Source organism: Serratia sp. CY38905, from assembly GCF_052168875.1.
Taxonomy (GTDB): domain Bacteria; phylum Pseudomonadota; class Gammaproteobacteria; order Enterobacterales; family Enterobacteriaceae; genus Serratia; species Serratia sarumanii.
This window is the reverse complement of sequence record NZ_JBJNLV010000011.1, coordinates 1-113308: the sequence shown is the minus strand read 5'-3', so window position 1 is coordinate 113308 and position 113308 is coordinate 1. Positions and strand designations below refer to the sequence as shown.

Here is a 113308-nt window from a genome sequence, read left to right as displayed (position 1 = left end):
GAACTGTATCAGAAGCTGCGCCAGGAGTTCCTGTCCAGCCTGACGCTGGAGACGCTGAATCAGGCGCTGAAGCTGCAGCTTTCTCAGGAGGCGACGCTGGTGCTGATGCAGCCGAAGGGTGAGCCGGAAATGAGCATGAAGCAGCTGCAGGAAACCTATGACGGCATCATGATGCCGGCGCCGGCGGTGGTGACGGAGGAAGCCAAACCGGCCGACGCCGCGGTGGCTGCGCCGGCGACGGACGCCGGCGCGCAGTAATCGCAGCAGGGGGCTCAGGCCCCCTCAGTTGCGGTACAGCACCTTGATGATGTGGTAACCGAACTGGGTTTTGACCGGGCCATAAGGTTTGAGCAGCGGGATGCTGAACACCGCTTTATCGAACGCCGGCACCATCGCGCCCTTGTTGAATTCGCCCAGCGAGCCGCCGTTGCGTTTTGACGGGCAGCTCGAGTATTTGCGCGCCAGCGTGTCGAAGCTGACGCCGCGCTTCAGCTTGGCCAGCAGCTCGTTGGCCAGCTTTTCATTGTCTACCAGAATGTGCAGGGCGCACGCCGTTTTTGCCATGGTATTGCCTTTGTCGATGCGAAAATTGCGCTGATTATACCCGCTAAATCTCATCGGCGCTTTCTGCTACAATTCCCTTCCACGTTTTACAGCCGAGCAAGCCAGCACCATGCGATTAAACCCCAGCCAACAACAAGCCGTCGAATTCGTTACCGGGCCCTGCCTGGTGTTGGCCGGTGCCGGTTCCGGCAAGACGCGCGTTATCACCAACAAGATAGCCCACCTGATCCACCATTGCGGTTATCAGGCGCGGCACATCGCCGCCGTGACCTTTACCAACAAGGCCGCGCGCGAGATGAAAGAGCGCGTGTCGCAAACTCTGGGGCGCAAAGAGGCGCGCGGGCTGATGATTTCCACTTTCCATACCCTGGGGCTGGAGATCATCAAGCGGGAATACGTGGCGTTGGGGATGAAGTCCAACTTTTCGCTGTTTGACGATAGAGATCAATTTGCCTTACTGAAAGAATTGACTAAGCAATGGTTAGAAGAAGATAAAACATTACTTAGCCAACTGATTACGACCATTTCGAATTGGAAAAATGATCTCATTGATCCTCCTAAAGCGATGGAGATAGCTCGTTCGCAGCGTGATAAGCATTTTGCCCACTGCTACGGCCTGTACCACGCCCATATGCGGGCGTGCAACGTGCTGGACTTTGACGATCTGATCCTGTTGCCGACGCTATTGCTGCAACGCAACGAAGAGGTGCGCGAACGCTGGCAGCAGCGCATCCGCTACCTGCTGGTGGATGAGTACCAGGATACCAACACCAGCCAGTACGAGCTGGTGAAGCTGCTGGTGGGCAACCGCGCGCGCTTTACCGTGGTGGGTGACGATGATCAGTCGATCTACTCCTGGCGCGGCGCGCGGCCGCAGAACCTGGTGCTGCTGAAGGACGATTTCCCGGCGCTGCAGGTGATCAAGCTGGAGCAAAACTACCGTTCCAGCGAGCGCATTCTGAAGGCGGCCAACATTCTGATCGCCAATAACCCACACGTGTTTGAAAAACGGCTGTTTTCAGAATTGGGTTATGGCGAGGAATTGAAACTAATTACTGCTAATAACGAGGATCACGAAGCCGAGCGGGTGGTGGGGGAGTTGATCGCCCACCACTTCGTGAAAAAGACCCACTACGGCGATTATGCGATCCTGTACCGCGGTAACCACCAGTCGCGGGTGTTTGAAAAGATGCTGATGCAGAACCGCATCCCGTACAAGATTTCCGGCGGCGATTCATTTTTCTCGCGCCCCGAGATCAAGGATCTGCTGGCCTATCTGCGCGTGCTGACCAACCCCGACGACGACAGCGCCTTCCTGCGCATCGTCAATATCCCCAAACGTGAGATAGGTCCTACAACACGACAGAAATTGGGCGAATGGGCCAACCAGCGCAACAAGAGTTTATTCCACGCCAGTTTCGATCTGGGGCTGAGCCAGCATTTGACCGGGCGCGGGCTGGAGTCATTGCAGCGCTTTACCCACTGGCTGGGCGGCATCGCCCAACAGGTGGAGCGTGAGCCAGTGGCGGCGGTGCGCGATCTGATCCGCGGCATTGATTACGAAAGCTGGCTGTTCGAAACAGCAAGCAGCCCGAAGGCCGCCGAAATGCAGATGAAGAACGTCAATACGCTGTTCGGCTGGATGACGGAGATGCTCGAGGGCAGCGATCTGAATGAACCGATGACGCTGGCCCAGGTGGTGACGCGCTTCACCCTGCGCGACATGATGGAGCGCGGTGAAAGCGAAGAAGAGCTGGATCAGGTACAACTGATGACGCTGCACGCCTCCAAGGGGCTGGAGTTCCCTTACGTGTTTCTGGTGGGCATGGAAGAGGGCCTGCTGCCGCACCAGAGCAGCATCGATGAAGACAATGTCGATGAAGAGCGGCGTCTGGCCTATGTAGGGATCACCCGCGCGCAAAAAGAGCTGATTTTCAGCCATTGTCGGGAGCGCCGCCAATATGGTGAGCTGATGCGCCCAGAACTAAGTAGGTTTTTAGATGAGTTGCCGCAGGATGATCTAAAGAGAGAAACAGAACGTAAGGTCGTCACTCCGCAGGAAAGAATGCAAAAAGGGAGAGCCGGTGTCGCGAATCTTTGGGCTCAGTTGGAAAAGGCAAAAGAGAAAAAGTAACAAGGGCGCTCATTGCGCCCTGGTCATTTCAACGCTGTTCTTCCAACCGCAGCGTCCAGTGGACGTAGCTCTGCCAGTGGCTTTCCTGCTCCAGCGCCTCGGCGCGCAGCGGATGCTGTTCCAGCCAACCCGGCGGCAAGATCACCGTCAGTTCATCGTCCTGATTGGCGCGCAACCGCACCGCCGGCAGCGTGTCATCGCGGCGGCGGCTGGCGAAGATGATCGCCAGGCGCAAAATGCGGCACAGACGCTGCGCAGTGCGCGGCGGCAGGGCGTTTTGCTGGTTCAACAGCGACAGGTCGAGGGGGTTGCTCTGGTTTTGCAGCAGGGTGGCCAGCAGTTTTTTCTGCGCCGGGGTAAAGCCGGGTAAGTCCAGGTGGCGGATCAGGTAGGCGGCGTGTTGCGGCGCCTGCTTGAAATCGACGCTGAGGCCGAGTTCGTGGATCAGACTGGCGCTGTGCAACAGCTCGCGACATCGCGCATCCAGCTGCCACTCGTTGGCGACCTGCTGCGAGAAGTTGGCGGCGAGTTGGCTGACGCGTTCGGCCTGCTCGGTGTCGATCAGGTAGCGGCGCTGCAGGTTGCGGATGGTGCGGATGCGAATATCCTGCTCCACCGGCAGATGCAGCATGCCGTAAACCAGGCCTTCACGCAGCGCCCCGCCGGCAAGCATCATGCTCTCGATGCCCAGTTCCTGGAAGATGGCCAACAGAATGGACAGGCCGCTCGGGAACACCAGCGCGCGCTCCAGCGTCAACCCTTCGATCTCCAGCTCTTCCAGCTTGCCGCACTGAATGGCGCGCTGTTTCAGCTGGCGCAGCTTGGGCAGGGTGATGCGCTCATCCATGCCTTGCGCCACCATGATCTCCTGCAGCGCCTGTACGGTGCCGGAAGCGCCGACGCAGATCTGCCAACCTTGCTGGCGCAGCTGCGGTGCGATCGGCCGCACCATTTCGCGCGCGGCCTGTTCGGCGCGCTCGAAGTTTTCTTGCCCGAGGTTGCGATCGCTGAAGTAGCGCTCCAGCCAGGTGACGCAGCCCATCGACAGGCTATACAGCTGCGATGCCTGTGCGCCGGTGCCGGTGACCAGTTCGGTGCTGCCGCCGCCGATGTCGACGACCAGCCGCCGATCCGGCCCGCCGGTGGTGTGCGCGACGCCATGATAAATCAGCCGTGCTTCTTCTTCGCCGCTGATCACCTGTACCGGGCAGCCGAGGATTTGCTCGGCGGCCTGCAGGAACTCATCGGCGTTGGACGCCAAGCGCAGCGTGGCGGTGGCGACGACGCGGATCTGCTCGCGCGGAATGTCCTGCAGGCGTTCGGAGAACAGCCGCAGGCACTGCCAGCCGCGTTGCATGGCCTCATGCGACAGGTGATTGTTCTGATCCAGCCCGGCCGCCAGGCGCACCTTGCGCTTGATCCGCGCCAGGGTCTGAATGCTGCCGGCCACCTCGCGCACCACCAACATGTGGAAGCTGTTGGAGCCGAGATCGATGGCAGCATAAAGCGTGCTGGAGCTGAGCATGGCGATCAGCTCGAGCGTTTACGGTTGTTGCGCGGCGCGCCGCCGCGACGAGGCGCGGAGTTGCGACGTGGGCCGTTGCCGCCGCGCGGGCGCGACAGGCGTTTCGGCGCCGGCAGATCGGTCAGCAGCGCATCGCTATTGTACTTGCTTACCGGAATGCTGTGGTCGATATAGGTCTCGATCGCCGGCAGGTTGAGCGCGTACTCTTCACACGCCAGGCTGATGGAGTGGCCGCTGGCGCCTGCGCGGCCGGTACGGCCGATGCGGTGCACGTAGTCTTCGCAATCGTCAGGCAGATCGTAGTTGAATACGTGGGTGACGGCAGGAATGTGCAGACCGCGCGCGGCGACGTCGGTGGCGACCAGGATGTCGAGGTTGCCTTTAGTGAAGTCGTCAAGGATGCGCAGGCGTTTTTTCTGCGCCACGTCACCGGTCAGCAGGCCCACGCGGTGACCGTCGGCGGCCAGATGGCCCCAGATGTCTTCGCAGCGGTGCTTGGTGTTGGCGAAGATGATGGCGCGATCCGGCCACTCTTCTTCGATCAGCGTCTGCAGCAGACGCATTTTTTCTTCGTTGGACGGGTAGAACAGCTCTTCTTTAATGCGGTGGCCGGTTTTCTGTTCCGGTTCCACTTCAACATATTCGGCGTTGTTCATCTGCTCGAAGGCCAGCTCGCGTACGCGATAGGACAGGGTGGCGGAGAACAGCATGTTCAGGCGTTGATCGGCCGCAGGCATGCGGCGGAACAGCCAACGGATGTCTTTGATAAAGCCGAGATCGTACATGCGATCGGCTTCATCCAGCACGACAACCTGCATCGCGCCGAGATCGACATAGTTCTGCTTGGTGTAATCGATTAAACGGCCGGTGGTGCCAATCAGAATGTCCACGCCGCTTTCCAGCACTTTCAGCTGTTTGTCGTAGCCGTCGCCGCCGTAGGCCAGGCCCAGTTTCAGGCCGGTGCTCTGGGAGAGCGCTTCTGCGTCGGAGTGGATTTGCACCGCCAGTTCACGCGTAGGCGCCATGATCAAGGCGCGCGGCTGATTGGTCTGGCGATCCTGTTTCGCCGGGTGAGTCAGCAAATAGTGAAAAGTAGACGCCAAAAACGCCAGCGTCTTTCCGGTACCGGTTTGCGCCTGACCTGCAACGTCACGCCCGGAGAGCGTGAGCGGCAATGCTAACGCCTGGATGGGCGTGCAATTGTGAAACCCTTTTTTCTCAAGGGCTTCAAGGACTAACGGGTGCAGGGCGAAGTCGGAAAACTTCTGTTCAGTCAAGTGTGTTTTGCTCATAGTGTGGTAGAATATCAGCTAACTATTGCTTTACGAAAGCACATCCGTTGAAATAAACGCGGTGCAATAAAATCACCTTGAGTTGGTTAATGCTACACCAACAAGGTAGACATAATCCTGTGGAGTAGAACATGAGCGATAAAATTATTCACCTGACTGACAGCAGCTTCGACGCTGACGTGCTGAAAGCGGAAGGGCCGATCCTGGTCGATTTCTGGGCTGAATGGTGTGGGCCGTGCAAGATGATTGCTCCGATTCTGGATGAGATTGCCGAAGAGTTCGAAGGCAAACTGACCATCACCAAGCTGAATATCGATCAGAACCCGGCTACCGCGCCCAAGTACGGTATCCGTGGCATCCCTACGCTGTTGCTGTTCAAGAACGGTGAAGTGGCCGCGACCAAGGTTGGCGCGTTGTCCAAAGGTCAGCTCAAAGATTTCCTGAACGCGAATCTGTAATCGGGCGGGAAGCCCAGTATCAGGCGCCTGGCGGTGATGTTCAATTCACCGCTAGACGCCTGCCAAGAAGCGTGTTAAGTTTAACCACACTGCATATAGAACTTGCCCGAAGTTTTAAATCTAAAGAGTTTGAATCTAAAGCTATACTCTGTGTCGAATCACTGGCGTTGAAAGTAAACTGAACTCAGCCCGTGTTTTGGCAATCAAACGGTTTTGCAAAAATCATTTTTAAGGTACCTTCGATCTTCAACCGTCAATGCGTGCGCCCGATGTAAGCCATTTCTTACCGCGACGGCTCTGCGCCCGGTGATCGAACGTCCAGTAAACAGGCACGCATCTCGCTGCCATACCATTCACGATACAAGTTCGAGACATACCCCGAGTTTAAGAACCCACCACTATGAATCTTACCGAATTAAAGAATACGCCGGTTTCTGAGCTGATTACTCTCGGCGAAAATATGGGGCTGGAAAACCTTGCCCGCATGCGCAAGCAGGACATTATCTTCTCCATTCTGAAGCAACATGCGAAAAGCGGAGAAGATATCTTCGGCGACGGCGTGCTCGAGATATTGCAGGATGGATTCGGTTTCCTCCGCTCTGGAGACAGTTCCTACCTCGCCGGTCCCGACGACATCTACGTATCCCCTAGCCAAATCCGCCGCTTCAACCTCCGCACAGGTGACACCATTTCCGGTAAGATTCGCCCGCCAAAAGAAGGCGAGCGCTATTTTGCCCTGTTGAAAGTCAACGAAGTCAACTACGACAAGCCGGAAAACGCCCGCAGCAAGATCCTGTTCGAGAACCTGACGCCGCTGCACGCCAATTCCCGTCTGCGGATGGAGCGCGGCAACGGCTCGACCGAAGACCTGACGGCGCGCGTACTGGATCTGGCGGCACCGATTGGCCGTGGCCAGCGCGGCCTGATCGTGGCGCCGCCGAAAGCCGGTAAAACCATGCTGCTGCAGAACATTGCGCAGAGCATCGCCTACAATCACCCAGACTGCGTGCTGATGGTGCTGCTGATCGACGAACGTCCGGAAGAAGTGACCGAGATGCAGCGTCTGGTGAAAGGCGAAGTGATCGCATCGACCTTCGACGAGCCGGCTTCGCGCCACGTGCAAGTGGCCGAAATGGTGATCGAGAAGGCCAAGCGTCTGGTTGAGCACAAGAAAGACGTGATCATTCTGCTCGACTCCATCACCCGTCTGGCGCGTGCCTACAACACCGTGGTACCGGCTTCCGGCAAGGTGCTGACCGGTGGTGTGGACGCCAACGCCCTGCATCGTCCGAAGCGTTTCTTCGGTGCGGCGCGTAACGTGGAAGAGGGCGGCAGCCTGACCATCATCGCGACCGCGCTGGTCGATACCGGTTCGAAGATGGACGAAGTGATCTACGAAGAATTCAAAGGTACCGGCAACATGGAATTGCACCTGGCGCGTAAAATCGCCGAGAAGCGCGTATTCCCTGCGATCGATTACAACCGCTCCGGTACCCGTAAAGAAGAGCTGCTCACCACTTCCGAAGAGCTGCAAAAAATGTGGATCCTGCGCAAAATCATTCACCCGATGGGTGAGATTGACGCGATGGAGTTCCTCATTAATAAGTTGGCGATGACTAAAACCAACGATGAATTCTTCGATATGATGAAACGCTCATAATTCGTTAAAAAATTCGCTGAACGCCACGCCTAGTCGTGGCGTTTTTTGCTTTTGGCGGATACGATAAGTAGCGGTAATGGAAAAGTAAGTTGTTTCTACGACTTATTGAGAATTCTTCTTGTTTTTGATATCTGGGTGTGCGACATGTTACAGCCGGAATTGGCCGCGGTGCTGGGGCGAATGAGAATGAATTCCCGCATCATAAGAAATGACTGAAAGGCAACGGGATCTCATGGCATAGCCTGTCGCCCATGTTAAGCTGCCTTATCTTCTTACGAGATCTGTTAATTGTGAACCTACTCACTATGAGTACTGAAATTCTATTTGTTTTCCTATTCTCCTTAGCTTTCCTCTTTGTTGCCCGTAAGGTAGCGAAACGCATTGGGTTGGTTGATAAGCCGAACTATCGTAAACGTCACCAAGGATTAATTCCGTTGGTTGGCGGTATTGCGGTCTATGCCGGCCTATGCTTCGCTTTCTTTATATCGGAACAAAAGATTGCACACAGTGAACTTTACCTCACCTGCGCGGGCATTTTAGTGTTCATCGGTGCCTTGGATGACCGTTTTGATATCAGCGTTAAGATCAGGGCGTTAGTTCAGGCATTGGTAGGCGTTGCCATGATGGTGTTCGCCGGTTTGTATCTGCGCAGCTTTGGCCATGTACTGGGTAACTGGGAAGTCTTACTGGGTCCCTTTGGCTATTTGGTGACACTGTTTGCGGTATGGGCGGCTATCAATGCTTTCAATATGGTTGACGGCATTGATGGCCTGCTGGGTGGGTTGTCGTGTGTCTCCTTCGGTGCGCTAGGCCTGCTGCTGTACCTGAGCGGCCATAACGAGCTGGCGTTCTGGTGCTTTGCGATGATCGCTGCCATCGTTCCCTATATTTTGCTCAACCTCGGTATCCTCGGCCGCCGTTATAAGGTGTTCATGGGGGACGCCGGTAGCACCCTGATCGGCTTTACCGCCATTTGGCTGCTGCTGCAAAGTTCGCAGGGGGCCACTCGCTCGATCAATCCGGTGACTGCACTGTGGATCATCGCTATTCCGCTGATGGATATGATAGCGATCATGTATCGTCGCTTGCGCAAGGGGATGAGCCCCTTCTCTCCCGATCGTCAACATATTCACCATCTGATCATGCGCGCCGGTTTTACGCCAAGGCAGGCTTTTGTGCTCATCACTCTGGCAGCCGTATTGTTAGCTGCGGTTGGCGTGATCGGCGAACGCCTGACTTTTATCCCAGAGTGGGTTATGTTGGCATTATTCTTGCTTGCTTTCTTCCTGTACGGTTACTGCATCAAGCGCGCCTGGCGGGTTGCGCGGTACATTAAGCGTATCAAGCGTCGGCTGCGGCGTTCGGGCGATAACAAGCAAGTATCTTAACCAGAGGCTTTTTGGCTGTGATGAATCCAGAAACAACGTCTGACAAGCATACCCCGGCGGTGGATAACGAACTCGATATCCGCGGCCTGTGCTGCACCCTGTGGCGCGGCAAACCGTGGATTATCGGCATTGCGGTGCTGTTCGCGGCGGTCGCGCTGATCGTCTCTTATCTGGTTAAGCAAGAATGGAGCGCGACCGCAATCACTGACAAACCCACGGTGAATGCGCTGGGCGGTTACTACTCCCAGCAGCAGTTCCTGCGCAATCTGGATGTGCGCACGCTGCCGGCGACGGCCGGCGATCAGCCGAGCATCGCGGACGAAGCCTACAATGAGTTCATCATGCAGCTGGCGGCTTACGATACGCGTCGCGATTTCTGGCTGCAGAGCGATTACTACAAGCAACGTCAGGAAGGGGATGCCCGCGCGGATGCGGCGCTGCTCGACGACCTGATCAACAACATCCTGTTCACGCCGCGCGACGACAAGAAAGTGCCGAACGACGGCGTGAAGCTGACGGCGGAAACTGCCGCGGACGCCAACCGCCTGCTGCGTCAATACGTGGCCTTCGCCAGCCACCGCGCTGCCCTGCACCTGAACGAAGAGATCCAGGGGGCGTGGGCCGCTCGCACTACCTCAATGAAGGCGCAGGTCAAGCGTCAGGAAGCGGTGGCGGAGTCGGTTTACAAGCGCGAGCTGAACACCACGCAGCAGGCGCTGAAAATCGCCGAAAGCCAGGGGATCAGCCGCGCGCAGACCGACACCCCGGCCGAGCAACTGCCGGATTCGGATCTGTTCCTGCTGGGCCGGCCAATGCTGCAGGCGCGTCTGGAAGGCCTGCAGGCCTCCGGCCCGACCTATGACCTGGATTACGATCAGAACCGCGCGATGCTGGCGACGCTGAACGTTGGCCCGACGTTGGATGAGAAGTTCCAGACCTATCGTTATTTGCGCACGCCGGAAGAGCCGGTAAAACGCGACAGCCCGCGCCGGGTATTCTGGCTGATTCTGTGGGGCGCGATGGGCGCTTTGGTTGGCGCGGGCGTTGCCTTGGCGCGTCGGCCGCGTAGTTAAAAACTAATATAATAATCTGATGCAGGGCGCGTGAGCGCCCAATTCGCAGGTGTGGCCTGCGATTAACCGACCAAAAGAGAGTCGCTGTGAAAGTGTTGACTGTTTTCGGCACCAGACCTGAAGCCATCAAAATGGCGCCGCTGGTACATGCACTGGCCCAGGATGAGGCTTTTGACGCAAGAGTCTGCGTAACGGCACAGCATCGTGAGATGTTGGATCAGGTATTGCGGTTGTTTGAGATCACGCCGAATTACGACCTGAACATCATGAAACCCGGCCAGGGGCTAACGGAAATCACCTGCCGCATCCTGGAAGGGCTGAAAGGGGTACTGGAAGACTTCAAACCGGACGTAGTGCTGGTGCACGGCGATACCACCACCACGCTGGCGACCAGCCTGGCGGCGTTCTATCAACGCATCCCCGTCGGGCATGTCGAGGCCGGGCTGCGCACCGGCAATCTGTATTCTCCCTGGCCGGAAGAGGCCAACCGCAAACTGACCGGCCACCTGGCGATGTACCATTTCGCGCCAACCGAGAACTCGCGCCAAAATCTGTTGCGCGAGCTGCTGCCGGACAACCGTATTTTCGTGACCGGCAATACGGTGATCGACGCGCTGTTCTGGGTGCGTGACCGCGTGATGAGCGATGCCGCGCTACGGGCTGGCCTGGCACAGCGTTATCCGTTCCTCGACGCCGACAAGAAACTGATCCTGGTCACCGGTCATCGCCGCGAAAGCTTTGGCGGCGGCTTTGAGCGGATTTGCAGCGCGCTGGCGGAGATCGCCCGCAATCACCCGGAAGTGCAGGTGGTGTATCCGGTGCATCTCAATCCGAACGTCAGTGAGCCGGTGAATCGCATTTTGAAAGGCATCGACAACGTCATGCTGATCGAGCCGCAGGATTATCTGCCATTTGTCTATTTGATGACCCAGGCTTACATGATCCTGACCGATTCCGGCGGCATTCAGGAAGAGGCGCCATCGTTAGGTAAACCGGTGCTGGTGATGCGCGACACCACCGAACGCCCGGAAGCGATAGATGCGGGCACGGTGCGGCTGGTCGGCACTGATTTGACCAAAATTGTTGAAGCGGTGACCCGGCTGTTGACGGACGAAAGCGAATATCACGCGATGAGTCGGGCGCATAACCCATACGGTGACGGACATGCCTGTCAGCGTATCCTCGAAGCTTTAAAGAATCATCAGGTGACACTATGAGTTTTGACACTATTTCGGTTATTGGCCTGGGTTATATCGGCTTGCCAACGGCGGCGGCGTTCGCTTCCCGCAAGAAAAAAGTGGTGGGTGTAGATGTTAACCAACATGCGGTAGATACCATTAACCGCGGCGCGATCCACATCGTCGAACCGGATCTGGACAAAGTGGTCAAGGACGCCGTCGACGGCGGTTTCCTGCGGGCGGTGACCAAACCGCTGGCGGCCGATGCGTTCCTGATCGCGGTGCCTACGCCGTTCAAGGGCGATCACGAGCCGGATCTGGCCTATGTCGAAGCGGCGGCGAAATCGCTGGCGCCGGTGCTGAAAAAAGGCGATCTGGTGATCCTGGAGTCCACCTCGCCGGTGGGGGCCACCGAACAAATGGCGGACTGGCTGGCGCAGGCGCGCAGCGATCTCAGCTTCCCGCAGCAAGCGGGCGAAGCGGCGGACGTGAATATCGCCTACTGCCCGGAGCGCGTGCTGCCGGGGCAGGTGATGGTGGAGCTGATTCAAAACGACCGCGTGATCGGCGGCATGACGCCGAAGTGCTCGGAACGTGCCAGCGCGCTGTACAAGATTTTCCTCGAGGGCGAATGTGTGATCACCAACTCGCGCACCGCCGAGATGTGCAAGCTGACGGAAAACAGCTTCCGCGACGTGAATATCGCCTTTGCCAACGAACTGTCGCTGATCTGCGCTGAGCAGGGGATCAACGTCTGGGAACTGATCCGCCTGGCGAACCGCCATCCGCGGGTGAATATTCTGCAGCCGGGGCCGGGTGTCGGCGGTCACTGCATTGCCGTCGATCCGTGGTTTATCGTGGCGCAGAATCCACAGCAGGCGCGCCTGATCCACACCGCACGCCTGGTGAACGACGGCAAACCGCTGTGGGTGGTCGACCGGGTGAAAGCGGCGGTGGCCGATTGTCTGGCCGCCACCGACAAGCGTGCGTCCGAGGTCAAAATTGCCTGCTTCGGCCTGGCCTTCAAACCGAATATCGATGATTTGCGTGAAAGCCCGGCGGTAGAAGTGGCGCACCTGATCGCCGAATGGCACGTCGGCGAAACGCTGGCGGTGGAACCGAACGTCGAACAGTTGCCGAAGTCGCTGGCTGGCCATGTGACGTTGACGCCAGTCGCGGAGGCGTTGCAGCAGGCCGATGTGATCGTGATGTTGGTCGATCACCAGCAGTTCAAGGCTATCCGGCCGGAAGAGATCAAGCAAAGCTGGGTGGTGGATACTAAGGGAGTCTGGCGTTGAAACGTATTTTAGTTACCGGTGGTGCCGGTTTCATTGGCTCCGCGGTTGTGCGGCACATCATCGAGGCCACCGGCGATCGCGTGGTGGTGGTGGATAAGCTGACCTATGCCGGTAACCTCGAGTCGCTGGCGGTGGTGGCCGAGAGCGAGCGCTATGCTTTCGAGCAGGTCGACATCTGCGATCGTGCCGAGCTGGATCGGGTATTTGCCCAGTATCAGCCGGACGTGGTGATGCACCTGGCGGCGGAAAGCCACGTCGATCGCTCTATCGACGGCCCGGCGGCCTTTATCGAGACCAACGTGGTGGGCACTTACACTATGCTGGAAGCGGCGCGCCAGTACTGGCAGCCGTTGGCTGCAGAGAAGAAGCAGGCTTTCCGTTTCCATCATATCTCCACCGACGAAGTGTACGGCGACCTGCACGGCACCGACGATCTGTTCACCGAAAGCACGCCGTATGCGCCGAGCAGTCCGTATTCCGCCTCCAAGGCGTCGAGCGATCATCTGGTGCGCGCCTGGTTGCGCACCTACGGTTTGCCGACCCTCGTGACCAACTGCTCGAACAACTACGGCCCTTATCACTTCCCGGAGAAGCTGATTCCGTTGGTGATCCTGAATGCGGTAGCCGGCAAACCGCTGCCGGTATACGGCAACGGCGCGCAGGTGCGTGACTGGCTGTATGTCGAAGATCACGCGCGCGCGCTCTATCAGGTCGTGACCGAAGGCGTGGTAGGCGAAACCTACAATATCGGCGGCCATAACGAGCGCAAGAATATCGAAGTGGTGCAGACCATTTGCGATCTGCTGGAAGAACTGGCGCCGAACAAGCCGCAGGGCGTGGCGAACTACCGCGATCTGATCACTTACGTGAAGGATCGCCCGGGTCACGATATGCGTTACGCTATCGACGCCGGCAAAATCGATCGTGAGCTGGGCTGGCGGCCGCAGGAAACCTTCGAAAGCGGCCTTCGCAAAACCGTGGTTTGGTACCTGAACAACGAAACCTGGTGGCGCCGGGTGCAAGACGGTTCTTATGCCGGCGAGCGTTTGGGGCTGTCAGATTAATTTAACGCCGTGTCGCTCTGCGGCTGCGCGGCGGGTTTTGGAGTACGTATGAAAGGTATTATTCTGGCCGGCGGTTCCGGTACGCGTCTGCATCCGATTACCCGCGGCGTATCGAAACAGCTATTGCCGATTTACGATAAGCCGATGATCTATTACCCGTTGTCGGTGCTGATGCTGGCGGGAATCAAAGATATTCTGATTATCTCCACGCCGGAAGATCTGCCTTCATTCAAGCGGCTCTTGGGCAGCGGTGAAGCGTTCGGCATCAATCTCAGCTATGCCGAACAGCCAAGTCCCGATGGCCTGGCTCAGGCATTTTTGATCGGTGAAGAATTTTTGGCCGGTGAGCCGAGCTGTCTGGTTTTGGGCGACAATATTTACTTTGGTCAGGGGTTCAGTCCCAAGTTGAGAAGCGTTGCAGCACGCACCACCGGCGCGACCGTGTTTGGCTATCAGGTGATGGATCCCGAGCGCTTTGGCGTGGTGGAGTTTGACGACCACTTCCGCGCGCTGTCGATCGAAGAAAAGCCGGTTAAACCGAAGTCTAACTGGGCGGTGACCGGCCTGTACTTCTACGATAGCCAGGTGGTGGAGTTTGCCAAACAGGTGAAGCCTTCGGAGCGCGGCGAGCTGGAAATCACCAGCATTAACCAGATGTATCTGGAACGCGGAGAGCTGAACGTCGAGCTGCTGGGGCGTGGTTTCGCCTGGTTGGACACCGGGACTCACGACAGTCTGCTGGAAGCCAGCAGCTTTGTGCAGACGGTAGAAAAACGCCAGGGCTTTAAAATCGCCTGTCTCGAGGAGATCGCCTGGCGCAATGGCTGGCTGGATGATGAGGGCGTAAAACGCGCGGCTCAGACGCTGGCCAAAACCGGTTACGGCAAATATTTACTGGATTTACTGCATGCGCGTCCACGCCAGTATTGAACCGCTGCAGTGGGAGAGCGACTTCTTCCACTTGGAAAGCGCCAAGTTACATTTCGATAGCTCGGCGGCACCCGTAGCCGAGGCTGATTTGGATGCCTATGCGTTGGTGCAGGCCAAAATCCCCGCTTGCCACCTGGAGTGGGCCGATGCGCTGTCGACGCTGGGATTCCGGCTGGTCGAAGGGGAAGTGGACCTGGTGGTGAACGTTGCGCCTGAAAGCGCGATGGCCGATGCCGCTTTGGCGGTTGCGGTGCGTCAGGCAGTTCCCGACGACATCCCGTCATTGCGCGCTGCCGCCGGTGAGGTGTTCGCTGCCAGCCGATTTCGCGCCCCGTGGTACGATCGCGCCGATAGCGGGCGATTCTATGCGGCCTGGATCGAAAAAGCGGTGCAGGGCACCTTTGATCATCAATGCTTGCTGGTGCTGGATAGCCAGGGGCAACCCGAAGGCTTTGTCAGCCTGCGTGACATTGGCGGCCAGGAAATGCGCATTGGCCTGTTGGCGGCGTTCCCCGGCGCATCCGGCCGGGGCGTGGGCGCCAGGCTGATGACGGCGGCGATCGCCGAATGTCGGCAGCAGGGGATGCAGCGCCTGCGGGTTGCGACCCAGGTGGGCAATATCGCCGCATTACGACTCTATCAACGACAGGGTGCCGTGATTGAAAGCACCGCGTACTGGCTATACAGAGGTAGACATGATTCCATTTAACGCTCCACCGGTTGTTGGCACTGAACTGGAATATATGCAGGCTGCCATGGGCAGCGGCAAATTGTGCGGCGACGGCGGTTTCACCCGCCGCTGCCAGCAGTGGATGGAACAGCGTTTCGGCAGCGCGAAAGTGTTGTTGACGCCTTCCTGCACCGCGTCGTTGGAAATGGCCGCCATTCTGCTGGATATCCAGCCGGGTGACGAAGTGATCATGCCAAGCTTTACCTTCGTTTCCACCGCCAACGCCTTTGTGCTGCGCGGCGCCAAAGTGGTGTTCGTCGACCTGCGTCCAGACACCATGAACATCGACGAAACCAAAATCGAAGCGGCGATCACCGATAAAACCCGCGCGATTGTGCCGGTGCACTATGCCGGCGTGGCCTGCGAGATGGATACCATCATGGCGCTGGCGAAGAAATATAACCTGTTCGTGGTGGAAGATGCCGCGCAGGGCGTGATGTCGACCTACAAAGGCAAGGCATTGGGCACCATTGGCCATATCGGCTGCTTCAGCTTCCATGAAACCAAAAACTACACCGCCGGCGGCGAAGGCGGCGCGACGCTGGTGAACGATCCGGCCCTGATCGATCGGGCGGAAGTCATCCGCGAAAAAGGCACCAACCGCAGCCAGTTCTTCCGTGGCCAGGTCGACAAATATACCTGGCGCGACATCGGTTCCAGCTATCTGATGTCCGACCTGCAGGCCGCCTACCTGTGGGGCCAGCTGGAAGTGGCGGAGCGCATCAACCAGCGCCGTTTGGCTCTGTGGCAGAAGTACTACGACAGCTTCCTGCCGTTGGCCCGGTCAGGCCGCATCGAACTGCCGGTAATCCCGGCCGACTGCGTGCATAACGCGCACATGTTCTATATCAAGTTGCGCGATATCGAAGAGCGCACGGCCTTTATCGACTACCTGAAGGAAGCCGAAATCATGGCGGTGTTCCACTATATCCCGCTGCATGATTGCCCGGCCGGCGAACGCTTTGGCCGCTTTGCCGGCGAAGATCGTTACACCACGCAGGAAAGCGCGCGTCTGGTGCGCTTGCCGCTGTTCTACAATATGTCTGATGTCAATCAGCGTACGGTAATCAATACCATCCTGAGTTTCTTTGCCTGATATGTCGTTGGCAAAAGCATCGATATGGACCGCCGGCTCCACGCTGATCAAAATCGGCGTGGGGCTGTTGGTGGTGAAACTGCTGGCGGTGGCGTTTGGCCCCAGCGGGGTGGGGCAGGCGGGTAATTTCCGCCAGTTGATTACCGTGCTGGGCGTGCTGTCCGGCGCGGGCATTTTTAACGGTATCACCAAATACGTGGCGGAGTACCACCAGGATCCGCAGCGTCTGCGTCTGGCGGTGGGCACCGCGTCGAGCATCGTGCTGGGCTTTTCGACCTTGCTGGCGCTGGTGTTTCTGTTCGCCGCCGAACCGATCAGCATCGGGCTGTTCGGGCATGCCGATTACGTCGATGTGGTGCGCGCCGTCGCTTTCATTCAGATGGGCATCGCCTACGCCAACCTGTTTATGGCGGTGCTGAAAGGCTATCGCGACGCGATGGGCAATGCGCTGGCGGTGATCGGCGGCAGCCTGATCGGCGTGGTGGCTTATTACCTGTGCTTCAAGCTGGGCGGTTATGAAGGCGCGCTGGCGGGGTTGGCACTGGTGCCGGCGTTGGTGGTGCTGCCGGCCGGGCTGATGCTGTGGCGGCGCAAAACGCTGCCGTTGCGCTACCTGGCGCCGCGCTGGGACAAACTCGTGGCCGGCAACCTCGGCAAGTTCACCGTCATGGCGCTGATCACTTCGGTGACGCTGCCGGTGGCCTATGTGATGATGCGTAACCTGTTGGCCGCGCATTACGGTTGGGATGAAGTGGGGATCTGGCAGGGCGTCAGCAGCATTTCCGATGCCTATCTGCAGTTCATCACCGCCTCGTTTACCGTCTATCTGCTGCCGACGCTGTCGCGGCTGACGGACAAGGGCGCCATCTCGCGGGAGATCGTGCGCTCGTTGAAATTCGTGCTGCCGGCGGTAGCGGCGGCGAGCTTTACGGTGTGGCTGCTGCGTGATTTCGCCATCTGGCTGCTGTTCTCGGACAAATTCGTCGCCATGCGCGATCTGTTTGCCTGGCAGCTGGTGGGCGATGTGCTGAAAGTCGGGGCTTATGTGTTCGGCTATCTGGTGATCGCCAAAGCGTCGCTGCGCTTCTATATCCTGACGGAAGTCAGCCAGTTTCTGCTGCTGACGCTGTTCTCGCACTGGCTGATCCCGCTGCACGGCGCGCTGGGGGCGGCTCAGGCCTATATGGCAACCTACATCGTGTATTTCGCGCTCTGTAGCTGCGTATTTCTTATCTATCGTAGACGAGTATGACCACACTGATTCACGTTCTGGGATCCGATATCCCGCATCATAACCAGACGGTGCTGCGCTTCTTCAACGACGTGCTGGCGCCGCGTTTGCCGGCTGAGCAGACGCGGCATTTTATGGTGGCGGCCAAGGATGTGGCGGCACTGGGTGATTTCCCCGCCCTGAACATTGAGCCCTACGCAGACAAGAAAAGCCTGGCGGCGGCGGTCATCGCCCGCGCCCAGGCCGATCGCGATGCGCGCTTCTTCCTGCACGGCCAGTTCAATCCGGGGCTGTGGCTGGCGCTGCTGAGCGGCAAGATCAAGGCGCGTCAGGTCAGTTGGCATATTTGGGGCGCCGATCTGTATGAAGACGCCACCAGCTGGAAATTCCGGCTGTTCTATCTGCTGCGCCGCATTGCCCAGGGGCGGGTGGGGAACGTGTTTGCTACCCGCGGCGACGTGATCCACTACCAGCAGCGCCATGCGCGGGTGCCGGCCTCGCTGCTGTACTTCCCGACCCGCATGGATCCGGCGCTGACCGACGTTCACGTCGAGAAAAACCTGGCCGGGCCGATGACGATTCTGGTCGGTAACTCCGGCGATCGCAGCAATCGGCATATCGAAGCGCTGCAGGCGATTCATCAGCAGTTCGGCGCCGACGTGCGCGTGATCCTGCCGATGGGCTATCCGGCCAATAACGACGCCTACATCGAGCAGGTGCGCGCCGCCGGGTTGCCGCTGTTCGGCGAGAAAAACCTGCAGCTGCTCACGCAGCAGGTGGCGTTTGAGGATTATCTCAATATTTTACGCGCCTGCGATCTCGGCTATTTCATTTTCAATCGCCAGCAGGGGATTGGCACCTTGTGCCTGCTGATTCAGTTCGGCGTGCCTTTCGTGCTCAGCCGGCAAAACCCGTTCTGGCAGGATTTGGCGGAACAGCATCTGCCGGTGCTGTTCTACGGCGATTCGCTGGACGAGGCGGTGGTGCGTGAAGCGCAGCGTCAGCTGGCGGCGGTGGATAAACAGGCGATCGCCTTCTTCAATCCGAACTATGTTGACGGTTGGCAGCAAGCCCTGGCGTTGGCGGCGGGAGAGCACTCATGACGTTGGCGCAATTCGGCGGCCTGTTCGTCGTCTATCTGGTCAGCCTGACGTTTATCCTGACGCTGACCTATCAGGAGTTTCGGCGCGTGCGCTTTAACTTCAACGTCTTCTTCTCGCTGCTGTATTTGCTGACGTTTTATTTCGGTTTTCCTTTGACCTGCCTGCTGGTGTTCCAGTTTGACGTCGAGGTGGTGCCGGTGGAGTTTCTGCTGTACGCCCTGCTGTCGGCGACGGCGTTTTACGCCATCTATTACGTTACCTACAAGACCCGGCTGCGCAAGCGCCGCATGCAGCCGCGCGCTGCGCTGTTTACCATGAACCGGGTGGAAACCCATATGACCTGGGTGCTGCTGGCGTTGGTGGCGATCGGTACCGTTGGGATCTTCTTCATGCAGAACGGCTTCCTGCTGTTCAAGCTCAATTCCTACAGCCAGATTTTCTCCAGCGACGTGTCCGGCGTGGCGCTCAAGCGGTTCTTTTACTTCTTCATTCCGGCGATGCTGGTGGTCTATTTCCTGCGGCAGGATCTGCGCGCCTGGTTCTTGTTCCTGGTGGCGACGGTGGCGTTCGGCATTCTGACCTACGTGATCGTCGGCGGCACCCGCGCCAACATCATCATCGCCTTCGCGCTGTTCCTGTTTATCGGCATCGTGCGCGGCTGGATCACACTGTGGATGCTGGCGGCGGCGGGCATATTCGGCGTGGTCGGCATGTTCTGGCTGGCGTTGAAGCGCTACAGCCTGGACGTCAGCGGCGCGGAGGCGTTTTATACCTTCCTCTACCTGACCCGCGATACCTTCTCGCCGTGGGAAAACCTGGCGCTGCTGTTGCAAAATTACGACAAGATCGATTTCCAGGGCCTGGCGCCGATCTTGCGTGATTTCTACGTCTTTATCCCTACCTGGCTCTGGCCCGGCCGGCCGGACGTGGTGCTGAACTCGGCCAACTACTTCACCTGGGAAGTGCTGAACAACCACTCCGGGCTGGCGATTTCGCCGACGCTGATCGGTTCGCTGGTGGTGATGGGCGGCGCGCTGTTTATCCCGCTCGGCGCGATTCTGGTGGGCATGATCATCAAGTGGTTCGACTGGCTGTATGAGCTGGGCAAAACCGAGCCGAACCGCTATAAGGCGGCCATTCTGCAGGGGTTCTGCTTCGGCGCGGTGTTCAACATGATCGTGTTGGCGCGGGAAGGGGTGGATTCATTCGTGTCGCGCGTGGTGTTCTTCTGCATTATTTTCGGCGCCTGTCTGGTGCTGGCGAAGTTGCTGTATTGGCTGTTCGATACCGCCGGGCTGATCAAGGCCAGAGTGACGCGCACCCGCGCGCTGGCGTCGCCGCCTCGGGTCAACGGTCTTTTGTAAGGGTAATGAGAACGATGGAAGCAAAGATTTCGGTGCCGCAGTATGAGCTGCGCGGTTTCAGCCTGTGGGGCTTTCGCGATATGGCGCACTGCATGGACTTTTTGTTCGACGGCGGCCGGGTAAAACAGGGCACGCTGGTGGCCATGAACGCGGAAAAGATCCTGAAGGCGGAAGAGGACCAGGCGCTGCATGCGTTGCTGGATGAGGCGGAGTACAAGTACGCAGACGGCATCAGCATGGTGCGCTCGATTCGCCGCAAATACCCGGCGGCGGACGTTTCGCGCGTTGCGGGCGCCGATCTGTGGGAAGCCTTGATGCAACGCGCCGGCCGTGAAGGCACGCCGGTCTTCCTGGTCGGCGGCAAGCCGGAGGTTTTGGCGGAAACCGAGCAAAAGCTGCGCAGCCAGTGGAATGTCAACCTGGTGGGCAGCCAGGACGGCTACTTCAAACCGGATCAGCGCGAGGCGCTGTTCGAGCGTATTCGTGCCAGCGGCGCCGCGATCGTGACGGTGGCGATGGGATCGCCGAAGCAGGAGATTCTGATGCGCGACTGCCGCAAGGTGCATCCGCAGGCGCTGTATATGGGCGTGGGCGGCACCTACGACGTCTTTACCGGCCATGTGAAGCGTGCGCCCAGGGTGTGGCAGAACCTCGGTCTGGAATGGCTCTACCGCCTGCTCAGCCAACCCAGCCGCATCGGCCGGCAGTTGAAGCTGTTGAAGTTTGTCGGCTACTACTACAGCGGCAAGATGTAACCCCTCATCCGGGGCGGAAAGTGCTGTTCCGCTCCGGTCTGCTGTACCAATAATCTGCTTTTGCGCGTTTCTCCCGCATATCTATAACCCTCGGCCCTAAACGTCGTCGCATTTATTCCATAAAGTTTTAAATTGCGGTTTGCTTATAGCGGCGAAATGCGAAACGATACCGCCCGGAAATTATCCCTGGCCGCTGAAGCTTGATGCGACAGCGCTGAACGATGTCCTTCTCACGGTCACTTCGCTCCGACAACCCGTTGATGCCAATCCGATCGGCAGGGGATGATTTATTCTTTTAATAATGACAATAACGACCGGCAGCGGCCGGCAGGCAAACACGACCCGAGAAAAATTATTGAGGATTTATGGCACACAAAGAGAAACCGCAAGGGCTACACCGGGGCCTTGAGGCCCGGCATATCGAGCTTATCGCTCTGGGGGGCACCATCGGTGTCGGCCTGTTTATGGGCTCGGCCAGTACGCTGAAATGGGCGGGGCCGTCGGTGCTGCTGGCTTACATTATCGCCGGGCTGTTCGTGTTCTTCATTATGCGTTCGATGGGGGAAATGCTGTTCCTCGAGCCGGTTGCCGGGTCGTTTGCCGTTTACGCGCATAAGTACATGAATCCCTACTTCGGTTACCTGACCGCCTGGGGCTACTGGTTTATGTGGATTGCCGTCGGCATTTCTGAAATCACCGCCATCGGGGTGTATGTGCAGTTCTGGTTCCCGGAAATACCGCAGTGGGTGCCGGCGCTGATCGCCGTGGCGATGGTCGCGTTGGCCAACCTGGCGGCGGTGCGCCTGTACGGTGAGCTGGAGTTCTGGTTCGCCATGATCAAGGTCACCACCATCATCGTGATGATTCTGGTGGGGCTGGGGGTGATCTTCTTCGGCTTCGGCAACGGCGGTGAACCTATCGGTTTCGCCAATTTGACGGCGCACGGCGGTTTCTTTGCCGGCGGCTGGAAAGGCTTCCTGTTTGCGCTGTGCATCGTGGTGGCGTCCTATCAGGGGGTTGAACTGGTGGGCATCACCGCCGGGGAAGCCAAGAACCCGCAGGTGACGCTGAAACGCGCGATCAACAATATCCTGTGGCGCATCCTGATCTTCTATGTCGGTGCGATCTTCGTCATTGTCACCATCTTCCCGTGGAACGGCATCGGCACCACCGGCAGCCCGTTCGTGCTGACCTTCGCCAAGATCGGCATCGTTGCCGCCGCCGGCATCATCAACTTCGTGGTGTTGACCGCCGCGCTCTCCGGTTGCAACAGCGGCATGTACAGCGGCGGCCGCATGCTGTACGCCCTGGCCAAGAACCGCCAACTGCCGGCGGCGTTGACCAAGCTTTCCGCCAGCGGCGTGCCGGTGAACTGCATCGCCGTCACCATCGGCTGCCTGTTAGTGGGCTCCGCGCTGAACTACATCATCCCGAATCCGGAGCAGGTGTTCGTTTATGTCTACAGCGCGAGCGTGCTGCCGGGCATGGTGCCGTGGTTCGTGGTGCTGATAAGCCAACTCTATTTCCGCCGCGCCCATAAGGAAGCGATCAAAAACCACAGCTTTAAGTCGATCATGTTCCCGTATGTGAACTATCTGACCATTGCTTTTCTGGTTTGCGTGCTGGTCGGCATGGGAATCAACCCGGATACGCGCATTTCCCTGCTGGTCGGGGCGATTTTCTTAGCCGGCGTCAGCCTGTGCTACTTCGCTTTCGGCATGCACAAGAAACATCATCCGGTTGAAAATCGGGTAGAAACGCGCCAATAAACGGCGAAAAGGGGCTACGGAGTGCGCTTTTGTGCGCGGGAGTGAGCAAAGCGTAATCAAACGCAACATTTCTGCGAAAAAGCACTAGACAGGATTGGCGTAAATCCGTAGTATCCCCTCCCGCAACGGCGCTACGCGCCCGTAGCTCAGCTGGATAGAGCGCTGCCCTCCGGAGGCAGAGGTCTCAGGTTCGAATCCTGTCGGGCGCGCCATTAAGTTTGTGCGCAGGAGCTGCGGTGGTATATTACCGCGTGAGTAAGAAGTAGTAATGGTGGCTATAGCTCAGTTGGTAGAGCCCTGGATTGTGATTCCAGTTGTCGTGGGTTCGAGTCCCATTAGCCACCCCACTTCCTGACGAAGTGACGATTTAGCAGTATTTTGTGACAGTGCGAAGGTGGCGGAATTGGTAGACGCGCTAGCTTCAGGTGTTAGTGTTCTTACGGACGTGAGGGTTCAAGTCCCTCTCTTCGCACCACGCAAAATATCTGATAAATATAAGATTTATATGGACAATGGTCTGATAAATCGGGTAGTATGAGCAATACAAATCGGCGAGTAGCGCAGCTTGGTAGCGCAACTGGTTTGGGACCAGTGGGTCGGAGGTTCGAATCCTCTCTCGCCGACCACATTCGAAAAACCTGCTTTTTAAAGCAGGTTTTTTTTCGTCTGCAGTTTATGAGGATGAGTACCTCCGCAGGAGGTTCGAACCTCGCGAAGCGAGACGAAGGTAGGCCCGTGCAGCAATGCGCGGGCTTTTTGCGTATCTAAGGATGGGCACTTTGTCTCTGTCGGCAAGCGTGTTGGTTTTCAGCGACAGAGCCATCCAGCGCTGTCGTCAGGTTGAGACAAATAATTGATTGATTTAAAAAGATAAAATGGGCTTTGGCTTAAGTCGTCGTTTTGAGGCGACATTCTTATTACGGCTGCTGGCATGGAATGCCAGAGAGTGGCATATAACAGGAAAGACAGGGTTAAATTAAAAATTAATATATTTCAATGCATTGAGACCCGTTTTTTATTGGGAATGGCCTTGGCCTTAAAGTTGGCACGCCAAGTGCAATATCTATAGCGTAGATGCTCATTCCACCTCTTATGTTCGCCTTAGGCCTCATAAACCCTGGGAATGACGCAGAGCCGATTTAGGGTGCCTATCGCCCACGAGAACGATGACTAACCTGTCATCACGCTCAGGGCAAAACGTTGAGTGAGGCACCGCCCCTGTTGTCCTAGACCTGATTGCTTCTTTATACACTTGCCCTGCGGCAAGTGTTTTTTTTTGCGCCTCAGGATGTTAACTGGCAAAAAAAAGCGCGGCATCAAGAGCCGCGCTGTTCTTCAATCGTGCAGGGCGCTATTCGCCGCCGTTCTGTTTCAGCGTCAACATCAGTCCTTCGCGCCGCATCTGCGCCGCTTCATCCGAACGATGCAGTTTTTCCAGCGTATCGGCCAACCAGGCGTAGTCGTAGGCATCCGGGCGCTGTTTCAGCGCTTCGCGGAAGACGTCGGCCGCCTGCTGCCACTCGCCGTGTTTCATCAGCAGCTGCCCCAGCGTGCTGTTCAGCAGCGGCGTCGCGCCGTGCTGCTTCATCTGCTGGCGCAGCGCTTTCTCCAACTGCTCGGGGTTGCCGGACTTCAGCCGCGGCAGCAGCAGCACCAGGCGCTCGTCGTATTGGCGCTTCAGGCTGTCGAGCACGATCTCCTGCGCCAGTTCGTGGTCGTTGCATTCGATCAGGTGTTCCACCATCGCGATTTGCAGCGGCACTTCGTGACGCGTCTTGCGGCTCTGATCTTTCCACCAGCGCTTCAGGCCTTCGCTGCCTTCGTCCGCCATCGCCTGATTCATCAGCCCGATATAAGCCTGCTGCTGCAATGCCTGCAGTTGCTCTTCGCTGTGGAGTTCGATTTTACGCATCGACGGCAGCACTTCCAGCAGCGACGCATAGGCGCCGGTGCGCAGATAGGCTTGTTCCGCCAGGCGCAATACTTCCGGATGACGCGGCGCCTGGTTCAGCAGGCGATCGACGCCGTGGCGCGCGGCATGGTTCTCGCCCTGCGCCAGCTGGATGCGAACCCGGGTGATATCCACCGGCAGCTGATCGGTGTCGGCCGCTTCGGCAGCGCGCTCCAGATATTGGTTGGTGCGGAAATCATCGCCGCGTTGCTGTGCGGCCTCGGCGGCCAGCAGGTAGTTCACCACCGGCTGTTCGGCGTGATCGGCGTTGCGCGTCATCAGCTTCTCGACCTGCTTGTAGTCGCCTTCCGCCAGCTTGATCAGCGCGGCCTTGGTTTGCTGGCGCGCGCGAGTGCGCTTGCGGCCGATAAACCAACCGCGCGTGCGGGCGCCGGTGCGGAAGAGACGGCGCAGGATCCACTCGATCGCCAGCAGCACCACGAACAGCAGCACCAGCATGATCGCCAGGCCGGTGACGCTGGTTTCGATATTGTAGTTGTCGGTCTGGATCAGCACATAGCCTTGATGCCCGGCCAACATCGGCCCGAGCACCACGCTGGCGATCACCACCAGGAACAGAAATAGCACGCGTAACATGGCTTAACCCTCCTGGTGAGCGGCAGGGGACTGGGTCATCAGGTTGCGCACCCGGGTCTGCATCACTTTTTCCAGCAGCGGCTGGCTTTTCAGCTGATCCGGCACGTCCATCGAGATCGACTGTTGGCTCAGGCTGTCCAGCTCTTCCAGGAAGGCCTTGGTCGCCGGATCGGTGGTGTCGAAATAGGCGCGCACCCAGGTGGAGACGGTTTCCAGCGATTGCTTGTAGGTCTCGTTCTGGTGGCGCGGGATGGCCTGCGCGGCCACCAGCAGGCGCGAACGGATGTTTTCGCGCAGGTAGATGTCCTGGTTCGGCGCCAGCAGCGGTTCGGCGCTGGCGTCGCGGCGGCGGATGGTAATGAAGTCGGCCATGAAATTGCGCCAGCTCTTGGCCAGGTTCTGCCGCCATTCGGCGATCGAACCGGAGAGCTCGCTGCTGTTTTGATCCATCGGCGCTTCGTCGGTGTCGTTGTCCGCCAAGCGCAGGTTATCCACCTGATTGGACAGCTGATTGACCTTGAGGATGATGCCGTCGTAATCGACCTGGGTCAGCGTAGCAAGCGTGCCGATGTCTTCGGTAATGGCGCGGCGCACGTCGAGCAGGCTAGGATCGTTCATGTCCGCCAGGCTGGCGTCGGCGCTTTTCAGCAGCGCGGCGGCGCTGATCACGTCCTGATCGCTCCACAGCTTGCGGCCGGCCATTTTCACCAGGAAATCGGCCTGCGCCAGCAGCCAGGTTTTGGCGTCGCTGCCGGAGATGGTCGCCACTTTTTCCTGCAACTCGCTCAGTTGGCGCGCGAGGTTAGCCTGCTCGCGATCGGCGGCGTCCAGGGTTTTACCCTGCTGCTGCAACAGGCCTTCCAGCGCATTTCTTTCCTGCTGCTGGCTCTGCTTCACGCCTTCAAGCTGCTGCTGCAGCGCCTGATTGGCGGCGATCAGCTGTTGCGCCTGCTGGTGCGTGTGGTAATAGCCGCCCGCGCCGAGGGCGATGACCAGCACGATAGCGATCGCGCCGAGCACCGGGCCGGTGTTCTTGCCTTTGCGGCTGGCAGCGGCTGGCTGCTGGGAGCTCTCAACCGCGGTGGTTGGCTCTTCAACCGGGGCGGATGGGGTATTTTGTTCCGTCATAGTGGCACATCCCATAGTCAGATTATTGTAGCGCGCGGATCAGCGCGTCATTATCGGCGTTGTCAGCTACCCGAATCGTACGCCAGCCCAAATCCCGGGCGAGGGTAGCCAGGCGTTCGCTCACTACTACCAGGCGGCAACGCAGCAGCCATGAAGAACGATAGTAATCAGGAACTAAAGTATAGAGCTGTTGTAACATTTCACCGCTGGTCACCACCAGCGTATCCACACCGGCGCGCTGCCAGTGGGCGCTCTGCTCGCTGCCGTCGTAGTGCACCGGGCTGCGTTGATAGCATTCATAATAGCTGACGTCGGCGCCGCGCTCGCTCAGCGTCGTGCCCAGCAACTCGCGGCCGCCGTTGCCGCGCAAAATCAGCGCGCGTTTGCCCGCCAGCTTTTGCAGCGCCGGCAGCAGCAGCAGCGTTTCGCTGATCTCGCGTTCACGCGGGTATTCTACCGGTAAACTGCTGATGCGGTGCAGCGCCAGCCCGGTGGTGCGGCCGATGGCGTAATAAGTCAGGTGCGCGGGCCAGCTCAGCCCAGCGCGGCCGATGACCGAATCGGCATAGTTCACCGAATGCTGCGACAGCACGAATACCAGATCGCCGGCGTTCAACTGCTGCAACGCCTGCGGCAGCTGCGGCAGATCGCCGCCGGGGGCGAAGTCGATCAGCGGTGCATGATAGGCAACCCGGCCGAGTGCGCGCAGCCGGCTCACTAACCGCTCTCCCGAAGGCGATGGGCGGGTTACCAGGATCGTCATGCCGGCGGATTTCCCTGATAAACTTCGCGCAGGATCTCGCGCGCGCCGCGCGCCAGCAGCTCTTCCGCCAGCTCAACGCCCATCCGTTCGGCCTCGGCGGCCGGGCCGCGGCGCTCGCCGCGCACCATCTGGCTGCCGTCCGGCGCGCCGACCAAGGCACGCAGCCACAGGCTGTCGCCATCCAGTTCGGCATAGCTGCCGATCGGCACCTGGCAGCCGCCTTCCAGACGGGTGTTCATCGCCCGTTCGGCGCGCACGCGTGTTTCGGTGGCCGCATGGTTCAGCGGCGCCAGCAGCGCGCGGGTGACGCTGTCGTCGAGACGGCATTCAATGCCGACCGCACCCTGGCCGACCGCCGGCAGGCACTCTTCGGCGCTCAGCGGGCTGCGGATGCGTTGCTCCAGCCCCAGGCGTTTCAGGCCGGCCACCGCCAGAATAATTGCGTCATAGTCGCCGTTGTCCAACTTGGCCAGGCGAGTGCCGACGTTGCCGCGCAGGTCGCGCACGATCAGATCCGGGCGGCGTTCACGCAGCTGGCACTGGCGGCGCAGGCTGGAAGTGCCGACCACGCTGCCCTGCGGCAGTTGATCGAGCGAGGCGAAACGGTTGGAAACAAAAGCGTCGCGCGGATCTTCGCGTTCGCAAATGGTGGTCAAACCCAGGCCGGCGGGGAAATCGACCGGCACGTCTTTCATCGAGTGCACGGCGATGTCGGCGCGGCCTTCCAGCAGCGCCAGCTCGAGTTCTTTAACAAACAGGCCCTTACCGCCGACTTTCGCCAGCGGCGTATCCAGAATAACGTCGCCGCGCGTCACCATCGGCACCAACTCGACCTGCAGGCCGGGATGGCAGGCTATCAGACGTTGCTGCACATAATGTGCTTGCCAGAGTGCAAGCGGGCTTTGTCGGGTGGCAATTCGAATAATTTTGTCTAACATGCTTGTTACCGTTTTTATATTTCGCCATCCATCCTACCACTGAGAGCCAATACTGTCAGTGCAAGAAGCCGGAGGCGGAAAAAGGACAACGGAATCAAAGGGACGTGTGATGTGCTTTGGGGCAGTTAACACTGCGGGTAAATCGTTTAGGGAAGCGCTACAATAATTGTGAAGCGTTACCTCCTTTACGGTCAATCAGCAAGGTGTTAAATTGATCACGTTTCCAGCAATAAGTCGCCAAATATTCTTCTTACACTAACGGCGCTTATGGAATACGGGTTTTTTTCTAAACACCGGGATAATCAGGCGAGACGTCTTGTACCTCTACATCGAGACATTGAAGCAGAGACTGGATGCGATCAATCAGCTACGCGTCGATCGCGCCCTGGCGGCTATGAAGCCCGCGTTTCAACGGGTATACAGTCTGCTGCCCACCTTACTGCACCACCATCACCCGCTGATGCCGGGTTACCTGAACGGTAACGTTCCCCACGGCATTTGCCTCTACACGCCTGATGAAACTCAACAAGATTACCTGAACGATTTAGAAGACAAATGGGGCAGCCCGTTTGACAAACCGGCCAGCGGTGAGCTGCCGATCACCGGCGTCTATTCGATGGGCAGTACCTCGTCTATCGGCCAAAGCTGCAGCTCGGATCTCGACATCTGGGTCTGCCACCAGTCCTGGCTGGACAACGAAGAACGCACCCGCCTGCAGCAAAAATGCAGCCTGCTTGAGAAGTGGGCCGCCTCGATGGGGGTGGAAGTCAGCTTTTTCCTGATCGACGAAAACCGCTTCCGCCATAATGAAAGCGGCAGCCTGGGCGGCGAAGACTGTGGCTCGACGCAGCATATCCTGTTGCTCGACGAATTCTACCGCACCGCGGTGCGCCTGGCCGGCAAGCGCATCCTGTGGAACATGGTGCCGGGCGAAGAAGAAGCGCACTACGATGAATACGTGCTGTCGCTGTACGCGCAGGGCGCGCTGACGCCGAACGAGTGGCTGGATCTCGGCGGCCTGAGTTCGCTGTCGGCGGAAGAGTACTTCGGCGCCAGCCTGTGGCAGCTGTACAAGAGCATCGATTCGCCTTACAAGGCGGTGCTGAAGACCCTGCTGCTGGAAGCCTATTCCTGGGAATATCCCAATACCCAACTGCTGGCGACGGACATCAAACATCGCCTGCATCAGGGCGAGATCGTCAGCTTCGGGCTCGACGCCTACTGCATGATGCTCGAGCGCGTCACCCGCTACCTGACCGACATCAACGACACCACCCGCCTCGATCTGGCCCGCCGCTGTTTCTACCTGAAAGTGTGTGAAAAGCTGTCGCTGGCCAAGGCCTGCGTCGGCTGGCGGCGCGAGATCCTCAGCCAGCTGGTCAGCGAATGGGGCTGGAGCGAAGAGCGTCTGGCGATGCTGGACAACCGCGCCAACTGGAAAATCGAACGGGTGCGCGAAGCGCATAACGAGCTGCTCGACGCGATGATGCAGAGCTACCGCAACCTGATCCGTTTCGCCCGCCGCAACAACCTCAGCGTCAGCGCCAGCCCGCAGGATATCGGCGTGCTGACCCGCAAACTGTACGCGGCGTTCGAAGCGCTGCCCGGCAAGGTGACGCTGGTGAACCCGCAGATTTCGCCGGACCTGTCGGAAAACGACTTAACCTTTATTCACGTGCCGGTTGGCCGCGCCAACCGCACCGGCTGGTACCTGTATAATCAGGCGCCGGCTATGGATTCTATTGTCAGCCATCAGCCGCTGGAATATAACCGCTACCTGAACAAGCTGGTGGCCTGGGCCTATTTCAACGGCCTGCTGACGCCGCAGACCCGCCTGCACATCAAGAGCGGCAACCTGTGCGACACCGCCAAGCTGCAGGAGCTGGTGGCCGACGTTTCCCATCACTTCCCGCTGCGCCTGCCGGCGCCGACGCCGAAAGCGCTGTACAGCCCGTGCGAAATTCGCCATCTGGCGATCATCGTCAACCTGGAAAACGATCCGACCGCCGCCTTCCGCAATCAGGTGGTGCATTTCGATTTCCGCAAGCTGGACGTGTTCAGCTTCGGCCAGCAGCAGCAGTGCCTGGTAGGCAGCATCGATCTGCTGTACCGCAACTCCTGGAATGAAGTGCGCACCCTGCATTTCAGCGGCGAGCAGTCGGTGCTGGAAGCGCTGAAAACCATTCTCGGCAAAATGCACCAGGACGCCGCGCCGCCGGAGTCGGTGGAAGTGTTCTGCTACAGCCAGCACCTGCGCGGCCTGATCCGCACCCGTATCCAGCAGCTGGTGTCGGAGTGCATCGAGCTGCGCCTGTCCAGCACCCGCCTGGAGCCCGGCCGCTTCAAGGCGGTGCGCGTCGCCGGGCAGACCTGGGGGCTGTTCTTCGAGCGCCTGAGCGTGTCGGTGCAAAAGCTGGAGAACGCGGTGGAGTTTTACGGCGCCATCTCCAACAACAAGCTGCACGGCCTGTCTATCAAGGTGGAAACCGATCAGGTGCATTTGCCGCCGGTGGTGGATGGCTTCGCCAGCGAGGGGATCATCCAGTTCTTCTTCGAAGACACCTCAGACGACAAGGGCTTCAACATCTATATTCTGGACGAGTCGAATCGGGTGGAGGTGTATCACCACTGCGAGGGCAGTAAAGAGGAGCTGGTGCGCGACGTCAGCCGCTTCTATTCCTCGTCGCACGATCGCTTCACCTACGGCTCCAGCTTCATCAACTTCAACCTGCCGCAGTTCTATCAGATCGTGCAGCTCGACGGGCGCACGCAGGTGATCCCGTTCCGCAGCAACGTGCTGTCCAGCCTGTGCGTGACGGTGGCCGATGGCGCCGCGCAGCCGCTGAAACAGCAGTTCCAGCTGCATTGACGCCGCAAGGGCTCGGTTGCCGAGCCCTGCTTAGCCTCAGGAAAAACGCAATTCCTCGCCGGCCTGCGCGCTGGCCGCTTCGCTGAGCAGCTGGTAAAACGGCTGCCCGCTGCGATCGCATAGCCAAACGCCGTCGCGGTAGTTGAAGTGGTAGCCGCCGGCCTTGGTGGCGAGCCACACCTGGTGCAGCGGCTCCTGGCGGTTGATGACGATTTTGGTGCCGTTTTCGAAGCTCAGCGTCATTACGCCGCCATTGGTTTCGTAATCGATGTCCGCATCGCCGTCAAAATCGTCCAGTGTCTCTTCAATATTCAGCATCAGCTGGTCGGCCAACTGGTGAAACTCGCTGTCGTTCATATTCAATTCCTATTGCTTTTCATGATCCACCTGCGATTATAGAGACCTTGGACGCATGAATTACAGGCATTAATGCAAATGAAAAAACAACTACGCTATGCGCTGATGGCCGTTCTGGTTACCGGCCTCGCCGGCTGTGGTCTGAAAGGCCCGCTTTACTTCCCGCCTGCCGACCCCGCCAGCCAAAAACCGGCCAAGCCGCCGGTGCAAACGGGCGATCAGGTGCAAAAGAACCAGCAGGAGCAGTCTGGCTCTCAGCAAAAACCGTCGATGGTCGACCAGTAACACCCTGTTTACGGTGGCGAGCGCCGCCGTAAAATCAAGACGGATAGCGCGTCCAGATAGCGGAGTATGATATGCAGTTCTCCAAAATGCACGGTCTGGGCAACGACTTTATGGTGGTCGATGCCGTTACACAGAATGTCTATTTTTCACCTGAGCTGATCCGCCGGCTGGCCGATCGGCACCTGGGCGTCGGCTTTGACCAGATGCTGGTGGTAGAACCGCCTTACGATCCCGAGCTGGATTTTCACTACCGAATTTTCAACGCCGACGGCAGCGAAGTGGCGCAGTGCGGCAACGGCGCGCGCTGCTTCGCGCGCTTTGTGCGGCTGAAAGGGCTGACCAACAAACGCGACATCCGCGTCAGCACCCAAACCGGGCGCATGGTGCTCAGCGTCACCGACGACGATCTGGTGTGCGTCAACATGGGCGAGCCTAATTTCGATCCGCAGGCGGTGCCGTTCCGCGCCGCCAAGGCTGAAAAGACCTACATCATGCGCGCGGCGGAACACACCGTGCTGTGCGGCGTGGTGTCGATGGGCAACCCGCATTGTGTTTTGCAGGTGGACGATGTAAAAACCGCCAAGGTGGAGCTGCTCGGGCCGGTGCTGGAAGGGCATGAGCGCTTCCCGGAACGGGCCAACATCGGTTTTATGCAGGTGGTCAGCCGCGATCACATCAAGCTGCGCGTTTACGAGCGCGGCGCCGGCGAAACGCAGGCCTGCGGCAGCGGCGCCTGTGCGGCGGTGGCGGTGGGGATCCAACAGGAATTGCTGTCAGAAGAGGTGCATGTAGAACTGCCGGGCGGCAGCCTGCATATTCGCTGGAAAGGGCCGGGCAACCCGCTGTTTATGACCGGCCCGGCAACCCATGTCTATGACGGATTTATTCATCTATGAAAAGCGTAGAAGAACAGAGCGTCGCCGGCCTGGCGCTGGATGACGACACCGTGATGCAGTACCTGCTGCAGAACCCGGATTTCTTTATTCGCAACGCGCGCCAGGTTGAGCAGATGCGCGTGCCTCACCCGGTGCGCGGCACCGTTTCGCTGGTGGAATGGCATCTGGCCCGCCAGCGCAATCACATCGAGCGGCTGGAAGAAGAGATCACGCTGTTGATGGAGCAGGCCAGCGCCAACGAAGGGCTGTTCGCCCGGTTGTTGCACCTGCAGGCCGATCTGGCCACCGCCGACAGCCTGCAGGACATGCTCAACCGGCTGCAGCGCTGGGCGCGCGGTTTTGGTTTGGCCGGCGCCACGGTGCGCCTGTTCGCCGAGCGCTGGAAGATCGGCGCGCCTTCCGACTTTACCCACCTGGCGCTGACGCGTTCGGCGTTCGAGCCGTTTCGCATTCAGCGGCTGGGCAGCGAACAACATTACCTCGGCGGCCTGAACGGCCCCGAACTGCTGCTGCTGTTGCCGCAGGCCAAACAGATTGGCCAGATTGGCTCGGTGGCGCTGTCGATGCTGGGCGACGATGGCGAACTGGGCATGGTGATCTTCAGCAGCCGCGATACGCAACATTATCAGCAGGGCATGGGCACGGTGATGCTCAATCAACTGGCGCGCATGCTGCCGGCGCTGCTGGAACGCTGGGTCGAACGCGCATGACGCCGATTGCGCCCAGCCTGCAGCAGCCGGTGGACGCTTTTCTGCGTTATCTCAAGGTAGAACGGCAACTCAGCCCGCTGACGCAGCTTAGCTATTCGCGCCAGCTGGCGGCGCTGATGCGCCTGGCGCAGGAGATCGGCGTCACCGACTGGACGGCGCTGGATGCCGCCCGGGTGCGCATGCTGGCGGCGCGCAGCAAACGCGCCGGCCTGCAGTCCGCCAGCCTGGCGCTGCGGCTCTCTTCGTTGCGCAGTTTCCTCGACTGGCTGGTCAGCCAGGGCGTATTGCACGCCAACCCCGCCAAAGGCATCCGCACGCCGCGCAGCGGCCGCCATCTGCCGAAAAACATCGACGTCGATGAAATGAACCAGCTGCTGGAGATCGATCTCAACGATCCGCTGGCGGTGCGCGATCGCGCCATGCTGGAGGTGATGTACGGCGCCGGTCTGCGCCTCTCCGAACTGGTGGGGCTGGATTGCCGCCATGTCGATATGGCGGCCGGCGAGGTGTGGGTGATGGGGAAAGGCAGCAAAGAGCGCAAATTGCCGATCGGGCGCACCGCCGTCACCTGGCTGGAACACTGGTTGGCCATGCGCGATCTGTTCGGGCCGGACGATGACGCGATGTTCCTGTCCAATCAGGGGCGGCGCATCTCGACGCGCAACGTGCAAAAGCGCTTCGCCGAATGGGGCGTGAAACAGGGCGTCAACAGCCATATTCACCCGCACAAGCTGCGTCACTCCTTCGCCACTCACATGCTGGAGTCGAGCGGCGATCTGCGCGCGGTGCAGGAGCTGCTCGGCCACGCCAACCTGACCACCACGCAAATTTATACCCACCTCGACTTTCAACATCTGGCGAACGTGTACGATGCCGCGCATCCGCGCGCCAAACGGGGGAAATCCTGATGCATTTTTATCGCCCGCTGCGCCCGCTGGCGGCGCTGACTTTCGATCTGGACGACACGCTGTATGACAATCGCCCGGTGATCCGGCAAACCGAACAACAGTCGGTGGCCTTCCTGCAGAGCTACCATCCCGGTCTGAACAGCTTCCAGTCGGCGGATTTCCACCGCCTGCGCCAGGAGCTGCGCGAGCAGGATCCGGAGATTTACCACGACGTCACCCAGTGGCGCTGGCGCGCCATTCATCTGGCGCTGAGCCGGCAGGGGCTGCGCGATGCCGACGCGGCGATTGGGGCCGATGCGGCGATGCAAAACTTCGCGCTGTGGCGCAGCCGCATCGAGGTGCCGCAAGCGACCCACGCCACGCTGAAGGCGCTGGCCGCGCGCTACCCGCTGGTGGCGATCACCAACGGCAACGCCGATCCGGCGCAGTGCGGCCTGGACGGTTATTTCCAGTTCGTGTTGCGCTCCGGGCCGGACGGGCGCGCCAAGCCGTATCAGGACATGTATCACCTGGCCGTCGAGCGGCTGGGCGTGGCGCCCGAGCAGATCCTGCACGTGGGCGACGATCTGACCACCGACGTCGCCGGCGCGCTGCGCGCGGGGCTGCAGGCCTGTTGGATCAACGATCGGCAACGCTGCCTGATGCAGGCCGCCGACAGCCGCCTGCTGCCGCATATTGAGATTTCGCAGTTGGCATCGCTGACAGCATTGTTATAATCCCTGCCAGAACTCTGTATAAATTTCCAGTGAAAAACCCGTCAGCGGCGGGTTTTCCCTTAACCATTAGTGGTGCCTATGGACGTCTCCGATCTGCTCGACAGCCTGAATGAAAAACAACGTGAAGCCGTGGCGGCGCCGCGCAGCAACCTGTTGGTTCTGGCCGGAGCGGGCAGCGGCAAGACGCGGGTGCTGGTGCATCGCATCGCCTGGCTGCTGTCGGTGGAGAACTGCTCGCCGTATTCGATCATGGCGGTGACCTTCACCAACAAGGCGGCGGCGGAAATGCGCCACCGTATCGAACATCTGATCGGCACCAGCCAGGGCGGCATGTGGATCGGTACCTTCCACGGCCTGGCGCACCGTCTGTTGCGTGCCCACCACCTGGAAGCCAACCTGCCGCAGGATTTCCAGATCCTCGACAGCGACGACCAGCTGCGGCTGCTCAAGCGCATCATCAAGGCGCTGAACGTCGACGAGAAGCAGTGGCCGCCGCGTCAGGCGATGTGGTACATCAACGGCAAGAAAGACGAGGGCCTGCGCCCGCAGCACGTCGAGACCTACAACAACCCGGTAGAGGCCACCTGGCTGCGCATCTACCAGGCCTATCAGGAAGCCTGCGATCGCGCGGGGCTGGTGGATTTCGCCGAGCTGCTGCTGCGCGCGCACGAGCTGTGGCTGAACAAGCCGCATATCCTCAACCACTACCGCGAACGTTTCACCAACGTGCTGGTGGACGAATTCCAGGATACCAACAGTATCCAGTACGCCTGGATCCGCCTGCTGGCGGGCGGCAACAGCAACGTGATGATCGTCGGCGACGATGACCAGTCGATCTATGGCTGGCGCGGCGCGCAGGTGGAAAACATCCAGCGCTTCCTGAAAGATTTCCCCGGCGCGGAAACCATCCGCCTGGAGCAGAACTACCGTTCCACCAGCAACATCCTGAAAGCGGCCAACACCCTGATCGCCAACAACGACGGGCGCATGGGCAAAAACCTGTGGACCGAAGGCGGCGAAGGCGAACCGATCTCCATCTACTGCGCCTTCAACGAACTCGACGAAGCGCGCTTCGTGGTCAACCGCATCAAGACCTGGCAGGACAACGGCGGTGCGCTGAACGACTGCGCCATCCTGTACCGCAGCAACGCCCAGTCGCGCGTGCTGGAAGAGGCGCTGCTGCAGACGGCGATGCCGTACCGCATCTACGGCGGCCAGCGCTTCTTCGAACGCCAGGAAATCAAGGATGCGCTGGCTTACCTGCGCCTCATTTCCAACCGCAACGACGACGCAGCCTTCGAGCGCGTGGTCAACACCCCGACGCGCGGCATCGGCGATCGCACCCTCGACGTGGTGCGCCAGGCGGCGCGCGATCGCCAGCTGACGCTGTGGCAGGCGACGCGTGAGCTGATGCAGGACAAGGTGTTGGCCGGCCGCGCTGCGTCGGCGCTGCAGCGCTTTATCGAACTGGTGGAGTCGCTGGCGCACGAAACCGCCGACATGCCGCTGCACGTGCAGACCGACCGGGTGATCCGCGATTCCGGGCTGTTCATCATGTATGAGCAGGAGAAAGGCGAAAAGGGGCAGGCGCGCATCGAAAACCTTGAGGAATTGGTGACGGCGACGCGCCAGTTCAGCTATCAGGACGAAGATCAGGATCTGATGCCGCTGCAGGCGTTCCTGTCGCATGCGGCGCTGGAAGCGGGCGAAGGCCAGGCCGACGCCTATCAGGACGCGGTGCAGCTGATGACCCTGCACTCGGCCAAGGGGCTGGAGTTCCCGCTGGTGTTTATCGTCGGGATGGAAGAGGGCATGTTCCCGAGCCAGATGTCGCTGGATGAAGGCGGCCGTCTGGAGGAGGAGCGCCGCCTGGCCTATGTGGGCGTAACGCGCGCCATGCAGAAGCTGACGCTGACCTATGCCGAAACGCGCCGTCTGTATGGCAAAGAGGTTTACCACCGGCCGTCGCGCTTTATCGGCGAACTGCCGGAAGAGTGCGTGGAAGAAGTGCGCCTGCGCGCCAGCGTATCGCGCCCGGTCAATCACCGCCGCATGGGCACGCCGATCAGCGAGAACGATACCGGCTACAAGCTGGGCCAGCGCGTGCGCCATCCCAAGTTTGGCGAAGGCACCATCGTCAATCTGGAGGGCAGCGGCGAGCACAGCCGGCTGCAGATCGCCTTCCCGGGCGAGGGCATCAAGTGGCTGGTGGCGGCCTACGCTCGCCTGGAAACGGTATAAAAGAGAGGGGCGCGTTGCAGGGGGCAGCCCCTGCAATCGTTCAGGATCAGTGAGGGTAGCGATCGCCGACCTGCGCGGTGGCATACCAGCGCATCACCGCTTCGGTGCCTTCACCGCCTTCCTGCGGCGCCCACGTCATGCAGTCCTCTTCGGTCAACGCCTGATACGGGCCCTGCTTTACTTCGAACACCACGCCGCCGGCATCGACCGACAACACCGCATGCCAGGTAAATGCCGGCATCTCCAGCACTTTGGTTTCTTCGCCGAGCAGGGTGCGCTGCGTCACGACGCCGTCATCGTTGAACTGCAGCACGACAAAACGGCCGCGCAGCGGCGTCAGCAGTTCCCAGGTTTGCGGGTGACGGTGCGGGCGGATATAGGTGCCGGGTTCCATGGCGATCGCCAGGCGTTGCACCGGGTCGCTCAACTCTTCGTGTAAGGTGCGGTGCGCGCGCAGGCGGGGCACGCTGGCGGCCTGTTCGCTCATCGCGGTCAGTTCATGGGCGGTAATCTGTTTCATCGTTTAAATCCGCATGCTTGTCGTACCATTAGGGTGATGTCATCTTAGCAACATTCTTGGTGGCGGTAAGCGATCGCCGCGACTTTTTCAGTACGGTTTAGGCGCCATTTTTGCCATTGAACATCGTGATGATTTGTTGCGCAATTATCCCGCCTAACGTGTTGACAGGCTTTTTCTTCTCGGCGTAACATGCGCGCACTATTATCATTGAGGACAGACGCCTTGGACACACCCAGTAGATACTGGCTCACTGACCTGCGCCGCAGGTATAACTTCTAAGGCTCTCCGTTTTTGCTGATAGCCTTCGTGGTTGTCGGCGACCCCGCAAAGCGTCGCTATGAGTCAGATCTCTTCATGGTCTGAAACAAATCGGTGATACGCATCCCCTCTGTTTCTGTGCTTCAACGCGTTGTCCGCACCCGTTACCTTCACGGAGTTTTGGCACATGCTGAGCGCTTTTAAATTAGATAACCGCCGCTTGTCCCGTCTGGAGCTGGACGACTCGGATGATCTCACGTCATCGCTGTGGGTTGATCTGGTCGAGCCGGAAGAGGGCGAGCGTGAGCGCGTGCAGAATGAGCTGGGACAAAGCCTGGCGACGCGTCCCGAACTGGACGACATCGAAGCCTCCGCCCGTTTCTTCGAAGATGAAGACGGTCTGCATATCCACTCCTTCTTCTACTTTGAAGATGCGGAAGATCACGCCGGCAACTCCACGGTGGCGTTCACCATCCGCGACGGGCGTCTGTATACCCTGCGCGAGCGTGAATTGCCGGCGTTTCGCCTGTACCGCATGCGCGCCCGCAACCAGACCATGCTCGAAGGCAACGCCTACGAACTGCTGCTGGATCTGTTCGAAACCAAGATTGAACAGCTGGCGGACGAGATAGAGAACATCTACAGCGATCTGGAACAGCTCAGCCGGGTGATCATGGAAGGGCATCAGGGCGATGAATACGACGCCGCGCTATCGACGCTGGCGGAGCTGGAAGATATCGGCTGGAAGGTGCGTTTGTGTCTGATGGATACCCAGCGCGCGCTCAACTTCCTGGTGCGCAAGGCGCGTTTGCCGACCGGCCAGCTGGAGCAGGCGCGTGAAGTGCTGCGCGACATCGAATCCCTGCTGCCGCACAACGAATCGCTGTTCCAGAAGGTGAACTTCCTGATGCAGGCGGCGATGGGCTTCATCAACATCGAACAGAACCGCATCATCAAGATCTTCTCGGTGGTGTCGGTGGTGTTCCTGCCGCCGACGCTGGTGGCCTCCAGCTACGGCATGAACTTCGAATTCATGCCGGAGCTGAAATGGTCGTTCGGCTACCCGGGCGCCATCACCTTGATGATCCTGGCCGGTCTGGCTCCTTACCTGTACTTCAAGCGCAAGAACTGGCTGTAACCCGGCGGCGCCGGGCTCAGCGCAGCTTGCGCTGGGTGTAGAGCGCGTCGAGGGTGAACAGGATCAGCGCCGCCCAGATAAAGCCGAAGGTCACCAGTTTGTCCTGGCCGACGGTTTCGCCGTAGAAGGTGATCGCCAGCAGGAACATCAGCGTCGGGCCGAGATACTGGAAGAAACCGAGCGTCGACAGGCGCAGCCGGGTGGCCGCCGCGGTGAAGCACAGCAGCGGCACGGTGGTGACGATGCCGGCGGCGACCAGCAGCAGGTTCAGCGACCACGGGTTGGCGCTCAGGTGGCTGGTGGGGCTGTCGGCGAACAGGAACAGATAGGCCGCCGCCACCGGCAGCAGCCACAGCGTTTCGATCAGCATGCCGGTCTGGGCGTCGATGGCGATTTTCTTGCGCAGCAGGCCGTAGAAGGCGAAGCTGAACGCCAGCCCCAGACCGATGATCGGCAACGAACCGAACTGCCAGAGCTGCACCAGCACCCCGGTGAACGCCAGCGCCACCGCCACCCACTGCATGCGGCGAAAGCGCTCGCCGAGAAACAGCATCCCCAACAGCACGTTAACCAGCGGGTTGATGAAGTAACCCAGGCTGGCTTCCAGCATATGGTGGTTGTTCACCGCCCAGATGAACAGCAGCCAGTTGCCGCCGATCAACAGCGCGGTGACCGCCAGCAGCAGCAGCCGTTTGCGATTTTGGCAGGCGGCGCGCACTTTCGGCCAGTTGCGGCCCAGCGTGATCAGCGCCAGCATGAAGAAAAACGACCAGATGATCCGGTGGGTAAGGATCTCGTCCGCGGATACTTGCTGAATCAGTTTGAAATAGGCCGGGGCGATGCCCCACATAAAATAGGCGGCCAGGGCGAAGAAAATGCCCTGACGCGTTTGCTTTGCGTCCATGACGTCACTCGGTGGGGAACGTAAGATGCGGTGAGTGTACTGAAGACGCCCACCGCACACAATCATCAGCCGACCAGATAGGTGGCGGTCGCGGTCGCGATATGCAGGCCGTCGTGGTTATGCAGTTCTACGCGCGCGACGGCGACCTTATTGCCGCTGCGCAGCACGCTGGCGGAGGCGACGAAGTGTTCGCCGCGGCCGGGGCGCAGGTAGTCGACGCGCAGATCGATGGTGCCCATACGCGACAGTTTGGCGGCGATCTCTTCTTCGATCAGCGGCTCCATGCGCGTCAGCACCCCGCCGGCGCAGGCCAGCCCGGCGGCGACGTCGAGCACCGCGGCGATCACGCCGCCGTGCAGAATTTCCTGTGCGGCGTTGCCCACCAGCTTGCGCTGGTTGGTGAAGCTCAGCTCGACGTAATCATCGTCGAAGCGGCGCAGCTCCAGGCCAAGCTCGCGGTTGAACGGCATGTGGTAGACAAAGATTTCGCCGATCTTGCGGCGGGCGGCTTCCAGGGTCAGTGGTGTGGTCGACATAGCGGGTTTCCGTTTTTCTTTTGCGTTTTAAGGGAGCTAACTGGTCAGTCCAGGTTAATGGAATGTTGATTTTATGCTTAACCTTTGTTGCTTTCCAGACTATTCCAATAAAACCGGCCTGCGCTGCGGTAAAGCCTCCTTTGTGTGTAAAATGGCCTGATTTTTTCCGGGATTGCCCTTTTTCGTTGGAGTGAGGAGAGGTTATGCGCATTTTGTCAGGGATCGTTTCCGCCACGCTGCTGATGCCGGCGCTGGCATTGGCTGCGGAAGCCAAAGAGCAGCAGATTCACGATAAGCCGGCGGTGCGCGGCAGCATTATCGCCAACCTGCTGCAGGAGCACGATAATCCGTTCACGCTGTACCCTTACGATCCCAATTATCTGCTGTACACCGACACCAGCGATATCAACCAAGAGGCCATCAAGACATACAACTGGGCCGACAAGGCGCGCAAGGACGAGGTGAAATACCAGCTTAGCCTGGCGTTTCCGCTGTGGCGGGGCATTGCCGGCGACAACTCGGTGCTCGGCGCGTCTTATACTCAGCGCTCCTGGTGGCAATTGTCCAACCGCGGCGAGTCTTCGCCGTTCCGCGAGACCAACTACGAGCCGCAGCTGTTCGTGGGGTGGGCGACCGATTACCGCTTTGCCGGTTGGACGCTGCGCGATGTTGAAATCGGCGTTAACCATCAATCCAACGGCCGCTCGGACCCGACGTCGCGCAGCTGGAATCGCGGCTATGCGCGGCTGATGGCGCAAAACGGCAACTGGCAGGTGGATCTCAAGCCCTGGTTCCGCTTCTCGGAGAGCTCGAGCAACGACGACAACCCGGACATCACCAAATACATGGGATACTACCGGCTGAAGGTCGGTTACGCCTGGGGCGACAGCGTGTTCAGCGTCGACAGCCACTACAACTGGAACAGCGGTTACGGCGGCGCGGAACTGGGCTGGAGCTATCCGATCACCCGCAACGTGCGATTCTATACCCAGGTGTTCAGCGGCTACGGCGAATCGCTGATCGACTATAACTTCCGGCAGACACGGGTGGGCGTTGGTGTCATGCTGAACGATATTATGTAATCATACCCGGTGGGTGTGTACCGATGAAAAAATGGGGAAGTGTGTGTCAACCGCAGCAGTGATTAACAGAGAGTTGCTGGCCGAGCAGGTATTGCGCGATACCTTCGGCTACCAGCAATTCCGTCCGGGCCAACAAACGATTATCAACGCCGCGATCGGCGGGCAGGATTGCCTGGTGGTGATGCCGACCGGCGGCGGCAAGTCGCTGTGTTACCAAATCCCGGCGCTGGTGATGGACGGCCTGACCCTGGTGGTTTCCCCGCTGATCTCGCTGATGAAGGACCAGGTCGACCAACTGTTGGCCTACGGCGTTTCCGCCGCCTGCTACAACTCGACGCAAACCCGCGAGGAGCAGCTGGACGTCATGGCCGGCTGCCGCAACGGCACCATCAAGATGCTGTACATCGCGCCGGAACGGCTGATGATGGAAAGCTTCCTCAACCTGCTCGACCACTGCCCGCCGGCGATGCTGGCGGTGGATGAGGCGCACTGTATTTCGCAGTGGGGCCATGACTTCCGGCCGGAATATCGCGCGCTGGGTCAGCTGAAACAGCGCTTCCCGTCGATGCCGGTGATGGCGCTGACCGCCACCGCCGACGAGTCCACCCGCGGCGATATCGTGCGCCTGCTGTCGTTGCAGGATCCGCTGGTACAGGTTAGCAGCTTTGACCGGCCGAACATCCGCTACACGCTGGTGGAAAAATTCAAGCCGCTCGATCAGCTGTGGCGCTTCGTGCAGGATCAGCGCGGCAAGAGCGGCATTATCTATTGCAACAGCCGCGCCAAGGTGGAAGACACCGCCGCGCGTCTGCAGAGCCGCGGGCTGAGCGTCGGCGCCTACCACGCCGGGCTGGACAACGATCGCCGCGCGCAGGTGCAGGAAGCGTTCCAGCGTGACGATCTGCAGGTGGTGGTGGCCACCGTCGCCTTCGGCATGGGCATCAACAAACCCAACGTGCGCTTCGTGGTGCATTTCGACATCCCGCGCAATATCGAATCCTATTATCAGGAGACCGGCCGCGCCGGGCGCGACGGCCTGCCGGCCGAAGCCATCCTGCTGTACGATCCGGCCGACATGGCCTGGCTGCGCCGCTGTCTGGAGGAAAAACCCGCCGGGCAGCAGTTGGACATCGAGCGCCACAAGCTGAACGCCATGGGCGCGTTCGCCGAGGCGCAAACCTGCCGCCGCCTGGTGCTGCTCAACTACTTCGGCGAAGGCAAGCACGAGAACTGCGGCAACTGCGATATCTGCCTCGATCCGCCCAAGCGCTATGACGGGCTGGAGGATGCGCGCAAGGCGCTGTCCTGCGTGTACCGCGTCGGCCAGCGCTTCGGCCTGGGGTACATCGTGGAAGTGCTGCGCGGCTCCAACAACCAGCGCATTCGCGAATACGGCCACGATAAGCTGCCGGTGTACGGCATCGGCCGCGATCAAACCACCGAACACTGGACCAGCGTGCTGCGCCAGCTGATCCACCTGGGCTTTATCACCCAGAACATCGCCATGCACTCGGCGCTGCAATTGACCGAGGCGGCGCGCCCGGTGTTGCGCGGCGAAGTGGCGCTGCAGCTGGCGGTGCCGCGTATCCAGAGCCTGAAGTCGCGCGGCAGCGCCAACCAAAAATCCTACGGCGGCAATTACGATCGCAAGCTGTTCGCCAAGCTGCGCAAACTGCGCAAATCGATCGCCGATGAAGAAAACATTCCGCCCTACGTGGTGTTCAACGACGCCACGCTGCTGGAAATGGCCGAACAGATGCCGATCAAGGCCGGCGATCTGCTGAGCGTCAACGGCGTCGGCCAGCGCAAACTGGAGCGTTTCGGCGCGCCCTTTATGGCGATGATCCGCGACCATCTCGACAATGATGAAGACTGAGGGCAATAAATCATGCTGATGCTGTTTCTCACCGTGGCGCTGGTGCATCTGATTGCGCTGATGAGCCCGGGGCCGGACTTCTTTTTCGTGTCGCAAACCGCCGCCAGCCGCTCGCGCCGCGAGGCGATGATGGGCGTGGTCGGCATTTCTCTCGGCATCGTGGTATGGGCCGGCGTGGCGTTGATGGGGCTGCATCTGATCCTGCAGAAGATGGCCTGGCTGCATCAGATAATCATGGTCGGCGGCGGCATTTACCTGTGCTGGATGGGGTGGCAATTGCTGCGTTCCGCGCGGGCGCAGCAAGCGCAGCCGGCGGCGGAGGCCCAAGTAGCGTTGCCGAAGGCCGGGCGCAGCTTTATTCGCGGCTTCCTGACCAATCTGTCCAACCCGAAGGCGGTGATCTATTTCGGCAGCGTGTTCTCGCTGTTCGTCGGCGACAGCGTCGGCGCCGGGGCACGCTGGGGACTGTTCCTGCTGATCGTCGCCGAGACCTTCGTCTGGTTCAGCCTGGTGGCGGTGGTGTTCGCGCTGCCGGCGATGCGCCGCGGCTACCAGCGGTTGGCCAAGTGGATCGACGGGGTGGCGGGCGTGCTGTTCACCGGCTTCGGGTTACACCTGATCTTTACCCGCTGACCGGCAGTGACATGCCCAAGGCCGAGCAGCGATGCCCGGCCTTTTTTTCAGGCCTTGCGGGCGGTCGCCAGCAGCCCCGCCACCAGAATGAACAGCGAGCCGAACAGCCGGTTGAGCAGCTGCATTTGGCGCGGCGTTCTCAGCCAGCCGGCGATGCGCGTCGCCAGGGTGGCGTAACCGATCATCACCAGAATATCCACCACCACGGTGGTGACGCCGAGCACCAGATACTGCTCGGCCTGCGGCTGATTGGGCAAAATGAACTGCGGGAACAGCGCGGCGAGGAACACGATGCTTTTCGGGTTGGTCAGGTTGACCAGCACCGCGCGGCGGAACAGACGGCGGCGCGGCATGCTGCCCGCCAGCGCATGCAGATCCAGCGCCCCGGCGGCGCGCCATTGCTGGATGCCGAGCCACACCAGGTAGGCGGCGCCCAGCCATTTCAGCAGCTCGAACGCCAGCAGCGATTGAGAAATCAGCGCACCGAGGCCGATGCCTACCAGCACGATGTGCGCGCTCAGCCCGACCTGTAGCCCGGCGATCGACGCGGCGGCGCCGCGATAGCCGTGGCTGATGCCGGTGCTCATGGTGTTGATGGCGCCTGAGCCGGGGGACAGGCTGAGGATAAGCGTGGTCAGCAGATAGGTTAACCACCAGTCCAAGGTCATGGTTCTTCGGCTCCCTGAAAGTGTCGTTTTGTGCCACAATGCGCCGAGGCGGCGCCGTTTTTTGTCAGAATTGAATCACAATACGCTAGTATGATTTCTTGTGCCAGCGGTCACATTTTCCGCCGGCCCCACAGGGAAAACGCTCTCGATGACCTCGTTCACTCTCAGCTCCGATGACTGGTTAACGCGTGAAACGCAGTTCGCTGCCTTCGCCACCGGGCCGCTGCTGGACTTCTGGCGGCTGCGGGAAGAGGGCGAGTTCAGCGGCGTGGACGGCGTGCCGATCCGCTTTGTACGTTTTCGCTCCGCGCGACATCAGCGGGTGGTGGTGGTCAGCCCCGGCCGCATCGAAAGCTACGTGAAATACCCCGAGGTGGCCTACGATCTGTTCCACTGCGGTTACGACGTGGTGATCGTCGATCATCGCGGCCAGGGGCGCTCCGGCCGTTTACTGGCGGATACGCACCGCGGTCATGTGGTAAACTTCGCCGACTACGTGGACGATTTCGAGCAGCTTTGGCAGCGCGAGGTCGAATCGCGCGGTTATCGGCAGCGCTTCGCGCTGGCGCATTCGATGGGCGGCGCGATCCTGGCGCAGTTCCTGCAGCGCCGGCCGCAGGCGTTCGACGCGGCGGCGTTTTGCGCGCCGATGTTCGGCATCCAGTTGCCGATGCCGGATTGGCTGGCCGACCGCATTCTCGACTGGGCGGAGAGCCGCCCGGCGATCCGCGACTATTACGCGGTGGGCACCGGCCAGTGGCGGCCGCTGCCGTATGTGGTCAACGTGTTGACCCACAGCCGCGAACGCTACCGGCGCAGCCTGCGCTATTACGCCGATTACCCCGAGCTGCAGGTGGGCGGGCCGACCTACCATTGGGTGAGGGAGAGCATCCGCGCCGGCCGGCAGATTATCGCTCGGGCCGGGGCGATCACAACGCCGCTGTTGCTTTTGCAAGCCGGTGAAGAACGAGTCGTCGACAACCGTTCGCACCAGGCTTTTTGTCAGGCTCTGTCAGACGCGGGGCGCCCTTGCGAAGGGCGGCTTCCGTGGGTTATCAACGGCGCACGCCATGAGATCCTGTTCGAGCGGGACGCGATGCGCGCCGAAGCACTGAACGCAATCCTGCGCTTCTTTGCTCAACACTTAGGCGGCGCGCTGCCGCCGACAACTCCATCAGAGGTTAGAACATAACGCTATGTATCACGTCGTCGCTTCCGATTTAGATGGCACGCTGCTGTCTCCCGACCATACCCTGTCGCCGTACGCCAAAGAAACGCTGAAGTTGCTGACCCAGCGCGGCGTGCATTTCGTATTCGCCACCGGCCGCCACCATATCGACGTGGCGCAGATCCGCGACAGCCTGGAGATCAGCGCCTTTATGATCACCTCCAACGGCGCGCGGGTGCACAACACCGCCGGCGAGCTGATTTTCAGCCACAACCTGGACGAGGATATCGCCCGCGATCTGTACGGCATGCTGCACGACGATCCGGAGATCACCACCAACGTCTACCGCAACGACGATTGGTTTACCAACCGCGAAAGCCCGGAGCAGGAAGAATTCTTCCAGGAGTCGGTGTTCAAATATCAGCTGTTCGAACCGGGCCTGCTGGAAACCGACGGCGTCTGCAAGGTTTACTTCACCTGCGAAGATCACGAGCGGCTGCTGCAGGTGGAAGACGCCATCAACGCGCGCTGGGGCGATCGGGTCAACGTCAGCTTCTCGTTCCCGACCTGCCTGGAAGTGATGGCGGGCGGCGTGTCGAAAGGGCATGCGCTGGAAGAAGTGGCCAAGATCATCGGCTATACGCTGCAAGAGTGCATCGCCTTCGGCGACGGCATGAACGATCTGGAGATGCTGTCGATGGCCGGCAAGGGCTGCATCATGCGCGACGCGCATCAGCGCTTGAAGGATATGTTGCCGGAGCTGGAAGTGATCGGCTCCAACGTCGATAACGCGGTGCCGCACTACCTGCGCAAGATGTTCCTCTGACATAACCCGGGCGTTTCTCGGAAATAACAAGGGCGCCTTGCGGCGCCCTTGGCATTACTTGTGCTGGCCCTGCTTCTGCAGGAACTGCACGCCCTTGTCCGGGAAGTCGGTGAACACGCCGTCGACGCCGGCCTGGTTGTAAATCACGTCATACAGCTGGTTCACGTCGGTCACGTACTTCGGCAGCGCATCGGCGCGGATGGTAAACGGATGCACCGCCAGCTTGCTGGCGTGCGCTTCTTTCACCATGTCGGTCAGCACGATGTGGCCCGGCTTGGATTTATCCGCCACCACCAGCATGTGGTAGTCCGGCCCGATGCCGTCGGCATACTGAGCGATTTTCTGCATCGCGCCCGGCTTGAACATCCAGTCGTAGTCGTACTCTACCCACTTGCCGTCGGCTTTCTGCTCGTAGGTTTCCTGCCAGTCGTTATAGGCGATCAGCTGCACCAGCTTCAGATCCATGCCCAGCTTCGGCTCCAGCTCGTTCTTGATGCGTTTGAGCTCGTTGGCGTCGAAGCACTGCAGGTAGACGTTGTCGTTTTTGCCGGTGTAGCCGTATTGCTTGAGCACCGCCAGCACTTTGCTGGAGATGTCCTTGCCTTCCTGTTTGTGGAACCACGGCGCCTTGATTTCAGGGTAGATGCCGATGTTCTTGCCGGTCGAATGGTTCAGACCCTGCACGAACTCGATCTCTTCCTGGAAGGTGTGTACGCGGAAGTCGGATTTGCCCATCGGGAAGCGGCCAGGGTAGCCCTGCACCTTCTTGCCGTTTTCGATTTCAAAGCCTTCGGTGAACTTCAGCGATTTGATCTCCGCCAGCGTAAAGTCGATGGCGTAATAACGGCCGTCCTTGCGCGCGCGGTCCGGGAAGCGTTCGGCGACGTCGGTGACGCGATCGAGGTAATGGTCGTGCAGCACCACCAGCTCGTTGTCTTTGGTCATCACCAGATCTTGTTCGAGGTAATCGGCGCCCTGCGCGTAGGCCATCGCCTTCGCCGGCAGGGTGTGTTCCGGCAGGTAGCCGCTGGCGCCGCGGTGGGCGATCACCACTTTGTCCGCCGCCTGCGCGGCGCTGACCATTGAGGTAGCGAGAATGATCCCTGTCAGCAGGGCTTTGACTTGAGTCCGCATTCCGTTTTCTCCGTGTTGTTGGGGGCAGGGTAGTAAAAAGGCCGCAGGGCGGCCTTTAAATCATGCAAAAGTCGTGTGACGGTTAGCCGCGCTTGCCGGCAGCGATTTCCGCGTGGTGTTTCTTTTCGTTCAGCATGGTCAGCAGCAGCAGGATAACCGCCAGCACGCCGCCGCCGATCATCACCATGAAGCCGCCGTCCCAACCGAAGAAGTCTACGGTGTAGCCGACGATGGCGCTGGCCGCGACCGAGCCGCCCAGGTAGCCGAACAGGCCGGTGAAGCCCGCGGCGGTGCCGGCGGCTTTCTTCGGCGCCAGCTCCAGCGCGTGCAGGCCGATCAGCATCACCGGGCCGTAGATCAGGAAGCCGATGACCAGCATACAGATCATGTCCACGGTCGGGTTGCCCGGCGGGTTCATCCAGAACACCACGGTGGCGATGGTCACCAGCGTCATGAAGAACACGCCGGTGGCGCCGCGGTTGCCTTTGAACACTTTGTCCGACATCCAGCCGCACAGCAGGGTGCCCGGGATACCGGCGTATTCATACAGGAAGTAGGCCCAGGAAGACTTGTCCAGCGCGAAGTGCTTCACTTCTTTCAGGTAGGTCGGCGACCAGTCCAGAATGCCGTAACGCAGCAGATAGACGAACACGTTGGCGACCGCGATGTACCACAGCAGCTTGTTCGGCAGGATGTACTGCATGAAGATCTGCTTGGCGGTCAGCTCTTCTTCGTCTTTTTCGCTGTAGTCGTCCGGGTAGTCGTTTTTGTACTCTTCAATCGGCGGCAGGCCGCAGGATTGCGGGGTGTCGCGCATCAGGCCGAAGGCGATCAGGGCCACCAGGATGGCGCCGAAGGCCGGCATGTACAGCGCCGCGTGCCAGTCGTTGAACCAGGCCATACCCAGCAGGAACAGCAGCGGTGGCAGGCCGCCACCCACGTTGTGGGCGCAGTTCCAGATGGAGACGATGCCGCCGCGTTCTTTCTGCGACCACCAGTGCACCATGGTGCGGCCGCACGGCGGCCAACCCATGCCCTGGAACCAGCCGCACAGGAACAGCAGGACGAACATGATGGCGATGCTGGAGGTGGCCCACGGCACGAAGCCCATGAACAACATCACCGCCGCCGCCAGGATCAGGCCGGCAGGCAGGAACACTCGCGGGTTGGAACGGTCGGAGACCGAACCCATGATGAATTTGGAGAAGCCGTAGGCGATGGAAATGCCCGACAGCGCGAAGCCGAGGTCACCGCGGCTGAAGCCTTGTTCGATCAGGTAAGGCATGGCCAGGGTGAAGTTCTTACGCACCAGATAGTAAGCGGCGTAACCGAAGAAGATCCCCAGGAAAATTTGCCAGCGCAGCTTACGGTAGAGCGGGTCTACCTTATCGCTCGGCACACGGGCGATGTGTGCGGCCGGCTTAAAAATACTCAACATGAGCGCCTCCGATGGCTTTATCTGTTATCACATCAATATGACCTTTTACGTTCATTTGATGATTGAGCGGATATCGAATGTGGTGTTTTTGTGTTCCATAACGAGCGCCATTGTCGTCAAATACGCCTGGTGTCGCTGTGACGAATGGCGCAATTGTTACACTTTTATGAAACCACGGCGGATTTTGAGCGATTCGTTAACGTTATGAAATAGAAAAACGTCCAAAAATCGTGATTATGATCACATTGATGGTTTTTTGTGGACATTTTTATTTCGTTTGATGTTCGTTCTTGTTCCTTATCAAACAAAGACCCTTATAACCGTGGCTCAATAGGCTCATAACTACCGATCCTGAGGGAGCGACATGAGCAGCTATTTTGACGGCGGCGAAACGGATGTGATCATCATCGGCGGCGGCGCCACCGGCGCAGGCATCGCCCGCGACTGCGCGCGGCGCGGCTTGCGCTGCATTTTGCTGGAGCGCCACGACATCGCCACCGGCGCCACCGGCCGCAACCACGGTTTGCTGCACAGCGGCGCGCGCTATGCGGTGACCGACGGCGAGTCGGCGCGCGAGTGCATCGAAGAAAACCGCATCCTGAAACGTATCGCTCATCACTGTATCGAGCGCACCGATGGGCTGTTCATCACCCTGCCGCAGGACTCGCTGGACTATCAGCAACAGTTTATCGCCGCCTGTCGCCAGGCCGACATCAACGCCGAAGCGATCGACCCGCAGCTGGCGCTGCGGCTGGAGCCGGCGGCTAACCCGGCGCTGATCGGCGCGGTGCGCGTGCCGGACGGCACCGTCGATCCCTTCCGGCTGACCGCCGCCAACATGTTGGACGCGCGCGAACATGGCGCGCAGATCCTGACCTATCACCAGGTGGTGGGATTGTTGCGCAGCGGCGATCGGGTGACGGGCGTGCGTGTTTACGACCATCAGAATCAGCGGCGCTATGCGCTGCATGCGCCGGTGGTGGTCAACGCCGCTGGCATCTGGGGCCAGCAGATCGCCGAATACGCCGATTTGCGCATCCGCATGTTCCCGGCCAAGGGGGCGCTGCTGATCCTCGGCCACCGCATCAACAACATGGTGATCAACCGCTGCCGCAAACCGGCGGACGCCGACATCCTGGTGCCGGGCGACACCATCTCGCTGATCGGCACCACCTCGACCCATATCGACTACGACCAAATTGACAACATGCTGGTGACCCCGCAGGAAGTGGACATTCTGATCCGCGAGGGGGCGCTGTTGGCGCCCACCCTGGCGCAGACCCGCATTCTGCGCGCCTACGCCGGGGTACGGCCGCTGGTGGCCAGCGACGACGACCCCAGCGGGCGCAACGTCAGCCGCGGCATCGTGCTGCTCGATCACGCCGCCCGCGACGGGCTGGAAGGGTTTATCACCATCACCGGCGGCAAGCTGATGACCTACCGCCTGATGGCGGAGTGGGCCACCGACAAGGTGTGCGAAAAGCTTGGCGTAAACCGCCCGTGCACCACCGCGCAGGATGCGTTGCCCGGCTCCCGCCAGTCGGCGGAGGAGACGGTGCGCAGCGTGGTTTCTCTGCCCGCCAGCATTCGCGGCTCGGCAATTTACCGCCACGGCGATCGCGCCAGCCAGGTGCCGGCGGCCGATCGGCTCGACACCAGCCTGGTGTGCGAATGCGAGGCGGTGACCGCCGGGGAAGTGCGTTATGCGGTCAACTCGCTGACCGTCAATAACCTGGTGGATCTGCGCCGCCGCACCCGCGTCGGCATGGGCACCTGCCAGGGCGAACTCTGTGCCTGCCGCGCCGCCGGGCTGTTGACGCACTTTAACGTCAGCACGCCGCAGCAGTCCATCGCGCAGCTGTCGCAGTTCCTCAACGAACGGTGGAAAGGCGTACGGCCGATCGCCTGGGGCGATGCGCTGCGCGAGAGTGAATTTACCAGCTGGGTTTACCAGGGGCTATGCGGGCTTGAGGCCCAGGCCGACAAGGAGCAGGAGGCGGATGATGCGATTTGACGTAGTGGTGATTGGCGGCGGCCTGGCGGGCCTGAGCTGCGCCATTGCCGTGGCCGAACAGGGCAAGCGCTGTGCGGTGGTCAGTTCCGGCCAGAGCGCGCTCTACTTCTCCTCCGGCTCGCTCGACCTGCTGGCGAGATTGCCGGACGGCACGCCGGTCGAAATGCCGCTGGCGGCGTTGCCGCAGCTGGCGCAGCAGGCGCCGCAGCATCCGTATGCCCTGATCGGGCCCGGCCGGGTGGCGGCGCTGTCCGCCGCCGCGCAGCGGCTGTTGGAGCGCTGCGGGCTGAACCTGCAGGGCGAGGGCGCCAACAACCATCTGCGCATTACGCCGCTCGGCACGCGCCGCGCCACCTGGCTCAGCCCGCAGGCGATCCCGACGCTGCCGCTGACCGGCCAACTGCCGTGGCGGCGCATTGCGGTGATCGGCATCGAAGGCTTCCTCGATTTCCAGCCGCAGATGGCCGCCGACTCTCTGAGCCGGGAGCTCGGCGTAGAGACGGAGGTGGCCTATCTGCACATGCCGGCGCTGGACAGATTGCGCAATAACCCCAGCGAGTTCCGCGCGGTAAACATCGCCCGGGTGCTGGATTTGATGGAAAGTCTGCCGCCAATGGCCGAGGAACTGCGGCGGTTGGCGGGGGCAGCCGACGCGCTCTTCCTGCCGGCCTGTTTGGGATTGGAGGACGATGCGTCGCTGGCGGTGCTGCAGGATGCGGTCGGCAAGCCGGTCCGGCTGCTGCCGACGCTGCCGCCTTCGGTGCCCGGCATGCGCTTGCATCAGGCGCTGCGGCGGCGTTTTCAACAGCTGGGCGGCGTTTTCATGCCCGGCGACAGCGTGCTGCGCGCCGAGTGCGAAGCCGGCCGCGTCACGGGCCTGTATACCCGCAACCACGGTGATATTCCGCTGCGGGCGCAGCAGGTGGTGTTGGCCAGCGGCAGCTTCTTCAGCAACGGGCTGGTGGCGGATTTCGACGGGGTGCGCGAGCCGATCTTCGGGCTGGACGTACACAGCCGCGCGGATCGCGCCGACTGGAGCCGGCGCGAGCTGTTCGCGCCGCAGCCTTATTTGCAGTTTGGCGTGCGCACCGACGGCAGGCTGCGGGCGATGAAGCAGGGCATGCCGTTCGACAATCTGTACGCCATCGGCGCGGTCGCCGGCGGCTACGATCCGCTGCAGCAAGGCTGCGGCGCCGGCGTGTCATTGATCGGTGCGCTGCACGTCGCGCAGCAGATCGCCGCGGAGGAAAACGCATGAGCCTGCATCAGGACCACAGCTTTGAAAGCTGCATCAAATGCACCGTCTGCACCACCTATTGCCCGGTCGCCAAAGTGAACCCGCTCTATCCGGGGCCGAAACAGGCGGGGCCGGACGGCGAGCGGCTGCGGCTGAAAGATCCGGCGCTGTACGACGAAGCCTTGAAATACTGCACCAACTGCAAACGTTGTGAAGTGGCCTGCCCGTCCGACGTCAAAATCGGCGATATCATTCAGCGCGCCCGCGCCGACTTCGCCCAGAGCAAGCCGACGCTGCGCGACGCCATCCTCAGCCACACCGATATCATGGGCTCGCTGTCGACGCCGTTCGCGCCGATCGTCAACGCCGCCACCGGGCTGAAACCGGTGCGCAAGCTGTTGGACAAGGCGCTGAAGATCGATCACCGTCGCGAACTGCCGAAATACTCGTTCGGCACCTTCCGCCGCTGGTACCGGCAACAGGCGCAGGCTCAGCGGCGCTATGCCGAGCAGGTGGCGTTTTTCCACGGCTGCTTCGTCAACTATAACCATCCGCAGCTGGGCAAGGATTTGATCCGGGTATTCAACGCGCTGGATATCGGCGTGCAGCTGCTGAAACGCGAGAAATGCTGCGGCGTGCCGCTGATCGCCAACGGGTTTATCGAGCAGGCCAAAAAGCAGGCCAGGGTTAACGCCGAGTCGCTGCATGAAGCGGTGCTTGAGCGCGGCATTCCGGTGGTGGCGACCTCATCGAGCTGCACCTTCACCCTGCGCGACGAATATCCTCATCTGCTGGACGTGGACACCACCCCGGTGCGCGATCGGGTGGAGCTGGCGACGCGCTATCTCTATCGCCTGATCAATCAGGGGCGCAGCCTGCCGCTGAAGCGCACGCCGCTGCGGGTGGCTTATCACACGCCTTGCCATATGGAGAAGATGGGCTGGACCGCCTACACCCTGGAGCTGCTGCGGCAGATACCGGGGCTGGAGCTGGTGGTGCTGGATTCGCAGTGCTGCGGCATCGCCGGCACCTACGGGTTCAAATCGGAGAACTACGCCACCTCGCAAGGCATCGGCGCGCCGCTGTTCCGGCAGATCGAAGAGAGCGGAGTGGATCTGGTAGTGACCGACTGCGAGACCTGCAAATGGCAGATAGAAATGTCCACCAGCAAGCGCTGCGAGCATCCGATCACCCTGCTTGCGCAGGCGCTGGTATAAAAACGAGAGGGCCGGCAAGCCGGCCCTCTGTGGGATTACTGCTTCAGCTTCAGGGTGGAGATGATGCCTTCGGCTTCGGCCTGCGCCTGCTGCTGATTGTCCGCCGGCAGCGTCACCTGAATGGTCAGCATGTTGTTGTTCAGCGAGCCGATCAGGACGGAGGAATAGGCTTTTTCGCCGCCGCTGGTGATGATGCTGTCCAGCTGACGCAGCGGCACGCCGTTGACGTCGAGCGCCTTGTTGGTGATCACCTGCAGGTTGGCGTCACGCGCGCGCTGGGTATTCTCCAGGCGCTTGGCCAGGGTCTCCAGGCTGTCGGCGGTCTTGTCGCCCAGGATCACGATCACCGCGCGCTGGCCGGTGCTGTCTGCGTAAACATGCATGTTGTTGGCCTGGTTGCCCAGCTTGCCGCTCTGATCCGCCATGCCGACCGGCAGGGTGAACGCCAGTTTACCGTCCAGCAGGCTGACCTGCTGCCCGGCCGGCGCGCTGGCCGCCGCGCCGTCAGACGCTGCCTTGGTGTCTTTGGTGTCGCCGTCGCAGGCCGCGAGGCCAAGCGCCAGCAGGCTGATACCCATCAATTTCGCTACTTTACGCATCGGGCTTCCTTCTTCCTTTCCGGTAGGGATTCACTGTCGTATCGCAACCTATTCCAGGCTGAAATGCAAGGCAGATGTTGTCACAAGTTTTTCTCCAGTAATAGCCGATAATCAGCCACTTCGCCTTTCTTTTCCAGCTGAACAATCTGATAGTGGTGGGCGAGCAGCATCGTCAGCATGGCGCGGAACCGGTTACGGGTTTTGACCGTCAGCCGGCGATAGCCCTGCGCCCGCGCCCAGCGCTCCTGTTCGGCCAACAAGGCCTGCGCCACGCCGTGGCGACGAAATGCCGGCAGCACGCCGCCCAGCCAGCTGTAAAACACCGTTTCCCGCTGTTGATAACCGAGTTTGAAACCGGCCGGCTGGCCGTCGATGTCGGCGATCAATAGGCTGGCGGGGGCACCGCCGATGCGCCGCTGCAGATCGGCCAGGCTATGCTGGCCGCCGAATTCGGGGATGCGTTGGTAAAGGCGGTGGATTTCTTCGAGCGTGGCGGTGCGGACGATTGGGATCATGGGCGGCCTCCAAAGGATAGGGCCGCCCAGAATAACACGGCTCAGCCCGGCTGCAGGCTGCCGCTGCGCGCCGCGATGCGTTTGAGCAGCATGTTCAGCAACACGCCGTACATCGGCAGGAAGAACAGCAGGCAGATCATCACCTTGAAGCTGTAATCCACCAGCGCGATCTCCACCCAGTTGTTGGCCATGAAGGGATCGCTGCTCTTGTAGAAGGCGATGAAGAAGAACGCCAGCGTATCGCTGATATTGCCGAAGAACATCGCCGCCGCCGGCGCCACCCACCAGGCGCTGCGTTGGCGCAGGCGATTGAAGACGTGAACGTCGAGGATCTGGCCGAGCACGTAGGCCATAAAGCTGGCGACGGCGATACGCGCCACGAACAGGTTAAAACTGCCCAGCGCCGCGAAGCCCTGCCATTCTCCCTGATAGGTGACGGTGGAGATCACGTAGGAGATGAACAGCGCCGGCACCATCACCGCCAGGATAATCCGCCGCGCCAGCGGCGCGCCGAAGATGCGCACGGTCAGATCGGTCGCGAGGAAGATAAACGGGAAGGTAAAGGCGCCCCAGGTGGTATGGAAGCCGAAAACGGTGATCGGCAGCTGCACCAGGTAGTTGCTGGAGGTAATGATGGCGATATGAAACAGCGAAAGCCAGACCAACGCCGTGAAGCGCTGCTGTGCGGTAAACGAATACATATTGTAGCCTTTTTAGCAGTGGGGTGAGGGAACCCAGTGTGTCTTGTCAAAACAGCAAAAAACGCTGCGCGGCGGCATGATACGCGTTTGCGCAACCAATGCAATGGTTAAATTTAACGCAAACGTTAACGCATCTTGCGCAGAAAAACTACCGGCGTAAACTAGGCGCTAATGAGATGCGGCGAGCGTTCGCCGATCGTTTTGAACGAGAAAAATTGCATGACTGACTTATTTGCCCAGGCAGACCAGACGCTCGACGCGCTGGGCCTGCGTTGCCCGGAACCGGTGATGATGGTGCGCAAAACCGTGCGCCATATGGACAACGGCGAAACGCTGCTGATTATCGCCGACGATCCGGCCACCACCCGCGATATTCCGGGGTTCTGCCGCTTTATGGAGCATACGCTGGTGGCGCAGGAGACCGAGCAGGCGCCATACCGTTATCTGTTACGTAAAGGTGTATAGTTTTTAATCGCCTCGTGAGATAAGCTCCCTGCGATCGGGGAGCGTTCGAAGGGGACAAACGATGAGTATTTTACTACTGCCTACGGTTGCCAAGATGGAAAATGAGGAACGTACACAGGGCTATGAGCGCTGGTTTCTTGAAAGAGTTCAGGAAGCCATGGATGAGCCGCGGCCCGGCATTCCTCATGATGACGTGATGGCTGAAATGGATGCTGTTATCGCTGCTGCAGAAGCCAGGATCAAAGCGAAGCAGGCATAATGCTCAACATCGAATGGACTCGAGCCGCACGTCAGGATCTGGCGGAGATTGTGGGATTCATCGCCAATGATAACCCTCTGGCGGCCAGAAAAATGAAGGTTCTCATCATGGAGGCCGTCATTCCCGCCGGCAGACATCCTCGAATTTTCCGGCGCGGCAGAGTGGACGGCACGCATGAAATCCCCCTACATCCCCATTATCTCCTGGTTTACCAGGTGCTGGAAACTCACATCCGGGCGTTGCGGGTTTTACATACGCGCCGACAATATCCTTAATATTGCCGCTGCAATCGATAATGCCGGGTTCCCATTGAGGAACCCGGCCTGGCGCCGCGTTATTGGCGCTTTTTCAACAGCCGCAGCGCGTTGGCGGTGACCAGCGCGGTGGCGCCGGAGTCGGCCAGCACCGCCAGCCACAAACCGGTCAGCCCCAGCAGGCTGGTGATCAGGAAGACCCCTTTCAATCCCAGCGCGATGGTGATGTTTTGCCGGATATTGGCGTGGGTGGCGCGCGAGATGCGGATCATCTCCGCGACGCCCAGCAGCCGGTTGTGGGTCAGGGCGGCGTCGGCGGTTTCCAATGCCACGTCGGTGCCGCTGCCCATGGCTATGCCGATGCTGGAGGCTTTCATCGCCGGGGCGTCGTTGATGCCGTCGCCGATCATCGCCGTCGGACGCAGTTCGCTCAGCTCGGTGACCGCGTTGACCTTATCTTCCGGCAACAGACTAGCGCGATAGTCGAGGCCCAGCTCGCCGGCGATCGCCGCGGCGGCGCGCGGGTTGTCGCCGGTCAGCATCACGCCGCGAATACCCAGCGCGTTCAGTTCGGCTATCGCCTGTTTGGCGTCGCTGCGCAGCGTGTCGCGCAGCGCCAGCAAGCCGATGGGCGCGCCGTCTTCCAGCACCACCACCGCCGTTTTACCGGCGTTTTCCAGCTTGTCTACCTTGCTCTGCCATTGAACGGCGAGCAGGCCCGGCGCCAGCTTGCCCGGCGCGCTGATCAGCACGCTCTTGCCGTCCACGATCCCTTCAACGCCGACGCCGGCCAGCGCGCGGCGCGCCTGCGCCAGCGGCAACTCGGCCCCGCTTTCGGCGGCGCGGTTGATGATCGCCTGCGCCAGCGGGTGATGTGAACCGGCCTCCACCGCGGCGGCAAGCTGCAGCAGCCGCTGTTCGGTGAGCGCGCCGATCGGCAGCACGTCGGTCACCGTCGGCTTGCCTTCGGTCAGGGTGCCGGTTTTATCGAAGGCGATGGTTTGTATCTGGCCCAGCTGTTCCAGCGCCGCACCGCCTTTAATCAGCGCGCCGCGCCGCGTGGCGGCCGCCAGCCCGGATGTAATGGCCGCCGGGGTCGAGATCACCAGCGCGCACGGACAGCCGATCAGCAGCAGCGTCAGGCCGCGATAGATCCAGGTATCCCACGGCTGCGAGAACAGCAGCGGCGGCAGCAGGATCACCGCGACGGCCAGCAGCATAATGGCCGGGGTGTAATAACGGCTGAACCGGTCGAGGAAGCGTTCGATCGGCGCGCGGCGCTCTTCGGCCTCTTCAATCAGCTGCAGAATGCGGTCGATGGCGTTTTTGCCGGGCTCGGAGATCACCTTCATCTGCGCCGCCTGATCGACGGACAGACTGCCTGCGGCCACTTTCTCGCCCTGCTGGCGCTCGACCGGCACCGATTCGCCGGTCAGGGCGCTTTCGTCGAAGCTGGCGAACGGATTGAGCAGCTCGGCGTCGGCCGGCAGGCGCCCGCCGGGCGCGATTTCAATCACGTCGCCAGGGCGCAGGCTGGCGACCGGCACGCGTTTGCGTTCCGTGCCTTGCAGCAGCAGCGCGTCTTCCGGCACCAGCTCCATCAGCGCCGTCACGCCGCGTCGCGCGCGGTTGGCGGCGTAGGATTCCAGCAGTTCGCCGACCATAAACAGCAGCAGCACCATCGCCGCTTCGGCGGTGGCGCCGATGAACAGCGCGCCGATGGCCGCCACGCTCATCAGCGTTTCGATGGCGAATGGCGTACCGGAGCGGATCAAACGCAGCGCCTTGGCGGCGACCGGCGCCAATCCGACCAGCGTGGTGGCGATAAAGGCGATGCGCCCCAGCTCCGGGTTAACCCGATCCAGCACCCAACTGACGACCATCAGGGTAGTTAACAGCAGCAGCGGTGCGAATTCGCCGAAGCGTGAGGTTTTCGGCGCGGCGGCTTTGGCGTTCTGAGTGCCGAGCAGGGTAAAGCCGGCCTGGGCGACCGCGTCCTGGATCCGCAGGCTGATATCGGACTGTGCGTCGACCACCAGCTTTTCGGTGGCGAACAACACGCGCGCGCTGTCGACGCCGGGGAGTGCGGTGACGGCATTTTCGATTTTCTTGGCGCAGCTGGGGCAGTCCATACCGGTGACTTTCCAGCTGAAACGTTGGCTGCCGGAAGGGGGAGCGGCGCCCAGCCTGTCGCTTTCCTCGTCCGGATCGTCGGGCGTGGCGGCGCAGCAGCCGCTATCGCCATGATCGTGATGATGGTGGGCCTGTTCGGCCTGCGCGGCGGCGTTTTTCGGTTCGCTGCTGCAGCCATGCTGCGTTTTGCTGTGGCTGTGGTTGCAGCCGCATCCGCCTTCGGCGTGGTGATGTTCCTGATGATTATGGTTTTGCTGATTGTGCATAACGTCCCCCTTCGGGCTGTTAAACGGGTTTGCTCAACTGACTCTACACCCTGGAGTCCACTCCAGAGTCAAGCGCCGGATGAGAATTATTGCTAACGGCGTTTAAGCGTAGAAAGGGGGATTCATTCAATAATGAATAATGCGAATTTTAATCTATCGGCTTTTCTTATTCCCTATTTGGGGAAACAGGCTCGCCGCCGATAGTTTAAATAAGAAAATAATATTCCTATAGAAACTAAAAAATCGCCCGACCTAATAATAAAGAGTTATTAATCTATAACGCTTTAGCAAAATTTACCTTTTACCCTGGGGAAAGCCAGCATGATTCGCTTGAGTCTGCAGGCCGCATTGTTATTGAAGTTTGGTGCCAACTTCTCCTCATCAAGTTTCATTTGTTTTGTAAAGAAGCCAGAAAAGCAGCATAACAAACTTTCGTTGCGATAATAAATGGTTGATTATTTTATGTGCAGTTTTGCGACCCTGCCTATAATTGGAATCGATTACCATTTTTAATGGTGATCTTATTTGCTGATATATATGCATTAATTCTACCTAACACACTGCCGGCAACGGCGCATAAGCCCCTTCCAGCAGGCCTGAGGTTCATTAACCGTGGCTTACGGGGAGGTTATGTCTATCTGTCTGATTGATATCAATCAGGTAATGAGTGGAATCGAACCAATGCAATCTACTAAAAAGGCAATTGAAATTACTGAATCCAGCCTTGCGGCCGCGACAACCGGCTACGATGCTGTAGACGACCTGCTGCATTATCATGAGCGGGGCAACGGGATTCAGATTAATGGCAAGGATTCATTTTCTAACGAGCAAGCTGGGCTGTTTATTACCCGTGAGAACCAAACCTGGAACGGTTACAAGGTATTTGGCCAGCCGGTCAAATTAACCTTCTCCTTCCCGGACTATAAGTTCTCTTCCACCAACGTCGCCGGCGACACCGGGCTGAGCAAGTTCAGCGCGGAACAGCAGCAGCAGGCTAAGCTGTCGCTGCAGTCCTGGGCGGACGTCGCCAATATCACCTTCACCGAAGTGGCGGCCGGACAAAAGGCCAACATCACCTTCGGCAACTACAGCCAGGATCGTCCCGGCCACTATGATTACGGCACCCAGGCCTACGCCTTCCTGCCGAACACCATTTGGCAGGGCCAGGATCTGGGCGGCCAGACCTGGTACAACGTCAACCAATCCAACGTGAAGCATCCGGCGACCGAAGACTACGGCCGTCAGACGTTCACCCATGAGATTGGCCATGCGCTGGGCCTGAGCCACCCGGGCGACTACAACGCCGGTGAGGGTAACCCGACCTATCGCGACGTCACCTATGCGGAGGATACCCGCCAGTTCAGCCTGATGAGCTACTGGAGTGAAACCAACACCGGTGGCGACAACGGCGGCCACTATGCCGCGGCTCCGCTGCTGGATGACATTGCCGCCATTCAGCATCTGTATGGCGCCAACCTGTCGACCCGCACCGGCGACACCGTGTACGGTTTTAACTCCAACACCGGTCGCGACTTCCTCAGCACCACCAGCAACTCGCAGAAAGTGATCTTTGCGGCCTGGGATGCGGGCGGTAACGATACCTTCGACTTCTCCGGTTACACCGCTAACCAGCGCATCAACCTGAACGAGAAATCGTTCTCCGACGTGGGCGGCCTGAAGGGCAACGTCTCGATCGCTGCCGGTGTGACCATCGAGAACGCCATTGGCGGTTCCGGCAACGACGTGATCGTCGGCAACGCGGCCAACAACGTGCTGAAAGGCGGCGCGGGTAACGACGTGCTGTTCGGCGGCGGCGGGGCGGATGAGCTGTGGGGCGGTGCCGGCAAAGACATCTTCGTGTTCTCTGCCGCCGGCGATTCCGCACCGGGCGCTTCAGACTGGATCCGCGACTTCCAGAAAGGGATCGACAAAATTGACCTGTCGTTCTTCAACAAAGAGGCGCAGAGCAGCGATTTCATTCACTTCGTCGATCACTTCAGCGGCACGGCCGGCGAAGCGCTGCTCAGCTACAACGCTTCCAACAACGTGACCGATTTGTCGGTGAATATCGGTGGCCATCAGGCGCCGGACTTCCTGGTGAAAATCGTCGGCCAGGTTGACGTCGCCACTGACTTTATCGTGTAACACAGCAACGGAACGCCCGGCGCAGTCTCGGCCGGGCGTGATGCGGGAGCCCGGTATGAAAGGTACTTTAACGCGCACCGCTTTGGCGGCGGGCGGCATGATGGTGACGAGTGCGGTTATGGCCGGCAGCCTGGCGCTGCCGACCGCGCAGTCGCTGGAGGGGCAATGGCAGGTTGCCGACAGCGAGCGGCAATGCCAAATCGAATTTCTGGCGAATGAACAAAGCGAGACCAACGGCTATCAGCTGGTGGATCGGCAACGTTGTCTGCAAAGCGTGTTTGCGGCCGAGGTGGTGGGCTGGCGCCCGGCGCCGGACGGCATCGCCCTGCTGCGGGCGGATGGCAGCACGCTGGCGTTCTTCTCGCGCGACGGCGATCTGTATCGCAATCAGCTGGGCGCCGATGATGCCCTGACGTTGAAAGCGCTGGCTTGATAATGAAAAACGGGTTCGGCGCGCCGAACCCGCGGCAGAGAGTTACAGGTAGAGCGAACGCACGATCAGGAAGTGGCCGGAGAAGTAACAGAAAGCCACGATGGCGTCCGCCGCGCGGAAGGTGAAACGGTAGCGGTTGAGCAGCCAAACCACGTTGGCCAGCAGCAGCAGCGAGGTGCCGGTCAGCAGCGAGAAGCCGAAATCGGTGCTGCGCAGGAAATATTGCTCGCCCGCCAGCCAGACCATCAGCAGCGTCATCGCCACGTAGGTGACGATCGGCCAGCGCATCTCTTCCAGCCGGGTCCAAAGGGTGGCCAGCAGCAACGCGCCGATCGCCAGCAGCGCCAGCGGCAGCGGCCAGAACAGGCTGAACGTCATCTGGCTGGCGAAGCTCAGGGTATACAGCAGATGGGACAGGAAAAAGGCGCCGATGGCGTACAGCACCCGCTCGCGCGGCAACAGGAGCAGCGCGTCGCCGATCAGCGTCGCCAGCAGGCCGAGCACGATCAGATAACCTGCTGCGCCGAGCACCGGCGCCTGCCAGGCCAACAGCAACAGCAGCAGCAGCGTGACGGGTTTGAACACCCAGCGCTGCCAGCGCGGGCCACGGTATGAGGCGTCGACGAACAGCCAACCGGAAAAGAATACGGCAAGGAACGGCCAACTCATTTATGTCTTCCTTATGCATGAGGGAGCCGCAACAACCGGCTCCAAACTGTCACCAATGTCACTTCTTATTTCAGTGTAGGTAGCCTGCCGACGATCGACAATGCTTTCTTGAGAATGCTATGTTTACGCCGATTTGGCCGTGAAGGAAATGGGAAACCGATGAGCAAGCCACCGTTATTTTTTGTCGCCGTGATTGCGCTGATCGCCGTGCTGGCCACGCAACGCTACTTCAAACAGCGCCAGCGGGAGGCGGAAAACGATCGCGCGCCGATGCGCAGCCTGCAGGTGACGGTGAGCGACAAGCGCAGCTTCCCGGTCGCCAGGACCCGCGCGCCGCAGCGCGAACCGCTGGTCAATGAGCCGATGTATTACGAGGTGGTGTTCAGCCCGAACCAGGGCGGTGAAGACATCACGCTTCGGCTGAAACAGTGGCAATACAACCCGATAGAAAAAGGCGCGCAGGGCACGTTGAACATGCAGGGCACGCGCTTCGTCTCTTTCAGCGTTCAGCCGTAGCGGTCATTTCTTCTTGATGGGCGGCTGTTTCTTTTGCCAGGCCAGCAGCTCGAACACGCCAAAGATAAAGATCTTGGCTTCTTGCCAGTAGCTGATTGGCTGATCCTTCGGCTGGGTGGATTTCAACAGCACCAGCTGCAGGCCGTGCATCACCACCATAAAGAACAGCGCCACGTCGATGAAATACTTCAGCGGCTTGGGAAAAGGATGGAACAGGTTAGAGAGCAGGAAGCCCCACACGCACAGCATCAGCAGGCGGCCCAGATTAATCAGCATGGTCGGTTTTCTCTTGCGAACGAATATAAAGGCGATAGGCCACCTGGCCGGCGACCTTCTCCCGGTGCAGCTGCCAGCTGGCAGGCACGTCCGCCGCGGCGCTTTCCGCCTCGGCTTCTACATAGATCCAGGCCTCGTCGGCCAGCCAGCCACGCTGCTCCAGCAGCAAGGCGGTCTCCGCCAGCAGGCCTTTGCGAAACGGCGGATCGAGGAACACCACGTCGAACGGTTGGCCCTCGCCCGCCAGCCAGCTCAGCGCGTTGGTGTTGATAACCACCCCCTTGCCCTGCAGCAGCGCCAGATTTTTTTCCAGCTGCTGCGCCACCGGCCGTTCGAATTCCAACAGCGTGGCGCTGCCGGCGTAGCGCGACAGCGCTTCCAGCCCTAATGCGCCGCTGCCGGCGAAACAGTCCAGGCAGCGCGCGCCCTGAATCACCGGCGCCAGCCAGTTGAACAGGGTTTCGCGCACCCGATCGGTGGTGGGGCGCAGCCCCGGGCTGTTCGGCACCGGAAGCTTGCGACCGCGCCATTGGCCGCCGATGATGCGGATCTGTCCGGCTGCGGCCTGGGGCGGTTTTTTGGCCGCCGCCCGTGGCGAGAGTCTTGTCATAAGCGTTGTTTGATTTCTTTTGCGGCGCGGAGCCGTAGAGGTTAACGAAAAGTTGCCCCTATTCTACCGGTGACGGGCTTCGGGGGGAACGGTAAAACTTTGTTGTCTGATTTCACACCGGAAAGCGTGCCGGATGCGTGTTGCTGCGCGAGGGAAAGTGATAGACTCGGCGGATTATTGTCAGCATATATCCTTCAGGTATGTAGGGTAAGCGAGCCTTCGGTACGGAGTAGAGTCATAACATGGCAAAAGATAAGAAACGTGGGTTTTTCTCCTGGCTGGGGTTTGGCCAGAAGGAAAAGGAAGAAGAGCAACAGCAACCTGAGCAGCCGGTAGAGCAGGCGGAGCCTCAGGCCGCGGAGACACCGGCTGAACCGGCCACCGCCAAGCTGGATGACAAGCTCCCCGCCCAGGAATCTGAACCTGCCGCCTCCGTCGACACCCCGGGAGAGTGGGATAGCGGCCAGGCCGGCGAACCCATCGCGGAAAACCTGCCGGCGGCGGCCGAACACCCGACGGCGCAAGCGTTGGCCGAAGAGATTGTCAGCGTGACCGAGCAGGTAGTGGCGCAGCAGCAGCCGGTCGTCGAGCCCGAGCCGGTGGTTGAACCCGAGCCGGTCGTTGAACCCGAGCCAGTTGTTGAGCCTGAGCCGGTTGTCGAGCCCGAGCCGGTTGTCGAACCTGAGCCGGTCGTCGAGCCAGAGCCGGTCGTTGAACCCGAGCCGGTCGTCGAGCCCGAGCCGGCCGTCGAGCCAGAGCCGGCCGTTGAACCTGAGCCAGTTGTTGAGCCTGAGCCGGTTGTCGAGCCAGAGCCGGTCGTTGAACCTGAGCCGGTCGTTGAACCCGAGCCGGTCGTTGAACCTGAGCCAGTTGTCGAGCCAGAGCCGGTTGTCGAGCCTGAGCCGGTCGTTGAACCCGAGCCGGTTGTCGAGCCCGAGCCGGTTGTTGAGCCCGAGCCAGCCGCTGAGCCCGAGCCGGTCGTCGAACCAGAATCGGAGCCGGAAGAAGAAGCGCCGCTTGAACCTGTGGTGCTGGCCGCTGCGCAAGAGCAGGAGCGGCCGACCAAAGAGGGTTTCTTCGCTCGCCTGAAGCGCAGCCTGCTGAAAACCAAGCAAAACCTCGGCTCCGGCTTTATGGGGCTGTTCCGCGGTAAAAAGATCGACGACGACCTGTTCGACGAGTTGGAAGAACAGCTGCTGATCGCCGATGTCGGCGTGGAGACCACGCGCAAGATCATCACCTCCCTGACCCAGCACGCCAGCCGCAAGCAGCTGAAAGACGCCGAAGCACTGTACGGCAAGCTGAAGGAGGAAATGTCCGAAATTCTGGCCAAGGTCGATCAGCCGCTGGATGTCAGCGGGAAAACCCCGTATGTCATTCTGATGGTTGGCGTGAACGGCGTGGGTAAAACCACCACCATCGGCAAGCTGGCGCGCCAATTCCAGGCGGAAGGCAAGTCGGTGATGCTGGCGGCGGGGGATACTTTCCGCGCCGCGGCGGTGGAGCAGCTGCAGGTGTGGGGCGAACGCAACCGCATTCCGGTGGTGGCGCAGCATACCGGGGCGGATTCCGCTTCGGTGATCTTCGATGCGGTGCAGGCCGCCAAGGCGCGCGGCATCGATGTCTTGATCGCCGATACAGCCGGCCGTCTGCAGAACAAATCGCACCTGATGGAAGAGCTGAAGAAGATCGTCCGCGTCATGAAAAAACTGGACGACCAGGCCCCCCATGAGGTTATGCTGACGCTCGATGCCAGCACCGGCCAGAATGCGGTCAGCCAGGCGAAATTATTTAATGAGGCCGTGGGCTTAACCGGCATCACGCTGACTAAACTGGACGGTACCGCCAAGGGCGGGGTGATCTTCGCCATCGCCGATCAGTTCGGTATCCCGATTCGCTATATCGGCGTCGGGGAAGGCATCGAAGATTTGCGGCCGTTTAAGGCTGACGATTTTATTGAGGCACTTTTTGCCCGAGAGGATTAATACGGATGATTCGCTTTGAACAGGTCAGTAAAGCTTATCTGGGCGGACGGCAAGCGCTGCAGGGGGTCGATTTCCATCTGCGCCCGGCGGAAATGGCGTTTCTGACCGGCCATTCCGGCGCGGGGAAAAGTACCCTGCTGAAACTGATTTGTGGTATCGAACGGCCCAGCGCCGGCCACATCTGGTTTGGCGGCCACGACATCAGTCGTTTGAAAAACCGCGAGGTGCCGTTCCTGCGTCGGCAGATCGGCATGATCTTCCAGGATCACCACCTGCTGCTGGATCGCACGGTGTATGACAACGTGGCGATGCCGCTGATCATCGCCGGCGCCAGTACCGAAGACATCCGCCGCCGCGTCTCCGCCGCGCTGGACAAGGTCGGTTTGCTGGATAAAGCGAAGAACTTCCCGATTCAACTGTCCGGCGGTGAGCAGCAGCGCGTGGGCATCGCCCGTGCGGTGGTGAACAAGCCGGCGGTGTTGCTGGCGGATGAACCGACCGGCAACCTGGACGACGCGCTGTCGGAAGGCATTCTGCGCCTGTTTGAAGAATTCAACCGCGTCGGCGTCACCGTATTAATGGCGACGCACGACACCGGGCTTATCGCCCGCCGCAATTACCGCATCCTGACGCTGAGCCAGGGCCGCATGCAAGGGGGCGCTCACCATGGCCAATAACGCAAAAACCGCCAAGAGCAAGGCGCTGCGCGGCGGCTGGCGCGAGCAGTGGCGTTACGCTTGGATGAACGCCATCAAAGACATGCTGCGCCAGCCGTTGGCGACGCTGTTGACGGTGATGGTGATCGCCATCTCCCTGACGCTGCCGAGCGTGTGCTACATCGTGTGGAAAAACGTCAGCACCGCGGCCAGCCAGTGGTACCCGACGCCGCAGCTGACGGTCTACCTGGATAAATCGCTCGACGACGACGCGGCGCTGAAAGTGCTCGACGCCATCAAGGCGGAAGCCGGCGTGGAGAAGGTGAATTACCTGTCGCGTGAAGAAGCGCGCGGCGAGTTCCGCAACTGGTCGGGCTTTGGCGGCGCGTTGGACATGCTGGAAGAGAACCCGTTGCCGGCGGTGGCGATCGTTACGCCGAAGATGAGCTTCCAGAGTTCGGATACCCTCAACACCCTGCGCGATCGCGTGGCGGCGGTGCAGGGCGTGGAAGAAGTGCGTATGGATGACAGCTGGTTTGCCCGCCTGGCGGCGCTGACCGGGCTGGCGGGCCAGATCGCGGCGATCATCGGCGTGCTGATGATCGTGGCGGTGTTCCTGGTGATCGGCAACAGCGTGCGTCTGAGCATCTTCAGTCGCCGCGACACCATCAACGTGATGAAGCTGATCGGCGCCACCGACGGTTTTATCCTGCGGCCGTTCCTTAACGGCGGGGCGATGCTCGGCTTTGCCGGCGCGCTGCTGTCGCTGGTGCTGTCCGGCGCGCTGGTGTGGCAGCTGGAGTCGGTAGTCGCCGGGGTAGCCAAGGTGTTCGGCACCACCTTCACCCTGCACGGGCTGGGCTGGGACGAGGCGCTGTTGCTGCTGATCATCTCCGCGATGATCGGTTGGATCGCCGCCTGGCTGGCGACGGTGCAACATTTACGCCGATTTACACCACAGTAAGATTTTTTTGGTATACTCTTCTCCTGCTGCTTTTGATCGCGTTGCGGGAGAAGAGTGACCTCAAGCGAAGTCAGCACAACACCTCTCTTCTTAGCGCACAAATTCCCTATCGGCCTGCACTCTCGTCACGTATTGTCAGCAACAATGCTTGCAAAAAAGGGTGAACTTTTAGGGCGGAGTACGGTCAAAAATTGCAGCAAATGTTAAGGTGCCCGGCGTGTGGAACCGCTTTTGCTTCAGCAACTGCCGTAGAATCAATCATTTCCCCGCTGTAATAATCACCTGCATGATTTTGTATTCTCATAGAGAGGGTTTGAATGACCAAAGAAATGCAAACTTTAGCCTTAGTACCCCAAGGTAGCTTGGAAGCCTATATCCGGGCAGCCAACGCCTATCCGATGCTGACGGCAGAGGAAGAGCGGGAGCTGGCTGAACGGCTGCATTATCAGGGCGATCTGGATGCCGCTAAGCAGCTCATCCTGTCTCACCTGCGCTTTGTCGCTCATATTGCCCGCAACTATTCAGGCTATGGTCTGCCACAGGCGGATCTGATTCAGGAAGGCAATATCGGCCTGATGAAAGCCGTTCGCCGCTTCAACCCTGAAGTCGGCGTGCGTCTGGTTTCCTTTGCGGTGCATTGGATTAAGGCGGAAATCCACGAGTACGTATTGCGCAACTGGCGCATCGTGAAAGTGGCGACCACCAAAGCGCAGCGCAAGCTGTTCTTTAACCTGCGCAAAACCAAACAGCGTTTGGGCTGGTTCAACCAGGACGAAGTGGAACTGGTGGCCCGCGAGCTGGGCGTAACCAGCAAAGACGTGCGCGAGATGGAATCTCGCATGGCGGCGCAGGACATGACGTTCGATCCGACTCCGGACGACGAGGCCCGCGATGGCCAGTCGATGGCGCCGGTGCTGTACCTGCAGGACAAGAGCTCCGACTTCGCTGAAGGCATTGAGGAAGATAACTGGGAAAGCAACGCCGCAGACAAACTGGCCTATGCGCTGGAAGGTCTGGACGAGCGCAGCCAGCATATCATCCGCGCCCGCTGGCTCGACGACGACAACAAGTCGACGCTGCAGGAGCTGGCCGATCAGTACGGCGTTTCCGCCGAACGCGTGCGCCAGCTGGAAAAGAACGCCATGAAGAAATTGAAAATGGCGATCGAAGCCTGAGTCGATGCGATATTCGAAAAAAAAGCCCGGCAAGCCGGGCTTTTTCATGCCTGAAATTCGGCGTTATGGCGCCACGGCGGTAAAGTCCGGCGCCGGGCAGTCGTAGCCGAATTTCGCCGCCCACGGGTAGCGAGTGCCGGTGTTAATGTAGCGTTGATAAAGCGCCCGGCCGGTCTTGGCGTCGCGCTTGATAACCCAGCTGGCGGCGTTACACAGCACGGCGGCATAGGCCTGGCTCTTCGGCGGCAGCAGATCGGCCGCCTGTTGCGCCAGCCCCACCGCCTGCCAGCGATAGTGCAGGAAACGGTTGTCCTGCGCCGGCAGCGCCGCCTTGGCGCGCGCCGCTTCTGCGCTGTCGATCCAGCTTTTATGCTTCAGCTCGCGAGTATCGAACGCATCCCCCAGATAGGAATAGCCGGCGCCATAGATGGCGTAATCCGGCGTCATCTCATAGCCGGTAAACTCCAGCCCCTGGGCGCGCAGCAGGTTGGCCGCACGATAGTAAGCTTGCGCGCGCGCCAGCGGCGCGGCGGATTTGTCCTTGGCGGCCTTCAGCTCATCGGCGTACTGCTGCGCCGCTTGCCGGTAGTTAGGGATATCGAAATAGGCCTGCGCTTCCGCGGCCCGCCCGGCGCGCATCAAGCGCCGCGCCAGCAGTTCGCGCAGCTGCACTTCCGGCGTGATTTGCTGGCCGCCACCGTAGTCGTCCGGGTTAACCGGCTTGAGCGGCGTCGTCGGCGCCGGGGCGTGCTTATCGACAAAGTCTTTCAACTCATCGACGGTCAGCACGCGCTCTGCCACATCGGCCACGTCGGCCCAGTAGATCGCCTTGCCGCGATACAGCAGGTCCATCGCCTGCAGATAGTCGCCGCGGTTCAGCGCCAGAATAGCCTGTTCGCCGGCCACCCGGCACTCGGGGACGATGGTTTCCGCGACGAAGTCGGCGTTGCGCTGTTCGCCCCAGCTTTCGTCGGCGGGGAACGCGCTTGCCGCCTTGGCGTAGGCGGCGGTGGCGGCTTTCACGTCGCCGTCGCGCAGCGCCATTTTGGCGCGCAGCCACCACGCCAGGCCACCGTCGCCGGCGTTTTTCAGCAGGCTCGCCGCCATCGGGTACTGCCCGGAGCGGTAGGCCAATGCCGCCAGCCGATCGCTGCCGGCGAAGCCGCTTTTCACCGTGCCGTCCAGCAGCGTCAGTATCTGGCTGATGATCTGGGCAGAGCGGCCGTTGCCGTCGGTATCCGCCATTTGCAGGTTGCCGCTGCGGGCGAACAGCTCAATGGTCACCAGCTGCTGGATCAACGGATCGCCGATAATCTGTTTCAGCGTTTCCAGATGATCGGGATTGACCAGGTAGCTGGAGACGTACTGCAGCGACTGCCCGCCGCTCGGATCGCCCTGCGCCGCCTGCTGTGCGTACAGGTGGGCAGCGGGGGCGACGTCACCCAGCCACAGGTGGATGCGCGCCTGCTGCCCGAGGCTGCTTAGCGCCAGCTGGTCGGGATCGGCGGCGCCGCTTTTCACCCGATCGATCACCTGCTGGAACGCCGCCAGCGCCTGTTCAAGTTCGGCTTTAGGCGGATGCTCGGCGGCGGGGGCCGCTTCACCCGATTCATTCACCGGCGTACCGTGGTCAGCCATCAACACCCGCCCAAGCGAATACTGCGCCCGCAGCCCCCAGTCGCCCTGTTCGGCGGCCGGGAGCTTCAGCACCTGCTGGAAATAGTCTGTGGCGCGCGGATCATGGCTGGCGAAAGCGACGGCGCCCAGTTGATAAAGGCGTGCGGCGTTGGACAACCCCTGCGTATTGACGGCGTCAGCCTCTTCCACCGTTTTGGCGGCGCGCATTTTGCCGATCGCCACCGTTTCCGGCGACTGCGGCATCGGTTTCGGCGGCATCGGCGGCGGGGGGGCTTGCCAGTGCGGCAGCTGTTTATCCGCCGGCACCAGCCGGCCGGCTTCGAAGGCGAAATTGCCCTCCGGCATATACAGCAGGGTGCCGTTGCGGTCGATCAGCAGCCGGTTAGGGAAATCCGGGCCGCAAGCATAGCCGCTCAGCGGCAGCGCGGCGCCGATCAGCATGGCCAGCGGAAGAAGGCGGCGGGTGTTCCGTGCCGCGCGCGTATCAAGGTGTGACAAGGGTGCCTCCTGGCGTCAGTTGTTGGCAGCGTAGCCAGCCCAGCGGCCGGGATTGCCCGGCGCGCAGCTGATCGCCGCTGATGCGAATAAAGCGTTGCCGCTGCGGTGCGGATTCCAGCCGGTAGTTGCTGACCGCGTCCGCCGCCAGGCAGTCGTCGGCGCGGATGGCCACCTCTTGCGGCAGCGGGGCGTCCACCGGCCCGTTGTTATGAATTATCAGATCATACAGCCCGTTTTGCTGTGGCTGAGGCCTAAATTTTATCTGCCAGTCGACGTTCAGCGGCTGCCGTTCGATCACCGCTCGCAGCGTGGTGAGCGACCAGGCGCGCCGATCGTCCGCCAGCGGCAAGCGGAACCAGATAATGCCGCGCAGCCGGGGCGGCGTTTGCTGCGCCAGCGTCTGCAGAAAATCGGCGATCTGCTGCGGCGCAACCGTCAGCTCGCGGCCGTTGCCCGCCACGCGCAGCGAGGACTCGCTCTCCACCTGCGCGCCCTGCGCATCAAACCCCAGCAGCGCCATGCCGTAGGCCGGCAGCGCGACGCGAAACGGCTTCGGTGTGACGGCGGCGTACTGCCGCACCCAGCGCAGCGCCAAGGAGCCGTCAAACAGCCCCTGCTGCGGCGAGAGCACCGCATGTACCTGCAGGACGGAGCTGTCGGCCTGTTGCAATACGCCGGACAGGTCGGGCGAGCCGATCCAGGCCGGCAGGGCGGTGATGCCGAGCTGCAAAGCGGCGGGCAGCCGTTGGCGCAGTTGCTGCAGAAAGCGTTGGTAGTCCGGCAGGCGGGCGGTGGCGGCGTCATGATCGATCTCGACGCCGGTGACGGGCAGCCCGGCCGCCTGCCAGCGCTGGGTGAGCGCCTGCAGGCGCTGGATAATGGCCTCTTGGTCCAGCTGCGGCAGCTGGCCGTCGAGGCGCGCCACCAGCCAGAGCGGGCGGCCGTCCTGCCGCAGCAGGCTGAGATCGGCCGGGATCTCCCGCCAGCCCTCGCGCGGATGTACCTGCAGCGCCAGCACGCGCAGCCCACTGAACAGATCGCGGCTGTGCGCCAGCGCATCGGCGTGCTGCGGCGTCCAGACCCGCTGCCAGATATAAACCTGCTGATCCCAGCCTGAGGCCAGGCGCAGCGCCTGCTGGCGCCCGAGGAGCGCGGCCGCCAGCCCCAGCGCAATCAAGATCAGCGCCGCCAGCCGGCGTTTCATTTTTGCCAGAGATCGCCCTGCGGTGCGAAGCCGCAGGCGCGCATGAAGTTATCGACTTCCCCGCGTTCGCGCGGCGCCAGGCCGGCGGTCGACAGCTGCCAGTGGGCGATCTGCGGCAGCTGACGCTGCGCATCCTGTACCAGGTAAAGACCGACGCCGCGGCGGCGCGTCACTTCGCGTACCAGCAGGTCCTGCAGCTCGGCGCGGTCGTCCTGCAGCGCGATTTTCACCGCCCCCAGCAGCCGCTCGTTGAAGCGGGCGGCGAACAGCGCCTTGCCGTCGCTCAGCCAGCTCTGCCACTGTTCCGGCTGCTGGTGCGGCCAAATTTTACCGAGGTCGATAAGGTCTTGCGGGGACAGCGCGGTCAGGCGCTCGATGGTCAGTTTCATGCAGAATTTCCGCGCAGCTAAATGATGCCGACAGTGTAATAGATCTTGTGCAGAGCGTTGTGTAAGTTTTTCTGTACGATTACTGTGCAATATGTTTTTTGCACGGGGCATTTTCCGAGTAAATAGTTAGTAAACGGATTGTTATCCAGCACAACGCACTACGCCTCAAGGTAAAGAGCGCAGATTTAATTCGAATTTTATCCTGTTTACACCGCTTGTTTCTGCCTGATGAAGTTGATTTGCAGAAGAAAATTCCTGTTTAATGGCATGAAAAATAAAGTCTTATTAGAAAATAATGCCAACAAAGCGCCTAAATCATTATTACTTATAACAAAAGCGGTCAATAACGATCCGGTGCAGGCAAACACAACAGGTACGTTCACAACGACAGATGGGGATTTGCGGATGAAATTAACAACAGGTAAGGCACTACTGGCGGGTTGTATTGCGATGGCCATGAGCCAGGCGGCCATGGCGAAAGACATCAAGGTGGCGATCGTCGGGGCGATGTCCGGTCCGGTCGCGCAGTATGGCGACATGGAGTTTACCGGCGCGCGCCAGGCGATTGCCGACATCAACGCCAAGGGCGGCATCAAGGGCGACAAGCTGGTCGGCGTGGAATACGACGACGCCTGCGACCCGAAACAGGCGGTTGCGGTCGCCAATAAGGTGATCAACGACGGCATTCGCTACGTGATCGGCCACCTGTGCTCCTCTTCCACCCAGCCGGCGTCCGATATTTATGAAGACGAAGGCGTGATCATGATTACCCCGGCGGCCACCAACGCCGATCTGACCACCCGCGGCTACAAGATGATCATGCGCACCACCGGCCTGGACTCGGATCAGGGCCCGACCGCCGCCAAATACATCCTCAGCGACATCAAGCCGAAGCGCATCGCCGTGGTGCACGACAAGCAGCAATATGGCGAAGGCCTGGCGCGCTCGGTGCGCGACAGCCTGAAAAAACAGGGCACCGAAGTGGCGATGTTCGAAGGCATCACCGCCGGCGACAAAGACTTCTCCACCCTGGTGGCGCGCCTGAAGAAAGAGAATATCGACTTCGTGTATTTCGGCGGTTACTACCCGGAAATGGGCCAGATCCTGCGCCAGGCCAAGCAGGCCGGGTTGACCACCCGCTTCATGGGGCCGGAAGGCGTGGGCAACTCCTCGCTGTCCAACATCGCCGGAGCCGCTTCGGAAGGCATGCTGGTGACGTTGCCGAAACGCTACGATCAGGTGCCTGCCAACCAGCCGATCGTCGATGCGTTGAAAGCCAAGAAGCTGGATCCGACCGGCCCGTTCGTCTGGACCACCTATGCCGCGCTGCAGTCGCTGACCACCGGCATGGAGCGCAGCGGCAGCCAGGAGCCGGCGGACATCGTCAAGGATCTGAAAACCGGCAAGCCGGTGGAGACCGTGATGGGGCCGCTGAGCTGGGATGACAAGGGCGATCTGAAAGGCTTCGAGTTCGGCGTGTTCGAGTGGCATGCCAACGGCACGTCCACACCGATCAAATAAGCCATAATGATTAGGGTGGGGCGCGGCTCGCTGCGCCCGGCGGGTCGGCTTGCCGGCCCCGTCTCCCTTTACCCGCCGGTTCTCCGCCGGCGGGTTTCGCAGCCAAGGGTTCAGAGTATGTCAGAGCAACTCCTCTATTTTCTGCAGCAGATGTTCAACGGCTTAACGTTGGGCAGCACCTATGCATTGATCGCCATCGGTTACACCATGGTTTACGGCATCATCGGCATGATCAACTTCGCCCACGGCGAGGTGTACATGATCGGCAGCTATGTCTCCTTTATCGTGATCGCCGCCCTGATGATGCTCGGCATCGACGTCGGCTGGTTGCTGATCGGCGCCGCGTTTCTGGTCTCGATCGTCATCGCCAGCGCCTACGGCTGGAGCATCGAGCGGGTGGCCTACAAGCCGGTGCGCAACTCCAAGCGCCTGATTGCGCTGATCTCAGCCATCGGCATGTCGATATTCCTGCAAAACTACGTCAGCCTGACGCAGGGCTCACGCGATCTGGCGCTGCCCAGCCTGGTGACCGGCCAGTGGGTGCTGGGGGAAAGCAATGGCTTCGCCGCCACCATCAGCACCATGCAGCTGACCATCTGGCTCGTGACCTTCCTGGCGATGCTGGCGCTGACGCTGTTTATCCGCTATTCACGCATGGGCCGCGCCTGCCGCGCCTGTGCGGAAGACCTGAAGATGGCCAGCCTGCTGGGCATCAACACTGACCGGGTGATCTCGCTGACCTTCGTCATCGGGGCGGTGATGGCGGCGGTGGCCGGGGTGTTGCTCGGCCAGTTCTACGGCGTCATCAACCCTTACATCGGCTTTATGGCCGGCATGAAAGCCTTCACCGCCGCGGTCCTGGGCGGCATCGGCAGCATTCCCGGCGCGATGATCGGCGGCCTGGTGCTGGGCGTGGCGGAAGCGCTGACCTCCGCCTATCTCAGCACCGAATACAAAGACGTGGTGTCGTTCGCGTTGCTGATCGTGGTGCTGCTGATCATGCCGACCGGCATCCTCGGGCGTCCGGAGGTTGAGAAAGTATGAAACTCAATCTGCTCAATGCGCTGATCGCCACGGCGGTGCTGTTCGTGATGGCGTCGTTCCTGATGGGCATGCAGCTTAGCCTGGACGGCACCAAGCTGGTGGTGCACGGCGCGGCGGAAGTGCGCTGGATGTGGATCGGCATCGGCTGCGTCATCGTCTTTTTCTTCCAGCTGTTGCGCCCGCTGCTGCAACAGGGATTGAAAAAAGTCTCCGGCCCGGCGTTCGTGCTGCCGAGCTTCGACGGCACCACGCCGCGGCAAAAGCTGCTGGCGGCTCTGCTCATCGTCGCGGCGGTCGCCTGGCCGTTCCTGGTGTCGCGCGGCACGGTGGATATCGCCACCCTGACGCTGATCTACGTGATGCTGGGCCTCGGCCTCAACGTGGTGGTGGGCTTGTCCGGTTTGCTGGTGCTCGGCTACGGCGGTTTCTACGCCATCGGCGCTTACACCTACGCGCTGCTGAATCACTATTACGGCCTCGGCTTCTGGGAGAGCCTGCCGCTGGCGGGCATCGTCACCGCCGCCTTCGGCTTCCTGCTCGGTTTCCCGGTGCTGCGGCTGCGCGGCGACTATCTGGCGATCGTGACGCTCGGCTTCGGTGAGATCGTGCGCATCCTGCTACTGAACAATACCGAGATCACCGGCGGGCCGAACGGCATCAGCCAGATCCCGAAACCGACCTTTTTCGGCCTGGAGTTCAACCGCAGCGTGCGCGACGGCGGTTGGGATACCTTCCATAACTTCTTCGGCCTGAAATACGATCCGAGCGATCGCATCATATTCCTGTATCTGGTGGCGCTGCTGCTGGTGGTGCTGACGCTGTTCGTCATCAACCGCCTGCTGCGCATGCCGCTCGGGCGCGCCTGGGAAGCGCTGCGCGAAGACGAGATCGCCTGCCGCTCGCTGGGCCTCAGCCCGACGCGCATCAAGCTGACCGCCTTTACCATCAGCGCCGCTTTCGCCGGGTTTGCCGGCACGCTGTTCGCCGCGCGCCAGGGCTTCGTCAGCCCGGAATCTTTCACCTTCGTCGAATCGGCCTTCGTGTTGGCGATCGTCGTACTGGGGGGCATGGGCTCGCAGTTCGCGGTCATTCTGGCGGCGATCCTGCTGGTGGTGTCGCGCGAACTGATGCGCGATCTGAATGAATACAGCATGTTGCTGCTGGGTGCGCTGATGGTGTTGATGATGATTTGGCGGCCGCAGGGGCTGCTGCCGATGAAACGGCCGCAGCTGAAGCTGCAGGCGGCGGATATTCACGCGGGCAAGGGGGAGCAGGCATGAGCGTTCAACCTTTACTGCAGGTGGAGGGCCTGTCGATGCGTTTCGGCGGGCTGCTGGCGGTCAACAACGTGGCGTTGACGCTGAACGAAGGCGAAATCGTGTCGCTGATCGGCCCCAACGGCGCCGGTAAGACCACGGTGTTCAACTGCCTGACCGGTTTTTACCGCCCGACCGGCGGCACCATCAAATTGCGCGATCGCCACCTGGAAGGGCTGGCGGGGCAGGCCATCGCCCGCATGGGCGTGGTGCGCACCTTCCAGCACGTGCGGCTGTTCCGTGAAATGACGGTGATCGAAAACCTGCTGGTGGCGCAGCATCAGCACCTGAAAAGCGGCGTGTTTGCCGGGTTGCTGAAAACCCCGGCCTTCCGCCGCGCCGAAGCCGAAGCGCTGACGCACGCGGCGGAGTGGCTGGAGCGCGTCGGCCTGCTGGAGATGGCCAACCGTTCGGCGGGCAACCTGGCCTACGGGCAGCAGCGGCGGCTGGAGATCGCCCGCTGCATGGTGACCCGGCCGGAGCTGCTGATGCTGGACGAACCGGCCGCCGGCCTCAACCCGAAAGAGACCGACGAGCTGGACCACCTGATCGTCGAGCTGCGCGATCGGCATAAGGTATCGGTGCTGCTGATCGAGCACGACATGAAGCTGGTGATGGGCATCTCCGACCGCATTTACGTGGTGAATCAGGGCACGCCGCTGGCGCAGGGCACACCGGCGGAGATCCGCAACAACCCGGACGTGATCCGGGCTTATTTGGGCGAAGAATAATATGTTGTCATTCAATCAGGTATCCGCCCACTACGGCAAAATTCAGGCGCTGCATCAGGTCAGCCTCACGATAAGCCAGGGTGAAATCGTGACGTTAATCGGCGCCAACGGCGCCGGTAAAACCACGCTGCTCGGCACTCTGTGCGGCGAGCCGCGCGCCAGCGAAGGCAGCATCGTCTTCCAGGGTCAGGACATCACCCAGTGGCAAACCTCGCGCATCATGCGCGAAGCGGTGGCGATCGTGCCGGAAGGGCGGCGCGTCTTCTCGCGCATGACGGTGGAAGAAAACCTGGCGATGGGCGGCTTCTTCGCCGATCGCCGGCAGTATCAACAGCGCATCGAACGGGTGTTCACTCTGTTCCCGCGCCTGCTGGAGCGCCGAAGCCAGCGCGCCGGCACCATGTCCGGCGGCGAACAGCAGATGTTGGCCATCGGCCGCGCGCTGATGAGCCAGCCGAAGCTGCTGCTGCTCGACGAGCCCTCGCTCGGGCTGGCGCCGATCATCATCCAGCAGATCTTCGACATCATTCAGCAGCTGCGGGAAGAGGGCATGACCATCTTCCTGGTGGAGCAAAACGCCAATCAGGCGCTGAAATTGGCGGACCGCGGTTATGTGCTGGAAAACGGCCGCGTGGTGTTGGAAGATACGGGGGCTGCATTGTTAGCCAACGAAGCAGTGAGGTCGGCGTATCTGGGCGGTTAATCCGCTCCCCTACGAATTAAAATAATCAGGTACGAGAAGAAGAAATGAAGACAGAAGGGTTACTCGCGCAGCGCATCGTTAACGTAAAAAGTTCGGCCATCCGTGAATTGCTTAAACACAGCAAGATGGAACACGTCATTTCGCTGGCGGGCGGCATCCCCTCTGATGCGCTGTTCGATTTCGAAGGATTGAGCATCGCCACCCAGCAGGCGATCACCGAACAGCCGAAAAGCGCGTTCCAGTATGGCCTGACCGAGGGCAGCCCGCTGCTGCGTGAGCGCATTTGCGCGCTGTGCGCCGAGCGCGGCGTCACCGCTGGTGCGGAAGAGGTGATGGTCACCGCCGGCTCGCAGCAGGCATTGGATTTGGTGATGCGCGCCATCGTCAACCCCGGCGACGTGTTCGTGGTGGAGCGCCCGACCTACCTGGCGGCGCTGCAAACGCTGGAGCTGGCGGAAGCCAACATCATGTCGGTCTCGTCAGACAGCGACGGTATGGTGGTGGAAGAGCTGGCCGAGCTGCTGAAAACCCAGCGCATCAAGGGCGTGTACGTGGTGCCGAACTTCGGCAACCCCAGCGGCATCACCCTGAGCGCCGCGCGCCGCGAACTGCTGGTGAAACTGGCCGCTGAACATAACTTCCTGATCATCGAAGACGATCCGTACGGCGAGCTGCGTTTCACCGAAGAGCGTCACCCGACGCTGCATCAGGTGTCGCAGCGGGTGCTGGGCAACACCGACCACATCATTTATACCTCGACCTTCTCCAAGATCCTGGCGCCGGGTCTGCGGTTGGGCTGGGCGATCCTGTCGCCGTTCCTGCTGCATAAAGTGGCGATCATCAAGCAGGCGGCGGATCTGCACGCCAGCGCGCTGTCGCAGAGCATCGTCGAATGCTACCTCGGCCTGGATCGACTGCCGGCGCAGATCGACAAGATCCGCGCCGCCTACAAACAGAAGGGCGAGATCCTGGCCGGATTGGTGGAGCAGGAGCTGGGCGACTACATCACCTTCGATAAGCCGAAGGGCGGCATGTTCCTGTGGGCGCGTTTCCGCCAGCCGTTCAACGCCACCGAATGGCTGAATACCACGATGCAGCAGGGCGTGGTGTTCGTGCCGGGGGAATACTTCTTCTCCGACAACCCGGATCGTTCGACCTTCCGCCTGTCGTTCGCCACCGCCACCGAGCAACAAATGCAGGAAGCGGTGGCGCGCCTGCGCCGTTCGCTGTAATCCCCGCGGCGGCGGAGCGTATGCCCGCCGCCGACATCAAACTGCCATCTTCACTTCACTCTCCTGTCACATGGCTGTCACTTTTTAGTTATTTTTCTGTCATCCGCGCATGGCATGTTAGCTTCCGAACAAAAAACTGATTCTTTTCGCTCACGCGCTTTTACACCAGCTTTTTTCAGGAGTTAGGCATGCTCACCTACGCTATTCGCAAAACCACGCTGTGCGTCGCATTGACCCTGGCGGTCAGCACTCAGGCGCTGGCGGCGACCGAGATCCCGTTCTGGCATTCGATGGAAGGCGAACTGGGTAAGGAAGTGGACTCCCTGGCGGATCGCTTCAACCAGTCGCACAGCGACGTCAAGATTGTGCCGGTTTACAAAGGCAACTACGAACAGAGCCTGGCGGCGGGCATCGCCGCTTACCGCTCCGGCAAGGCGCCGGCGATCCTGCAGGTTTACGAGGTGGGCACCGCCACCATGATGGCCAGCAAGGCCATCAAACCGGTCTACGAAGTGTTTAAAGAGGCCGGCATCAACTTCGACGAGTCGGTGTTCGTGCCGACGGTAGCCGGCTATTACACCGACAACAAGAGCGGCCATCTGCTGTCGCAGCCGTTCAACAGCTCCACGCCGGTGCTGTACTACAATAAAGACGCCTTCAAGAAGGCCGGCCTGAACCCGGATCAGCCGCCGAAAACTTGGCAGGAGCTGGCGGCGGATACCGCCAAACTGCGTGAGGCCGGCATGAAGTGCGGCTACGCCAGCGGTTGGCAGGGCTGGATCCAGCTGGAGAACTTCAGCGCCTGGCACGGCGTGCCGTTCGCCAGCGAAAACAACGGTTTCGGCGGCACCAACGCCAAGCTGGAGTTCAACAAGCCGCTGCAGGTCAAGCATATCGCGCTGCTCGAAGCGATGAACAAGAAGGGTGATTTCACCTACTTCGGCCGCAAAGACGAATCCACCGAGAAGTTTTATAACGGCGACTGCGCCATCACCACCGCGTCATCCGGTTCGCTGGCGGACATCAAGCACTACGCCAAATTCAACTACGGCGTCGGCATGATGCCGTACGACGTCGACGCGAAAAACGCGCCGCAGAACGCCATCATCGGCGGGGCCAGCCTGTGGGTGATGAACGGCAAAGACGCCGCCACCTACAAGGGCGTGGCCGAGTTCCTGCAGTACCTGGCGCAGCCAGAAATCGCCGCCGAATGGCACCAGAAGACCGGTTATCTGCCGATCACCACCGCGGCTTACGATCTGACCAAGCAGCAGGGCTTCTACGACAAGAACCCGGGCGCCGACGTCGCCACTCGCCAGATGCTGAACAAGCCGCCGTTGCCGTTCACCAAGGGCCTGCGCCTCGGCAACATGCCGCAGATCCGCAGCGTGGTGGATGAGGAGCTGGAAGGCGTATGGACCGGCAAGAAAACGCCTCAGCAGGCGTTGGACGCCGCCGTGCAGCGCGGTGACGTGCTGCTGCGCCGTTTCGAAGCATCGACCAAGTAACCCTGCGTCGCGGGCCCGTCCGATCGGGCTCGCGTCTTCACGCCGATCCTTCCGTACCCGATTAATGGTTTAACTGCTATGTCATCTTCCCGTCCCGGTTTCGGCTGCAGCTGGTTGCCCTATGCGTTGGTGCTGCCGCAGCTGCTGATTACCGCCGTCTTCTTTTTATGGCCCGCCGGCGAGGCGCTGTGGTATTCGGTGCAGAGCCTCGATCCGTTCGGCCTGTCCAGCCAGTTTGTTGGGCTGGATAACTTTAAGCAGCTGTTTCAGGATCCTTACTACCTCGACTCGTTCTACACCACGCTGATCTTCAGCTTCCTGGTGGCGGGCATCGGGCTGGCGGTTTCGCTGTTCTTCGCCGCGCTGGTGGACTACGTGCTGCGCGGCAGCCGGCTCTATCGCACGCTGATGATCCTGCCCTATGCGGTGGCGCCGGCGGTGGCGGCGGTGCTGTGGATCTTTCTGTTCAACCCCGGCCTGGGGTTGATCACCCATTTCCTCAACGGGCTGGGCTATAACTGGAACCATGCGCAAAACAGCGGCCAGGCGATGTTCCTGGTGGTGCTGGCCTCGGTATGGCAGCAGATAAGCTATAACTTCCTGTTTTTCCTCGCGGCGCTGCAGTCGATCCCGCGCTCGCTGGTGGAGGCGGCGGCCATCGACGGCGCCGGCCCGGTGCGGCGTTTCTTCCATCTGGTGCTGCCGCTGATCGCGCCGGTGAGCTTCTTCCTGCTGGTGGTCAATCTGGTGTACGCCTTCTTCGATACCTTCCCGGTGATCGACGCCGCCACCGGCGGCGGGCCGGTGCAGTCCACCACCACGTTGATCTACAAGATCTACCGCGAAGGCTTCGCCGGATTGGATCTCTCCAGCTCTGCCGCGCAGTCGGTGATCCTGATGCTGCTGGTGATCGGCCTGACGGTGATCCAGTTCCGCTTCGTTGAACGTAAGGTGCGCTATCAATGATTGAGAATCGACGCGGGCTGGATATCTTCAGCCATGTGATGCTGATTATCGGCGTGCTGGTGGTGCTGTTCCCGCTGTACGTGGCCTTTGTCGCCGCCACGCTGGACGACAAGCAGGTGTTTCAGGTGCCGATGACGCTGGTGCCCGGCGGCCACCTGTGGGAAAACATCCGCAATATCTGGCAGGGCGGCGTGGGCAACCTCAAGGTGCCGTTCTCGCTGCTGCTGCTGAACAGCGTGATCATGGCGCTGGCGATCACCTTCGGCAAGATCGCGGTGTCGGTGCTGTCGGCTTACGCCATCGTGTACTTCCGCTTCCCGCTGCGCAGCCTGTTCTTCTGGCTGATTTTCCTCACCCTGATGCTGCCGGTGGAGGTGCGTATCTTCCCGACGGTGGAGGTGATCTCCAACCTCAACCTGCTGGACAGCTACACCGGCCTGACGCTGCCGCTGATGGCCTCGGCCACCGCGACCTTCCTGCTGCGCCAGTTCTTCATGACGCTGCCGGATGAGCTGCTGGAGGCGGCGCGCATCGACGGCGCCGGGCCGATGCGTTTCTTTTGGGACATCGTGCTGCCGCTGTCGAAAACCAATCTGGCGGCGCTGTTCGTCATCACCTTTATCTACGGCTGGAACCAATACCTGTGGCCGATCCTGATCACCAGCGACGCCTCGATGGGCACCGCGGTGGCGGGCATCAAGAGCATGATCTCCACCTCCGGCGCGCCGACCCAGTGGAACCAGGTGATGGCGGCGATGATTCTGACTTTATTGCCACCGCTGTCGGTGGTGCTTCTGATGCAGCGCTGGTTTGTGCGCGGTCTGGTTGATAGCGAGAAATAACGACGATGGCAGGATTAAAACTACAGGCGGTCACCAAGTCTTACGACGGTAAAACGCCGGTGATCAAACAGATCGACCTCGACGTGGCGGACGGCGAATTCATCGTGATGGTCGGTCCGTCCGGCTGCGGCAAATCCACGCTGCTGCGGATGGTGGCCGGGCTGGAACGCACCACCAGCGGCGATATCTATATCGATACCCGGCGCGTGACCGATCTGGAGCCCAAGGATCGCGGCATCGCGATGGTGTTCCAGAACTACGCGCTCTATCCGCACATGAGCGTGTACGACAACATGGCCTACGGCCTCAAGATCCGCGGTTTCGGCAAGGATCATATCCGCCAGCGGGTGGAAGAAGCGGCACGGATCCTGGAGCTGGAGCCGCTGCTCAAACGCAAACCGCGCGAGCTTTCCGGCGGCCAGCGCCAGCGCGTGGCGATGGGGCGCGCCATCGTGCGCGAACCGGCGGTATTCCTGTTCGATGAGCCGCTGTCCAACCTGGACGCCAAGCTACGGGTGCAGATGCGCCTGGAGCTGCAACAGCTGCATCGTCGTCTGAAAACCACCAGCCTGTACGTGACCCACGATCAGGTGGAGGCGATGACGTTGGCGCAGCGGGTCATCGTGATGAACAAGGGCGTGGCGGAGCAGATCGGCACCCCGAGCGAAGTGTACCAACGGCCGGCTTCGCTGTTCGTCGCCGGCTTTATCGGATCGCCGGCGATGAACCTGCTGCCAGGCACCCTGAGCGCCGACGGCGGCCAGCTGCTGCTGGCGGACGGCATGGCGCTGCCGTTGCCGGTGGCCAAACCGCAGTGGGCGGGGCGGCCGTTGACGTTGGGCATTCGGCCGGAGCATATTCAGTTGGTGGCGCAAGGCCAGGGCGTGCCGCTGCAGCTGCAGACGCTGGAGCTGCTGGGGGCCGATAATCTGGCGCACGGCCAGTGGGGCGGCCACGGGGTGATCGTGCGGCTATCGCATGAAACCTTGCCGGCGGCGGGCAGTACGCTATATTTGCAGCTGCCTGCTCAGGCGCTGCACTTCTTTGACACCGACAGCGGATTACGGATGGATTGATGACCAGACATTGGCCTTACCCTCATATCGTCGCCCACCGCGGCGGCGGTTCTCTGGCGCCGGAAAACACCCTGGCGGCGATTGACGTCGGCGCGCGCCACGGCCACAAGATGATCGAGTTCGACGCCAAGCTGGCGCAGGACGGGCAAATTTTCCTGCTGCACGACGACACGCTGGATCGCACCAGCAACGGCTGGGGCGTGGCGGGCGAGCTGCCGTGGGACAAACTGGTGCAGCTGGACGCCGGCAACTGGTACAGCTCGGCCTTTAAGGGCGAGCGGCTGCCGCTGCTGTCGGAGGTGGCGGAACGCTGCCAGGAACACGGCCTGATGGCCAATATCGAGATCAAGCCGACCACCGGCAGCGACGATGAAACCGGCCGGGTGGTGGCGCTGGCGGCGCGGCTGCTGTGGCAAGGGCAGACCGATCCGCTGCTTTCTTCCTTCTCGGTGGACGCGCTGGCGGCGGCGCAGCGCACCGTGCCGGATTTGCCGCGCGGCCTGCTGCTGGAGGACTGGGACGACAACTGGCGCGAGCTGATCGAACGCCTGGATTGCGTCTCGCTGCATATCGATCACAAAGCGCTGACCGCCGAGCGGGTAAAAGCGTTGAAAGACGCCGGGCTGCGCATTCTGGTGTATACCGTCAACCAACCGGATCGCGCGCGCCTGCTGCTCGACTGGGGCGTTGACTGTATTTGCACCGACCGGATAGATTTGATCGGCCCGGATTTTTAATCCGGCGCCGATGAATCCCGCGACGACAAGCCTTGCCGCCGCACCACCGGAAGGAATGCGATGCCTGGCTTTATGATGTCACTGTGGCACCAGATCGTGCTGTCTTTACCGCTGTTTGTGCTGATCGCGTTGGGTTATGGGCTGATTCGCTGGGGGAAATGGCCTGCCGGCATCACCGATGGCCTGACGCGCTTCGTGTTTTCCCTCGCCTTGCCCGCCATGCTGTTTCGCATGATGTGCGACTTCTCGCAGCGCCCGGCGGTCGATGCCCGGCTGCTGATCGCGTTTTTCGGTAGTTGCCTGATCGTGTTCGTGCTCGGCCGTCTCGTCGCCCGGCACCTCTTTCGGCTGGATGGCGTCGCCGGATCGGTGTTTGCGCTGGGCGGCATTTTCTCCAATAACGTGATGCTCGGCTTGCCGATCGCCGGCGTAATGCTGGGGGAGGCGGCGATCCCGTCGGTGGCGCTGGTACTGGTGTTCAACGGCCTGATCCTGTGGACGCTGGTGACGGTGTCGATCGAATGGGCGCGCAACGGCTCGCCGACGCTGAGCGGCTTCGCCAAAACCGCGCGCAGCGTGCTGACCAATCCGCTGATCGTCGGCATTCTGTCCGGCACCCTGTTCAGCCTGACCGGCCTGCCGCTGCCGGCCTTCGTCGATCGGCCGATCAGCATGCTCGGCCAGGTGGCAGCGCCGCTGTCGCTGGTGGTGCTTGGCATGGGGCTGGCGGAGTACCGCATCGGCGAAGGCTGGCGGCTGAGCAGCGCCATCTGCGTGCTGAAACTGCTGGTGCAGCCATTAGTGATTTGGCTGCTGGCCTGGATGATGGATCTGCCGCCGATGGAAACCCGCGTTGTGGTGCTGCTGGGCTCGATGGCGGTGGGGGTGAACGTCTACCTGATGTCGCGCCAGTTCAATACGCTCACCGGCCCGGCCGCCACCAGCCTGGTGATGTCCACCGTGCTGGCGGCGATCACTACGCCGCTGATCCTCACCGTTATGGGCGTGCGGGCGTAGCCGGCATCGGCGCCTGCGGCACCGCCGGCGCGGTGCGATTGAACGGATCGCGCGGCTGGTTGCCGTTGGGCAGCAGCTGCCCGCCGTTCGGCGTGGTTTGCAACAGCTGCTGCCGTTGATTGTCGAACTGCCGTTGCTGCTGCAGGCGGCGTTGATCCATCTGCCGATTGTTCAACAGGCGCTGTTGCTGAGCCTGTTGGCTGTTTTGGTTGAGCAACTGCTGCTGTGAGCGCAGGTCGGTTACGCCGTTGGCCGCCGCAGCCAGGCCGGGCAGCCACAGCAGAACAAACAGGATGTGAGAAGTTTTCATGATGGTTACCTCGCCTTTTTATTAAGCCTAACCCAACGGTGAAATTTTGCCGGTAGTTTGTCTTTTGTTCAGATGTAAACCGCCTTTTCGCCAACGCGGCGCGCATCTTCCGTTACAATCGCCCTTTCGGTCTTTTTAGGGTGAACCCATCGTGCTGCTTTTGGTTATAACCACCATCCTGTGGGCGTTTTCTTTCAGCCTGATTGGCGAGTACCTGGCGGGCCAGGTCGACAGCGGGTTCTCGGCGCTGGTGCGCATCGGGCTGGCGGCGTTGGTGTTCCTGCCGTTTCTGCGCTGGCGCAATATCAAGCCCAGGGTGATCCTGCTGTATATGCTGGTGGGCGCTTTCCAACTGGGCATCATGTACCTGTTCAGCTTCCGCGCCTATCTCTACCTGACGGTGCCCGAATTCCTGCTGTTCACCGTGCTGACGCCGCTGTACATCACCTTGATCTACGATTTGCTGAGCGGCCGACGCCTGCGTTGGGGCTATGTCTTCAGCGCGTTGCTGGCGGTGCTGGGCGCGGCGATTATCCGCTATCACCAGCTGAGCGAACACTTTTGGTGGGGGCTGCTGTTGGTGCAGGCGGCGAATATCAGCTTCGCCATCGGCATGGTCGGCTATAAGCGCCTGATGGAGGTGCACCCCTTGCCGCAGCACACCGCATTTTCCTGGTTCTACCTGGGGGCGGCGGTGGTGGCGGTGGTGGCCTGGTTCCTGTGGGGCAATCCGCAGCAGCTGCCGACCACCAATCTGCAGTGGGGCGTGTTGATCTGGCTGGGCGTGGTGGCATCGGGGCTGGGCTACTTTATGTGGAACTATGGTGCGACGCAGGTGGATGCCGGCACGCTCGGCATCATGAACAACATGCATGTGCCGGCCGGTTTGTTGGTCAACCTGGCCATCTGGCAACAGCAGCCGCATTGGCCGAGCTTTATCATTGGCGGGGCGGTGATCGTCGCTTCGCTGTGGGTGCACCGGCGCTGGGTGGCGCCGAAACGGCTCGGCTAAGCGGGCGGGCCACCCGGCACGTTTATACGTCGGCCGTCAACGCTTTGGCGCCGGCGGCGCCAGGGCGTGCCGCGTCGCGCACAAACGGCAGATGATCGCAGGCGTGCTGGCGGGCCGAGCGGATAAAGGCTTCGGTCACCGCCTGGCGCTGTTCGCCGTCGCGCACGGCGGCGTACAAGCGGCTCCACAGGCCGTCACCCAGGGTTTTGGTCACTATCAGCCCCTGCTGTTCGAAACTTTCCACCACCCAGTGCGGCAGCGCCGCAATCCCCATCCGCGCCGATACCATCTGGATCAGCAGCAGCGTGTTATCGACGTTCTTCAACGCCGGGCTAACGCCCGCCGGCTGCAGAAAATGCCGCCAGATATCCAGCCGCTGGCGCTGCACCGGGTAAATCAACAGCGTTTCGTCACTCAAGTCTTCCGGCTCGATGTGCGGCTTGCCGGCCAGCGGATGATCCGGCGCCAGCACCAGGCGTACCTCGAAATCAAACATCGGTGAATAGTGCAGGCCGCTGCGCGGCAGAATATCCGACGTCATGACCAGATCCAGCTCGCCCTGTTGCAAGGCCGGCTGCGGATCGAAAGTCACGCCGGAAGTAAAGTCCATCACCACCTGCGGGAAACGCCGGCGGAAGTTGTCCAGCGCCGGCGTCAGCCACTGAATGCAGCTGTGGCATTCGATGGCGATGCGCAGCGTGGTCTGATGCGGCTCGTGGCAGGCCTGCAGCGCCTGTTGGATCTGCGGCAGCACCTGTTCTGCCAGCTGCAGCAGGATCTCGCCCTGGGCGGTGAAGCGCAGCGGCTGGCTCTTGCGTACGAACAGCTTGAAGCCCAGACGTTGCTCAAGATCGCTGAACTGGTGCGACAGGGCAGACTGCGTCTGATGAAGTTGGGCCGCCGCCCCCGCCAACGAACCGCTGTTGCGCAGGGCCTGCAGCGTCCGTAAATGTTTCAGTTCGATCATGAGAGTCCTTCACATTGACAGTGAATAAATTGCGCTTGTGGTTAATACAGTACCTGCTGATTATGGATGTGTAAACATCTGGACGGCTAAATGGGGAATATGACGATGGCAATTTTGAATCACACACTGGGTTTTCCTCGCGTTGGGCTACGACGTGAGCTGAAAAAAGCTCAGGAAAGCTACTGGGCCGGCAACTCAACGCAGGAAGAGCTGTTGGCGGTTGGCCGCGAGCTGCGCGCTCGTCATTGGCAACAGCAACAGCAGGCCGGGGTGGATTTGGTGCCGGTCGGCGATTTCGCCTGGTACGATCATGTGTTGACCACCAGCCTGCTGCTGGGCAACGTGCCGGCGCGCCATCAGAATGCGGATGGCACGATCGATCTGGACACGCTGTTTCGCATCGGCCGTGGCCGCGCACCGACCGGCGAGCCGGCGGCCGCGGCGGAAATGACCAAATGGTTCAACACCAACTATCACTACATGGTGCCCGAATTCCAGCAAGGCCAGCAGTTCAAGCTGGGCTGGACTCAGTTGCTGGACGAAGTGGACGAAGCGCTGGCGCTCGGCCATCGCATCAAGCCGGTGCTGCTGGGCCCGGTGACCTATCTGTGGCTGGGTAAGGTGAAGGGCGAGCCGTTCGACCGCCTGTCGCTGCTGAAAGACATCCTGCCGGTTTACCAACAGGTGCTGGCCGAGCTGGCGAAACGCGGCGTCGAGTGGGTGCAAATTGATGAGCCTGCGCTGGTGCTGGAACTGCCGCAAGCCTGGCTGGATGCGTTCAAACCGGCTTACGACGCGCTGCAGGGGCAGGTGAAGCTGCTGCTGACCACGTATTTCGACAGCGTCGGCCATAACCTCGATACCGTCCGCACGCTGCCGGTGCAGGGGCTGCATGTCGATCTGGTCGCCGGCCATGACGATATCGCCGCGCTGAGCGCCGCATTGCCGCAAGACTGGCTGCTGTCGCTGGGGGTAATCAACGGGCGCAACGTCTGGCGCGCCGATCTGAGCCGCTGGTTCGAACGTCTGCAGCCGCTGGTGGGCAGCCGCCCGCTGTGGATCGGCAGCTCCTGTTCACTGCTGCACAGCCCGATCGATCTGAGCGTGGAAAGCCGTCTGGACGAAGAAGTGAAAAGCTGGTTCGCCTTCGCGCTGCAAAAATGCGCCGAGCTGGCGCTGTTGAGCTCGGCGCTGAACGCGCCTGACGCGACGAAACGGGCCGAACTGGACGCCTACAGCGCGCCGATCCGCGCCCGCCGTCAGTCGAGCCGCGTGCACAACCCACAGGTCGAGCGCCGCCTGGCGGCGATCACCGCGCAGGACAGCGAACGCCACAGCGCTTACGCCGAACGCGCCAGGGCGCAGCGCGAACGTTTCAACCTGCCGGCCTGGCCGACCACCACCATCGGTTCGTTCCCGCAGACCACCGAGATCCGCGGCCTGCGTCTGGACTTCAAACAGGGCCGTTTGGACGGCAACAACTACCGCACCAGCATCGGTGAGCACATCAAACAGGCGATCGTCGAGCAGGAGCGCCTCGGGCTGGACGTGCTGGTGCACGGTGAAGCTGAGCGCAATGACATGGTGGAATATTTCGGCGAGAACCTCGACGGCTTCGTGTTTACCCAGAATGGCTGGGTGCAGAGCTACGGCTCCCGCTGCGTGAAGCCGCCGGTCATCATCGGTGACGTCAGCCGCCCGGAAGCCATCACCGTCGAATGGGCCAAATTCGCCCAGTCGCTGACCGACAAGCCGGTGAAAGGCATGTTGACCGGGCCGGTGACCATCCTGTGCTGGTCGTTCCCGCGTGAAGACGTGACCCGCGAAGTGATTGCCAAGCAGATTGCGCTGGCGCTGCGCGATGAGGTGGAAGATCTGGAAAAAGCCGGCATCGGCATCATCCAGATCGACGAACCCGCGCTGCGCGAAGGGCTGCCGCTGCGCCAATCCGACTGGGCGGCGTACCTGAACTGGGCGGTGGACGCCTTCAAACTGAACGCCGCCGTGGCGCGGGACGACACCCAGATCCACACCCACATGTGTTACTGCGAGTTCAACGACATCATGGACTCCATCGCCGCGCTGGACGCCGACGTGATCACCATCGAGACCTCGCGTTCCGATATGGATCTGCTGGAAGCCTTCAAAGAGTTCGAATACCCGAACGAAATCGGGCCGGGCGTCTACGATATCCACTCGCCGAACGTGCCGAGCGTGGAATGGATTGAAGCGCTGCTGCGTAAAGCGGCGCAGAACATCCCGGCGGAACGCCTGTGGGTTAACCCGGATTGCGGCCTGAAAACCCGCGGCTGGCCGGAAACCCGGCAGTCGCTGGCCAACATGGTATTGGCGGCACAGCGCCTGCGCGAGCAAGCGTGATGCCGTGCGGCGGATAAACCGCCGCTTATAGATTTACTGGTGTGATGATTGGGCGCTTCGGCGCCCTTTTTTATGCGAGGGAAATTATTTGACGCCGTGCTGGGCAAACCACGCCAGCATGCGCTGCCAGCCGTCCTCCGCCGCTTCGGCGTTGTAGCTGGGACGATAATCGGCGTTGAATGCATGCCCGACCTCGGGATACACCACGATTTCGGCCTCGGCGTTGGCGGCGCGGATCGCCTGACGCATGGTTTCCACCGTCTCCAGCGGGATGCCGCTGTCCTGCCCGCCATACAGCCCCAGCACCGGCGCCGACAGGTGGGTGGCGACGTCGACCGGCTGCTTCGGTGAATTCAGCGTTTTCTCGCCGACCAGTTTGCCGTACCAGGCGACCGCCGCCTTCAACTGCGGGTTGTGCGCCGCGTACAGCCAGGTGATGCGGCCACCCCAGCAGAAACCGGTGATCGCCAGCTTGCCGGCGTCGCCGCCGTGGCGGATAGCCCAGTGCGCGGCGTGATCCAGATCCGACAGCACCTGACGATCCGGCACCTTGGTGACCAACTGCTGGAACAGCTCGCCGATATCGGCGTAGTCGTTGGCGTCGCCCTGGCGGAAATAGAGCTCGGGCGCGATCGCCAGATAGCCCTGCTTGGCCAGGCGGCGGCACAGATCCTGAATATGTTCATGAACGCCGAAGATTTCCTGCACCACCAGCACGATGGGGAAAGGGCCGCTCTGGTCGGCGGGTTTGGCGACGTAGGCCGGCAGCGCATCGCCTTGGGAAGGGATGGTCGTTTGCCCGGCGTGAATGCCCTGTTCGTCGGTGATAATCGCGGAGGCGGCCAATGGCGCGGCGGCCGGGGCGAATCCCCCCTGAGCCTGTTCTAATGTCATCACATGTTCGGTTTTCATTGCGGTCTCCGTGCAATAGAAAAAAGCGCTGAGATTAACTATAGGAAAGATTACCCATTATTGGCGCTGCATGGCGCACTTTCGGACAAGTCGATAAAAAACGGCTAATTATCTGGCTTTGCGGCATTTTTAAGCGCTTTTTATCATGTTATTACGCGTTTTGCCCCGCGTAAGTGCCATAAGGTGCGTTAGAGGGCTTTTTTGTCCCTAAGCAACCGATAAGTTGGGGTTATTTCGGATTGATGAGCTAAATAGTTTCAGCCGGCAACCAACGGGCGAGGAGCAGCCGAGTTTGTCGGCTAGACTGAGGTTTAGCGGCGCGTTCTGGATGCGTCATAGTTCTTTTTTTTGTGATAAAAATCACAAAAAATATGTAGCATGTAATTTGTTTCTCTTTTCATAGTGATTGTCGTCACGAAATTAAGCGGCGATTTTCAGTAGAGTACTTTTTTGTTCCTCCCAATAAACATGATCCATGAGGAGTCTCGTATGTCTCAGTCTGACGTTTTTCATCTCGGCCTCACCAAGAACGATTTACAAGGGGCTCAGCTTGCCATCGTGCCGGGCGATCCGCAGCGCGTAGAGAAGATTGCCAAGCTGATGGAAAATCCGGTGCATCTGGCCTCCCATCGTGAATTCACTACCTGGCGCGCGGAGCTGGACGGCAAGGCGGTGATCGTCTGCTCTACCGGTATCGGCGGCCCGTCTACCTCTATCGCGGTGGAAGAGCTGGCGCAGCTGGGCATTCGCACCTTCCTGCGCATCGGCACCACCGGCGCCATTCAGGCAAACATCAACGTCGGTGACGTGCTGGTCACCACGGCGGCGGTACGCCTCGACGGCGCCAGCCTGCACTTCGCGCCGATGGAGTTCCCGGCGGTCGCGGACTTCGCCTGCACCACCGCGCTGGTGGAAGCGGCCAAGGCCAGCGGCGCCACCACGCACATCGGCGTGACCGCCTCCTCCGATACCTTCTATCCGGGCCAGGAGCGTTACGACACTTACTCCGGCCGCGTGGTCAGCCGCTTCAAAGGCTCGATGGAAGAGTGGCAGGCGATGGGCGTGATGAACTATGAAATGGAATCCGCCACGCTGCTGACCATGTGCGCCAGCCAGGGCCTGCGTGCCGGCATGGTGGCCGGGGTGATCGTCAACCGCACCCAGCAAGAGATCCCGAACGCCGAGACCATGAAAAACACCGAAAGCAAAGCGGTGCAGATCGTGGTGGACGCCGCCCGCCGCCTGCTGTAATCGCCTTTCCCCCAACGGGCCGCCGACGCGGCCCGTTTTTCCATTCGCGGCGAATCTGTTACGGTGATACTCCTCAGCGCTGCGCCGATGGCCGCCGCGCGTTGTCATAACAAAAACAACGAGGACGTTTATGACCGCCCAGATCCTGCTTCATCCTTCGCTCGCGCCGCTCGACGGCGGCATCAATTTCCGCGACTTCGGCGGCAACGGTGTGGCCGACGGGCGCCGCATCAAGCGCGGCCTGCTGTTCCGCTCCGGTTCCCTCGAGCGGCTGACGGAAAACGACTGCGCCTTTCTCGCCGGCGTGCCGGTGCGCTCGGTGCTGGACTACCGTGATGCCGACGAGGTGCAGGCCAAGCCGGATATTCTGTGGAGTGGCGCCGACTATCACCACGTGCCGGCCAACCCGCTGAGCAGCGAAGTCAACGCCAACCTGGAGAAGCTCACCAACGAGACGCTGGCCGCCTTCGACGCCCGCGCGTTCATGCTGGAGCTGTATCGCCGCCTGCCGTTCGGCAATGCGGCCTATCAGCGGCTGGCGCAGCTGTTGAGCAATCCTGGCGGCGGCGCCATCGTGCAGCACTGCGCGGTCGGCAAGGATCGCACCGGGGTCGGTTCGGCACTGGTGCTGTTCGCGCTGGGGGCCGACGAAGCGACGGTGCTGGAAGACTATCTGCTGACCGAAACCACGCTGGCCACTTTCCGCGAGCAGATGCTGGATCAGCTGTCTATCAAGCTGAATGCAGCGGCGCTGGAGCAATTCGCCTACGTGCTCAGCGCGCGCGAGGAGTTCCTGATGACGGCGCTGGGCTGCATCCGTCAGCAATACGGTTCCACCGATCGCTGGCTGGAAGCGGAATACGGCCTGGGCGCAGCCCAGCGCGAAGCGCTGCAGGCGTTCTACCTCGAGTAAATCGCCGAGCGTTTAGCCGGGGTTTAACTCGCCCCGGCCTATCCTAGGCGGCGAATTATCGCGTATCAGGAGCCCCGCATTGAGCCTCAATGACGTTATCAACTGGGTCAGCGACGTCGTGCGTCAGCACGAAGGCTGGGCCATTCCCATCATCTTCTTCCTGGCGTTCGGCGAGTCGCTGGCGTTTTTGTCGCTGCTGCTGCCGGCCACGGTGATCCTGCTGGCGCTGGGCGCGCTGATCGGCGAAAGCGGCATCGCCTTTTGGCCGATTTGGGCCGCCGCCGCCGTCGGGGCGTTTTTCGGCGACTGGCTCTCTTACTGGATCGGCTATCACTATCAGGATCGCGTGGCCCATATGTGGCCGCTGTCGCGCAATCCGCAGCTGCTGGTGCGCGGCCACGCATTCTTTGAACGCTGGGGCGTGCTGGGCATTTTCATCGGCCGCTTCTTCGGCCCGCTGCGCGCCGTGGTGCCGCTGGTGGGCGGCATTTGCGGCATGCCGCAGCGTTATTTCCAGTTAGCCAACGTCACGTCGGCGATGATCTGGGCGTTCGGCATTCTGGCGCCGGGGGCATTCGGCATCAAGTGGCTCAGCCAGTGGCTGGGCTGATTTCTCGCTAAATTGCGCAGCGCCGCGCAATATTGTGCTCGGCGGGCAAAATCAGGCTGGACATCCATACAGCCTCCCCTTAACGTGACGGGCAATGGGCGTGCGAAACGCCGGAACGGCAAGGTGCAACAGGAGGCAGGGTGGATACCAGTCTGATTTATGGGATTGGCGGCGTAGCGATCGGCATGCTGTTGGGGTGGCTGATCGCCAGTCTGCGGGTGCAGCAGACGAATGCGCAACATGAAACCGAACTGCGGTTGCTGGAGCAAGCGTTGCAGCAGGCGCAGCAGGAAACGGCGGCGCGGCAAGAGGCTCTGCAGCGCCACGAGCAGCAGCTGCGGCAGAGCGAGCTGGAGCTACGCAACCTGCACAGCCAGTTGGCGGCCGGGCATGAAAAGCTGCAACAGCTCAACCATTGGCGCAACGAATGTGAACTGCTTAATCAGGAGCTGCGCGCCCAGCGCGAGGTCAACAGCGCGCAGGAGGCCGAGCTGCGCGAAGTCACCATCCGTCTGGAAGAGACGCGCATGGCGGCGGAAGAGAAGCAGCGCCTGCTTATCAACAGCGAACAGCGCCTCACCACCCAGTTTGAAAACCTCGCCAACCGCATTTTTGAACACAGCGGCCGCAAGGTGGACGAGCAAAATAAGCAAAGTTTGGATCGGTTGCTGTTGCCGCTGCGTGAACAGCTGGACGGGTTCCGCCGGCAGGTGCAGGACAGTTTTGGCCAGGAGGCGCGGGAGCGCCACACGCTGACGCACGAGATACGCAATCTGCAGCAGTTGAACGCGCAGATGGCGCGCGAAGCCATCAACCTCACCAAGGCGCTCAAAGGCGACAACAAGACGCAGGGCAACTGGGGCGAGGTGGTGCTGAGCCGGGTGCTGGAGGCCTCCGGCCTGCGCGAAGGGCACGAGTATGAAACGCAGGTCAACGTGCGGGTGGATCACCAGAGCCGCATGCAGCCCGATGTGATCGTGCGCCTGCCGCAGGGCAAGGACGTGGTGATCGACGCCAAGATGTCGCTGATCGCCTACGAGCGCTATTTCAACGGTGAAGACGAGGTGGAGCGCGAAGCGGCGCTGAGCGAACATATCGCCTCGCTGCGCGGCCACATTCGCATGCTGGGCCGCAAGGACTATCAGCAGCTGCCGGGGCTGCGCTCGTTGGACTATGTGCTGATGTTCATTCCGGTCGAGCCCGCCTTCCTGCTGGCTATCGATCGCGAACCGGAGCTGATCAGCGAAGCGCTCAAGCACAACATCATGCTGGTCAGCCCGACCACGTTGCTGGTGGCGCTGCGCACCATCACCAACCTGTGGCGCTATGAGCATCAAAGCCAGAACGCGCAGCGCATCGCCGATCGCGCGGCGAAACTGTATGACAAGATGCGGCTGTTCGTGGACGATATGTCCGCGCTGGGGCAGAGCCTGGACAAGGCGCAGGGCAGTTATCGTCAGGCGATGAACAAACTGAGCGAAGGCCGTGGTAATCTTATCGGCCAAATTGAAGGTTTCCGCGCGCTGGGGGTTGAGGTCAAACGGCCGATAAACCCGCTGCTGGCGCAGCAAGCCGGCGCGCAACACGATGAAGCGGAAGAGGCGAACGACGACGATGTTGCCGCGCTGCCGCAGACGAAAGACGATGACGATACCGCAGGGGAACCGGGCTTCGTTTCGCACGGCTGAGGCCGTGGCGAGGTGGGGTATTCTCCGAGCTTCTGGTACACTCATCCACACAAAATTGACTGAATAGCAGGCAGGACAATGGCAGATCAACCGCAGGAAACCACCGATTTCGGTTTTCGCACCGTCGCTAGAGACGAAAAACAGGCCATGGTGGCGGACGTTTTTCATTCGGTAGCGGCAAAGTATGACGTGATGAACGACCTGATGTCGTTCGGCATCCACCGTATCTGGAAGCGTTTCACCATTGACTGCAGCGGCGTGCGCCGCGGGCAGCGCGTGCTGGATCTGGCCGGCGGTACCGGCGACCTGGCCGCCAAGTTCTCCCGCATGGTCGGCGAGCAGGGGCAGGTGGTGCTGGCGGACATCAACGATTCGATGCTGAAGATGGGGCGCGAGAAACTGCGCGATCGCGGCATCGTCGGCAACATCAATTACGTGCAGGCCAACGCCGAAGCGCTGCCGTTCCCGGACAACTACTTCGATTGCATCACCATCTCCTTCGGCCTGCGCAATGTCACCGACAAAGACAAAGCGCTGCGCTCGATGTTCCGCGTGCTCAAGCCGGGCGGCCGCCTGCTGGTGCTGGAGTTCTCCAAGCCGCTGCTGGCGCCGCTGAGCAAGGCTTACGATGCCTACTCCTTCCACGTGCTGCCGAAGATCGGCGAGCTGGTGGTGAAAGATCCGGACAGCTACCGCTACCTGGCGGAATCGATCCGCATGCACCCCGATCAGGAAACCCTGAAGGGCATGATGGGCAACGCCGGTTTTGAAAACGTCACCTATTTCAACCTGACCGGTGGGATTGTCGCCCTGCATCGCGGCTTCAAGTTCTGAGAGGGAGATGCCGATGCTGTTTACCCCTCTGCTGACCGCTGCGCTGGAAACCTCGCTGAATAACCTGCTGTTTCGCGATCGCAGCATGAAAGCCGCTCGCCAACGCCTGGCGGGCAAGGTGCTGCGCATCGAATTGGAAGAGCTGGCTTCACCGCTGGTGCTGGTGTTCAGCGAACTGCGCGTAGACGTGCTTGGGCAGTCCGAAGACAGCGCCGATTGCACGGTGCGCAGCCGCATTCCCGTCTTACTGAAGCTGCGCGATCGCCAGCAGTTGCCGGTGCTGATGCGCAGCGGCGAATTGACGGTGGAAGGCGATATTCAGGTGGTGCAACAGCTGGTTGGCCTGCTCGATCTGGCGGAGTGGGATCCGGCGGAGTGGCTGGCGCCTTACATCGGCGATATCGCCGCCCAGGGCATTACGCAGGCGCTGGGAAAAGGCGCCTCGCTGCTGAAAGCCGGCTTTATGCGCCGGCAGCAGGACATGGCGGAGACGTTGACGGAAGAGTGGCGCCTGGCGCCGGGGCCACTGGAAGTGGTGTGGTTCAACGAAGAAGTTGATGCTCTCGCCCGCAGCGCGGAAGCGCTGTTTGCCCGCATGGACAAGTTGGAGGGCAAGCGATGACCCCAGGCGAACTGCGCCGTTTGTATTTTATCGTCCGCGTTTTTCTCAGCTATGGGCTGGACGAACTGATCCCTAAAATGCGTTTGACGCTGCCGCTGCGCTTTGGCCGCCGTCTGCTGTTCTGGATGCCGAATCGGCACAAGGACAAGCCGCTGGGCGAACGTCTGCGGCTGGCGCTGCAGGAGCTGGGGCCGGTATGGATCAAGTTCGGCCAGATGATGTCGACCCGTCGCGATCTGTTTCCGCCGCACATTGCCGATCAGCTGACGTTGCTGCAGGATCGGGTGGCGCCTTTCGACGGCGCGCTGGCGCGTAAACATATCGAGCTGGCGATGGGTGGCCCACTGGAAACCTGGTTCGACGATTTCGATCAGCAGCCGTTGGCCTCTGCCTCGATCGCGCAGGTGCATACCGCGCGGTTGAAAACCACCGGCCAGGAAGTGGTGCTGAAGGTGATCCGGCCGGATATCGGGCCGATCATCAAGGCCGACGTGCGGCTGATGTACCGGTTGGCCGGCTGGGTGCCGAAGCTGTTGCCGGACGGCCGCCGTCTGCGCCCGCGTGAAGTGGTGCGCGAGTACGAGAAAACCCTGCTGGACGAATTGAACCTGCTACGCGAAGCGGCCAACGCCATTCAGCTGCGCCGCAATTTCGACGGCAGCCCAATGCTGTACGTACCGGAAGTTTATTCCGACTACTGCCGTGAAAGCGTATTGGTGATGGAACGCATCTACGGCATTCCGGTCTCGGACATCGCCACGCTTGAACGGCAGGGCACCAACATGAAACTGTTGGCGGAACGCGGCGTCCAGGTGTTCTTTACCCAGGTATTCCGCGACAGCTTCTTCCATGCGGACATGCATCCCGGTAATATTTTCGTCAGCTACGAACATCCTGAAGATCCTTGCTATATCGGCATCGACTGCGGCATCGTCGGCTCGCTGAACAAGGATGACAAGCGCTATCTGGCGGAAAACTTCATCGCCTTCTTCAACCGCGATTACCGCAAGGTGGCGGAACTGCACGTCGACTCCGGTTGGGTGCCGCGCGACACCAACGTGGAAGACTTCGAATTCGCCATTCGCACCGTGTGCGAGCCGATTTTCGAGAAGCCGCTGGCGGAAATTTCCTTCGGCAACGTGCTGCTGAACCTGTTCAACACTGCGCGCCGCTTCAATATGGAAGTGCAGCCGCAGCTGGTGTTATTGCAGAAGACCTTGCTGTATGTTGAAGGGCTGGGGCGCCAGCTCTACCCGCAGCTGGATCTGTGGACTACCGCCAAGCCGTTCCTCGAGAGCTGGCTGCGCGATCAGGTCGGCATTCCTGCCGTGGTGCGCGCGCTGAAAGAGAAAGCGCCGTTCTGGGCGGAGAAGCTGCCCGAACTGCCCGAGCTGTTTTACGACAGCCTGCAGCAGCATAAACTGTTGCAACAAAGCGTTGATAAGCTGACCAACCAAATGCAGGCTCAGCGGGTTCGTCAGGGGCAGTCACGTTATTTGTTCGGCGTTGGCGCTACACTGTTAGTAAGCGGTACGCTGTTGCTGCTGGGGCAAATCGAGGTGTTTCCCGCCTGGATGATGGCCGCCGGCATCGTATGCTGGGTGATTGGCTGGAAGCGAACCACCTGATTTAATTCGTTACTCTGGTAAGGCCAGGCCTATAATGCGGGCTGGCTTTAAAAGACCCTTTAAAATTAGAGGTAATTGAAATGGGCGGTATTAGTATTACGCAATTGTTGATCATCGCAGTGATCGTGGTGCTGCTGTTCGGCACCAAAAAACTGCGCACGCTGGGCTCCGATCTCGGCGCCTCGATCAAGGGCTTCAAAAAGGCGATCGGCGACGATACGCCGTCGAACCCCAACACGGCTGAAAAAAGCAGCCTGGATGACGCTGACTTCGCGGCCAAGCCTATTACCGATAAGCAGCCGGAAGTGAAACCGGAAGAGTCGAAGAACAAAGAGCAGGTATAAACCGTGTTTGACATTGGGTTTAGTGAGCTGCTGCTGGTGCTGGTGATCGGCCTGATTGTTCTGGGGCCGGAACGGTTGCCGGTCGCGGTCAGAACGGTGTCGGGCTGGATCCGCGCGCTGCGCTCGCTGGCGGCCTCGGTGCAGCACGAACTGTCTCAGGAACTGAAGCTGCAGGAGCTGCAGGACAGCCTGAAAAAAGCCGAACAGGCCGGCCTGCAGAACCTGACGCCGGAACTGAAGGCATCGATGGATGAGCTGAAAGACGCGGCGGAATCATTGAAACGCACCTACCGGGGCGAGACAGAAGAGCTGGCGAACACCATTCATAACCCGCAGGCCATCGATCCGGAAGCCTTGCACGACGGCGTGACGCCGGCGGAAGCGGCAACCCGCGTCAGTGCGCCCGCCGCCGTGCCAAAACCGGCAGCGGAGCCTGAGGCCGTTGCGGCTGCGTCCCCGGCTACGCCCGTGGCGGCGCAACCGGCCAAAGCACCGGTGGAAACCGCGCCGGCACCTGTCGAACCTGTTGCGGATAAAACCCCAGCGTCTCACCAACCTAGTGGCGATCGTTAATACATGGCTGTTGAAGATACCCAACCCCTTATCAGTCATCTGATAGAGCTGCGCAAGCGGCTGTTGAACTCGATTATTTGCGTGCTGGCGGTGTTCGTGGTGCTGGTGTTTTTCGCCAACGACATCTACCAGCTGGTTTCTGCACCGCTGCTCAAGCAGCTGCCGGCCGGGGCGAGCATGATCGCCACCGACGTGGCGTCACCGTTCTTTACGCCGATCAAGCTGACCATGATCGTCTCGGTGTTTGTCTCCGCGCCGATGATTCTGTATCAGGTGTGGGCATTCATCGCGCCGGCGCTGTACAAGCATGAACGCCGCCTGATGATGCCGCTGCTGGTATCCAGCAGCCTGCTGTTCTACCTCGGCATGGCCTTCGCCTACTTCATCGTGTTCCCGCTGGCCTTTGGCTTCTTTGCCAAGACCGCGCCGATGGGGGTGACCATTGCGACCGACATTAAAAACTACCTCGATTTCGTCATGGCGCTGTTTATGGCGTTCGGCGTCGCCTTCGAAGTGCCGGTCGCCATCATTCTGCTGTGCTGGAGTGGCGTCACCTCGCCGGAAGATCTGAAGAAGAAACGGCCGTATGTATTGGTCGGCGCGTTTGTGGTCGGCATGCTGTTGACGCCGCCGGACGTGTTCTCGCAAACCCTGTTGGCAATACCGATGTATCTGTTGTTTGAAGTGGGGGTATTCTTCGCTCGCTTCTATACCGGCAAGCGTCGTCCGCAAGCGGAAGAAGAAGACGAGGGTGACGAACCCCCAGCCTCCTGATCCATATTGATTGCTAAGCCGCCCATTGGGCGGCTTTTGCTTTGGAAAAAACCATGTTTGATATCGGCGTTAATCTCACCAGCAGCCAATTCGCCAAAGATCGCCAGGCGGTGGTGGAACGCGCCCGCGCCGCGGGCGTGACGGGGATGTTGATTACCGGCACCGATCTGGCGGAGAGCCGCGAGGCCGCCGAATTGGCGCGGCAACATGCGGGCTACTGTTGGTCTACCGCCGGCGTGCATCCGCACTACGCCAGCGGCTGGGATGAACACACCGCCGAGCAGATTTATGCGTTGGCCGCGCGCCCTGAAGTGGCGGCGATCGGCGAATGCGGCCTGGATTTCAACCGCAATTTCTCGACGCCCGCGCAGCAGGAAGCGGCGTTCACCGCGCAGCTGGCGCTGGCGGCGGAGTTGGCGCTGCCGGTGTTTCTTCATTGCCGCGACGCACACGCACGTTTTGCCGAGCTACTGACGCCGTGGTTGGATAAACTGCCCGCGGCCGTGGTGCACTGCTTCACCGGCACCGCCGAAGAATTAACTAGCTGCCTGTTGCTGGGCCTGTCGATCGGGATTACCGGTTGGGTCTGCGACGAGCGGCGCGGCCTGGAATTGCGCGCCCTGTTGCCGCAGATCCCGGCCGAGCGTCTGCTGCTGGAAACTGACGCCCCTTATCTGTTGCCCCGGGATTTACAGCCTAAACCCGCATCTCGCCGCAACGAACCCTGTTTCCTGCCCCATATCGTGCATCAGGTCGCCGTCTGGCGACAGGAAGAGCCGCAATGGCTGGGGCAAAAAACCGATGAGAACGCCCGCCGGCTATTCCGGCTGGTTTGAGCTAGGAGAAAACTATGAGCTATGCATTTCCGGGCACCTTCCCTGGTCGCCGTATGCGCCGCGTGCGCCGTCATGACTTCAGCCGCCGCCTGGTGGCCGAGAACCAACTGACGGTCAACGACCTGATTTATCCGGTGTTTGTCATGGAAGGCAGCAACCGTCAGGAAGAAGTGGCCTCGATGCCGGGCGTATCGCGCATGACGATCGATCTGCTGGTCAAGGAAGCGGAAACCATCGCCAAACTCGGCGTGCCGGTGATCTCCCTGTTCCCGGTGATTGAGCCAGGTCTGAAATCGCTGCATGCGGAAGAAGCCTATAACCCGGAAGGACTGGTGCAGCGCACGGTGCGCGCGCTGAAAGACGCGGTGCCTGAGCTGGGCATTCTGACTGACGTAGCGCTCGATCCCTACACCACGCACGGGCAGGATGGGGTAATCGATGAGCAGGGTTATGTGATTAACGATGTGACCAAAGACATCCTGGTGCGTCAGGCGCTTTCCCATGCCGAAGCGGGCGCGGAAATCGTGGCGCCGAGTGACATGATGGACGGCCGCATCGGGGCGATCCGCGATCGTCTGGAATTGCAGGGTCTGGTGAATACCCAGATTATGGCCTACTCCGCCAAGTATGCTTCCTGTTACTACGGCCCGTTCCGCGATGCGCTGGGTTCCAGCGGCAATCTGAAGGGTGGCAACAAGAAGACCTATCAGATGGATCCGGCCAACAGCGATGAAGCGCTGCAGGAGATTGCACAGGATCTGCAGGAAGGCGCGGATATGGTGATGGTGAAACCGGGCATGCCGTACCTCGACGTTGTGCGCCGCGTGAAGGATACCTTCGGCGTGCCAACCTTCGCTTATCAGGTGTCCGGCGAGTACGCCATGCATATGGCGGCGATTCAGAACGGCTGGCTGCAGGAGCAGCCTGCGGTGATGGAGTCGTTGATGTGCTTCAAACGCGCCGGCGCCGACGGTGTGCTGACCTACTTCGCCAAGCGTGTCGCACAGTGGCTGCATGACGATGCGATGCGTCGCTAAGCGTGAAATGAGCCAACAAAAAGGCGCCTGAGGGCGCCTTTTGCATTACATCTTCTGGAACTGTCGGTTGTCGATGCTTTGGCTGACCTGTTTGTTGATCAGGTTGAGCAACAGCATCGAGCGGGCCTCGCCGTCCGGCTCGGTGTAGATCGCCTGCAGCCCTTCGAACACGCCGTCGACGATCAGGACGGTATCCCCCGGCTGCGGGGTTTCCGGATCGACATAGGTTTCGCTGGCGTGCGTGCGCAGCTCATCGATCACCTTGCTCGGGATGACGCTCGGCAGCGCGCCGAAGCGCACGAAGTGGCTGACGCCGCGGGTGGCGCTGATGGTGGTGGTGTGAATGCGCTCCGGGTCGAACTCCACAAACAGATAGTTGGGAAACAGGGGTTCGCTGACCGCGATACGCTTGCCGCGCACGATCTTTTCCAGCGTGATGATCGGGCTGAGGCAGTTTACCTGCTGCCGTTCCAGATGTTCCTGCGCCCGCAACAGCTGACCGCGTTTGCAATAAAGTAGATACCAGGATTCCATAATTTCACATGCCTTTCTGCCAGCCGGTAAGCATATCAAAAGCGCTTCCGGATACATAGTGATGCAAGTTTCAGCGTGTAACATCACCTATCTCTATGAATTATGCGGCTATTAGCGAGGGGTCACACACTTATCGATACGGCGCTGGTATAACAGAGGGCTAAAAATTTGTTACCGTCACAGTATGGCAAGGCGTTGCGCCACCGGCTGTGACGCTATTCATCGTTTTTGACCGAGGGAAAGATAAATGGAGCTGTTTCTGTTGAGCAACGGCAAGCTGTCTGGCGAAGCCGAGCTGCTGGGGTATGCCAAAAGCCAACTGCTGGCGATGATTGCGCGTCGCGGCATCAAATCCGCCGTCTTTATCCCTTATGCGCTGATCCGTTACGACTACGACCAGCGTGCGCAGGAGCTGGCGCAAACGCTGGGCATTGAAGTCATCAGCATCCATCACGCCGCTTCGCCGGCGGCGGCGATCGCGCAGGCGGAGTGCATTTTGGTCAGCGGCGGCAATACCTGGTTGCTGAACCAAATGCTGCACGAGCAAGGCCTGATCGTGCCCATCCAGCGCGCGGTGCGCGAGCGTGAAGTGCCTTACGTCGGCTGGAGCGCCGGTTGCAACGTGGCCACGCCGAGTATTCGCACCACCAATGATATGCCGGTGCGCTGCAGCGTGGTGCTGCCGGCGCTGGGGCTGTTCCCGGTGCAAATCAACCCGCATTACATCGACGCGCATATCAGCGGCCACATGGGCGAAACCCGTGACGAGCGCCTGGCGGAGTTCTGCGCGATCAACCCAAGTGAATCGGTGGTGGCGCTGCGTGAAGGCAGCCTGCTGCACGTTGAAGGCAACGAGCTGCGTTACTTCAGCGCCAACGGGCAGGGCTTCAAGGTGTTCCGCCACGGCGAGGAGACGCGCGAATATCAGGATACGCGTGCGCTGGCTGCGCTGGTGCCGTTCAACTGCGGCTGAGGGCTACCCGATGGCGGGCGGCGTTAACAAAATTGCAGCAACAACCGTGAAGAGGGCTTATAATGCCCTCCCCACTGGCCGTTATAATGATCAGCATGAAATACCGTGACTTACGCGATTTCCTCTCGTTGCTGGAGAAGAGAGGGGAACTAAAACGCATCAGCCAGCCGATCGATCCTTACCTGGAAATGACGGAGATTGCCGATCGCACCCTGCGGGCGGGCGGCCCGGCATTGCTGTTTGAAAACCCGAAAGGCTACGACATGCCGGTGCTGTGCAACCTGTTCGGCACCGCCAATCGCGTAGCGATGGGCATGGGGCAGGAAGACATCAGCGCGCTGCGCGAAGTCGGCAAACTGCTGGCGTTCCTCAAAGAGCCGGAGCCGCCGAAAGGCTTCCGCGATCTGTTCGACAAAATGCCGAAGTTCAAGCAGGTGCTGAACATGCCGACCAAGGTGCTGGGATCCGCGCCTTGTCAGGAGCAGGTATGGCAGGGCGAGGACGTCGATCTGGGCCGTATTCCGGTGATGCACTGCTGGCCGGAAGACGCCGCGCCGCTGATCACCTGGGGGCTGACGGTGACCCGCGGCCCGCATAAAGAACGGCAAAATCTCGGCATCTATCGCCAGCAGGTGCTGGGCAAGAATAAAGTGATCATGCGCTGGCTGTCGCATCGCGGCGGCGCGCTGGATTATCAGGAGTGGTGCCAGGCGCACCCCGGCGAGCGTTTCCCGGTTGCGGTGGCGCTGGGCGCCGATCCCGCCACCATCCTCGGCGCGGTGACGCCGGTGCCGGATACCCTGTCTGAATACGCTTTTGCCGGGCTGCTGCGCGGCAATAAAACCGAAGTGGTCAAGTGCCTTTCCAACGATCTGGAAGTGCCCGCCAGCGCTGAAATCGTGCTGGAAGGCTATATCGAGCCGGGTGAAATGGCGCCGGAAGGCCCCTACGGCGACCACACCGGTTACTACAATGAAATCGACCAGTTCCCGGTGTTCACCGTCACCCACATCACCCAGCGCCGCAACGCGATCTACCACTCGACCTACACCGGCCGGCCGCCGGATGAGCCGGCGATCCTGGGCGTGGCGCTGAATGAAGTGTTCGTGCCGATCCTGCAAAAGCAGTTCCCGGAAATCGTCGATTTCTATCTGCCGCCGGAAGGGTGCTCGTACCGCCTGGCGGTAGTGACCATGAAGAAACAGTACGCCGGCCACGCTAAACGCGTGATGATGGGTGTCTGGTCGTTCCTGCGGCAGTTTATGTACACCAAATTTGTTATCGTCTGCGATGACGACGTCAATGCGCGCGACTGGAACGACGTAATTTGGGCGATCACCACACGAATGGATCCGGCAAGGGATACCGTTCTGGTGGAGAATACGCCGATCGACTATCTGGACTTCGCCTCACCGGTTTCCGGCCTGGGTTCGAAGATGGGGCTGGACGCCACCAATAAATGGCCGGGTGAAACCGATCGCGAATGGGGCCGTCCGATTCAGATGGATGAAAAGGTACGTGCGCGCGTCGACGAAATCTGGGATGAGCTCGCAATCTTCAGTGACAGGGAACCGACGCTGTAGCGTCAGGCCCTGTTCTCAGCTTTGCATTGATGACCCGACAGAGGGAACGCATGACAATATTGAGCTGTAAAGTGACCTCGGTAGAGGCCATTACCGATACGGTTTATCGGGTACGTCTGGTGCCCGAGCAGCCGTTTTCTTTCAAGGCAGGGCAATATCTGATGGTGGTGATGGACGAGCGCGACAAGCGCCCGTTCTCGCTGGCATCAACCCCGACGCAGCAAGATTACATCGAGCTGCACATCGGCGCTTCGGAGCTGAATCTGTACGCCATGGCGGTGATGGATCGCATCCTGAAAGAGCAGGCGATCACCGTCGACGTGCCGCACGGCGACGCTTGGTTGCGGGAAGAGGGCAGCCGTCCGCTGGTGCTGATTGCCGGCGGCACCGGTTTCTCTTATGCGCGTTCAATCCTGTTGACCGCGTTGGAGCAGCAGCCCGATCGCGATATTTCTATCTACTGGGGCGGGCGTGAGCTGAAGCACCTGTACGATCTGAGCGAGCTGGAAGCGCTGTCGTTGCAGCATCCGAATCTGAAGGTGATCCCGGTGGTCGAGCAGCCGGAAGCCGAATGGCGCGGCCGCAGCGGCACCGTGCTCAGCGCGGTGCTGCAGGATTTCGGCACGCTGGCGGAGCACGACATCTATATCGCCGGGCGTTTCGAGATGGCGAAAATCGCCCGTGAGCGTTTCTGCGCCGAGCGCGGCGCGCTGGAAGCGCATATGTTCGGCGACGCGTTTTCGTTTATCTGACCGATGCGATGCGCAGTGAACGGGGTGGCCGAGGGTCGCCCCGTTTTTATTTGGGCGCCGGCAAACGTCAGGCATAAAAAACCCGCCCCTGACAGGCGGGAAGAACGGCAACTAAACTTGGCGGGATGCCGCGATTTGAAGTGGTGACGCGGTCATCCCAAGATAGACACAGCTAAACGCGTTCAAAGACGGTGGCGATGCCCTGACCCAGGCCGATGCACATGGTCGCCAGGCCGAACTGCGCGTCGCGACGTTCCATGTTGTTCAACAGGGTGGTCGAGATGCGGGAGCCTGAACACCCCAGCGGGTGGCCGAGCGCGATGGCGCCGCCGTTCAGGTTGATCTTGTCGTCGATGCTGTCCATCAGCCCCAGATCCTTGATGCACGGCAGCGACTGGGCGGCGAACGCTTCGTTCAGCTCGAACAGATCGATGTCCTGCACGCTCAGGCCGGCGCGTTTCAGCGCCAGTTTGCTGGCCGGCACCGGGCCGTAACCCATGATGGAAGGATCGCAGCCGACGACCGACATCGAGCGGATGCGGGCGCGTGCCTTCAAACCGAGCGCTTTGGCGCGCGATTCGCTCATCAGCAGCATGGCGGAAGCGCCGTCCGACAGGGCGGAAGAACTGCCGGCGGTGACGGTGCCGTTGACCGGATCGAACGCCGGGCGCAGGGCCGACAGGCTTTCGACGGTGGTTTCCGGGCGAATGACTTCATCGAAATCGTAACGGGTCAGCACGCCATCGGCGTCGTGGCCGTTGGTCGGTATGATCTCGTTTTTAAAGTAGCCGGCCAGCGTCGCCGCATGCGCGCGCTGGTGGGAGCGGGCGGCAAACTCATCCTGCATCTGGCGGCTGATGTTGTGCATCTTGGCCAGCATTTCGGCGGTCAGCCCCATCATCCCGGCGGCTTTGGCCACGCTGCGGCTCAGCCCCGGATGGAAGTCAACGCCGTGATTCATCGGCACATGGCCCATGTGTTCCACGCCGCCGATCAGGCTGACGTTTGCGTCGCCAACCATGATGGCGCGCGCCGCGTCGTGCAGCGCCTGCATCGAAGAGCCGCACAGGCGGTTGACGGTCACCGCCGGCACGCGGTGCGGGATCTCGGCCAGCAGCGCGGCGTTGCGGGCGATGTTGAAGCCTTGTTCCAGCGTCTGCTGCACGCAGCCCCAGTAAATGTCATCGATCTCGGCGGCGTCCAGCGCCGGGTTGCGGCTCAGCACTTCACGCATCAGGTGAGCGGAGAGATCTTCGGCGCGCACCTGGCGGAAGGCGCCGCCCTTGGAGCGGCCCATCGGCGTGCGTACGGCATCAACAATAACTACGTTTTCCATCTTTATGACCTCATGCCGGTTGGCGGGTAGCGACGTCGGACAGCGGTGTCGCCACCGGGTAGTAGCTTTCATTGCGTTCGGCTTTGGCGCGCAGACCGGCCGGCACCTGATACAGGGCGCCGAGGTGTGCGTAACGCTGGGCCAGCTCAACGTAGTTGGCGGTGCCGAGCGTATCCAGGTAGCGGAACGCGCCGCCGTGGAACGGAGGGAAGCCGATGCCGTAGACCAGCGCCATATCGGCTTCCGCCGGGCTGGCGACGATCTTCTCTTCCAGGCAGCGAACCACTTCGTTGATCATCGGGATCATCATGCGCGCGATGATTTCTTCGTCGCTGATGGTCTGGCGCGGTTGGCTCACTTCGGCCAGCAGCACATCGGTCTGCTCGTCGTTGTCCTTGCGCGGCTTGCCTTTGCTGTCCTGGCTATAGCGGTAGAAGCCCAGCTGATTTTTTTGACCGAAGCGCTGGTTGTCGAACATCACGTCAATGGCGTCGCGGTAGTCTTTGCTCATGCGATCCGGGAAGCCGGCGGCCATTACCGCCTGCGCATGATGCGCGGTGTCGATGCCCACGACGTCGAGCAGGTAGGCCGGGCCCATTGGCCAGCCGAACTGTTTTTCCATCACTTTATCGATCTGACGGAAGTCGGCGCCGTCGCGCAGCAGCAGGCTGAAGCCGGCGAAATACGGGAACAGCACGCGGTTGACGAAGAAGCCCGGGCAGTCGTTCACCACGATCGGCGTTTTGCCCATGCGGCTGGCGTAGGCCACCACCTTGGCGATGGTGTCATCGCTGGTCTGTTCGCCGCGGATGATTTCAACCAGTGGCATGCGGTGTACCGGGTTAAAGAAGTGCATGCCGCAGAAGTTTTGCGGGCGCTTCAGCGATTTTGCCAGGTGATTAATCGGAATGGTCGAGGTGTTCGACGCCAGCACGGTGTCCTCACCGATCAGGGTTTCCACTTCCGACAGCACGGCGGCTTTGACTTTCGGGTTCTCGACGACCGCTTCGACGATCACCTGCGCGCGCTCAATGCCGGCGTAGTCCAGCGTCGGCTGAATGGTCGACAGCACCTGTGCCATTTTCAGGCCATCCAGCTTGCCGCGCTCCAGTTGCTTATTGAGCAGCTTGGCCGCTTCGCTCATGCCCAACGTCAGCGACTTGTCGCTGATGTCTTTCATGATCACCGGCACGCCTTTCAGCGCCGATTGGTAAGCGATGCCGCCGCCCATGATGCCGGCGCCCAGCACCGCCGCCTGTTTCGGCGCATCCACATTCTTGGCCAGCTTTTTCGCCTGGCCCTTCACGAACTGATCGTTGAGGAAGATGCCGACCAGCGCGCGCGCTTCGTTGGAACGCGCCAACGGCACGAAGCTGGCGGTTTCCAGTTTCAGCGCTTCATCACGGCCCAGCTTGGCGGCGGCTTCAATGGTTTTCACTGCGGTCATCGGCGCCGGGTAATGTTTCCCGGCAGTCTGCAGCACCATGCCTTTGGCGGTGGTGAAGCTCATCGCCGCTTCAATCGGGCTGAGCTTCAGCGGCTCCAGCTTAGGTTGACGCGCGGCGCGCCAGTCCAGCTTGCCGTCGATCGCCTGTTGCAGCATTTTCAGCGCCGCTTCGGCCAGTTTTTCCGGTGCCACCACCGCATCCACCAGGCCGACTTTCAACGCGTCTTTGGCGCTGACGTCTTTGCCGGCGGCGATGATTTCCAGCGCGCTGTCGTTACCCAGCAGGCGCGGCAGGCGGACGGAACCGCCGAAGCCCGGCATGATACCCAATTTGGTTTCCGGCAGGCCGATGCGCGCGTCCGGTGAGGCGACGCGGAAATCGGTCGCCAGAATGCATTCACAACCGCCGCCGAGCGCATAGCCGTTAATGGCCGAAATGGTCGGCACCGGCAAATCTTCCAGCCGGTTAAAGACGTTGTTGGCGAACACCAGCCACTCTTGCAGCTTTTCAGCCGGTGCGGCGAACAGAGAAAGGAATTCGGTGATATCGGCGCCGACGATAAACGCGGCTTTGGAGGAACGCAGCAGCAGCCCTTTCAGCTCAGGCTGGTTTTCCAGCACGGTGAGCGCTTCGCCCAGGCTGGCGACGGTGCGGGTGTCCAGCTTGTTGACCGAGCCCGGTGCGTTGAACACCAGCTCGGCGATGCCGTTATCGAGCCAGTGCAGTTGTAATGTTTCGCCTTGGTAGAGCATGTCTATCTCCTGAATCAGCGTATGATCTGGTATGACCAGATGATGAGGAGTGTGGTTTTTATGTTAAAAATATGCAAATGAGAGATTGCATATTTGCTGGTCGGATCACATCTCACCAAGTTAGCGTTTTGATTTAAAACGAAGTTATATTTTATGTGCTATCGGCATTTGCTGGCGGTTGTCGGTCTTCATACACTTGCCAGCGGCGATTTATCATTCAGGCGAGGTTAGGCATGAATAAGGCGGCTGGTGTCATGGCGACGACGATGCGGGGCTGACGATGGCACTCGGCTGGCTAAGGTTAAACTGCGGATGTAACGGCATTTGCCGGGAATTGCGAGCTGCTCCGCATGCCCAACGCGATGAGGTTGGTGCGCCGGAGCGCTGTGTTAAGATGACTTCTTTCGTGCTAAGGCATAAGGGTAATGTGATGGAAACGCTGGCTTCTTTGTATAACGACCACCTGGCAGAGCTGCAAAAACGCGCGCGCGAAGTGCTGGAGCGCAACAAGTTGGATGCGCTGCTGATTCACTCCGGTGAACTGCAAAAGGTATTTTTGGACGACCATAGCTATCCGTTCAAAGTGAACGCGCATTTCAAAGCCTGGGTGCCGGTGACGTCGGTGCCGAACTGCTGGTTGTGGATCGATGGCGTCAACAAGCCGAAGCTGTGGTTCTACTCCCCGGTCGACTACTGGCACAGTGTAGAGCCGCTGCCGGACAGTTTCTGGACCAAATCCCTTGAATTGATGCCGCTGGCCAACGCCGATGCTATCGCCCAGCAGCTTCCGCCGCAGCGCGAGCGCGTGGGCTATATCGGTTATGCGCAACAGCGCGCCCGCGATCTCGGCATCCCTTCGGAAAATATCAACCCGAAAGCGGTGTTGAACTACCTGGATTTCCACCGTTCGATCAAAACCGGCTACGAGCTGGCCTGCATGCGCGAAGCGCAGAAGACGGCGGTAACCGGCCATCGTGCGGCGCATGAAGCCTTCCTCTCCGGCATGAGCGAGTTCGACATCAATCTGGCCTACCTCACGGCGACAGGCCACCGCGATACCGACGTGCCTTACGACAACATCGTGGCGCTGAACGAACACGCTTCGGTACTGCACTACACTAAGCTGGATCATCAGCCGCCGGCCGAATCCCTGAGTTTCCTGATCGACGCCGGCGCGGAATACAACGGCTACACCGCCGATCTGACCCGCACCTACGCAGCGCAAAGCGGCAGCGAATTCGCCCATCTGGTGAAAGATCTCAACGGTGAACAGCTGGCGCTGATCGACACCATCAAAACCGGCGTGCGCTATACCGACTACCATGTGCAGATGCACCAGCGCATCGCCAAGCTGCTCAAGAATCACAAGCTGGTGAACGGCCTCAGCGAAGAGGCGATGGTTGAAACGGGCATCACCACGCCGTTCCTGCCGCACGGGCTGGGCCACCCGCTGGGCCTGCAGGTGCACGACGCTGCCGGCTTTATGCAGGACGAGCAAGGCACCCATCTGGCGGCGCCGGCCAAGTATCCGTTCCTGCGTTGTACCCGCGTGTTGCAGCCGGGCATGGTATTGACCATCGAGCCGGGTCTGTACTTCATCGAGTCTCTGTTGGCGCCGTGGCGCAGCGGTGAGTTCAAGCAGCACTTCGCCTGGGATCGCATCGATGCGCTGAAGCCGTATGGCGGCATCCGCATCGAAGACAACATCGTGATCCACGAAAAGCGCATCGAGAACATGACGCGCGATCTGAACCTGGCCTGATGCGGCCGTATCCGATACCGGCGGAAGCAACCTGCTTTACCGAAGAAATAAAGAAGAGCCGTTTTATCACCCTGCTGGCGCCGACCAGCGGGGTAGAAGCGGCAAAGACGTTTATTCAGCAGGTGCGGGATGAACACCCGGCGGCACGGCACCATTGTTGGGCCTTCGTCGCCGGCAGCCCCGATGACTCGCAGCAGTTGGGATTCTCCGACGACGGAGAGCCGTCGGGTACCGCCGGCAAACCGATCCTCGCGCAGCTCATGGGCAGCGGCATCGGGGAAGTGACCGCCGTGGTCGTTCGTTACTACGGCGGTGTCAAGCTGGGCACCGGCGGATTGGTGAAAGCCTATGGCAACGGTGTTCAACAGGCGTTGAAGCAGCTGGCGTTGGCTCAAAAGGTGCCGGAAGCCGAATATATCTTGCAGTGCGACTATGCGCAGTTGGCGTTGGTGGAGAACTTGCTGCAGCAAACCGCAGGTCGGATCCTGCAGGGTGAATACGGCGCCGCTGTCGTGCTGCATCTGGCGTTGCCGGCCACCGAGGTCGAGCTGTTTGGGAATAAATTGCGTGATCTTAGTCGCGGTAATTTGCAATTAACCCCCATTTCGCAATAATTCCTCCCAATTGAATTGCTAAGGATCGTGCTGAAATGCATTTTCGCGCCATAACCCGTATCGTTGGTCTGCTGGTCATCCTGTTCTCCGGGACGATGTTTATTCCCGGCCTGGTGGCATTGATTTACCGCGATGGGGCGGGGCGCGCGTTCAGCCAAACCTTCTTCGTGGCGCTGACCATCGGTCTGATGCTGTGGTGGCCGAACCGCAAACAGAAACACGAACTGAAACCCCGCGAAGGCTTCCTGATCGTCGTGCTGTTCTGGACCGTGCTGGGCAGCGTGGGGGCATTGCCGTTCCTGTTTTCTGAACGGCCCAACTTGTCGCTGACCGACGCCTTCTTTGAATCCTTCTCGGGGCTGACGACCACCGGTGCGACGACGCTGGTGGGACTGGATTCGCTGCCGAAGGCCATTCTGTTCTATCGCCAAATGCTGCAATGGATGGGCGGCATGGGGATCATCGTGTTGGCGGTGGCGATACTGCCGATACTCGGCGTCGGCGGCATGCAGCTGTATCGGGCAGAAATGCCCGGGCCGCTGAAAGATAACAAAATGCGCCCGCGCATCGCCGAAACAGCCAAAACCCTGTGGCTAATCTATGTGTTGCTGACCGTAGCCTGTGCGCTGGCGCTCTGGGGAGCAGGAATGTCGGTGTTCGATGCCATCGGCCACAGTTTCTCGACCATCGCCATCGGCGGCTTTTCTACCCACGACGCCAGTATCGGTTATTACGCCAGTCCGACCATCAACACCATCATCGCCGTGTTCCTGCTGATTTCCGGCTGTAACTACGGCCTGCACTTCGCTTTGCTCAGCGGCCGCAGTCTGAAGGTATATGGGCGCGATCCTGAATTCCGCATGTTCATCTTCGTCCAGCTGACGCTGGTGGTGGTATGCACGTTGGTGCTCTGGGGACATGGCGTCTATAAGAGCGGTATGGAAACGCTCAATCAGGCGTTCTTCCAGGTGGTATCGATGGCGACCACGGCCGGTTTTACGACCGACAGCATCGCCAAGTGGCCGCTGTTCCTGCCGATGCTGTTGTTGTGTTCGGCATTCATCGGCGGCTGCGCCGGCTCGACCGGCGGCGGCCTGAAGGTGATCCGTATTCTGCTGTTGTACCTGCAGGGCTCGCGCGAGTTGAAAAGGCTGGTGCACCCTAACGCGGTCTATACCATCAAATTGGGCAACCGCGCGCTGCCGGAACGCATTCTGGAGGCGGTGTGGGGATTTTTCTCCGCCTATGCGCTGGTGTTCATCGTCAGCATGCTGGCGATCATTGCTACCGGCGTTGATGATTTCTCCGCGTTTGCCGCAGTGACGGCAACGCTGAATAACCTCGGCCCCGGCCTGGGCGTCGTGGCGGATAACTTCACCACGATGCCGGCGGCGGCCAAGTGGATCCTGGTGGTGACGATGCTGTTCGGGCGCCTGGAAGTGTTTACATTGCTGGTGCTGTTTACGCCAACCTTCTGGCGTGAGTGAGCCTGATATAAGGAGTACGCCATGAAGGCATTGATACTTTATTCGAGCCGTGACGGGCAAACACGTGCTATCGCTTCTTATATAGCAAGCAAATTGCAGGATACGCTGCGCTGTGAGGTGATCGATCTGCTGCAGGCGGAACAGGTCGACCTTAATCAGTATCAGCTGGTGATGATCGGTGCTTCTATCCGTTACGGGCACTTTAACCCGGTGTTGGATAAATTCGTCAAACGTCATGCCGAGCAGCTGAATCGAATGCCGAGCGCGTTCTTTGCCGTGAACCTGACGGCGCGCAAACCGGAAAAGCGCTCGCCGCAAACCAACGCTTATACCCGCAAGTTTCTGCTGGCCTCGCCGTGGCAGCCAAAACAGTGCGCGGTGTTTGCCGGCGCATTGCGTTATCCGCGCTATCGCTGGTTCGACCGCATCATGATTCAATTTATTATGCGTATGACGGGTGGTGAAACGGATACCAGTAAGGAAGTGGAATACACCGATTGGCAGCAGGTCGATCGTTTCGCCCAGGAATTTAGCCAGATCCCGTACGAAAAGTGACAAAAACGCGGGTTTGGCCAGCGTTTTGCCGAAAAAAAGCGCGCTTGAAAAGTTTTTTGCATTTAGGGGTTGCGGCCTGCCGAGAACTCCCTATAATGCGCCTCCACTGACCGGGAACAACGACTGACAAGCCGCCGGGTCAGCGAGAAGACAGCGAAA

General features: G+C 60.5%; 106 protein-coding genes and 4 tRNA genes (1 of these 110 cut by a window edge). 80 read left to right on the top strand and 30 right to left on the bottom strand.

Annotation, left to right across the window (positions count from 1 at the left end; all coding sequences use genetic code 11):
- Positions 1–258, top strand: the 3' end of a protein-coding gene (locus ACJ8MK_RS20370; protein WP_033636624.1) for a M16 family metallopeptidase. 1245 nt of this gene lie to the left of the window's left edge; only the last 258 of its 1503 coding nucleotides appear in the window; the start codon falls outside the window, past its left edge; it ends in the stop codon at positions 256–258.
- Positions 259–282: 24 nt separating this feature from the next.
- Here ACJ8MK_RS20370 and ppiC read toward each other — a convergent pair whose 3' ends face one another.
- Positions 283–564, bottom strand: a complete 282-nt coding sequence (gene ppiC, locus ACJ8MK_RS20365; protein WP_004934175.1) for a peptidylprolyl isomerase PpiC — start codon at positions 562–564, stop codon at positions 283–285.
- Between the two features lie 109 nt (positions 565–673).
- Between ppiC and rep the strand changes: the two genes are divergently transcribed.
- A complete protein-coding gene (gene rep, locus ACJ8MK_RS20360; RefSeq protein ID WP_442518013.1) occupies positions 674–2698 on the top strand; it encodes a DNA helicase Rep in 2025 nt (674 codons plus the stop codon).
- Positions 2699–2726: 28 nt separating this feature from the next.
- Here rep and ppx read toward each other — a convergent pair whose 3' ends face one another.
- Complete coding sequence (gene ppx, locus ACJ8MK_RS20355) at positions 2727–4223, bottom strand: exopolyphosphatase (RefSeq protein ID WP_033636627.1); 1497 nt, start codon at positions 4221–4223, stop codon at positions 2727–2729.
- A gap of 5 nt (positions 4224–4228) precedes the next feature.
- Positions 4229–5515, bottom strand: a complete 1287-nt coding sequence (gene rhlB / locus ACJ8MK_RS20350; protein WP_004934183.1) for an ATP-dependent RNA helicase RhlB — start codon at positions 5513–5515, stop codon at positions 4229–4231.
- Between the two features lie 131 nt (positions 5516–5646).
- Here rhlB and trxA point away from each other — a divergent pair, with 131 nt between their 5' ends.
- The 19 genes from trxA to ACJ8MK_RS20255 all read left to right on the top strand — a co-directional run bounded on the left by trxA (position 5647) and on the right by ACJ8MK_RS20255 (position 23238).
- On the top strand, positions 5647–5973 hold the full coding sequence (gene trxA / locus ACJ8MK_RS20345) for a thioredoxin TrxA (RefSeq protein ID WP_033636629.1): 327 nt from the start codon (positions 5647–5649) through the stop codon (positions 5971–5973).
- A gap of 400 nt (positions 5974–6373) precedes the next feature.
- Entirely contained in the window at positions 6374–7633 is a 1260-nt protein-coding gene (rho, locus tag ACJ8MK_RS20340) for a transcription termination factor Rho (protein WP_004934188.1), read from the top strand.
- Positions 7634–7923: 290 nt separating this feature from the next.
- Entirely contained in the window at positions 7924–9021 is a 1098-nt protein-coding gene (gene wecA / locus ACJ8MK_RS20335) for a UDP-N-acetylglucosamine--undecaprenyl-phosphate N-acetylglucosaminephosphotransferase (RefSeq protein WP_086581128.1), read from the top strand.
- A gap of 20 nt (positions 9022–9041) precedes the next feature.
- Positions 9042–10094, top strand: coding sequence for an ECA polysaccharide chain length modulation protein (gene wzzE / locus ACJ8MK_RS20330; protein ID WP_103774323.1), 1053 nt, complete (start codon positions 9042–9044; stop codon positions 10092–10094).
- An 86-nt stretch (positions 10095–10180) separates the two neighbouring features.
- Positions 10181–11311, top strand: coding sequence for a non-hydrolyzing UDP-N-acetylglucosamine 2-epimerase (gene wecB, locus ACJ8MK_RS20325; RefSeq protein ID WP_103774322.1), 1131 nt, complete (start codon positions 10181–10183; stop codon positions 11309–11311).
- Positions 11308–12570, top strand: coding sequence for a UDP-N-acetyl-D-mannosamine dehydrogenase (gene wecC / locus ACJ8MK_RS20320; protein ID WP_049233753.1), 1263 nt, complete (start codon positions 11308–11310; stop codon positions 12568–12570). Before wecB ends, wecC begins: the two co-directional genes overlap by 4 nt.
- Positions 12567–13634: a dTDP-glucose 4,6-dehydratase gene (rffG, locus tag ACJ8MK_RS20315; RefSeq protein WP_079656108.1), complete on the top strand. Its 1068-nt coding sequence runs from the start codon at positions 12567–12569 to the stop codon at positions 13632–13634. Before wecC ends, rffG begins: the two co-directional genes overlap by 4 nt.
- Before the next feature lie 48 nt (positions 13635–13682).
- Positions 13683–14564: a glucose-1-phosphate thymidylyltransferase RfbA gene (rfbA, locus tag ACJ8MK_RS20310; protein ID WP_041037221.1), complete on the top strand. Its 882-nt coding sequence runs from the start codon at positions 13683–13685 to the stop codon at positions 14562–14564.
- On the top strand, positions 14542–15273 hold the full coding sequence (gene rffC, locus ACJ8MK_RS20305) for a dTDP-4-amino-4,6-dideoxy-D-galactose acyltransferase (RefSeq protein WP_442518012.1): 732 nt from the start codon (positions 14542–14544) through the stop codon (positions 15271–15273). Before rfbA ends, rffC begins: the two co-directional genes overlap by 23 nt.
- Positions 15260–16390 carry a dTDP-4-amino-4,6-dideoxygalactose transaminase gene (rffA, locus tag ACJ8MK_RS20300; RefSeq protein WP_033636640.1) on the top strand — a complete coding sequence of 377 codons (1131 nt, stop codon included), beginning with the start codon at positions 15260–15262 and terminating at the stop codon, positions 16388–16390. The genes rffC and rffA overlap by 14 nt, the downstream gene beginning before the upstream one ends.
- A 1-nt stretch (position 16391) precedes the next feature.
- Entirely contained in the window at positions 16392–17642 is a 1251-nt protein-coding gene (wzxE, locus tag ACJ8MK_RS20295; protein ID WP_033654009.1) for a lipid III flippase WzxE, read from the top strand.
- A complete protein-coding gene (locus ACJ8MK_RS20290) occupies positions 17639–18724 on the top strand; it encodes a TDP-N-acetylfucosamine:lipid II N-acetylfucosaminyltransferase (RefSeq protein ID WP_033649866.1) in 1086 nt (361 codons plus the stop codon). Before wzxE ends, ACJ8MK_RS20290 begins: the two co-directional genes overlap by 4 nt.
- Positions 18721–20088 (top strand): ECA oligosaccharide polymerase, encoded by a 1368-nt coding sequence (gene wzyE / locus ACJ8MK_RS20285; protein ID WP_049195658.1) that lies wholly within the window; start codon positions 18721–18723, stop codon positions 20086–20088. Before ACJ8MK_RS20290 ends, wzyE begins: the two co-directional genes overlap by 4 nt.
- Positions 20089–20102: 14 nt before the next feature.
- On the top strand, positions 20103–20843 hold the full coding sequence (gene wecG / locus ACJ8MK_RS20280; RefSeq protein ID WP_342098331.1) for a lipopolysaccharide N-acetylmannosaminouronosyltransferase: 741 nt from the start codon (positions 20103–20105) through the stop codon (positions 20841–20843).
- 365 nt (positions 20844–21208) lie between these two features.
- A complete protein-coding gene (thrP, locus tag ACJ8MK_RS20275) occupies positions 21209–22612 on the top strand; it encodes a bifunctional threonine/serine APC transporter ThrP (protein ID WP_033649864.1) in 1404 nt (467 codons plus the stop codon).
- Between the two features lie 135 nt (positions 22613–22747).
- Positions 22748–22824: transfer RNA gene (locus ACJ8MK_RS20270), tRNA-Arg, on the top strand.
- Between the two features lie 59 nt (positions 22825–22883).
- Positions 22884–22959 (top strand) — tRNA-His (locus ACJ8MK_RS20265).
- A 41-nt stretch (positions 22960–23000) separates the two neighbouring features.
- Positions 23001–23087 (top strand) — tRNA-Leu (locus ACJ8MK_RS20260).
- Between the two features lie 74 nt (positions 23088–23161).
- A tRNA-Pro gene (locus tag ACJ8MK_RS20255) sits at positions 23162–23238 on the top strand.
- A 725-nt stretch (positions 23239–23963) separates the two neighbouring features.
- Here the strand turns inward: ACJ8MK_RS20255 and hemY are convergent.
- The 4 genes from hemY to hemC are packed head-to-tail and all read right to left on the bottom strand — an operon-like array spanning position 23964 to position 27989.
- On the bottom strand, positions 23964–25160 hold the full coding sequence (gene hemY, locus ACJ8MK_RS20250) for a protoheme IX biogenesis protein HemY (RefSeq protein WP_033649634.1): 1197 nt from the start codon (positions 25158–25160) through the stop codon (positions 23964–23966).
- Between the two features lie 3 nt (positions 25161–25163).
- A complete protein-coding gene (gene hemX / locus ACJ8MK_RS20245) occupies positions 25164–26288 on the bottom strand; it encodes a uroporphyrinogen-III C-methyltransferase (protein ID WP_049195196.1) in 1125 nt (374 codons plus the stop codon).
- A gap of 22 nt (positions 26289–26310) precedes the next feature.
- Entirely contained in the window at positions 26311–27051 is a 741-nt protein-coding gene (gene hemD / locus ACJ8MK_RS20240; RefSeq protein WP_049195197.1) for a uroporphyrinogen-III synthase, read from the bottom strand.
- A complete protein-coding gene (gene hemC, locus ACJ8MK_RS20235) occupies positions 27048–27989 on the bottom strand; it encodes a hydroxymethylbilane synthase (RefSeq protein WP_103830170.1) in 942 nt (313 codons plus the stop codon). The genes hemD and hemC overlap by 4 nt, the downstream gene beginning before the upstream one ends.
- A gap of 316 nt (positions 27990–28305) precedes the next feature.
- Here hemC and ACJ8MK_RS20230 point away from each other — a divergent pair, with 316 nt between their 5' ends.
- Positions 28306–30858 carry a class I adenylate cyclase gene (locus tag ACJ8MK_RS20230; RefSeq protein ID WP_019452546.1) on the top strand — a complete coding sequence of 851 codons (2553 nt, stop codon included), beginning with the start codon at positions 28306–28308 and terminating at the stop codon, positions 30856–30858.
- 36 nt (positions 30859–30894) lie between these two features.
- Here ACJ8MK_RS20230 and cyaY read toward each other — a convergent pair whose 3' ends face one another.
- Positions 30895–31215 carry an iron donor protein CyaY gene (gene cyaY, locus ACJ8MK_RS20225; RefSeq protein WP_015376263.1) on the bottom strand — a complete coding sequence of 107 codons (321 nt, stop codon included), beginning with the start codon at positions 31213–31215 and terminating at the stop codon, positions 30895–30897.
- Positions 31216–31293: 78 nt separating this feature from the next.
- Here cyaY and lptM point away from each other — a divergent pair, with 78 nt between their 5' ends.
- From lptM to uvrD, 6 genes are all read left to right on the top strand, one after another.
- Positions 31294–31500 carry an LPS translocon maturation chaperone LptM gene (gene lptM, locus ACJ8MK_RS20220; RefSeq protein WP_004934241.1) on the top strand — a complete coding sequence of 69 codons (207 nt, stop codon included), beginning with the start codon at positions 31294–31296 and terminating at the stop codon, positions 31498–31500.
- A gap of 71 nt (positions 31501–31571) precedes the next feature.
- A complete protein-coding gene (gene dapF, locus ACJ8MK_RS20215; protein WP_004934244.1) occupies positions 31572–32396 on the top strand; it encodes a diaminopimelate epimerase in 825 nt (274 codons plus the stop codon).
- A complete protein-coding gene (locus ACJ8MK_RS20210) occupies positions 32393–33106 on the top strand; it encodes a DUF484 domain-containing protein (protein WP_033636652.1) in 714 nt (237 codons plus the stop codon). The genes dapF and ACJ8MK_RS20210 overlap by 4 nt, the downstream gene beginning before the upstream one ends.
- On the top strand, positions 33103–34014 hold the full coding sequence (xerC, locus tag ACJ8MK_RS20205) for a tyrosine recombinase XerC (RefSeq protein ID WP_103799294.1): 912 nt from the start codon (positions 33103–33105) through the stop codon (positions 34012–34014). Before ACJ8MK_RS20210 ends, xerC begins: the two co-directional genes overlap by 4 nt.
- Complete coding sequence (gene yigB, locus ACJ8MK_RS20200) at positions 34014–34730, top strand: 5-amino-6-(5-phospho-D-ribitylamino)uracil phosphatase YigB (RefSeq protein WP_033649639.1); 717 nt, start codon at positions 34014–34016, stop codon at positions 34728–34730. Before xerC ends, yigB begins: the two co-directional genes overlap by 1 nt.
- Before the next feature lie 78 nt (positions 34731–34808).
- The gene (gene uvrD, locus ACJ8MK_RS20195; protein ID WP_033649640.1) at positions 34809–36971 is read left to right on the top strand and encodes a DNA helicase II; all 2163 of its coding nucleotides are present in this window, start codon (positions 34809–34811) and stop codon (positions 36969–36971) included.
- A gap of 46 nt (positions 36972–37017) precedes the next feature.
- Here the strand turns inward: uvrD and ACJ8MK_RS20190 are convergent, their stop codons facing one another.
- Positions 37018–37491 (bottom strand): WbuC family cupin fold metalloprotein, encoded by a 474-nt coding sequence (locus ACJ8MK_RS20190; RefSeq protein WP_197774364.1) that lies wholly within the window; start codon positions 37489–37491, stop codon positions 37018–37020.
- Between the two features lie 445 nt (positions 37492–37936).
- Here ACJ8MK_RS20190 and corA point away from each other — a divergent pair, with 445 nt between their 5' ends.
- Positions 37937–38887 (top strand): magnesium/cobalt transporter CorA, encoded by a 951-nt coding sequence (corA, locus tag ACJ8MK_RS20185; protein ID WP_004934262.1) that lies wholly within the window; start codon positions 37937–37939, stop codon positions 38885–38887.
- A 16-nt stretch (positions 38888–38903) separates the two neighbouring features.
- Here corA and rarD read toward each other — a convergent pair whose 3' ends face one another.
- Positions 38904–39791: an EamA family transporter RarD gene (rarD, locus tag ACJ8MK_RS20180; RefSeq protein WP_033636655.1), complete on the bottom strand. Its 888-nt coding sequence runs from the start codon at positions 39789–39791 to the stop codon at positions 38904–38906.
- 65 nt (positions 39792–39856) lie between these two features.
- Positions 39857–40327, bottom strand: a complete 471-nt coding sequence (locus tag ACJ8MK_RS20175; RefSeq protein ID WP_033636656.1) for a thioesterase family protein — start codon at positions 40325–40327, stop codon at positions 39857–39859.
- Positions 40328–40530: 203 nt separating this feature from the next.
- Here ACJ8MK_RS20175 and pldA point away from each other — a divergent pair, with 203 nt between their 5' ends.
- From pldA to rhtC, 3 genes are read left to right on the top strand one after another with little or no spacing between them, the layout of a single operon-like run.
- On the top strand, positions 40531–41409 hold the full coding sequence (gene pldA / locus ACJ8MK_RS20170) for a phospholipase A (RefSeq protein ID WP_039568129.1): 879 nt from the start codon (positions 40531–40533) through the stop codon (positions 41407–41409).
- A gap of 43 nt (positions 41410–41452) precedes the next feature.
- Positions 41453–43285, top strand: a complete 1833-nt coding sequence (recQ, locus tag ACJ8MK_RS20165; protein WP_442518011.1) for an ATP-dependent DNA helicase RecQ — start codon at positions 41453–41455, stop codon at positions 43283–43285.
- 12 nt (positions 43286–43297) lie between these two features.
- A complete protein-coding gene (gene rhtC, locus ACJ8MK_RS20160) occupies positions 43298–43918 on the top strand; it encodes a threonine export protein RhtC (protein WP_016929486.1) in 621 nt (206 codons plus the stop codon).
- A 47-nt stretch (positions 43919–43965) separates the two neighbouring features.
- Here the strand turns inward: rhtC and rhtB are convergent, their stop codons facing one another.
- Entirely contained in the window at positions 43966–44586 is a 621-nt protein-coding gene (rhtB, locus tag ACJ8MK_RS20155) for a homoserine/homoserine lactone efflux protein (RefSeq protein ID WP_004934282.1), read from the bottom strand.
- 148 nt (positions 44587–44734) lie between these two features.
- Between rhtB and pldB the strand changes: the two genes are divergently transcribed.
- The gene (gene pldB, locus ACJ8MK_RS20150) at positions 44735–45778 is read left to right on the top strand and encodes a lysophospholipase L2 (protein ID WP_442518010.1); all 1044 of its coding nucleotides are present in this window, start codon (positions 44735–44737) and stop codon (positions 45776–45778) included.
- A 4-nt stretch (positions 45779–45782) separates the two neighbouring features.
- Positions 45783–46580 (top strand): sugar/pyridoxal phosphate phosphatase YigL, encoded by a 798-nt coding sequence (gene yigL, locus ACJ8MK_RS20145; RefSeq protein WP_033636660.1) that lies wholly within the window; start codon positions 45783–45785, stop codon positions 46578–46580.
- A 54-nt stretch (positions 46581–46634) separates the two neighbouring features.
- On the opposite strand, the gene glpQ is transcribed toward yigL, so the two are convergent.
- Positions 46635–47714, bottom strand: a complete 1080-nt coding sequence (gene glpQ / locus ACJ8MK_RS20140) for a glycerophosphodiester phosphodiesterase (RefSeq protein WP_033649644.1) — start codon at positions 47712–47714, stop codon at positions 46635–46637.
- Between the two features lie 82 nt (positions 47715–47796).
- Positions 47797–49152: a glycerol-3-phosphate transporter gene (gene glpT, locus ACJ8MK_RS20135; protein WP_033636663.1), complete on the bottom strand. Its 1356-nt coding sequence runs from the start codon at positions 49150–49152 to the stop codon at positions 47797–47799.
- A gap of 364 nt (positions 49153–49516) precedes the next feature.
- Between glpT and glpA the strand changes: the two genes are divergently transcribed.
- Genes glpA through glpC form a run of 3 tightly spaced genes read left to right on the top strand, consistent with a single transcriptional unit; the run spans position 49517 to position 53620 of the window.
- Positions 49517–51166 (top strand): anaerobic glycerol-3-phosphate dehydrogenase subunit A, encoded by a 1650-nt coding sequence (gene glpA, locus ACJ8MK_RS20130; protein WP_103774317.1) that lies wholly within the window; start codon positions 49517–49519, stop codon positions 51164–51166.
- Positions 51156–52424, top strand: a complete 1269-nt coding sequence (gene glpB / locus ACJ8MK_RS20125) for a glycerol-3-phosphate dehydrogenase subunit GlpB (protein ID WP_103799296.1) — start codon at positions 51156–51158, stop codon at positions 52422–52424. The genes glpA and glpB overlap by 11 nt, the downstream gene beginning before the upstream one ends.
- Positions 52421–53620: an anaerobic glycerol-3-phosphate dehydrogenase subunit GlpC gene (gene glpC, locus ACJ8MK_RS20120; RefSeq protein WP_033654019.1), complete on the top strand. Its 1200-nt coding sequence runs from the start codon at positions 52421–52423 to the stop codon at positions 53618–53620. The genes glpB and glpC overlap by 4 nt, the downstream gene beginning before the upstream one ends.
- A 35-nt stretch (positions 53621–53655) precedes the next feature.
- Here the strand turns inward: glpC and ACJ8MK_RS20115 are convergent, their stop codons facing one another.
- The 3 genes from ACJ8MK_RS20115 to ACJ8MK_RS20105 all read right to left on the bottom strand — a co-directional run bounded on the left by ACJ8MK_RS20115 (position 53656) and on the right by ACJ8MK_RS20105 (position 55435).
- The gene (locus tag ACJ8MK_RS20115; RefSeq protein WP_033636670.1) at positions 53656–54219 is read right to left on the bottom strand and encodes a DcrB family lipoprotein; all 564 of its coding nucleotides are present in this window, start codon (positions 54217–54219) and stop codon (positions 53656–53658) included.
- A gap of 80 nt (positions 54220–54299) precedes the next feature.
- Entirely contained in the window at positions 54300–54734 is a 435-nt protein-coding gene (locus ACJ8MK_RS20110; protein ID WP_060461087.1) for a GNAT family N-acetyltransferase, read from the bottom strand.
- 41 nt (positions 54735–54775) lie between these two features.
- A complete protein-coding gene (locus ACJ8MK_RS20105; RefSeq protein ID WP_033636672.1) occupies positions 54776–55435 on the bottom strand; it encodes a 7-cyano-7-deazaguanine/7-aminomethyl-7-deazaguanine transporter in 660 nt (219 codons plus the stop codon).
- 219 nt (positions 55436–55654) lie between these two features.
- Between ACJ8MK_RS20105 and tusA the strand changes: the two genes are divergently transcribed.
- The 3 genes from tusA (at position 55655) to ACJ8MK_RS20090 (ending at position 56434) form a co-directional block, all read left to right on the top strand.
- Positions 55655–55900: a sulfurtransferase TusA gene (tusA, locus tag ACJ8MK_RS20100; protein WP_025304890.1), complete on the top strand. Its 246-nt coding sequence runs from the start codon at positions 55655–55657 to the stop codon at positions 55898–55900.
- Positions 55901–55961: 61 nt separating this feature from the next.
- Entirely contained in the window at positions 55962–56159 is a 198-nt protein-coding gene (gene relB / locus ACJ8MK_RS20095; protein ID WP_033649649.1) for a type II toxin-antitoxin system RelB family antitoxin, read from the top strand.
- The gene (locus tag ACJ8MK_RS20090; protein WP_033649650.1) at positions 56159–56434 is read left to right on the top strand and encodes a type II toxin-antitoxin system RelE/ParE family toxin; all 276 of its coding nucleotides are present in this window, start codon (positions 56159–56161) and stop codon (positions 56432–56434) included. The genes relB and ACJ8MK_RS20090 overlap by 1 nt, the downstream gene beginning before the upstream one ends.
- A 59-nt stretch (positions 56435–56493) precedes the next feature.
- Here ACJ8MK_RS20090 and ACJ8MK_RS20085 read toward each other — a convergent pair whose 3' ends face one another.
- Positions 56494–58812, bottom strand: coding sequence for a zinc/cadmium/mercury/lead-transporting ATPase (locus ACJ8MK_RS20085; RefSeq protein WP_442518009.1), 2319 nt, complete (start codon positions 58810–58812; stop codon positions 56494–56496).
- A 681-nt stretch (positions 58813–59493) separates the two neighbouring features.
- Here ACJ8MK_RS20085 and ACJ8MK_RS20080 point away from each other — a divergent pair.
- Both ACJ8MK_RS20080 and ACJ8MK_RS20075 read left to right on the top strand, forming a co-directional pair.
- The gene (locus ACJ8MK_RS20080) at positions 59494–60957 is read left to right on the top strand and encodes a serralysin family metalloprotease (RefSeq protein WP_033636674.1); all 1464 of its coding nucleotides are present in this window, start codon (positions 59494–59496) and stop codon (positions 60955–60957) included.
- A gap of 55 nt (positions 60958–61012) precedes the next feature.
- A complete protein-coding gene (locus ACJ8MK_RS20075; RefSeq protein WP_442518008.1) occupies positions 61013–61390 on the top strand; it encodes an AprI/Inh family metalloprotease inhibitor in 378 nt (125 codons plus the stop codon).
- Between the two features lie 42 nt (positions 61391–61432).
- Here the strand turns inward: ACJ8MK_RS20075 and ACJ8MK_RS20070 are convergent, their stop codons facing one another.
- On the bottom strand, positions 61433–62059 hold the full coding sequence (locus tag ACJ8MK_RS20070; RefSeq protein WP_033636676.1) for a lysoplasmalogenase: 627 nt from the start codon (positions 62057–62059) through the stop codon (positions 61433–61435).
- Positions 62060–62218: 159 nt separating this feature from the next.
- On the opposite strand from ACJ8MK_RS20070, the gene ACJ8MK_RS20065 reads away from it, so the two are divergent.
- Positions 62219–62575, top strand: coding sequence for a DUF2500 domain-containing protein (locus tag ACJ8MK_RS20065; RefSeq protein WP_033649654.1), 357 nt, complete (start codon positions 62219–62221; stop codon positions 62573–62575).
- 3 nt (positions 62576–62578) lie between these two features.
- Here the strand turns inward: ACJ8MK_RS20065 and ACJ8MK_RS20060 are convergent, their stop codons facing one another.
- Positions 62579–62851 (bottom strand): DUF1145 family protein, encoded by a 273-nt coding sequence (locus ACJ8MK_RS20060; RefSeq protein ID WP_004934327.1) that lies wholly within the window; start codon positions 62849–62851, stop codon positions 62579–62581.
- Entirely contained in the window at positions 62841–63461 is a 621-nt protein-coding gene (gene rsmD / locus ACJ8MK_RS20055; protein WP_033636678.1) for a 16S rRNA (guanine(966)-N(2))-methyltransferase, read from the bottom strand. Before rsmD ends, ACJ8MK_RS20060 begins: the two co-directional genes overlap by 11 nt.
- Before the next feature lie 242 nt (positions 63462–63703).
- Between rsmD and ftsY the strand changes: the two genes are divergently transcribed.
- The 4 genes from ftsY (at position 63704) to rpoH (ending at position 68241) form a co-directional block, all read left to right on the top strand.
- Positions 63704–65446: a signal recognition particle-docking protein FtsY gene (gene ftsY / locus ACJ8MK_RS20050; RefSeq protein ID WP_442518007.1), complete on the top strand. Its 1743-nt coding sequence runs from the start codon at positions 63704–63706 to the stop codon at positions 65444–65446.
- Between the two features lie 5 nt (positions 65447–65451).
- Positions 65452–66123 (top strand): cell division ATP-binding protein FtsE, encoded by a 672-nt coding sequence (gene ftsE, locus ACJ8MK_RS20045; RefSeq protein WP_004934337.1) that lies wholly within the window; start codon positions 65452–65454, stop codon positions 66121–66123.
- Positions 66113–67066 (top strand): permease-like cell division protein FtsX, encoded by a 954-nt coding sequence (gene ftsX / locus ACJ8MK_RS20040; protein ID WP_033636680.1) that lies wholly within the window; start codon positions 66113–66115, stop codon positions 67064–67066. The genes ftsE and ftsX overlap by 11 nt, the downstream gene beginning before the upstream one ends.
- 317 nt (positions 67067–67383) lie before the next feature.
- Positions 67384–68241 carry an RNA polymerase sigma factor RpoH gene (gene rpoH, locus ACJ8MK_RS20035; protein ID WP_004934345.1) on the top strand — a complete coding sequence of 286 codons (858 nt, stop codon included), beginning with the start codon at positions 67384–67386 and terminating at the stop codon, positions 68239–68241.
- Between the two features lie 63 nt (positions 68242–68304).
- On the opposite strand, the gene ACJ8MK_RS20030 is transcribed toward rpoH, so the two are convergent.
- From ACJ8MK_RS20030 to panM, 3 genes are read right to left on the bottom strand one after another with little or no spacing between them, the layout of a single operon-like run.
- The gene (locus ACJ8MK_RS20030; protein ID WP_442518021.1) at positions 68305–70320 is read right to left on the bottom strand and encodes a hypothetical protein; all 2016 of its coding nucleotides are present in this window, start codon (positions 70318–70320) and stop codon (positions 68305–68307) included.
- A 43-nt stretch (positions 70321–70363) separates the two neighbouring features.
- A complete protein-coding gene (locus ACJ8MK_RS20025) occupies positions 70364–71581 on the bottom strand; it encodes a DUF3142 domain-containing protein (protein WP_442518006.1) in 1218 nt (405 codons plus the stop codon).
- Positions 71578–71970 carry an aspartate 1-decarboxylase autocleavage activator PanM gene (panM, locus tag ACJ8MK_RS20020; RefSeq protein WP_033655138.1) on the bottom strand — a complete coding sequence of 131 codons (393 nt, stop codon included), beginning with the start codon at positions 71968–71970 and terminating at the stop codon, positions 71578–71580. Before panM ends, ACJ8MK_RS20025 begins: the two co-directional genes overlap by 4 nt.
- Before the next feature lie 405 nt (positions 71971–72375).
- Between panM and ACJ8MK_RS20015 the strand changes: the two genes are divergently transcribed.
- The 12 genes from ACJ8MK_RS20015 (at position 72376) to ACJ8MK_RS19960 (ending at position 84663) form a co-directional block, all read left to right on the top strand.
- Complete coding sequence (locus tag ACJ8MK_RS20015) at positions 72376–73491, top strand: branched-chain amino acid ABC transporter substrate-binding protein (RefSeq protein ID WP_033636684.1); 1116 nt, start codon at positions 72376–72378, stop codon at positions 73489–73491.
- A gap of 117 nt (positions 73492–73608) precedes the next feature.
- Positions 73609–74535, top strand: coding sequence for a high-affinity branched-chain amino acid ABC transporter permease LivH (gene livH, locus ACJ8MK_RS20010; protein ID WP_015376290.1), 927 nt, complete (start codon positions 73609–73611; stop codon positions 74533–74535).
- Entirely contained in the window at positions 74532–75815 is a 1284-nt protein-coding gene (locus ACJ8MK_RS20005) for a high-affinity branched-chain amino acid ABC transporter permease LivM (RefSeq protein ID WP_033636685.1), read from the top strand. The genes livH and ACJ8MK_RS20005 overlap by 4 nt, the downstream gene beginning before the upstream one ends.
- The gene (livG, locus tag ACJ8MK_RS20000) at positions 75812–76582 is read left to right on the top strand and encodes a high-affinity branched-chain amino acid ABC transporter ATP-binding protein LivG (RefSeq protein ID WP_033636686.1); all 771 of its coding nucleotides are present in this window, start codon (positions 75812–75814) and stop codon (positions 76580–76582) included. The genes ACJ8MK_RS20005 and livG overlap by 4 nt, the downstream gene beginning before the upstream one ends.
- Position 76583: 1 nt before the next feature.
- Positions 76584–77285, top strand: coding sequence for a high-affinity branched-chain amino acid ABC transporter ATP-binding protein LivF (gene livF, locus ACJ8MK_RS19995; protein WP_442518005.1), 702 nt, complete (start codon positions 76584–76586; stop codon positions 77283–77285).
- A gap of 44 nt (positions 77286–77329) precedes the next feature.
- The gene (locus tag ACJ8MK_RS19990; protein WP_442518004.1) at positions 77330–78517 is read left to right on the top strand and encodes an aminotransferase-like domain-containing protein; all 1188 of its coding nucleotides are present in this window, start codon (positions 77330–77332) and stop codon (positions 78515–78517) included.
- 188 nt (positions 78518–78705) lie between these two features.
- Positions 78706–80025 (top strand): sn-glycerol-3-phosphate ABC transporter substrate-binding protein UgpB, encoded by a 1320-nt coding sequence (gene ugpB / locus ACJ8MK_RS19985; RefSeq protein ID WP_442518003.1) that lies wholly within the window; start codon positions 78706–78708, stop codon positions 80023–80025.
- Between the two features lie 78 nt (positions 80026–80103).
- Positions 80104–80991 (top strand): sn-glycerol-3-phosphate ABC transporter permease UgpA, encoded by an 888-nt coding sequence (ugpA, locus tag ACJ8MK_RS19980; RefSeq protein WP_015376293.1) that lies wholly within the window; start codon positions 80104–80106, stop codon positions 80989–80991.
- Positions 80988–81833 carry a sn-glycerol-3-phosphate ABC transporter permease UgpE gene (ugpE, locus tag ACJ8MK_RS19975; protein ID WP_442518002.1) on the top strand — a complete coding sequence of 282 codons (846 nt, stop codon included), beginning with the start codon at positions 80988–80990 and terminating at the stop codon, positions 81831–81833. Before ugpA ends, ugpE begins: the two co-directional genes overlap by 4 nt.
- A 5-nt stretch (positions 81834–81838) precedes the next feature.
- A complete protein-coding gene (locus ACJ8MK_RS19970) occupies positions 81839–82909 on the top strand; it encodes a sn-glycerol-3-phosphate import ATP-binding protein UgpC (protein ID WP_033649662.1) in 1071 nt (356 codons plus the stop codon).
- Positions 82909–83646, top strand: coding sequence for a glycerophosphodiester phosphodiesterase (gene ugpQ / locus ACJ8MK_RS19965; protein ID WP_442518001.1), 738 nt, complete (start codon positions 82909–82911; stop codon positions 83644–83646). Before ACJ8MK_RS19970 ends, ugpQ begins: the two co-directional genes overlap by 1 nt.
- A 60-nt stretch (positions 83647–83706) precedes the next feature.
- Positions 83707–84663, top strand: a complete 957-nt coding sequence (locus tag ACJ8MK_RS19960) for an AEC family transporter (RefSeq protein ID WP_047569768.1) — start codon at positions 83707–83709, stop codon at positions 84661–84663.
- Here ACJ8MK_RS19960 and ACJ8MK_RS19955 read toward each other — a convergent pair.
- The gene (locus ACJ8MK_RS19955) at positions 84644–84973 is read right to left on the bottom strand and encodes a hypothetical protein (RefSeq protein WP_033649665.1); all 330 of its coding nucleotides are present in this window, start codon (positions 84971–84973) and stop codon (positions 84644–84646) included. The two genes, ACJ8MK_RS19960 and ACJ8MK_RS19955, sit on opposite strands and share 20 nt — an antisense overlap.
- A gap of 151 nt (positions 84974–85124) precedes the next feature.
- On the opposite strand from ACJ8MK_RS19955, the gene ACJ8MK_RS19950 reads away from it, so the two are divergent.
- Positions 85125–85985 carry a carboxylate/amino acid/amine transporter gene (locus ACJ8MK_RS19950; protein WP_033649666.1) on the top strand — a complete coding sequence of 287 codons (861 nt, stop codon included), beginning with the start codon at positions 85125–85127 and terminating at the stop codon, positions 85983–85985.
- A 22-nt stretch (positions 85986–86007) separates the two neighbouring features.
- Here ACJ8MK_RS19950 and metR read toward each other — a convergent pair whose 3' ends face one another.
- On the bottom strand, positions 86008–86952 hold the full coding sequence (gene metR / locus ACJ8MK_RS19945) for an HTH-type transcriptional regulator MetR (protein ID WP_033649667.1): 945 nt from the start codon (positions 86950–86952) through the stop codon (positions 86008–86010).
- A gap of 90 nt (positions 86953–87042) precedes the next feature.
- Between metR and metE the strand changes: the two genes are divergently transcribed.
- A complete protein-coding gene (metE, locus tag ACJ8MK_RS19940; protein WP_080353490.1) occupies positions 87043–89331 on the top strand; it encodes a 5-methyltetrahydropteroyltriglutamate--homocysteine S-methyltransferase in 2289 nt (762 codons plus the stop codon).
- A gap of 84 nt (positions 89332–89415) precedes the next feature.
- Here the strand turns inward: metE and ACJ8MK_RS19935 are convergent, their stop codons facing one another.
- Complete coding sequence (locus tag ACJ8MK_RS19935) at positions 89416–90243, bottom strand: dienelactone hydrolase family protein (protein ID WP_033636697.1); 828 nt, start codon at positions 90241–90243, stop codon at positions 89416–89418.
- A 489-nt stretch (positions 90244–90732) separates the two neighbouring features.
- On the opposite strand from ACJ8MK_RS19935, the gene udp reads away from it, so the two are divergent.
- The 12 genes from udp to hemB all read left to right on the top strand — a co-directional run bounded on the left by udp (position 90733) and on the right by hemB (position 101353).
- Positions 90733–91494, top strand: a complete 762-nt coding sequence (udp, locus tag ACJ8MK_RS19930; protein ID WP_004934432.1) for a uridine phosphorylase — start codon at positions 90733–90735, stop codon at positions 91492–91494.
- Between the two features lie 130 nt (positions 91495–91624).
- A complete protein-coding gene (locus ACJ8MK_RS19925; RefSeq protein ID WP_033636699.1) occupies positions 91625–92407 on the top strand; it encodes a tyrosine-protein phosphatase in 783 nt (260 codons plus the stop codon).
- 79 nt (positions 92408–92486) lie between these two features.
- Positions 92487–93017: a DedA family protein gene (locus tag ACJ8MK_RS19920; RefSeq protein WP_033649669.1), complete on the top strand. Its 531-nt coding sequence runs from the start codon at positions 92487–92489 to the stop codon at positions 93015–93017.
- 140 nt (positions 93018–93157) lie between these two features.
- Complete coding sequence (gene rmuC / locus ACJ8MK_RS19915; protein ID WP_033636701.1) at positions 93158–94705, top strand: DNA recombination protein RmuC; 1548 nt, start codon at positions 93158–93160, stop codon at positions 94703–94705.
- 78 nt (positions 94706–94783) lie between these two features.
- Complete coding sequence (ubiE, locus tag ACJ8MK_RS19910; protein ID WP_025304918.1) at positions 94784–95539, top strand: bifunctional demethylmenaquinone methyltransferase/2-methoxy-6-polyprenyl-1,4-benzoquinol methylase UbiE; 756 nt, start codon at positions 94784–94786, stop codon at positions 95537–95539.
- A 13-nt stretch (positions 95540–95552) separates the two neighbouring features.
- Positions 95553–96161 (top strand): ubiquinone biosynthesis protein UbiJ, encoded by a 609-nt coding sequence (gene ubiJ, locus ACJ8MK_RS19905; protein ID WP_033636702.1) that lies wholly within the window; start codon positions 95553–95555, stop codon positions 96159–96161.
- Entirely contained in the window at positions 96158–97789 is a 1632-nt protein-coding gene (gene ubiB, locus ACJ8MK_RS19900) for a ubiquinone biosynthesis regulatory protein kinase UbiB (protein ID WP_033655130.1), read from the top strand. The genes ubiJ and ubiB overlap by 4 nt, the downstream gene beginning before the upstream one ends.
- An 80-nt stretch (positions 97790–97869) precedes the next feature.
- Complete coding sequence (gene tatA, locus ACJ8MK_RS19895) at positions 97870–98133, top strand: Sec-independent protein translocase subunit TatA (protein ID WP_033636704.1); 264 nt, start codon at positions 97870–97872, stop codon at positions 98131–98133.
- Positions 98134–98136: 3 nt separating this feature from the next.
- Entirely contained in the window at positions 98137–98706 is a 570-nt protein-coding gene (tatB, locus tag ACJ8MK_RS19890) for a Sec-independent protein translocase protein TatB (RefSeq protein WP_049234500.1), read from the top strand.
- 3 nt (positions 98707–98709) lie between these two features.
- Positions 98710–99480 (top strand): Sec-independent protein translocase subunit TatC, encoded by a 771-nt coding sequence (tatC, locus tag ACJ8MK_RS19885; RefSeq protein WP_033649673.1) that lies wholly within the window; start codon positions 98710–98712, stop codon positions 99478–99480.
- Between the two features lie 53 nt (positions 99481–99533).
- Positions 99534–100316 (top strand): 3'-5' ssDNA/RNA exonuclease TatD, encoded by a 783-nt coding sequence (gene tatD / locus ACJ8MK_RS19880; RefSeq protein WP_126171083.1) that lies wholly within the window; start codon positions 99534–99536, stop codon positions 100314–100316.
- 14 nt (positions 100317–100330) lie between these two features.
- Positions 100331–101353, top strand: a complete 1023-nt coding sequence (gene hemB, locus ACJ8MK_RS19875; RefSeq protein ID WP_033636707.1) for a porphobilinogen synthase — start codon at positions 100331–100333, stop codon at positions 101351–101353.
- A gap of 45 nt (positions 101354–101398) precedes the next feature.
- Here the strand turns inward: hemB and rfaH are convergent, their stop codons facing one another.
- Positions 101399–101887, bottom strand: coding sequence for a transcription/translation regulatory transformer protein RfaH (gene rfaH, locus ACJ8MK_RS19870; RefSeq protein ID WP_004934466.1), 489 nt, complete (start codon positions 101885–101887; stop codon positions 101399–101401).
- Positions 101888–102134: 247 nt separating this feature from the next.
- Here rfaH and pepE point away from each other — a divergent pair, with 247 nt between their 5' ends.
- The 3 genes from pepE (at position 102135) to fre (ending at position 105195) form a co-directional block, all read left to right on the top strand.
- Entirely contained in the window at positions 102135–102860 is a 726-nt protein-coding gene (pepE, locus tag ACJ8MK_RS19865; RefSeq protein ID WP_039568041.1) for a dipeptidase PepE, read from the top strand.
- 86 nt (positions 102861–102946) lie between these two features.
- On the top strand, positions 102947–104443 hold the full coding sequence (gene ubiD / locus ACJ8MK_RS19860; RefSeq protein ID WP_025304926.1) for a 4-hydroxy-3-polyprenylbenzoate decarboxylase: 1497 nt from the start codon (positions 102947–102949) through the stop codon (positions 104441–104443).
- A 50-nt stretch (positions 104444–104493) separates the two neighbouring features.
- On the top strand, positions 104494–105195 hold the full coding sequence (gene fre / locus ACJ8MK_RS19855; protein ID WP_004934474.1) for an NAD(P)H-flavin reductase: 702 nt from the start codon (positions 104494–104496) through the stop codon (positions 105193–105195).
- Between the two features lie 172 nt (positions 105196–105367).
- Here fre and fadA read toward each other — a convergent pair whose 3' ends face one another.
- Both fadA and fadB read right to left on the bottom strand, forming a co-directional pair.
- The gene (gene fadA, locus ACJ8MK_RS19850; protein ID WP_103774305.1) at positions 105368–106531 is read right to left on the bottom strand and encodes an acetyl-CoA C-acyltransferase FadA; all 1164 of its coding nucleotides are present in this window, start codon (positions 106529–106531) and stop codon (positions 105368–105370) included.
- A 10-nt stretch (positions 106532–106541) separates the two neighbouring features.
- Complete coding sequence (gene fadB / locus ACJ8MK_RS19845; protein ID WP_103799307.1) at positions 106542–108731, bottom strand: fatty acid oxidation complex subunit alpha FadB; 2190 nt, start codon at positions 108729–108731, stop codon at positions 106542–106544.
- A gap of 430 nt (positions 108732–109161) precedes the next feature.
- Between fadB and pepQ the strand changes: the two genes are divergently transcribed.
- From pepQ to hemG, 4 genes are read left to right on the top strand one after another with little or no spacing between them, the layout of a single operon-like run.
- Entirely contained in the window at positions 109162–110493 is a 1332-nt protein-coding gene (gene pepQ, locus ACJ8MK_RS19840) for a Xaa-Pro dipeptidase (protein WP_442518000.1), read from the top strand.
- Complete coding sequence (locus tag ACJ8MK_RS19835) at positions 110493–111107, top strand: IMPACT family protein (RefSeq protein ID WP_033649682.1); 615 nt, start codon at positions 110493–110495, stop codon at positions 111105–111107. The genes pepQ and ACJ8MK_RS19835 overlap by 1 nt, the downstream gene beginning before the upstream one ends.
- Positions 111108–111142: 35 nt before the next feature.
- Complete coding sequence (gene trkH, locus ACJ8MK_RS19830) at positions 111143–112594, top strand: Trk system potassium transporter TrkH (protein WP_004934492.1); 1452 nt, start codon at positions 111143–111145, stop codon at positions 112592–112594.
- Between the two features lie 21 nt (positions 112595–112615).
- On the top strand, positions 112616–113149 hold the full coding sequence (gene hemG, locus ACJ8MK_RS19825; RefSeq protein WP_047569749.1) for a menaquinone-dependent protoporphyrinogen IX dehydrogenase: 534 nt from the start codon (positions 112616–112618) through the stop codon (positions 113147–113149).
- Positions 113150–113308 lie beyond the last annotated feature (159 nt).

Bases quoted from the DNA above. Each gene is read 5' to 3' on its own strand.
- ppiC (WP_004934175.1), bottom strand. From the start codon at position 564: ATGGCAAAAACGGCGTGCGCCCTGCACATTCTGGTAGACAATGAAAAG.
- rep (WP_442518013.1), top strand. From the start codon at position 674: ATGCGATTAAACCCCAGCCAACAACAAGCCGTCGAATTCGTTACCGGG.
- ppx (WP_033636627.1), bottom strand. From the start codon at position 4,223: ATGCTCAGCTCCAGCACGCTTTATGCTGCCATCGATCTCGGCTCCAAC.
- rhlB (WP_004934183.1), bottom strand. From the start codon at position 5,515: ATGAGCAAAACACACTTGACTGAACAGAAGTTTTCCGACTTCGCCCTG.
- trxA (WP_033636629.1), top strand. From the start codon at position 5,647: ATGAGCGATAAAATTATTCACCTGACTGACAGCAGCTTCGACGCTGAC.
- rho (WP_004934188.1), top strand. From the start codon at position 6,374: ATGAATCTTACCGAATTAAAGAATACGCCGGTTTCTGAGCTGATTACT.
- wzzE (WP_103774323.1), top strand. From the start codon at position 9,042: ATGAATCCAGAAACAACGTCTGACAAGCATACCCCGGCGGTGGATAAC.
- wecC (WP_049233753.1), top strand. From the start codon at position 11,308: ATGAGTTTTGACACTATTTCGGTTATTGGCCTGGGTTATATCGGCTTG.
- rfbA (WP_041037221.1), top strand. From the start codon at position 13,683: ATGAAAGGTATTATTCTGGCCGGCGGTTCCGGTACGCGTCTGCATCCG.
- rffC (WP_442518012.1), top strand. From the start codon at position 14,542: ATGCGCGTCCACGCCAGTATTGAACCGCTGCAGTGGGAGAGCGACTTC.
- rffA (WP_033636640.1), top strand. From the start codon at position 15,260: ATGATTCCATTTAACGCTCCACCGGTTGTTGGCACTGAACTGGAATAT.
- wzxE (WP_033654009.1), top strand. From the start codon at position 16,392: ATGTCGTTGGCAAAAGCATCGATATGGACCGCCGGCTCCACGCTGATC.
- ACJ8MK_RS20290 (WP_033649866.1), top strand. From the start codon at position 17,639: ATGACCACACTGATTCACGTTCTGGGATCCGATATCCCGCATCATAAC.
- wzyE (WP_049195658.1), top strand. From the start codon at position 18,721: ATGACGTTGGCGCAATTCGGCGGCCTGTTCGTCGTCTATCTGGTCAGC.
- wecG (WP_342098331.1), top strand. From the start codon at position 20,103: ATGGAAGCAAAGATTTCGGTGCCGCAGTATGAGCTGCGCGGTTTCAGC.
- thrP (WP_033649864.1), top strand. From the start codon at position 21,209: ATGGCACACAAAGAGAAACCGCAAGGGCTACACCGGGGCCTTGAGGCC.
- hemY (WP_033649634.1), bottom strand. From the start codon at position 25,160: ATGTTACGCGTGCTATTTCTGTTCCTGGTGGTGATCGCCAGCGTGGTG.
- hemX (WP_049195196.1), bottom strand. From the start codon at position 26,288: ATGACGGAACAAAATACCCCATCCGCCCCGGTTGAAGAGCCAACCACC.
- hemD (WP_049195197.1), bottom strand. From the start codon at position 27,051: ATGACGATCCTGGTAACCCGCCCATCGCCTTCGGGAGAGCGGTTAGTG.
- hemC (WP_103830170.1), bottom strand. From the start codon at position 27,989: ATGTTAGACAAAATTATTCGAATTGCCACCCGACAAAGCCCGCTTGCA.
- cyaY (WP_015376263.1), bottom strand. From the start codon at position 31,215: ATGAACGACAGCGAGTTTCACCAGTTGGCCGACCAGCTGATGCTGAAT.
- lptM (WP_004934241.1), top strand. From the start codon at position 31,294: ATGAAAAAACAACTACGCTATGCGCTGATGGCCGTTCTGGTTACCGGC.
- dapF (WP_004934244.1), top strand. From the start codon at position 31,572: ATGCAGTTCTCCAAAATGCACGGTCTGGGCAACGACTTTATGGTGGTC.
- ACJ8MK_RS20210 (WP_033636652.1), top strand. From the start codon at position 32,393: ATGAAAAGCGTAGAAGAACAGAGCGTCGCCGGCCTGGCGCTGGATGAC.
- xerC (WP_103799294.1), top strand. From the start codon at position 33,103: ATGACGCCGATTGCGCCCAGCCTGCAGCAGCCGGTGGACGCTTTTCTG.
- yigB (WP_033649639.1), top strand. From the start codon at position 34,014: ATGCATTTTTATCGCCCGCTGCGCCCGCTGGCGGCGCTGACTTTCGAT.
- uvrD (WP_033649640.1), top strand. From the start codon at position 34,809: ATGGACGTCTCCGATCTGCTCGACAGCCTGAATGAAAAACAACGTGAA.
- ACJ8MK_RS20190 (WP_197774364.1), bottom strand. From the start codon at position 37,491: ATGAAACAGATTACCGCCCATGAACTGACCGCGATGAGCGAACAGGCC.
- corA (WP_004934262.1), top strand. From the start codon at position 37,937: ATGCTGAGCGCTTTTAAATTAGATAACCGCCGCTTGTCCCGTCTGGAG.
- rarD (WP_033636655.1), bottom strand. From the start codon at position 39,791: ATGGACGCAAAGCAAACGCGTCAGGGCATTTTCTTCGCCCTGGCCGCC.
- ACJ8MK_RS20175 (WP_033636656.1), bottom strand. From the start codon at position 40,327: ATGTCGACCACACCACTGACCCTGGAAGCCGCCCGCCGCAAGATCGGC.
- pldA (WP_039568129.1), top strand. From the start codon at position 40,531: ATGCGCATTTTGTCAGGGATCGTTTCCGCCACGCTGCTGATGCCGGCG.
- rhtC (WP_016929486.1), top strand. From the start codon at position 43,298: ATGCTGATGCTGTTTCTCACCGTGGCGCTGGTGCATCTGATTGCGCTG.
- rhtB (WP_004934282.1), bottom strand. From the start codon at position 44,586: ATGACCTTGGACTGGTGGTTAACCTATCTGCTGACCACGCTTATCCTC.
- pldB (WP_442518010.1), top strand. From the start codon at position 44,735: ATGACCTCGTTCACTCTCAGCTCCGATGACTGGTTAACGCGTGAAACG.
- yigL (WP_033636660.1), top strand. From the start codon at position 45,783: ATGTATCACGTCGTCGCTTCCGATTTAGATGGCACGCTGCTGTCTCCC.
- glpQ (WP_033649644.1), bottom strand. From the start codon at position 47,714: ATGCGGACTCAAGTCAAAGCCCTGCTGACAGGGATCATTCTCGCTACC.
- glpT (WP_033636663.1), bottom strand. From the start codon at position 49,152: ATGTTGAGTATTTTTAAGCCGGCCGCACACATCGCCCGTGTGCCGAGC.
- glpA (WP_103774317.1), top strand. From the start codon at position 49,517: ATGAGCAGCTATTTTGACGGCGGCGAAACGGATGTGATCATCATCGGC.
- glpB (WP_103799296.1), top strand. From the start codon at position 51,156: ATGCGATTTGACGTAGTGGTGATTGGCGGCGGCCTGGCGGGCCTGAGC.
- glpC (WP_033654019.1), top strand. From the start codon at position 52,421: ATGAGCCTGCATCAGGACCACAGCTTTGAAAGCTGCATCAAATGCACC.
- ACJ8MK_RS20115 (WP_033636670.1), bottom strand. From the start codon at position 54,219: ATGCGTAAAGTAGCGAAATTGATGGGTATCAGCCTGCTGGCGCTTGGC.
- ACJ8MK_RS20110 (WP_060461087.1), bottom strand. From the start codon at position 54,734: ATGATCCCAATCGTCCGCACCGCCACGCTCGAAGAAATCCACCGCCTT.
- ACJ8MK_RS20105 (WP_033636672.1), bottom strand. From the start codon at position 55,435: ATGTATTCGTTTACCGCACAGCAGCGCTTCACGGCGTTGGTCTGGCTT.
- tusA (WP_025304890.1), top strand. From the start codon at position 55,655: ATGACTGACTTATTTGCCCAGGCAGACCAGACGCTCGACGCGCTGGGC.
- relB (WP_033649649.1), top strand. From the start codon at position 55,962: ATGAGTATTTTACTACTGCCTACGGTTGCCAAGATGGAAAATGAGGAA.
- ACJ8MK_RS20090 (WP_033649650.1), top strand. From the start codon at position 56,159: ATGCTCAACATCGAATGGACTCGAGCCGCACGTCAGGATCTGGCGGAG.
- ACJ8MK_RS20085 (WP_442518009.1), bottom strand. From the start codon at position 58,812: ATGCACAATCAGCAAAACCATAATCATCAGGAACATCACCACGCCGAA.
- ACJ8MK_RS20080 (WP_033636674.1), top strand. From the start codon at position 59,494: ATGCAATCTACTAAAAAGGCAATTGAAATTACTGAATCCAGCCTTGCG.
- ACJ8MK_RS20075 (WP_442518008.1), top strand. From the start codon at position 61,013: ATGAAAGGTACTTTAACGCGCACCGCTTTGGCGGCGGGCGGCATGATG.
- ACJ8MK_RS20070 (WP_033636676.1), bottom strand. From the start codon at position 62,059: ATGAGTTGGCCGTTCCTTGCCGTATTCTTTTCCGGTTGGCTGTTCGTC.
- ACJ8MK_RS20065 (WP_033649654.1), top strand. From the start codon at position 62,219: ATGAGCAAGCCACCGTTATTTTTTGTCGCCGTGATTGCGCTGATCGCC.
- ACJ8MK_RS20060 (WP_004934327.1), bottom strand. From the start codon at position 62,851: ATGCTGATTAATCTGGGCCGCCTGCTGATGCTGTGCGTGTGGGGCTTC.
- rsmD (WP_033636678.1), bottom strand. From the start codon at position 63,461: ATGACAAGACTCTCGCCACGGGCGGCGGCCAAAAAACCGCCCCAGGCC.
- ftsY (WP_442518007.1), top strand. From the start codon at position 63,704: ATGGCAAAAGATAAGAAACGTGGGTTTTTCTCCTGGCTGGGGTTTGGC.
- ftsE (WP_004934337.1), top strand. From the start codon at position 65,452: ATGATTCGCTTTGAACAGGTCAGTAAAGCTTATCTGGGCGGACGGCAA.
- ftsX (WP_033636680.1), top strand. From the start codon at position 66,113: ATGGCCAATAACGCAAAAACCGCCAAGAGCAAGGCGCTGCGCGGCGGC.
- rpoH (WP_004934345.1), top strand. From the start codon at position 67,384: ATGACCAAAGAAATGCAAACTTTAGCCTTAGTACCCCAAGGTAGCTTG.
- ACJ8MK_RS20030 (WP_442518021.1), bottom strand. From the start codon at position 70,320: ATGCTGATCGGCGCCGCGCTGCCGCTGAGCGGCTATGCTTGCGGCCCG.
- ACJ8MK_RS20025 (WP_442518006.1), bottom strand. From the start codon at position 71,581: ATGAAACGCCGGCTGGCGGCGCTGATCTTGATTGCGCTGGGGCTGGCG.
- panM (WP_033655138.1), bottom strand. From the start codon at position 71,970: ATGAAACTGACCATCGAGCGCCTGACCGCGCTGTCCCCGCAAGACCTT.
- ACJ8MK_RS20015 (WP_033636684.1), top strand. From the start codon at position 72,376: ATGAAATTAACAACAGGTAAGGCACTACTGGCGGGTTGTATTGCGATG.
- livH (WP_015376290.1), top strand. From the start codon at position 73,609: ATGTCAGAGCAACTCCTCTATTTTCTGCAGCAGATGTTCAACGGCTTA.
- ACJ8MK_RS20005 (WP_033636685.1), top strand. From the start codon at position 74,532: ATGAAACTCAATCTGCTCAATGCGCTGATCGCCACGGCGGTGCTGTTC.
- livG (WP_033636686.1), top strand. From the start codon at position 75,812: ATGAGCGTTCAACCTTTACTGCAGGTGGAGGGCCTGTCGATGCGTTTC.
- livF (WP_442518005.1), top strand. From the start codon at position 76,584: ATGTTGTCATTCAATCAGGTATCCGCCCACTACGGCAAAATTCAGGCG.
- ACJ8MK_RS19990 (WP_442518004.1), top strand. From the start codon at position 77,330: ATGAAGACAGAAGGGTTACTCGCGCAGCGCATCGTTAACGTAAAAAGT.
- ugpB (WP_442518003.1), top strand. From the start codon at position 78,706: ATGCTCACCTACGCTATTCGCAAAACCACGCTGTGCGTCGCATTGACC.
- ugpA (WP_015376293.1), top strand. From the start codon at position 80,104: ATGTCATCTTCCCGTCCCGGTTTCGGCTGCAGCTGGTTGCCCTATGCG.
- ugpE (WP_442518002.1), top strand. From the start codon at position 80,988: ATGATTGAGAATCGACGCGGGCTGGATATCTTCAGCCATGTGATGCTG.
- ACJ8MK_RS19970 (WP_033649662.1), top strand. From the start codon at position 81,839: ATGGCAGGATTAAAACTACAGGCGGTCACCAAGTCTTACGACGGTAAA.
- ugpQ (WP_442518001.1), top strand. From the start codon at position 82,909: ATGACCAGACATTGGCCTTACCCTCATATCGTCGCCCACCGCGGCGGC.
- ACJ8MK_RS19960 (WP_047569768.1), top strand. From the start codon at position 83,707: ATGCCTGGCTTTATGATGTCACTGTGGCACCAGATCGTGCTGTCTTTA.
- ACJ8MK_RS19955 (WP_033649665.1), bottom strand. From the start codon at position 84,973: ATGAAAACTTCTCACATCCTGTTTGTTCTGCTGTGGCTGCCCGGCCTG.
- metR (WP_033649667.1), bottom strand. From the start codon at position 86,952: ATGATCGAACTGAAACATTTACGGACGCTGCAGGCCCTGCGCAACAGC.
- metE (WP_080353490.1), top strand. From the start codon at position 87,043: ATGGGGAATATGACGATGGCAATTTTGAATCACACACTGGGTTTTCCT.
- ACJ8MK_RS19935 (WP_033636697.1), bottom strand. From the start codon at position 90,243: ATGAAAACCGAACATGTGATGACATTAGAACAGGCTCAGGGGGGATTC.
- udp (WP_004934432.1), top strand. From the start codon at position 90,733: ATGTCTCAGTCTGACGTTTTTCATCTCGGCCTCACCAAGAACGATTTA.
- ACJ8MK_RS19925 (WP_033636699.1), top strand. From the start codon at position 91,625: ATGACCGCCCAGATCCTGCTTCATCCTTCGCTCGCGCCGCTCGACGGC.
- ubiE (WP_025304918.1), top strand. From the start codon at position 94,784: ATGGCAGATCAACCGCAGGAAACCACCGATTTCGGTTTTCGCACCGTC.
- ubiJ (WP_033636702.1), top strand. From the start codon at position 95,553: ATGCTGTTTACCCCTCTGCTGACCGCTGCGCTGGAAACCTCGCTGAAT.
- ubiB (WP_033655130.1), top strand. From the start codon at position 96,158: ATGACCCCAGGCGAACTGCGCCGTTTGTATTTTATCGTCCGCGTTTTT.
- tatA (WP_033636704.1), top strand. From the start codon at position 97,870: ATGGGCGGTATTAGTATTACGCAATTGTTGATCATCGCAGTGATCGTG.
- tatC (WP_033649673.1), top strand. From the start codon at position 98,710: ATGGCTGTTGAAGATACCCAACCCCTTATCAGTCATCTGATAGAGCTG.
- tatD (WP_126171083.1), top strand. From the start codon at position 99,534: ATGTTTGATATCGGCGTTAATCTCACCAGCAGCCAATTCGCCAAAGAT.
- hemB (WP_033636707.1), top strand. From the start codon at position 100,331: ATGAGCTATGCATTTCCGGGCACCTTCCCTGGTCGCCGTATGCGCCGC.
- rfaH (WP_004934466.1), bottom strand. From the start codon at position 101,887: ATGGAATCCTGGTATCTACTTTATTGCAAACGCGGTCAGCTGTTGCGG.
- pepE (WP_039568041.1), top strand. From the start codon at position 102,135: ATGGAGCTGTTTCTGTTGAGCAACGGCAAGCTGTCTGGCGAAGCCGAG.
- ubiD (WP_025304926.1), top strand. From the start codon at position 102,947: ATGATCAGCATGAAATACCGTGACTTACGCGATTTCCTCTCGTTGCTG.
- fre (WP_004934474.1), top strand. From the start codon at position 104,494: ATGACAATATTGAGCTGTAAAGTGACCTCGGTAGAGGCCATTACCGAT.
- fadA (WP_103774305.1), bottom strand. From the start codon at position 106,531: ATGGAAAACGTAGTTATTGTTGATGCCGTACGCACGCCGATGGGCCGC.
- fadB (WP_103799307.1), bottom strand. From the start codon at position 108,731: ATGCTCTACCAAGGCGAAACATTACAACTGCACTGGCTCGATAACGGC.
- pepQ (WP_442518000.1), top strand. From the start codon at position 109,162: ATGGAAACGCTGGCTTCTTTGTATAACGACCACCTGGCAGAGCTGCAA.
- ACJ8MK_RS19835 (WP_033649682.1), top strand. From the start codon at position 110,493: ATGCGGCCGTATCCGATACCGGCGGAAGCAACCTGCTTTACCGAAGAA.
- trkH (WP_004934492.1), top strand. From the start codon at position 111,143: ATGCATTTTCGCGCCATAACCCGTATCGTTGGTCTGCTGGTCATCCTG.
- hemG (WP_047569749.1), top strand. From the start codon at position 112,616: ATGAAGGCATTGATACTTTATTCGAGCCGTGACGGGCAAACACGTGCT.